Source organism: Rhodococcus sp. PAMC28707 (assembly GCF_004795915.1).
GTDB lineage: Bacteria > Actinomycetota > Actinomycetes > Mycobacteriales > Mycobacteriaceae > Rhodococcoides.
The window spans coordinates 3,049,589-3,164,931 of record NZ_CP039253.1 but is presented as its reverse complement, the minus strand read 5'-3'; the positions used below and the strand labels follow the sequence as shown (position 1 = coordinate 3,164,931).

Genomic DNA, 115,343 nt, shown 5'->3' with positions numbered 1-115,343 from the left:
CTCACGTTCGCCGCGAATGACCTCCTTCGACAGTGGAGGTCTGTCGTACGGCAAATGGTTCTCGTCACCGACGAGCACGATGTCGCCGCCGTACTCGAGTTTGCGTAGTTCCTGGGCGGTCCGCAGACCCGCCAACCCTGCTCCAACGATCACAATTGCCATGACTGATCTTTACCAGACGGCGAGTATTTCGGCGCCGGCCGGCCGCTTCGGCTGTCGCAGACAACCTGCGTATCCGGTTGTACTTTGTGTAGCCGCGCCGGGGCAGCATCACTACGATCAGAGGTATGACCACAGACCCCAGGTTCGCTGCAGCGGGTTCGGCAGCACTGACCACCACGCAGGGGCGAACGATCATCGCCGATGCCGTCGTCGCAAAGATCGCCGGCATCGCGACCCGCGAGATCGACGGCGTCTACGACGTCGGTGGCGGCACAGCCAGAGCGGTCGGAGCTCTCCGCGATCGGATACCGGGTGCCCGGGTCAACCACAGCCAGGGAGTGGCCGTGGAGGTGGGCGAGAAGCAAGCCGCGATCGACATCGGCATCGTCGCCGAATACGGCGTAGCGCTGCACGAACTGGCCGCAGGTATTCGCCGCAACATCATCACCGCCGTCGAACGGATGACGGGCCTCGAGGTCACCGAGGTCAACGTCACCGTCTACGACGTCATGCTCTTCGACGACACCGAAACCGGACCTGATCCGGACCTCCGACCGCGTGTGCAGTGAGCGCGCCACAGGAGATCGAACTCGCTGACACCATCGCGTCGATCACGCTGAGTGTTGCGGGTGTCAGCGCACTGCATCCGGGCGAGTTCGGTGAGATCGCGACATACCTGCCCGGTCGTAGGATCGTCGGAATCCGCAACGACGCCGAAGTCTGCGAGATCCACATCAGCGTCGAATACCCCAGCGACGTGCACGAGGTTGCACGCGGAGTGCGTGATGCCGTCGGGCCACACGTGTCGGTACCGATCGTGGTCACCGTCGAAGACGTCGCAATACAACCGACAGGGAGTCATCGATGACGTACACACTCGCGGGGTTGCTCACGGGCTTGCTGCTGGCGCTTGCTGGAATCATCGGCGGGTTCAGTGGATTCGTACTCGCACTGTTCCTCGGGGCCGTAGGGGTCGCGATCGGTGCTCACTTCGATGGCCGCCTCGACCTCACTACGTTGCTGCGTAGCCGCGGTCGCGGCCGTGGTTGATACAGACCGCGCCGCAACGGCCGACACTGGCGGGCGAGGAACCCTCGTCATCAAGGAGCGTGCTATCGAACGCGTGGCCGTCGCAGCGGCCCTGACAGTGCCTGCCGTCGTCCGTAGCGTCGGTGGAATATCACGCTTGACCGGCCGGGACCTGCCGCGCGCCGATGCATCGGTCGGCGAGTACTCGGTCTCGATCAACCTCTACGTGAGCCTGACGTGGCCGTGCCGAATCGCCGACGTCTCCGAGGCCGTCTACACCGAGGTCGCCCGCGCCCTCGACAATATCGTGGGCCTGCCCTTGTATCGGCTCAATGTCATGGTTGCCGCAACATCCGCCGGAGAACCTGTGGAACACCCGGTTTCGGACGACACGGCCGTTGCGGCACCGAGACCGCGCCCACCGACGGCAAGTCCGGGCGCACTCCCCGTCGCCGTTGCGCTCGCCTTCGGCATGCTGGCACTGGCCTTCGTCGCAGGTCGCGAATTCTTGATCGTGCACGACACGATCGGCGGGGCTCCCTGGATCCGCAACGCGGTCGACTGGATTTCCGAATTACATTGGGCGCCATGGATGATCACCGCATCGGGGGCAGCGATGATTGCCGGACTGTCACTTCTCGTCATCGGAGCCAAGCCCCGCACGCAGACACACACCGGGGTTACCTCGCCGACATCGCCTTCGCCGATGGTATGGATGCGACCGACCGACGTCGCACGCATGTGCAGCGATCACGCAGGGGAGGTACCCGGAGTCGAATCCGCTTGCACGACGGTCACGAAGAAGCGCATCACCGTCGAGGTACACCGAACCGAAGCAGGCGAAGACGAAGCTCTCACCGAAGCCGTCCGTGATGCTGTAGCACCGACGCTGTCGGTACTGGCCGACGCCAGAGACACCCGAATCCGACTCCACCAGGCACGCAGATGAAGCGCGCAACTGCAGTCGTCGACCGTCTGCTCGTCGTTCTACTCGGCGTCGCGCTGCTCGGGGCCGGCGCATTCGCGCTCGCCTGGTACTTCGACCTTCCGCTCGCGGTGCGCACTCTGTCTCGATTCGATCGGGCCACGATCGCGGAACTACCGGCGCAAGACTGGTGGGAAGCAGCACTCGCCGCGACTGCCATCGTCAGCGCCATCGGTGCAATTGCACTGATTATCGGCAACCTGTCGCCGCGGCGCACCGGGACGATGCAGATCTACGCCGAGGAAGCCCTCGCGGTCCGAGTCGACCTCGGCGCCCTGGCACGCGGGATCGCCACTGATCTCTCGACGTTCCCCGAAGTCGAATCCTCCAGGGGCCGAGCTATCGACGACCGAGGTACCGCGACGCTAGCGGTCACCGTGTCGGCATCCCCTGCCATCGACATCGACGCCTTCACACGGGCCGCCGAGAAGAAGGCGGAGTTCGTTGCCGAGTCCGTCGAAGGCGGAGCAGTCGCTCTTCGAATCCAGATGCATGTGAACGCTGCGGTGCCGTCCAAGTAGCTCGATGTGCACGAGTGATTCCTTGTAGCTATCTGATCGTATGAGTGGACCATTCAAGCGGGATGTCAGCGGGTACGAGAACACAAAAAAAGAGGCGTCCACCTCCTTACGGAGATGGACGCCTCTTTTCGAGTGAAGCTAGATCACTTGATGATCTTCGTGACGCGACCGGCGCCGACGGTACGACCGCCCTCGCGGATAGCGAAACGCAGGCCCTCGTCCATGGCGACCGGCTGGATCAGCACGACAGTCATCTCGGTGTTGTCACCGGGCATAACCATCTCGGTGCCCTCGGGAAGGGTCACGACGCCCGTTACGTCCGTGGTACGGAAGTAGAACTGCGGGCGGTAGTTGTTGAAGAACGGCGTGTGACGGCCGCCCTCGTCCTTGGACAGGATGTAAGCGTTGCCCTCGAACTCCGTGTGGGGAGTCGTGGTGCCCGGCTTGATGACAACCTGTCCACGCTCGACATCTTCACGCTTGATGCCACGAACGAGCAGTCCGACGTTGTCGCCGGCCTGGCCCGAGTCGAGCAGCTTACGGAACATCTCGATACCGGTGACCGTGGTCTTGGTCGAGCCGGGGCGGATGCCGACGATCTCGACCTCTTCGTTGACGTTGACCGAGCCGCGCTCGATACGTCCGGTCACAACCGTGCCACGGCCGGTGATGGTGAAAACGTCCTCGACTGGCATGAGGAACGGCTTATCCGTCTCGCGGACCGGGTCCGGGACGGAATCGTCGACGGCCTGCATGAGCTCGAGAACGCTCTCGGCCCACTTGGGGTCACCCTCGAGTGCCTTGAGTGCGGACACCTTGATAACCGGTGCATCCTCGTCGAAGTCCTGCGCAGCGAGAAGCTCGCGGACCTCCATCTCGACGAGCTCGATGATCTCTTCGTCGTCGACCATGTCGGACTTGTTCAGTGCGACGAGGATGTACGGAACGCCGACCTGCTTGGCGAGGAGCACATGCTCACGCGTCTGCGGCATCGGGCCGTCGGTTGCCGCTACCACCAGGATTGCGCCGTCCATCTGCGCAGCACCGGTGATCATGTTCTTGATGTAGTCGGCGTGGCCGGGCGCGTCTACGTGTGCGTAGTGGCGCTTTTCGGTCTGGTACTCGACGTGGGAGATGTTGATCGTGATACCACGAGCCTTCTCCTCCGGAGCCTTGTCGATCTCATCGAAGGCCGAGGCCTCGTTGAGGTCCGGGTACTTGTCGTGCAGAACCTTGGTGATTGCTGCCGTCAGCGTCGTTTTGCCGTGGTCAACGTGACCGATGGTTCCGATGTTGACGTGCGGCTTCGTCCGCTCGAACTTCGCCTTCGCCACTATGTCCTCCTGGACTGATTGGTGCTTGCGTTAATGCAGCAGTGCGGTTGTCTCGTACAGCTCTTGTGAACTGCAGGGGTCGTGCGGTGGAACAGATACAGCGTGCCCAGCTGGAAAGAAATTATTCTCCCATTGCCTTCGCGATGATTTCCTTCGCGACGTTCACAGGAACTTCAGCGTAGGAATCGAACACCATGGAGTAGTTAGCGCGGCCCTGAGTCTTCGACCGAAGGTCTCCGATGTAGCCGAACATCTCCGACAGCGGAACCTGTGCCTTGACGATACGGGCACCGCTGCGTTCCTCCATGGCCTGAATCTGACCACGGCGGGAGTTCAAGTCGCCGATGACCTCACCCATGTAATCCTCGGGCGTGATGACCTCTACGGCCATGACGGGCTCGAGAATGACGGGGCCGGCCTTGCGAGCGGCTTCCTTGAACGCTTGTGAGCCGGCGACCTTGAAGGCCATTTCCGACGAGTCGACGTCGTGGTACGCACCGTCGAGGAGCGTGAGCTTGACGTTGACCAGGGGGTACCCGGCAAGAACGCCGTACTGCATGGCGTCCTGCGCTCCGGCGTCGACCGAACCGATGTACTCCTTCGGCACACGCCCACCACTGACCTTGTTCTCGAACTCGTACGTCGCGCCGTCTTCGCCTTCGAAAGGCTCGAGCTTGATGACGACCTTCGCGAACTGGCCGGAGCCACCGGTCTGCTTCTTGTGGGTGTAATCGTGCTTCTCGACCGTCTTGCGGATGGTCTCGCGGTACGCGACCTGGGGCTTACCCACATTGGCCTCGACCTTGAATTCGCGCTTCATGCGGTCGACGAGGATATCGAGATGCAGCTCGCCCATTCCGCCGATAACGGTCTGACCGGTGTCCTCGTCCAGCTTGACGGAGAAGGTCGGATCCTCTTCGGCGAGCTTCTGGATAGCCATTCCCAGACGTTCCTGGTCGGACTTGGTCTTGGGCTCGATCGAGACCTGGATGACCGGATCCGGGAAGCTCATGGATTCGAGAATGATCTGGTTCTGCGGATCGCAGAGGGTGTCACCCGTCGTCGTATCTTTCAGACCGATCACGGCGTAGATGTGACCGACGCTGGCAGAAGGCACCGGGTTTTCCTTGTTGGAGTGCATCTGGAAGATCTTGCCCAGACGCTCCTTCTTGCCCTTGGTCGAGTTGACGACCTGAGCTCCGGATTCGACGTGACCGGAGTAAACCCGGATGTAGGTCAGCTTGCCGAAGAACGGGTGCGTCGCAATCTTGAATGCGAGAGCCGCGAACGGCTCGTCGGCTGCAGGCTTGCGAGTGAGCAACTTTTCTTCGTCGCCGACTGCCTGGCCGGTGATGGACTCGACGTCCAGCGGTGACGGCAGGTAGTCGATGACCGCGTCGAGCATGGGCTGAACGCCCTTGTTCTTAAACGCGGATCCACACAGAATCGGATACAGCTCGCTGTTGACCGTCATCTTGCGGATGGCGCCCTTGATCTCTTCGACTGTCAGCTCTTCGCCGCCGAAGTGCTTCTCCAGAAGCGCCTCGTCGGACTCGGCTACGGTCTCGAGCAGCAACGTGCGGTACTCGTCTGCGCGCTCTTTGAGGTCAGCGGGGATCTCGCGAACCTCGTACTCCTCGCCGAGCTTGGTCTCGCCACTCCAGACCAGTGCCCGCATTTCTACGAGGTCGACGACGCCTTCGAACTCACTCTCTGAACCGATCGGCAGCTGGATGACCAAAGGCGTGGCACCGAGCCGATCCTTGATGGTCTGCACGGTGTAGTAGAAATCTGCACCGAGCTTGTCCATCTTGTTGACGAAGCAGATACGCGGAACGTCGTACTTGTCTGCCTGACGCCACACCTGCTCCGACTGAGGCTCGACGCCCTCTTTGCCGTCGAAAACGGCTACGGCGCCATCCAACACGCGGAGTGAACGCTCGACCTCGACCGTGAAGTCGACGTGGCCGGGCGTATCGATGATGTTGATCTGGTTTTTGTTCCAGAAGCACGTGACAGCAGCGGACGTGATCGTGATGCCACGCTCCTGCTCCTGCTCCATCCAGTCTGTCGTCGACGCACCGTCGTGCGTCTCACCGATCTTGTAGTTCACCCCGGTGTAGAACAGGATGCGCTCGGTGGTAGTGGTTTTACCGGCATCGATGTGGGCCATGATGCCGATGTTGCGGACCTTGTTAAGGTCGGTCAGCACTTCCTGTGCCACGGAATTCATCCCGTCTTATAAGTCGAAGAGGTGGGGCTGGTCCAGCGCTGCATTTCTCGCACGGGGCCAGGTACTAGGTAAAGCGCCGGTGAAGTGCGCGGACTGTGAAGCTCCGCGCCCTCCCGACAAGCATCACCAGCGGTAATGCGCGAACGCCTTGTTGGCTTCTGCCATCTTGTGCGTGTCCTCGCGACGCTTCACAGCGGCACCGAGGCCGTTGCTGGCGTCGAGCAACTCGTTGGCAAGACGCTCGACCATTGTCTTCTCACGACGAGCACGCGAGAAGGTGACCAGCCAGCGCAAAGCCAACGTGGTGGAACGGCCGGGGCGAACCTCGACGGGCACCTGGTAGGTGGCGCCACCGACGCGACGGCTGCGAACCTCAAGGGCCGGCTTGACGTTGTCGAGTGCACGCTTGAGCGTGACGACGGGGTCGGTGCCAGTCTTCTCGCGCGCCTGCTCGAGTGCCTGGTAGACGATGCGCTCAGCGGTCGACTTCTTGCCGTCGATGAGGATCTTGTTGACGAGCTGCGTGACCAACGGGGAGCCGTAAACCGGGTCGTTGATCAGCGGCCGCTTGGGTGCTGGGCCCTTGCGTGGCATTAGCTCTTCTCCTTCTTGGCGCCGTAGCGGCTACGAGCCTGCTTGCGGTTCTTGACGCCCTGGGTATCGAGCGAGCCGCGGATGATCTTGTAGCGCACACCCGGGAGGTCCTTCACACGACCACCGCGAACGAGCACCATGGAGTGCTCCTGCAGGTTGTGGCCTTCACCGGGGATGTAGGCAGTGACCTCGACCGCACTGGTCAAGCGCACGCGCGCGACCTTACGGAGAGCGGAGTTCGGCTTCTTCGGAGTGGTGGTGTACACGCGAGTGCACACGCCACGACGCTGTGGGCTTCCCTTGAGGGCAGCGGTCTTGAGCTTCCGCACCTTATCGGTGCGACCCTTACGGACCAGCTGGTTGATAGTTGGCATGAACCGGCTTTCTTCGTGTTACGAGTCTCATCTTGATCGAGACTCAGGGATCTAGCAGTTGGAGCAAGAGAACACTGCTCCTCACCCTTACTACCTCCGCGGGTCTCTTGCACCCCGCGGTCGGGTGTGTCGCATACCCCCACACGGCAGCCGTATCGCTTGCTCGAATCCGAACATGAGCACGGCTGTACCTCGCATAGGCACACAGACGGCCCGGGCATGCCGGACACGACGCTTTACGATACCCGGCGGCGTTGCCTCGGGTCAAAACGACCCCCGCTGTGCTACCGGCTGGGCTTGGACATCTACTGACTCAGGTCGAGAGTCAGTTCCATCAACTCGGCCGCCGCCGCACAAGGGTCCGGATGGCCCGACCCTGGCAGGTACTGGACCCACCACCCCACGATGCCTGCGTCGGGCCCGCCTGCGCTGACACCGCACGAGTCGGGATCATTGGGCGGCTGACTGCGAATTGCGTTGCGTCCCTTCACCGAAATGTCGGTAACGCTGTACATCATCTTCTCGTTGGTTTCACGTTCGGTGGCCAACGATCCGTTCTCGAACCAGTTGGACGTGACCTTCACGATGCCATTGGGGCCACTGACGTCCCAGCGGCAGATTGCTCCGAAGAATCCACGCGCGATGGCGTCGCCGCCAACGGTTGCCGCGATCTGGTCGTCGAGTACCCAATCGCATTCGGTCAACAGGTTGGGCAGGTCTCCACCTCCCGAACCGTCGAAACCTGCCGCCCGCGGAGTCCCCTGCACGGTTGTGCCGCAGCCTGCGAGAAGGAGAGCCGCTGCCAGAATCGACGCTTTTTTCACTGGGCCCTCTCCACGGTCAAGGTCGCGAGTTGTTCGGCGACACCGCACGGATCCGCCGACGGTCGCAGGTCCCCGTACGAGACGGACCAATGTATGAAGTCCTTGCCGAATTGCACGCCGACTTCGCACAGATAGCCGCCCGCGTCGGCGGAGAATCCAGGGTGTCCGTCGATCTCGATGCCCTCGGCCGGCCTGCCGATCAGTTCCGATCCGGAGCGCTCACGGTCGATGGGGCTGCCCCGATACCAGGAGAAGCTGACCGACGGCCCGGAGAAACCGGCGACCTCCCACTCGCATCCCACCGAGTTGCGAGTGATCATCGTGAATGCCGTTACCGCGAACGCTCCCCGCACTTCCTCGTCCGCGACAGAACCGCACTGGCCGAAGAACGGTCCAGGGTCAGCGGCGGAGGCTTCGGCCGAATCCTGGCTCGACGGCGCAGCGTCGTCACCGGTTCCGCAGCCGCCCAGCAGCATGCCGCACACCGCCAGGCCAATGGCCACTCTCCCCCGCATGCCCAGGACTCTACTGAATGTCCGTCGGAAGAATTAACCCTTGTGCAGGGCGGTAACGGCGTCGTCCTGACGAATCCGAAGGGACGCGTCGAGCACGCCTGACCAGGCCCGAACGATCTCCGCTCGTCTTCGCGAGTCGTCGCTGAGCACATCTGCCAACCCCAACCCCCGGGCCAGGTCCAGCGTCGCCTGTACCAACCGGTGGGTCTGCGGATCGCGATCATCGGCACCGAGATGAGCGACGGCAGTGCGATGTGCGACGCGACCGAACTTGTCCTCCAGTGGCAAGACCCTGGCGCGCATCTCCGGATCCGCCGCGGCCGCGGTCCACACCTGCAGCGCTGCTTTGAACAGTGGCCCGGTGTAGTAGTTCACTAGCCGATCCACCACCGCCTCGGTTCTGGCCGGACCGACGGGCAGTGCCACCGCTTCGCGTCCGGCGTGCTCCATGCGGGTATCGAACATGTACTCGAGGGCAGCAGTGATCAGGTCTTCGCGCGTCGGGAAGTGATGCTGCGTAGCACCGCGTGACACCCCTGCTCGTTCTGCCACGACGCTCACCGTCGTGGCGCCCCAGCCCTGCTCGGCGAGAGAGTCGATGGTTGCCTCGAGCAGCCGCAACCGCGTGGCCCTACTACGGTCCTGTTTGGGTTCACGCGGCGACGCCATCTTCCCTACTTCTCCCCTGTGTTCGGTATCGCCCAACTCGGTGGACGCTTCTGTAGAAAGGACATCATCCCTTCTCGCGCCTCCTCCGATTCGAACAGCCTCGCCGAATGTGCGGCGAGCTCCTCGCCGCGGCGATCGAATTCGGCAAGCATCGAGGAGGTGGTCAACCATTTCGACTCCGCCAACCCTTGCGGTGACGCCTGAGAAATCGATGCCACCAGTTCCTCGATCATCGACTCCGGATCCGAGCCGGCTGCACTGATCAACCCGATGGCCTCGGCTTCGGGGGCCCCGAACTTCTCACCGGTCAGAAAGTATCGGCTCGCCGCTCGCGAACCGAGTCGAGGAAGGACAGTGAGCGAGATGACGGACGGCGCTAGCCCGAGCCGCGCCTCGGTCAGCGCAAACGTACTGCCAGGCCCGGCCACGACGATGTCACAGGCACCGACGAGTCCCATTCCTCCCGCGCGCACATGGCCGTCGATCTTCCCGATGACCGGCTTGGGTGTCTCGAGGATCAAACGTAGTAGTCCGAGCATCTGGGCAGTTCTACCCTCGACCGAACCGCCCGCCTCGGACATGTCGGCTCCGGCACAGAAAGTATTGCCCGTGTGCGCGAGTACGACTGCACGGATACCGGTGTCCTTGCCGGCATCGACAAGTCCGGCGGTGAGTTCGTCCACCAGAACGGTGGACAACGCGTTTCGATTATGTGGCGTGTCCAGCGTCAGCGTGGTGACTGCATCTTCGGTGTGAACCTGTACTGCCATCAGTACGACCTCGGCAAGCCCAGCGAATGTTGGGATACGAAGTTCAGAATCATCTCCCGGCTGACCGGCGCCACGCGACCGATGCGGGCCTGACCGAGCATCGAAGCCAGTCCGTACTCCTCGGTCAGGCCCGCGCCACCATGGGTCTGAATGGCCTGATCGAGCGCCTTGATGCTCGCCTCTGCTGCAGCGTATTTGGCCATGTTCGCGGCCTCCGCAGCGCCGAAGTCATCACCACTGTCATACAGAACTGCGGCCTTCTGCATCATCAGCTTGGCCAGTTCGAGCTCTATCTTGACCTGAGCGAGAGGATGCGCAATGCCCTGGTGTGCTCCGATCGGCGTCTTCCACACGGTGCGTTCGTTTGCATATTTGACCGCTTTGTCGATCGCGTAGCGGCCCATGCCGACCGCCATCGCCGCACCGAGGATGCGTTCGGGATTGAGCCCGGCGAACAGTTGCATGAGCGCGGCATCGGCTTCACCGACGAGGGCATCGGCCGGCAACCGGACATCATCGAGGAACAACGTGAACTGATGATCCGGCTCGATGATGTCCATTTGCATCCGAGTTTTCTGGAAGCCCTCGGTGTCCGTCGGCACAACGAACAAAGCCGGCTTCAGCTTGCCGCTCTTACTGTCTTCGGTTCTCGCGACAATGAGCACGGCGTCGGCCTGATCGACCCCGGAGATGTAGATCTTGCTGCCGTTGACGATCCAGTCGTCGCCATCTCTTCTGGCCGTGGTCGTGATCTGATGCGAGTTCGAACCGGCGTCGGGCTCGGTGATCCCGAAGGCCATGATTTTCGACCCGTCGGCAAGCGCGGTCAACCATGTCTGCTTCTGGTCCTCGGTGCCGTACTTACCGATGATGGTGCCGCAGATCGCTGGGCTCACCACCACCAGGAGCAGACCTGCACCATGGGCAGAGAGTTCTTCCTGCACGAGCGCGAGTTCGTAGATGCCTGCTCCGCCACCGCCGTACTCCTCGGGAAGATTCACCCCCAGGAATCCGAGCTTGCCTGCTTCGTTCCACAATTCGGTCAGCGGTTCACCGCGCCGCGCTTTGGGGAGCACGTAGTCGATGTAGTTGAAGCGCTTGCCGAGAGAAGAGACTGCCGTACGCAGCGCCTTCTGTTCCTCGGTTTCGATGAAGCTCATGTGTTCTCCCCTTCGTTCACTACTTCTTCGGTGACTACTGCTTCGGTGACTACTGCTTCGGTGACTTCGGCTTCGGTGACCACGGCGAGTAAAGCGCCGACTTCTACCTGCTGTCCCACTTCGACATTCAGCTCGGTGAGTACACCCGCTGCTGGAGCGGTAACCGTGTGTTCCATCTTCATCGCTTCGAGCCACAGAATCGGCTGACCGGCCGTCACCGTGTCACCTGCGGCCGCGCCGACGCGAACGACGTTGCCCGGCATCGGAGCAAGCAATGATCCCGCCGCCACTTCCTCGCTCGGGTCGGTGAAGCGCGGCGCCCTGACCAACCGAACGGGCCCGAGGGAAGAGTCGACGAAGATATCGTCGCCGTATCGTGCAACGTCGAAGAACCGACGAATACCGTTCTCGTCGAGCACTACTTGCGTAGGCGAAGTGGACACCAACCCGACGCCGTCCAGGCTTGTCGCGAGCCCGTACCGGCCGAGCGTGTATTCGACGGAAATATCACCGGACTCGACCTCACCCAACGACGCGTCGGTTCGATAGAATTTCCGCTGCGGCTGGGAGGGCAGGTTGCGCCACCCGCTCGGCAGCCCCTGTCCGACACGTGCCGTACTGCGATTGGCGGCGGCATCGGCAAGCGCAGCAGCAAGTGCCGACAGCTGCACTGCGTGGGTGCCTCCTACCGGACGAGCGAGTGTATCGAGGCCATGGGTGTCGAAAAACGCCGTGTCGGTGTCTCCCGCCACGAAAGCCGGATGACGCAGGACATTGACCAGGAGGTCACGGTTGGTCTTCAATCCGTGAATCTGCGCATTCTGCAACGCTTTCGCCAGCAGCTTCGAGGCCTGCTCACGGGTGGGTGCATAGGAGATGACCTTGGCCAGCATCGGATCGTAATGAACGCCGACGACAGTGCCACTCTCGATACCCGAATCGACCCTGATACCTGCCTTCTCGAGGACAGTGAAGTGTGCACCAGGAATCTCGAACCGGTGAACCGGGCCACTCTGTGGTTGCCAACCCTGCGACGGGTCCTCCGCATAGAGCCGAACTTCGATCGAATGACCCGCGGCGACAGGCTGATCTGCGGGCAACGAACCGCCTCCGGCAACATGGATCTGCAACGCAACCAGATCCAATCCCGTCGTACATTCGGTAACCGGGTGCTCCACCTGCAGGCGGGTGTTCATCTCGAGGAAGAAGAAGTTCCCACTTTCGTCCGCCAGGAATTCGACGGTTCCGGCTCCCTCGTACCGAATGGCCTCGGTGGCCAACCGGGCCGCGTCGAAGAGTCGCTTGCGCATACCCGGAACCCGCTCGACGAGGGGCGACGGCGCCTCCTCTACGACCTTCTGGTGCCGCCGCTGCAGCGAGCACTCTCGCTCGCCGACGGTCCACACGTTGCCCTGACGGTCGGCCATGACCTGTACCTCGATATGGCGACCGGTTTCGATGTATCGCTCACAGAACACCGTCGAGTCACCGAATGCCGACAGCGCTTCCCGCTGTGCCGCTTCGATTTCTGCAGGCAGCGCGGCGAGTTCACGCACGATCCGCATGCCTCGTCCACCCCCACCCGCAGATGCCTTGACGAGAACCGGAAGCTCGTCCTCGCCTATCGTCGCGGGATCGAGCTGCGTCAGCACCGGTACCCCGGCGTCGGCCATCATCTTCTTGGACTCGACTTTGCTGCCCATCAGTTCGATGGCCTCGGCAGGCGGTCCTATCCAGATCAAACCGGCGTCCTGCACCTGCCGCGCGAATTCCGCATTCTCCGAGAGGAATCCGTAACCGGGGTGGATTGCGTCGGCACCAGCCTGCACTGCAGCAGCGATGACGAGTTCGCCGCGCAGGTACGTCTCGGCCGAGGAATTTCCCGGCAGACGTACCGCGGTGTCGGCTTCCCGCGCGTGCGGCGAATCTGCGTCGGCGTCGGAGAAGACGGCGACCGTGTCGATGCCCTCGCTGCGGCAGGTGGCGAAGACGCGTCGTGCAATTTCGCCGCGGTTGGCGACCAGGATCGAGTTGACAGTCATGTGCGTCACATCCGGAAGACACCGAAGTTTGCGGTGCCTTCGATAGGGGCAGAGGCGATGGCCGAGAGGCACATTCCCACTACCGTACGGGTGTCACGGGGGTCGATCACTCCGTCGTCGTACAGGCGTCCGGAGAGGAACAGCGGCAGCGACTCCGCGTCGATCTGCTTCTCGATCATCGCGCGCATGCCGGCGTCTGCTGCTTCGTCGAACACCTGGCCGCGCCCTTCGGCAGCAGCGCGTCCGACGATGGAGATGACACCCGCGAGTTGGGCACCACCCATGACCGCGGACTTGCTCGACGGCCAGGCGAACAGAAAGCGTGGGTCGAAGGCTCGCCCACACATGCCGTAGTGGCCCGCGCCGTAGGACGCGCCCAGCAGGATGGAGATGTGCGGGACGGTGGAATTGGAGACGGCGTTGATCATCATCGAACCATGCTTGATCATGCCGCCTTCCTCGTACTCCTTGCCGACCATATAACCGGTGGTGTTGTGCAGGAAGAGAAGTGCCGTGTTCGAACGATTGGCGAGTTGAATGAACTGCGTCGCCTTCTGCGATTCCTCGCTGAACAGGACGCCTCGTGCGTTGGCGAGAATGCCGATCGGGTAGCCGTGTAGTTCGGCCCAGCCGGTGACGAGTGAAGATCCGTACATCGGCTTGAACTCGTCGAAGTCGGAGCCGTCGACGATGCGAGCGATGACCTCGCGCGGGTCGAACGGAATTTTCAGGTCCGTGGGAACTATGCCGAGGAGTTCCTCGGGATCCACCAGGGGCTCGATGACGTCTGTGCGCGGCTCAGGACCCTTCTTCTTCCAATTCAAACGCTCGACGATACTGCGACCGATGCGGATGGCATCCTGCTCGTCGACGGCGAAATAATCTGCGAGACCGGACTTTCGGGCGTGCATTTCGGCACCCCCGAGTGACTCGTCGTCGGAGTCCTCGCCGGTAGCCATCTTGACCAGGGGCGGTCCGGCCAGGAATACCTTGGACTGTTCCTTGATCATGACCACGTGGTCAGAGAGGCCGGGAATGTACGCACCACCCGCGGTGGAGTTACCGAAAACGAGGGCGATGGTGGGGATTCCCGCAGCGGACAGTTGTGTGAGATCACGGAACATGCGACCGCCAGGTATGAAGACTTCCTTCTGCGTCGGCAGATCGGCACCGCCGGACTCGACGAGCGAGATGACCGGCAGACGGTTCTGGGTGGCGATGTCGTTCGCGCGGAATCCCTTCTTCAGTGTCCAGGGATTGCTGGCGCCGCCGCGGACCGTCGGGTCGTTTGCCACGATCAGGCATTCGACGCCGCAGACGACGCCGATGCCTACCACGGTGCTGGCGCCGACCGGAAAATCACTGCCCCAGGCTGCAAGTGGGCAAAGTTCGAGGAAAGCAGAGTCCTCGTCGACGAGCAGCTCGATGCGTTCGCGGGCAAGGAGTTTGCCCCGCTTGCGATGACGCTCGATGTACTTCTCGCCTCCGCCGAGCAGCGCCTTGGTGTGCTCGGCATCGATCTCGGCGAGTTTGGTGTTCATCGCCTCGGTTGCCTCGACATACTGCGCGGACGCAGTGTCGAGAGTGGATTTCAACACGCTCATGCCTGATACCCCAATCGTTTTGCTGCGAGTCCGGTCAGAATTTCGGTCGTGCCGCCGCCGATGCCGAGGATGCGCATGTCGCGGTATTGCCGCTCAACTTCGCTTTCGCACATGTAGCCCAGGCCGCCGAACAGCTGAACCGCCTGGTTGGCCACCCATTCACCGGACTCGACGGCAGTGTTCTTCGCGAAACACACCTCGGCGATGAAGTCGTTGTTCTCCTGCATCGAACGCTCGACGATGCTGCGGGTATACACGCGGGCGATGTCGATCTTGCGGGCCATCTCGGTGACGGTGTTCTGCACGGATTGCCTTGCGATAAGGGGCTTTCCGAATGTCTCGCGGTCTCGAACCCACTGCAAGGTCAGGTCCAGGCATCGTTGTGCGCTGGAGTAGGCCTGTGCAGCCAACGCGACACGCTCGGTCAAGAAGGCCTGCGCGATCTGGGCGAATCCACTGTTCTCCGCTCCGACGAGGTTGCTGACCGGGACTCGGGCGTCGACGAAGGAGAGCTCGGCGGTATCCGACGCCCGCCAACCCATCTTGTCGAGCTTGCCGGTCACCTCGAACCCTGGTGTGCCCTTCTCGACGACGAGCAGCGAGACTCCACCGGCACCGTCGCCGCCGGTGCGGACCGCGGTGACGACGAAGTCTGCTCGACATCCCGACGTGATGTAGGTCTTGGAGCCGTTGACGACGTAGTGGTCGCCGTCCTTCACTGCCCTGGTACGTAGGTGCCCGACATCGGAGCCGCCACCGGGCTCGGTGATGGCGAGCGAACCGATCTTCTCGCCGGCGAGGGTCGGGCGTACCCACTTGTCGATCTGGTCGGGATCACCGGCTGCGACAATGTGCGGCAGTGCGATTCCGTTGGTGAACAGCGAGGCGAAGAGCCCACCCGACGCGCCTGCTTGATGCATCTCCTCGCAGATGACGATGGCGTCGGCGAGATCCCCGCCCTCACCGCCGACCGATTCTTCGAACCCCGCTCCGAGCAGTCCGAGAGCCGCGGCTTTCTTGTGCAGGTCGCGGGGTATTTCGCCGTCGCGCTCCCAGTCGTTCATGTGTGGTGCGATGTCGTGTTCGACGAAGCTACGCACGGTCTTTCGGAGTTGTTCGCGCTCCGGAGTGTTCCATATTGTCATGAGAGTGCCCCTGTGAAGACGAGAGTTTCGGGGATGTCGATGTGCCGCGAACGCAGCCATTCACCGAGCCCCTTGGCCTGTGGATCGAAACGAGCCTGCGACGCGACGCCCTCTCCGAGGATTCCTTCGATGACGAAGTTGACGGCCCGAAGTTTCGGAAGAAGGTGTCTGGTGACGACGAGATCCGCGGTCTCCGGCAGCATGAGTGCGATCTGCTCGACCGTCAGAGCGTGTGCCAGCCAAGCAAATTCGTCGTCCGTGCGAACCCAGACGCCGACGTTCGCATTCCCACCCTTGTCTCCGCTGCGTGCGGCGGCAATGGTGCCGAGTGGAACGCGAATGGTCGGTTCCGGCTCTCGCGCCGGTGGTAGTTCCGGTTCGGTCAGCGGTTCGAGTTCGAGCGTTTCGGTCGCGGGTTCGATCTCCCGTTGCGTCCCGTCCGGCAGTACGACCACGTGGGGCACTTCGCCGATCGGCACATAACCGGCGGTGAACACCCCGTACGGCGCTCCGTTCCCGGGAGGCGCCGTCACCGAAAGCCCCGGATAGCTGGCCAGTGCCAGTTCGACCGCCACCGAGGAGAACTGCCGCCCGACAACATTCGGATCGCTGTCGCGAACGACGCACCGGAGCAAGGCACTCGCGGTTTCCTCTGTCTCGGCGTCGGTCTTGTCGGTACGCACGAGCGTCCAGTCGAGTTCGGTCGGCCGCGACGGAAGCCACGACTCGAACTGCTGCTGCGCCAGTGCGGCTTTGGCCTCGATGTCGAGGCCGGTCAGGATCAGGGTGAACTCGTTGCGGAATCCGCCGAGTGCGTTGAGAGAAACCTTGGCAGTGGGCGGGGGCGCTTCACCCTTCACACCGCTGACCAGCACGCGGTCCGCTCCCGCCTGCGACACCGACGCGGTGTCGATTCGAGCGGTGACATCGGGGTTCGCGTAGCGGCCACCGGTGATCTCGTACAGCAGTTGAGCTGTGACGGTACCGACGCTCACCGCACCCGACGTGCCTTCATGTTTGGTGATGACGCTCGATCCGTCCGCCTCGATCTCGGCAATCGGGAATCCTGGCCGCGACATATCGGCGATCTCGGTGAAGAACGAGTAGTTGCCACCCGTAGCCTGCGTACCACATTCGATGATGTGCCCGGCAACCACCGCTCCGGCGAGGGCGTCGTAATCGGTTCTGCTCCAACCGAAATGGGCAGCTGCTGGTCCGACGATGACGGAAGCGTCGGTGACGCGCCCGGTGACGACGACGTCGGCGCCTGCGTTCAGGGCCTCGACGATGCCCCAGGCCCCGAGGTACGCGTTGGCGGTGAGCGGACTACCGAGGCCGAGTTCGTGGGCTCGCGGCAGCAAGTCGTCGCCGTGCACATAGGCGATTTCGGCACCGGTGCCGAGCTTGTCGAGTGCCTCGACCAGTCCGCTCGGATTGAGGCCACCAGCATTCGAGACGATTTTGACGCCCTTGTCGAGCGCGAGCCCCAGGCAGTCCTCGGCCTGGCGGAGGAAAGTCTTTGCGTAGCCTCGAGACTGATCCTTCGCCCGGTCACGGCCCAAGATGAGCATCGTCAGCTCCGCGAGGTAATCGCCGGTGAGATAGTCGAGTTCGCCGCCCTCGAGCATCTCGCGCATCGCCGAGAGTCGGTCGCCGTAGAAGCCGGAACAATTTCCGATTCTGACTGTCATCTTTTGGGTCGTCCTGGTCCTGGAGGGCCTGCGAAGGCTTGAGCGATGGTCAGCCAGTGCTGAGCGTCGGGTCCGACGGCCTCGATATCGAGATTCTCGGGGTGCGCCCGCTGCGTCACCAGCAGACAGAAATCCACCGCCGAGCCGGTGACGCGTTGAGCAGCGCCACCGGGGCCCCAGGTCCAAAGCTCACCCAAGGGGGAGGTCAGCTCGACTCGGAACGGCTCGGACGGCGGAGTCTGTTGGTTGATCACATAGGCAAAATCACGGGTACGGACGCCGATATGCGCAACAGCTTCGATCCGCTCCGTCGGCTCGCGGGTGACTCCGAGTGCATCGGCGACATCCTGACCATGGGCCCATGTCTCCATGAGGCGAGCGGTAGCCATCGAAGCAGCGCTCATGGGTGGTCCGAACCACGCAATCTTGACCCCGGGAGGGACCCGTTTCAGCGCGTCGGTCATGGCATGCCGACGGGTGCGCCAGACAGCGAGGAGATCAGCACTTGCAGCTTCCTCCTCAGCGGCGCTGTCGACGAAACCAGCGGGATCGGACCAAGCAGCCTTCAAAACGCCGTCGAACTCTGCGGCAGCGTTCGCGTCCCCCGATGCCCCCGAGGTGGTGCGTTCGGCAACATTGTCGGTCCAGGACAGATGCGCGATCTGATGCGCGACGGTCCAGCCCGGCGCAGGTGTGAGCGTCGCCCACTGGTCTTCGGTCAGTCCAGCCACGAGAGTGTCGAGCGCATCACCCTCGGCGCGGAGGTCATCGACGATCGAGTCGAGGTCGGCCATGGAGGAAGTTTCACATCTGATCGATAAAAAAGCAAGCACGCTTGCTTTTTAATGGCTCGGCCGACTTCCCGGCGGCTGGAATGCCCGTCGTCGGGCGAGCACTCTCCCACGACCGGCCCGGACTACGCGGCACGCCGGTAGTGAACGTCGAGGCCGGCCGGAGGAGGAGAGGGGGCTGGCGACACGCGGAGTCCGGGCTGATCGGACGCCTGGGCTGCCACGCGCTGCGAGAGGCCTGACGCAGAGCACGAGTGGGCTGACCCGCGGGCCAAAGGGTGCGAGTGCAGCACAGAGGACTGACCACTTGACCAGAGGGCGGTCACACGCCGTAACGGACCGACCCCGGGCGGGGACTTTCGGCTGAAATGTCGGTGGAATGGTGTAGGCACCTGCGTTTCGTATTCAACTGCGCTACAGGAGGATCGGAGAATGAAACCCTTGACGACGACCACGAAAGTCGATATTATCGAACATACGTTCTAACATCGACATGCCGGGGGGCTTCGATTCATGAGTTCGAGTCGCAGGAGTGCATTCGCTTCGTACGTAGGTCCGCAGCACACGCCGGTCATCGATCGATCAGTACTTCAGAAGCTCTCCGACGCGGCGGTGATCGAGAACCAGGCCTGCGCACGCAAAGTCTTTCTTGCAGCGTCGATCTGGGATTCCTGCATTCATCAGAGTGTCCAAGTCGGTGACGTGATCATGGATGCGGGGAGCTATGCGGCATCGGAGACAGCGAAGGCGCTGGGATGCTCCAAGACTGTGGCGGACACTTATGCAGAGATCGGTATGGATCTCCGACTCCGGTTGCCCAGGGTCAGAGCAGCATTCGACGCCGGCGAGTTGGATCTCGCACGGGTGCGGGCGATCTATCGAAACACCAACCCGCTCCCACTGGAAGTTGCCGTCCGCATCGAATCCGAAGTACTCCATGCAGCGCACCGCCTATCCCCCGGGCCACTCGCGACCGAGATCTGTGAAATCGTGCAGCGTGTTGCACCGGAGGAGGCCGCTGCGCTTCGCAAAGATCTCGTCAAGCTCACCCGCGTTCGATACCGCGACAGAGACATGATCGCCACCATCGAGGCCGACCTCGAAGCAGGTGACGCCGCGGCGTGCTGGCAACTGGTCAACGAAATGGCGAACACCCTGTGCCGCCGTGATCCGCGCACTCGTGGCCAGCGACTCGCGGCCGCGTACGTGGCGCTCGTGCATCAAGAGACATTTGTTTCGTGCACGTGCGAACAGGACGAGGACAATCCGTGCACCGCCCGGCGGGAATTGCCTGCACGCCGTAGCCCACTGACCACAGTGACGATCGATCTGCCGACGCTTGCCGGACTCGCCGACCTACCCGGATACCTCGCAGGACACGGATTGATCGATGCGGACTATGCCCGCGAACTTGCTGCAAACGGAGACTGGCAGCTACTGCTGACCGAAGCGGCGGACCTCGCAGCCTCACTCGGTCTTATAGATGTGATCCCTGATCAGGATGTCGATGTTCGGTCAGAGCGTGGCAAGGGTGACAAGCGGACGGGCGAGGGTGCCGGTGCCGGTCCAGATGCAGGTGCCGGTCCAGATGCCCAGAGTGACGGGCCCGGCGACTCCGCAGGTACTGGCACTGGAATCAATCTCGGTACGCACACGGTGCTCAATCCGTTGGGTCATGGGCGCCGCAGGCTCGGACTCGCATTTCCAAAGCGTCCGGCAAAGTCACAGCCGTGCACCACAGCGCCGAACGCAACTGAGTCCGCTACCGATTACACCGGGTCCTACACGCTGATAGCGCACATCGAAGAGGCTGTTGCAGCTAACCCGGCGCGGGCCGAGGCGCTGCACCCCGATGGTCACGGCGGATTCCTCGAACCACCCGACGGTGCGCTCACTTATCGCCCGAGTAGCGAACTGGCCAAATGCGTTCGACAACGGGATCGCACCTGCCGCCATCCAGGATGTGATGTTCCGGCCGCAGCCTGCGAAATCGACCATGTGGTGTCCTATCGCCACTACGACCCGAAACATGGCGGATGGACGGTACTGACCAATCTCCATTGCCTTTGCCGCTATCACCACATGCTCAAGACAATGGGCGTCTGGGTTCCTGTCATGCTTCCGCGGGGTATCGACTACTGGACCTCGAGTTCAGGATCAACAGCGATAACTCTGCCTGGGGGCACAGTCGGGACGACCGGTCTGTCCGACTGCCGCCTGATCCCCCACATTCCGCGCAAGCGACGCACCCATTGCAGCCCGCCGCCTGCGAACACGAACACGACGGACACCGAACTCGCCAGACCTGACGGACCAGGCACACCGTTCACCGATCGCCCGTCCCCGCAATCGGGCCGGCACAGCGGAGGCCAGCGCGGCGCAGCGTGCAGCAATAAGACTTCCGCGAGCACCAGCGGTCCCAACGGTCCGGGGAGTCCCGGGAGTACGGAGGATGCAGATGGTCCTGCGCCGTTCTGAACTGTGAAACAGGAGGTCCCTCGTAACCATCGAAAGTTACGATGGACCTGAGAGTGTTCCGAGGGATCGATCTCTTTCCGAGCGCTGCGTTCGCTAAAGATCCCCGCCTGCTCTTGCAGCCTCGACCTTTGCCGCCTCACCCCTGGCAGCCTCCACCTTTGCCGCCTCACCCCTGGCAGCTTCGTCCTTCGCAGCTTCGTCACGTTCCTGCTGGGCAGCCGCGAGGCCGGACATCGTCCGCAGCGGCACTTCCTTGACGAAGATGACCAACACGAATCCGATAACCATCAGGATGGAGACGGCAAGGAAGACATAGTCCATGGCGTCGGAGAATCCGACGCGGAAAGGTTCGGCCAGCGCACTGTCGAGCTTTTGCATGAAAGAACTGTCGACCAATGCACTGCCGGCGATCGACGAGTCCTGCGCAATGATCGCGTCGGCGAAGCCCTTTTCCAGTGGGTCGGCACTCGTCGACGCCGATTGGACGGCTTGCTGGAACTCCGGCGTCGTACTGGCCGCTACCAGCGCATCAGTGGTCTTCGGTGTGAGCTGTGTAAACAGCATCGACAGGAAGACCGCAACGCCGAGCGTCGCACCGATCTGACGGAAGAAGGTCGCAGCAGCAGTAGACACTCCCATGTCCTTGGGCGGCATCGCATTCTGAATTGCCAGTGTCAGCGGCTGCATCATGGAACCGAGACCGATACCGAACAAGGCCATGATCAGCATGGTCTGCCACAGCGGAGTATCCGCGTGCACATAGTGGAAGAGGAACATTCCGATCGCCATCAGCGCTGTGCCAACTACCGGGAAGATCTTGTAGCGGCCAGTTTTCGAGATCATGCGCCCCGACACGATCGACGAAATCATGAGGGCCCCAACCATTGGAAGCGTCTGATAACCGGCGAGCGTCGGCGACGATCCCTTGACTACCTGCAAGTACTGCGGCAACAACGAAATGCCACCGAACATTGCTGCACCAGCGATGACGCTGACCGCAATGCACAGCGCGAACAATCGATTACGGAAGAACCGCATCGGGATGAGCGCGTCGTCGCCCATCTTAATTTCCACCAAAATGAATGCGAGGACGCCGACGATACCGATCGCAAAACACATCAACGCGAGAGGTGAAGTCCAGCCCCAGACACGGCCCTGTTCGGCAATGATGAGCAATGGCACGAGACCGATCGCCAGCAGCAGTGCACCCCACCAGTCGACGCGCGCCTCGCGTCGGAACACCGGAAGATTGAGCACTCGCCACACGACGATGAGCGCGATGATGCCCAGCGGGACGTTGATGTAGAACACCCATCGCCAACCCGTGATGCCGAGAATGGACGACTGGCCTGCGAGCAGCCCGCCGATGACGGGACCGAGCACACTCGAAGTACCGAACACGGCAAGAAAGTAGCCCTGGTACTTCGCACGCTCACGCGGCGGAACGATGTCGCCGATGATGGCGAGCGCCATCGACATCAAACCACCCGCACCGAGCCCCTGCACCGCACGGAATGCAGCGAGCTCGTACATCGACGTCGAGATTCCGCACAGCATCGAGCCGATGACGAAGATCGAAATCGCCGTCATGAAGAACGGTTTGCGGCCATAGAGGTCGGAGAGCTTTCCGTACAGCGGCGTCGAGATCGTCGAGGTGATCAGGTACGCCGTGGTGACCCACGCGAGCACCGAAAACCCGTTGAGGTCGTCGGCGATCGTGCGGACCGACGTCGCCACGATCGTCTGATCGAGCGCTGCGAGGAACATGCCCATCATCAGCCCCGACAGGATCGTCATGATCTGTCGGTGCGAGAGTTCGCCGGACGCGGGCTGCGTCACTTCTTGTTCGGTTACCACCGCTTGGTCACACCTTTACGATATGTTTGCTTGCAACACACAAGTAAATTGGGAACACCAGCATGCTCTCGGGAACGCAAGATTGCAATCCGATTTGTCAGACGCGCAGCCCTGCCACCGCAGCGTCCATTTGCGATTTTCGACGCGACTCGAGAATCTCCCGCACCGTGCGCGGGTGGACCCCTTCCGCTGCCAACTGCCGTCGAGTTTTGCGTCGCGTCAGCAAGACTCCGGTGATCGCAACCACCCACGCCGGACACTGCGCGAGAAACGCCAACCGGAATCCCTCGAAGGTGTACCGCCGTTCGCTTGCAGAATCGCCCCGATAGATGCGATCACGAGCAGCGAAACCAGCAATCCACCGATGTTCACCATCCCGTGGGCAGTATCGAGATTGCGCTCGGATCGAACCTGCGGGCGTAGTCGTATCCGATGACCGACCCCGGTCCCCCGACCGAAATGACGACGACGAGCATCACCCGGGCGGCGCCACACCTGCCCGATCGTGACGAGAGTCTCGCGCATCGACGTAGACGACCGGAAGAACGAGTCGGCAGCGACGGGTTGACCGAGCACTTATCGGCCGCGTTCAGGCCTGCCACTCCGAACGCGGTGCGGTGCCGGACGGCGACGATGTGCGCGAAGACGCCTACACCCCTGACCAGCCACACAGCTTTCACCAGGACGGTGCGCCAACGACCTGTGAAATGATCTCATTCGGTGGTACGCGCCCTGAATGAAAGTGAGCAATCACATGGTCGGCGACTCGAGCGCAGCCCAAGGACACATCCTCGTGCTCAACGGACCGAACCTGAACATGCTCGGCACTCGCCAACCTAAGGTGTACGGCCACGAAACCCTTGCCGACGTCGTCGCACTGTGCGAGAAAACCGCCGCTGCGCACAGCCGCAACATCCGGGCCGAGCAGTCCAACCACGAGGGACAGCTCATCGACTGGATACATCAAGCACGCGGCACCGCGTCGGGAATCGTCATCAATCCCGGCGGTCTGACGCACACCTCCGTGGCACTGCGCGACGCACTTGTCATTCCCGAAGTGCCCATCATCGAGGTGCACATCAGCAATGTGCACGCTCGCGAGGACTTTCGTCACCACTCGTTCGTTTCCGCCATAGCCAGCGGCGTCATCGCGGGCCTCGGAGTGGCGGGCTACGGATTCGCCGTCGAACGAATCATCAGCCTGACCTGACCGTCGAGTGCTCAGCCTGACCTCAGGTTCACCCGCCTATGATTGTTCCGGACTTCATTGGTCGGGCGAGCAAGGGATCTGCAGTGAGCAACGAGAGCAAGAAGAAGGCACAGGCTGCCGCAGCAGGCATGCAAGGAAACGACAAGAAGCGACGCACGCTGATCCAGATCGGGATCGCCGTCGTACTCATCGCCTTGATCGCCGCGATCGGATTCTCCATCGCGTCGAAGAACTCCGACTCCGACGCACCTGCTGCTGCCCCCTCGTCGACTCAGGACAACGGGGCGATCCGAATCGGTGATCCAAACGCGGCTGTCGTCGTCAGCGTCGTCGAGGACTTCCAGTGCCCGGCGTGCAAGCAGTTCGAAACGATAAGCGGAGACACCCTCGCCGAACTTGTCGCGGACAACACCATTGCCGTCGACTATCGCCCGATCGCGATCCTCGATCGCATGTCCTCGACCAATTACTCCACGCGTGCCGCGAACGCGAGCCTGTGCGTCGCCGAAGCCGATGTCTCGGCGTGGCCGGTCTGGCACAAGGCGATGTTCGATCAGCAGCCCGCCGAGGGCGCTGCAGGCCTCAGCGACGACGAACTCGTGGCCATCGCCCAGCAGGCAGGCATCGAAAGTCCAGAACTGTCGAGCTGCATCACCGGCGGCACCTACACCGATTACGTGACGAGCCAGACCAAGGCCGCGCTCGACGAGGGCATCTCGAGCACACCGACTGTCTCCGTCAACGGCACGGTCGTGTCGAACCCGACTCCGGACGCTTTGCGCGCCGCGATCACCGCTGCACAGTGACAGGAGCGATGTGAGAGGACAGGTGCGAAGTGAGAGCGGCTAGAGCCACCGCCTGGGTCCTCACGATCGGCGGTCTTCTCGGTCTCCTCGGGGCGCTGACCCTGACCATCGAGCGAATCATGTTGCTCGAAGACAGCGCGTACGTGCCGTCCTGCAATCTCAATCCGGTGCTGTCCTGCGGTTCGGTCATGACGACCGAGCAGGCTGCCTTGTTCGGGTTCCCCAATCCGATCATCGGAATCGTGGCATTCACCGTGGTGCTGATGACGGGGATTCTGACGCTCGGCCGAATCGAACTGCCGCACTGGTATTGGCTGGGTCTCAGCACCGGCACCGCGCTCGGTGTGGTGTTCGTGCACTGGCTTATCTACCAGAGCCTCTACGAGATCCATGCGCTGTGCCCGTACTGCATGGTCGTGTGGGCAGTGACGATGCCGATCTTCATCGTCTCACTGTCCCAACTCGTCGACCGCGACCGCGACCGCGCAGGCAACATCACCCGAGCTCTCCTCGAATGGCGCTGGACCATCTTGGCCGTCTGGTACGCAATCGTCATCGCCGCGATCGGGATCGAGTTCTCCGACTACTGGTCGACGCTCGTCTAGAGCACCGCGATCGCATCGATCTCGATCAGCAACTCGTCCATCGCTAGCCTGCTGATTTCGACGACGGTCTGCGCAGGCCTGCTCTCGGCGAACAGCTCGCCCAAAATGCCGGTGTAGGTGTCCAAGTCACCGAGGTCGGTGAAGTACACGGTCACCTTGACGACGTTGGCCAAGGTGCCGCCGGCAGCGTCGAGAATGAGACGAATGTTCTCGAACGCCAACCGGATTTGAGCCGAGACGTCACCGATACCCGCGAACCGACCATCTGCGGTGATCGACGTCTGGCCGGACAGATACAGCGTGCGGTCCGCGTTCTCCACGACTACGCACTGCGACAGTAGCTGTGCACCGGGATCCCACACGGTCTCGGGCGACAGCACGTATTTGTCGATGATCTTCGCTCCCATGCTCGGATTGTCGATAGTGATTTCTCACCGCCAACTTACGCGAAACACCAGCTCGGGTCGGTGCAACGTGTGGGCCAGAGGTGATTTTTTTGTCGACAGACACTAGAACGTGTTCTATTTCGCTCCGCGATTCGATTCCAACGTGCATGATGTGTGAGTCACCTCACATGGATGGGTTGACATGGAACGTCGGGGAGAGCTCGAGCACCAGGAGTTGTTACATGGCAGGCGATCCAATCGCAGTCATCGTTGCCGTAATCGTGTCCGCTGCAGGAGCGGTGGCGGCGACGGACCTACCCCCACAGGTCAAAGACGGCGCCCACAGCGTCGCGGCGGCTGCGGAGGACACCGGTCCAACGTTGCAGAAGCAACTCGATGACCTGCTCGGTACATTGCCCACGCCGGCAGCCGTTGTCGCGGGCACGGCTCTCGACAACGCAGCGACCGCCGTCGAAGATGCAGCCGAACCGATGTTGCCCCCGAAGCCAGCGGAACCCGCCAAGCCGGAAACTGCTCCCGCCGCCGACGTTCCGGCGCCTGTTGCCGCCGCGATGTCGACGACAACCGATACGACCACTACACCAAGCGCTTTCGCGCCCTCGGTGTTCCCCACCAACGCAGGATCGGTCCAGTTCGGCGGATTGACGTACTCGCTCGGGCAGATCACCAACCAAACCGCGTTCATGCCTGCCGCCGAAGCACTCCGGCGGGCGCTGTTCCCCGGTCTACCTGCGACTTTCACCGGGGTTTCGCTGTCACCGATAGGTGCGATCACCGCGTTCGTTCCGTGGCTGACCCGCGCAGGATCGATCTGTGGCGGAGTCAAAGCACCGACCATCGCAGCGTTGTACGCAGCGGAGAACGGATTCCGGTACGGGCCGACCGCACCGGTATCGGTGTCCGGCGCCCGTGGGCCAGGCCAGTTCATGCCCGCTACCTGGCGCACCTACGGCAAAGATGCCGACGGCGACGGCGTAGCCGACATCAACGGCATCGCCGATTCGGTGATGGCATCGGGAAACCTGCTCTGCGACATCAACAGTCAGGTCGAGAAATGGAAGTCGGCCGGATTGGTCAAGGGTGACAGTCTCGACCTGACCATCGCCGGTTACAACGCCGGCGCAGGCGCGGTCCTGAAGTCCGGCGGAATGCCGTCGGGAACACCCGATTACGAAAATCAAACAAAGCCGTACGTGGCCAAGATTCGCGCGACCGAAACGCAGTTTGCCGCAATCCTGACACCGTTCGCCGGCATCGATATTGCCGGTATCGGTGGACGAGCAGTGCAACTCGCCATGGACTACCTCGGCCTGCCGTACGTGTGGGGCGGCGGAAACATCAACGGGCCGTCCGGAGGTGGGTTCGACTGCTCGGGCTTGACGTCGTACGCGGTGTTCAAGGCCTCCGGCGGCACGGTGACACTCCCCCGAACCTCCGAGACCCAATGGGGTGTCGGCACCGAGGTTCCGTTGTCGATGGCTCAGCCAGGGGATCTACTGTTCGGGAACTGGCAATCCGGTGGGCCGGGGCACGTGGCGATCTACATCGGCAACGGTCAGATGGTCCACGCCCCCACCACCGGCGACGTCGTCCGCGTCGCTCCGGTCTTCGACGGGATGAAGGCTCGTCGAGTTCTCTGACCCGCAACCGGGTAGGTTCGGTTCGAGCTCGAACCCACCGGTAACAAGGAGCGACACACGTGGACAATGCCGGAACCGTAGAGCCAGCGGGCTTCGACGACGCCCTGGCACCACTACCTGCCGAAGGTGAAGGGTTCGAAACCGATTGGCCGATACGTACCGGTGATGTCGCCCCAGCCGGCCGCTTGCGCTTCGACGGAATCGCTCGCTACCTGCAGGACATCGGCTCGGACAATCTCGCAGCGACACCTCTCGGTCTCACCGATCCTTTCTGGATCGTTCGACGTACGGTCATCGACGTCCATGAACCCGTACAGTTTCCCGACCACATTCACCTGCGGCGCTGGTGTTCGTCGATGTCGACTCGTTGGTCCAACATGCGGGTCTCGATGTCGACCGGCAAGGGCGGTTCCATCGAAACCGAGGGCTTCTGGATAAGCATCAGCGCGAAGACCGGTATGCCGACACGGATTAGCGACGATGCCCTCGACATGCTTGCACGCACCACCGATCAGCACCGACTCAAATGGAAGGCATGGCTCACCGAGCCGGTTCCGTCCGAGGCGGCCACCGATATCCAGTTTCCGTTGCGCGCCACCGACATCGACTCGTTCGATCACGTCAACAATGCGGCATACTGGCATGCCGTCGAGGAGTTCCTGGTCGATTACCCCGATCTCGTCGCCGGACCACACCGGGCCGTCATCGAGTACCTGTACCCGGTTCTCGGTAAAGAACAGGTTGCCATTCGGCACCGCTACGAAAGTGGTTCGCTCACAGTCTGGTTCGTCGTCGACGGCGCAGTCCGGACGGTCGCGAAGATTGCCCCGATCTCCTGAAGATCGACCTTGCCCCGCGGCGTCCGCGGCAACTGTTCGAGCGTCAGAATCCGAACCGGAATGCTAGGGCTCGGTAGCTCTCGGCGCAGGTGCCGCCAGATGTCGGCGTTCGACGGCGGGTTCGCCCCTTTCACGATCACCACTGCGGGAACTTGACCCATGCGGGCGTCCGGGACTCCGACGCACGCTGCCTCCACAATTCCCGGAATCGCAGTGAACGCGGCCTCGATGGGAGCCAACTCCACATTCAGGCCCGCCCGAATCAGAATGTCGGTGTCCCTGCCGAGTAACGTCAACTGCCTGCTCCCGAGACTGCCCGTGCGGCCCTCGAGACTTTGACAGCGCTCCAGATTTTCACCGCCGTCCAGATTTTCACCGCTTCCGAGTCTTCCCCGGTCCCCCACGGTCATCCATCCGTCGACGGGGCCGCCGGCCACACCGTCCTCGGTGAGGTAGCCGTCGAACAGCATGCCACTGCGCACATGCACGATCGCGTCCCTGATCTCGACGTCGACGCCGTCGAACAATGTCCCCGGCCCTGGGGCGATGCCGCGGTCGAAGGAGACGAAACTCAACTCCGACGCTCCGTAGAAGTGCACGATCGAGGCATTCGGGAGTGCCTCCTGCAGCGCCGATCTGCCGGAGGACGGCCACCGCGCTGCGCTGGAGAGCACTTCGCGCACGCTCGGCACCGGTCCGATCCCGGATCGCACCACATCCCAGGCAATTGTTGGAACCGAATACAGGTGTGTCGTGCCGCTGGGAAGCGACTTGCCCACCGGCCGGAGGTCGACGATCGCGCCTCGGGTGAGTCCGTGCAGCGCACCGTAGAGGAAGTGCGTGTGATCGAGCACCCCCGGCGTCGCCACGCGATCACCCGCACGGATGTCGAACGTCGAATCGGAACGGTCGAGGGTTCGGGCCCAGGAGCGTTGATCACGAACGAACAGTTTGGGTTCCCCCGTGGTGCCCGAGGTGATTCCGATGAGGAGTTCACTGTCGTCATCGGCAGCGCCCCCGGTCCGAACACCCTCGATCTGGATGCTGTCGACACAAGTCGGGGCCTCGGCACCCATCCTCCGCAGCCGCGCGTGCTGATTCGGTGCTGCCAGAACAACATCGGGTTGCGTCAGAGACAGCACGCGGGCGAACTGCTCGGGCAGCAGGTGGCGATGCAGAAGTACCACACCGATTCCCGACGCCATCGCCGCGGTCACGGCTACGAGCGACCCGATGTCCGACGTCGGCAGCACGGCCACTCTTCGCATTCCCGACATGCCTGCCGCCGTGGCAGTGACCAGCTCACCCAACTCGCCGTACGTCACTGCGCTTCGCCGGTCGACGACGGCGAGAGAGGAAGGCTTGTCGCGGATATGCCGCGCGATCCGATCGGGCAGCAGTTCGCTCACTGGAGAACCTCAGTCATCGTCGACACCCCGCGCGACGAGGGCATCGCCCATCGCGTCCGCGGTTCGCAGCGCACGGACCAGCACGGGCGTCACGAGTGCGGTCATGGACCATTGCAGGCCTCGCGCTTTCCGTGCCTCGGCGACCTCGTGCACGATCGTCGCGAGAATAGGTATGCATCTGATCGCCAGGACGAGCATGAGGCCGATCCGGTCGGGGTCGACGCCGAATCTGCGCAGCGGCCCCAGAGCGCGGGTGACGGTATCGAGCATGTCGGTCACCCGCGTGGTGAGCGTGACCAGTGCGGCCAATGCCACCGAGATCAGCAGAACGCCGCACACCACGACCGCACGAGCGGGAGAGGTGATTATCACTTGGAAGACGCCGATGATCAGCAGCATCCAGATGATCGGGCGCAATTGGGCGAGAGCAACTTTCACAGGTATACGAGCAAGGAAGAACAGTGCCGCGACCAGCGCAGCGACGATGCCTACCTGAATCGGCGTCCGGACTACGACGGTAGCGGTCACGATCGAGGTGATGAGCAAGAGCAGCTTCACCCCCGCGGGCAATCGGTGCAGGAACGACGTCCCCGGCCGATACAAGCCGATCATTCGACGAGTTCCCGATACGCGGGAACCGCATCTTCCGGGGTGCCGTCGAACGCGACGAGCCCGTCGTCGATGACGATGACGCGCTCGAAGCTGTCCAGCAGCGCTAGATGATGCGTCACGACGATCACTTGCTGATCCATCGAATCGAGTGCCTCGGCAACGACGCGGGCGTTGCGCAGATCGAGGAGCGTCGTCGGCTCGTCGGCAATGACGACCTCGGGGCGCCGGATGAGGACGGCTCCGATTGCCAGGAGCTGCTTCTGCCCGCCGGACAACAGATGGGACGGATGCTCTGCGTGGTGGTCGAGGCGGAATCGCGCCAGGATCTCGTGCACACGTTCGGCGATCTCGGCCTTGCTCAGTCCCGAACGGCGCAGCGAGAACGCGAGATCCTCCGAGACTGTAGGCATGACGATCTGCGTATCGGGATCGGTGAAGACGAAGCCGACCTTCTTACGGACCTGCGCGCCCTTCCTGGATGCGTCCACACCGTCGACGGTCACGGTCCCCGACGTCGGCGCCAACAGACCGTTGATCATCCGAGCCAGTGTGGACTTACCCGAGCCGTTGGAACCGATGATCCCCACACGCCGCTCACTGAACCGAAGGTCGATGCCGCGCAACACCTCACGATCACCGAACGCGTGCTTGACACCCTCGAACACCACTTCACTCACCATGCACGCTCCACGATCATCGCAATCCCTTGTCCGCCGCCGATGGCGCACGCAGCCAACCCCAACTCGGGGCCACCGTCAGCCAGCATCTGAGAGGCCAAGCGCACCAACAGGATCGCGCCCGAAGCCCCCCACGGGTGACCCATCGCAATGGCTCCACCCTGCGGGCACAGCAGGTTTTCGTCGAGCCCCAGTTCGTCCGACACCGCGAGTACCACCGCCGCGAAAGCCTCGGTGATCTCCACAACTCCCACATCGGACAGGGCGACGCCCGTTCGACGCAACACCTTCTCGATAGCGGGAACCGGCCCGAGGCCGGGCAATGCCGGATCCGAGCCGGCGACAGCCGCGCCCAGAACACGCAGCGCTGGAAGGCCTTTCGCGCGCGATTCGGTGGTGATCGCGAGCGCCGCTGCGCCGTCGGAGATTCCGCACGAGTTGCCGGCTGTACCGGTACCCGACTGCGAGAAACTCGGGCGAAGCCGCGCCAGCCGTTCGGCGGTCATATTCGATCTGATGCGCTGATCTCGCTCGATCCCGGCGATCGGCACGATCTCGGACGTGAAATCCGATTCGGCGGCAAGCCGGTGTGACCGTGCGGCATATGCGTCCAGGCGAACACGGTCGATACCTCGACGGCGAGCAAGATCGTCGGCAGCGACGCCCATGTCCGGGTCCGGAAAGCTGTCGGGTGCAAAGGGTGCGCGGGTGTAGCGAACTGGTTCCGATCCTGCCTGCGGTGGCCAGAACCGCCACGGTGCGGTACTCGCCGATTCGACTCCGCCCGCAAGGATCACGCTCTCGTCCCCGCTGCGCACCCGCATCGCGGCCTGCATCACCGCATCGAGTCCCGAACCGCACTGCCGATCGACCGTCACTCCCGGCACCTCGACGCCGAGTCCGGCGCTCAGTGCAGCAATACGGGCCGGATCGCCACCGGGCCCCAGACAATTGCCGAGAACCACGTCGTCCACTGCGTCCTCGCACCCCGATTCACGCAACGACGCCAAACACGCACGCAACACCGGCGCAGCGAGGTCGGTCGTCGTCAGATCGGCAAATCCGTGACCGGCCGTACCGATCGGGGTCCGCCACGGAGCGACGAGAACTGGAGCGGAGGTCATGAGATCGAGTCTGTCACCCGCGCACGAGCGATCTTGCCGCTACCGGTACGCGGCAGAGCCGGGACGACGATCCAGCGCCTGGGCACGGCCTCACGGAACAAGCGTCCACGGGCCTCGGCCTTGACGTAATCCACATCCGCCCCGTCGTGAAGCTCCACAACAGCAGTCACCGTCGCACCGAGCACCGAATGCGGAGTTCCGACGACAGCCGAAGCCCGGACACCGTCGATCGAATCCAGCACCAGCTCGACATCCTCCGCGATCACCGTAGTTCCGCCCACGTTGACTGCGGCATCACCGCGACCGCGCACGACGAGCTGCCGATTCGGCCCGAGCTCGGCCAGGTCCCCGACACCGAACCACTCAGGAGCTCCGAGGACCCGGTACGGCGACCGCACGAACAGAAGCCCGTCGCGAACCTCCGCTTCGAGGCCCGCCAGCAACGTCAACGGTTCCGGCACCCGACGCGCGGCGACCAGGGACAGCTCTGCTGCCCCGTAGTACTCGACGAGTTCGATGCCGTGCGCGCGTTCCTGTGCTCCCGCATCCAGGGCCGTACCTGCCACAACGGCGAGGCGGAGCGCCGGTGCTCGATCGAGAAGATCGCGAAGGACCGCTGGGACGGCGTGAGCCACTGTCGCACTCGCACGATCGTCCGTGACACAGGCACCGATCCACAGAGCATGAACGGCCGCGAACAGATGCATCGTGGCGTGCAAAGGTCCGGTGATCAACACTCGATCAGCAGCGGTGATGCCCGTGATCGACGAGAACTCGGCGAAGCTGTCGGTCCACGACGCAGCAGTGCGAGCCAGCGCGCGCGGCCTGCCGGTCGAACCCGACGTCGCAACGAGCAGGAACGCGGCGGGATCCGCGTTCCCGTGGACCGGCCTGGCGGCCTGATTCTCCACTCGCACCGCTGCTCCCTGACGCGCTGCGGCGAACACACAGATCAGGGCATCGGGAAGATCCAACTCCGACGCGTCGTGCATTCGGGACTGCGGCCATCGATCGATGGCGGCGTCGAGCTGTTCGTAGGTGAGTGCTCGCCCGTTCCAGTCGATCGCGAGCCGTGACCCGCGCCCGCCCAGAAGCAGACTCACGAACGAATCAAACCGGGATACGCTCGGTGCACACTTTTGGCGACGACGGCGCCGATGACAACCTTGACCAGGTCACCAGGGATGAATGCGAAGTTGGTGGAGATCGCGCCCCACACGCCGATGTCGGTGCGCAGCAACAGGCCGATCGTGCCGAAAATGTAGATGATCACGATTGCGCCGAGTGCATTGATCGCCAAACCGAGCGCTATCGGATATTTCGGGAGGATGAGAGCCGTCAGCAGGCCGGTGACGAATGCCGCCGGGATCCACCCGATGAGATATCCGGCACTGGGGCCGGCGAGTGCTGTCAGGCCGGTGCGTCCACCGGACAGCAAAGGCAGCCCGATGAGGGTCAGCGCGATGAACACCACGACGGCGGCCGTGCCTTTGCGGGCACCGAGGATCGCACCGGCGAGGATGACGCCGAGGGTCTGGAGCGTGATGGGAACGCCACTGAAACCCACCGTGATTGCGCCGGGGAGTCCCAGGGCGGCCAGCAGCGCGGCGAAGACGGCTATCTGCGCCATGTCCCGTGCCGAAATCCTTACCTTGGAACCGGACACTGCTTCGGAACCTGACACTGATTCGGAACCTGACACTGATTCGGAACTGGACGCTGCCGAGCCCTGTGCACCTTCGAGACCTGCCATGACGACTCCTTGTGAGCGCAAACTTGAACGGCGTTCAAGATAGCAGGTGCGCACCCTGCGGTCTGCATCGCGACCTCCACTGCACGAGCATATGGAAGTGGTGGCCCCGGCCCGATACGGTGGATCGATGGCCGAACTGCGCACCCTCGTACTCATGCGACATGGTAAATCCGGCTACCCGGAAGGGACGCCGGATCACGATCGCCCCCTCGCAGAACGCGGTCAGCGCGAGGCGGCACTCGCAGGCCGCTGGATCGCCGAGAACGTCGGCAACATCGACACCGTCATATGCTCCACGGCCACCCGCACCCGAGAAACCTTGCTCGCGACGGGCATCGATGCACCGGTGCGATTCGAACAACGGATCTACGGCGGCTCTCCCGAAGAAATTTTCGAGGAAGCCACGCTGACCGAAGCTGCCATTTCGACCCTGCTCATCGTTGGACACGCACCCGGAATCCCCTGGACAGCACTGGAACTGGCGTCGGAAAACAAGTCCTCGGCAATCGACGCCATCACCATGAAGTTCCCGACGTCAGCCATCGCTGTGTTGACCACCACAGCGCCATGGGCCGACCTGGGGCCGGGCATGGGCACGCTCACGCAGTTCCATGTCCCCCGAGAAACGACGGACTAGCCGCGCAACTTGGCAACGACCAGGCCGACGACGCCGATCGCCAGAAGTAGAACCACTGCGGTTCCGAATCCGGCGAGCCACCACACGAGCCCGAATACGACCAGAGCAGGCGCCGCAGCGATCACCGCGATAAGCGGGTTCTCACGCACGGTCTCGAGCGCGGATTGTGCATGAACTCTGTCCAGCTTCTTGCCTGCCATGACGACCTCTCCGGTGGCTGATTTCGGCTCTTTCTCACTGTACTGCGCAACACCTTCACTCGGCGATGGCTCAGCTCGACAGCGAAGGAGCAAACAGCTGCCGCAATTCGGCGTCGGCGACTGCCAGCGCGGTTCGGTCGAACGTCGACGTCGACGCCAGAATCTCGTCGGCGTCGGTGCGCTCGATCAACTCCTCGAGCCGAATGGCAACCTCGTGAGCGGTGCCGTGCACCGACGAGTCGATCGAACGTTCCACCCGCTCCCTCGTTCGAGTGGGCGCAGCGTCGAGATCGATTTCTCGGGTCGGAACGAGCGGTGGAAACTCTCCGGTATTCCTCGATTGAGCCATTGCCCAGGCCTCGGGCAGCATCAACTCGCGAGCGCGGGCCGCCGAGTCAGCGATCATGACGTCGAGCGAGACGATGACGCGGGGGTTCGGCGTGAGCTCGGTCGCACGGAACTGACGTCGATAGGCTGCGATCTCGGCACCGTCGCCCCAGAGAATCGGGCCGCCGACCACCACGGGCAATCCCGCTTTCGCTGCTATCGCCAAGCCCTTCCCTGTTGCCAGGACGTACATCGGTGGGGCAGGCACCGCCGGCCTGACCGTCACCGGGCCCGTCCCGTCGAGAAATCCCGAGAGTTCGGCGAGATCGTCGGCAAACGTATCCGCTTCCTCACGACCGGTTCGGAGCGCGCGGCGGACAGGTTCGGTGAAGCCGAGCGAGCGCCCGACACCCACGTCGACACGTCCCGGGTAGAGAGCGGCGAGCATCGCGAACTGCTCGGCGACGACGAACGGCTGATGGTTCGGCAACATGACACCGCCGGAACCGAGCCGAATCCGCGAGGTGTGAGCACCGATTGCCGCCAGCAACACCGACGGGGCACCACTGGCCATACCGGGAACCCCGTGATGCTCTGCCACCCAAAACCTATGGTAACCAAGCTGTTCGGCGTGGACAGCGCGCTCGATCGAGTCGGCCGAAGCGGAAGCGTCGTCGAAACCTGTCCTCGTGCGGGAGCGATCGAGTATGGACAGAAGCACACCAGCATCAACAGTCGATCGGTCGTGCATATTTCTCCGGCCAGCAGTGTTCACCTAACGAAAATTCGGATCGCGGACCGAAACTGTCCGCAATACTTGGCAGGCTTGCTGTCACCACAACGAAAGGGAGCGAACGAAACATGGACATCAAACTCGAACTCGTCATGATCCCGGTGAGCGACGTCGACCGAGCCAAGGACTTCTACGTCAAAATCGGATTCCACGCAGACCACGACGAGCGGCCGACGGACGGAATCCGCTTCGTACAACTGACACCACCCGGATCGGCGTGCTCCATCGCCATCGGCGAAGGCATCACCACAGCGGCACCGGGAAGCGTCGAGGGCATGCAGGTCGTCGTCGCCAGCGCCGAGGATGCACGCAATACCCTCATCGCAGCAGGCCTCGACATCGACCCCGTCGTCGACTTGGGATGGGGCAAGTTCGTGTTCTTCGCCGATCCCGACGGAAACAAATGGGCCGTCCAAGAACTCCCGGACTACGCCCAACAAGGCTGACGGCAGCGCCTCAGGGCGCGCGTAGTCGCAAGTCCGCGCGAATGCCACGGTGATCGGAGCCAGGGAGCTCGACGACTCCTACGTCGATCACAGCGGCATCGCTGACAAGAATATGGTCGATCGCTATCAACGGCGGGTACCACGCATCCGCAGAATACGTAGCCAAATGACCAGCGCCGACCTCCAACGCCGCGTCACGGTAACGATCGCTCAGCAAGTCGCGGTACCGCTTGTGGTCGAACGTCGCATTGAAGTCCCCCGACACCACCACCGGGCCATCATCGAGAGGGATCTTCTCCATCAGCTGCCGTAGCGCGGCAAGTTCGCGCACCCACGACGATGGGTGCCGTGGCCACGGCGGCACCGGGTGCACCGCAAACACGAGCGGCCACGGACCGTCCGGGACCTGCACGCGCGCCGAGAGCAATTCGGTGATGTAGCCATCGTGCCGAGTCTCGTCACCGATGGGATATCGCGAATAGATACCGGTTCCGTTTCCACCTGACGCAGGGCTGACAAACGTGTACGGAAGGCGTTCGAGAATTCCAGCCGCAACGAGCCCCTCGTGCGCCGAACGAGTCAACTCGACCACTGTCAACACATCGGGCGCGTGAGTATCGACCGCAGCCACAAGAGCACCCGCATCAGCCTCACCGAGCAGGATGTTGGCACTCATCACACCGAACGGCGTGCCCTGAACACTGCGCTTACGAAGCCGCGACCGAACCAATGGGAACTGAGTCGAGAACGCAACTGCGACAACCAACGACCCGAACACGACGCCCCACCACCCGACACCCACCCCGAGAAGCACAGCACCCGGAACGGACCACACCATCAGAAGACGAGCAAGCGCGGCAACAACAAGCATGAGCTGACCCGTCGAATCAAGAAAATGCGCGGCAATGCCCAGCAATGCGACAGCTACCAGTACGGCCCCCAGAACGATGATCATTCGCGCCAGTGTCCCAGGCACACCTGTGGAACAGCTGGCAAACCCGGTCACTCCGCAAGCTCCGCTCCTGACAAACCCGGTCACTCCGCAAGCTCCGCTCCTGACAAATCTCGCGTAATCCGGAAGACCAGTCGCTTTTCCCCTGCCCGATGAGGAACAATGGCCGACGAGCCGCGATCGACTTCAGGGGACAAACACACGTGAAACGCAGGCAACTTCTTCAACTGGCCGCAGCAGGGCTCGTTGGACTTACCGCACCTCCACTTCTTTCCGGAACACGAGCACACGCGATCCCCATCGGCGTCGGCTCCATCCGGTCACTCGTCCCAGAACTCTTCGCCGAACCGCCACGACCGCCGGAGCACTCGTCGGTCATCGTCATCGGTTCCGGCTTCGGTGCCAGCGCGGCCGCGTTGCGCCTCGCGCAGGCCGGTAGTCAGGTCACCGTCCTCGAACGCGGTCTGCGCTGGCCACGAGACCCATGGCGCGAAATCTTCACCGCCGACATGACAGCCGACGGCCGTGGCCTGTGGCAACAAGACTCTTTCACCAATATCACCGGCCTACCGGTAGGGCCCGTCGACAGGTTCGGCGGGGTACTCGACACGACCCGTTTCGAGAACCTCTCCGTCTGGCGCGGCGCCGCTGTCGGCGGAGGATCCATCGTCTACACCGGCGTCACGATCGCACCGGAACGCCGATTCTTCGACCTCTCCTTCGGCGGCAGGCTCAGCTACGACGACATGGCCGGAACCTGGTACCCCAAGGCCCGATCGATGCTGATGCCGTCGCAGATGCCCGACGACATCTACAACAGCGCAAATTTCGCGCACTCTCGAACCTGGGACGACCACGCCCGACGCGCCGGTTACCAACCCGAACGAGTCGACGGCAACTGGAACTGGAACGTCCTGCGCGACGAAATGACCGGACGGTCCCGCCCGTCCGCAACCGTCGGAGCAAGCACCTTCGGAAACTCGAACGGCGCCAAACACGACCTGACCCAGAACTACATCCCACAGGCGGAAAACACTGGACGAGCAACCGTCTGCCACAGCCACGAAGTCGCCTCGATCGGCAGTGAATCCGGTGGCCGCTACCGCGTCGAGGTACGACGCCTCGACCCCGAAGGCAACGTTCTCGAAACTCGTACCCTAACGTGCGACAAACTCGTGCTCGGAGCCGGATCCATCGGCACCACAGAGCTTCTCGTGCGTGCACAAGCCACCGGCACCTTGGACAATCTGAACGAGTTCGTCGGTCGCGGCTGGGGCACCAACGGTGACGCCTCGATGACGCGATCACTCGGACCTGCTGCAGGCGTACCGCAGGGCGCACCATGCGCGTCCCGAATCGTCGACGACTCCGGACTCCCCCTCACCGTCGAGAACTGGTATGTCCCCGGTGTACCCATCGATCTCGGCTTCATCGGCTCGCTCGGCATGACCATCGACCCACTCCGGGCCGACTTCCGTTACAACGCCGCCACCGACTCGATGACGCTCAACTGGCCGAAGGGCGGCAGCCGTGACACCGTCGAAGCACTACGCGCAGTACAGAACAAGATGGCTCAGGCCGGCGGCACCGTGGTCTCCGCGGAACCGTTCACCCGCGACGTCGACGACACCTTCACCGCCCACCCACTCGGTGGTGCGGTCCTCGGCGACGTCACCGACTCATACGGACGCGTCAAAGGGCACGACGGACTCTACGTCGTCGACGGCGCCCTGATCCCCGGCAGTACGGGCGCAGCCAACCCCTCGCTCACCATCACCGCACTCGCCGAACGGAACATCGCGAAAGTGATCGCCGACGGGCGGTAGTTCCGCTGGAGCCCGGCCACACCCGCGCACGAAAAAGCCCCGCCTCCCGACCGAAGTCGGGGTGCGGGGCTTGATTCGTTACCGTACGAAAAAGCCCCGCCTCCCGACCGAAGTCGGAGTGCGGGGCTTTTACGTTACTGGCTAGCGGTACTCGTTGGAGAAGCCGTAGTCGTCGAGCGGCACTGCTGCGCCGGTGTTGGCTCCGAAGCCATCCGGGCTGTAGTACTGATCGTCGTACGACGGCACCGCATATGCCGCGGCACGCGCCTCTTCGGTCGGCTGCACCTGGATGTTCCGGTACCGGTTGATACCGGTACCAGCCGGGATGAGCTTTCCGATGATGACGTTCTCCTTGAGACCTATGAGCTTGTCGCTACGGCAGTTGATAGCCGCATCGGTAAGCACACGAGTGGTCTCCTGGAAGGACGCTGCAGACAGCCACGAATCGGTTGCCAGCGAGGCCTTGGTGATACCCATCAGGACCGGACGACCGGCTGCGGGCTCGCCACCTTCGGACACGACGCGACGGTTCGACGCCTCGAATTCGCTGCGCTCGGTGAGTGAACCGGGCAGGAATTCGGTGGAGCCGGAGTCGATGATCGTGACACGACGGAGCATCTGGCGCACGATCGTCTCGATGTGCTTGTCGTGAATCGACACACCCTGCGACCGGTACACCTCCTGGACCTCGTTGACCAGGTGAATCTGTACCTGGCGAGGACCCATCACGCGCAGAACCTCGTGCGGATCGGCAGCACCTTCCATGAGCTGCTGGCCGACCTCGACGTGGTCACCGTCCGACAGAAGTCGCTCGGTGCCGTCGTCGTGCTTGAAAGCACGCAGACGCTGACGCTTGGAGAGCTTGTCGTAGACAACCTCCTCACCGCCGTCGTCCGGGACGATGGTGATCTTGTAGAAACGATCGCCGTCCTCGAGCTGGATGCGACCCGACACGTCCGCGATCGGAGCCTTGCCCTTCGGCACACGTGCCTCGAACAGTTCCTGGACGCGAGGCAGACCACCGGTGATGTCATCTCCGGCGACACCACCCTGGTGGAAGGTACGCATGGTCAGCTGAGTACCGGGCTCACCGATCGACTGTGCGGCGACGATACCGACGGCTTCACCGATGTCGACCAACTTGCCGGTGGCCATCGAACGGCCGTAGCACGTGGCGCAGACGCCGGTGCCGGTGGTGCAGGTCAGGACCGAACGAACCTTGACCGACGTGACGCCCGCTTCGAGCAACGCGTCGATGGCCGGATCGCCGAGGTCATGTCCACGAGAGACGATGACCGTGCCGTTCGCGTCGACAGCATCGCTCGCCAACGTGCGGGCGTACGTGCTGGTCTCGACGTGAGCGTCGCGGATCATCGTGCCATCGGCGAGCTTCTCGGCGATGATCGTGTTGATGCCACGCTCGGTGCCACAGTCGGTTTCCCGAACGATGACATCCTGCGAGACGTCGACGAGACGACGGGTCAGGTAGCCCGAGTCGGCGGTACGAAGTGCCGTGTCCGCCAGACCCTTACGAGCACCGTGCGTGTTGATGAAGTACTCGAGGACCGTCAGGCCTTCCTTGAAGGAAGACTTGATCGGACGCGGGATGAACTCACCCTTCGGGTTGGTCACCAGGCCCTTCATGCCGGCGAGCGACCGCACCTGAGTCATGTTTCCGGCTGCACCGGACTTCACGATCATCGGGATGGGGTTGTCGTCGGGGAAGTGCGCCTCCATGGCCTTACCGACCTGCTCGGTCGCGTCCTGCCAGATCTTGACCAAGGCAGAGTTGCGCTCGATCTTGTCGAGTGCGCCACGCTGGTACTTCTTCTCGATCTGATCGGCCTGCGCCTCGAAGGTCTCCATGATCGCCGGCTTCTCCGGCGGCACGAGGACGTCGGAGATGGAGATCGTGACACCCGAACGCGTGGCCCAGTAGAAGCCAGTGTCCTTCAGCTTGTCGACGGTCTGCGCAACAACGATCATCGGGTAACGCTCAGCGAGATCGTTGATGATCGTCGCCTGACGCTTCTTCGGCATCTGCTCGTTGACGAACGGGTAGTCCGCCGGGAGCAGCTCGTTGAAGAGAACGCGTCCCAATGTCGTTTCCGCGATCCAAGACTCTCCACGACGCCAACCGTCGGGGAAACGCTCGGTCTCGATGTCGCGCGGCGGACGCTGCAGCGTCAACCGAACCTTGATCAACGACTGCACGGTGAGCGAACCACGATCGACGGCCATCTGAGCCTCGGCCGGGCTGGAGTACGCACCGAACTCGGCATGGTCCGTCTTGGCGTCGGCACGTTCACCGATGGCGCCGTCGTCGAGACGAGTCAGGTGGAACAGACCCGTGACCATGTCAAGACGCGGCATGGCGAGCGGGCGACCCGACGCAGGCGAGAGGATGTTGTTCGAGGACAGCATCAAGATGCGTGCCTCGGCCTGAGCCTCTGCGGACAGCGGCAGGTGAACAGCCATCTGGTCACCGTCGAAGTCGGCGTTGAACGCCTCACACACGAGCGGGTGCAGCTGGATTGCCTTGCCCTCGACGAGCTGTGGCTCGAACGCCTGGATGCCCAACCTGTGCAGGGTAGGTGCACGGTTCAGCAGCACCGGGTGCTCTGCGATGACCTCTTCGAGGACATCCCACACCTGCGGACGCTGACGCTCGACCATGCGCTTGGCCGACTTGATGTTCTGCGCGTGGTTGAGATCGACCAGGCGCTTCATCACGAACGGCTTGAACAGCTCGAGTGCCATCAGCTTCGGCAGACCACACTGGTGCAGCTTGAGCTGAGGACCGACGACGATCACGGAACGACCAGAGTAGTCGACGCGCTTGCCGAGGAGGTTCTGGCGGAAGCGGCCCTGCTTGCCCTTGAGCAAGTCGGACAGCGACTTCAGCGGACGGTTACCCGGTCCGGTGACCGGACGTCCACGTCGGCCGTTGTCGAACAGTGCGTCGACCGACTCCTGCAGCATCCGCTTCTCGTTGTTGACGATGATCTCGGGAGCACCGAGATCGATCAGACGCTTGAGGCGGTTGTTGCGGTTGATGACACGGCGGTACAAGTCGTTGAGGTCGGACGTCGCGAAACGTCCACCGTCGAGCTGAACCATCGGGCGAAGCTCCGGTGGGATGACCGGAACAGCATCGAGAACCATGCCCATCGGCGAGTTGCGGTTGTTCTGGAAGGCCGCGACGACCTTCAGACGCTTGAGCGCGCGAAGCTTCTTCTGGCCCTTGCCGCTACGAATGGTTTCACGCAGCGACTCTGCCTCGGCGTCGATGTCGAAGGTCTGCATGAGCTTCTGGATCGACTCGGCACCCATGGCGCCGGTGAAGTACTCGCCGTACCTGTCGATGAGCTCGCGGTAGATGAGCTCGTCGACGATGAGCTGCTTCGGAGTCAGCTTCGTGAACGTAGTCCAGATCTCTTCCAGACGATCCAGCTCGCGCTGCGAACGATCGCGCAGCTGACGCATTTCGCGCTCGCCGCCGTCCTTCACCTTGCGACGTACGTCCGACTTGGCACCCTCTGCTTCGAGCTCGGCGATGTCGGCCTCGAGCTTCTGCGCACGAGCTTCGAGGTCGGCGTCACGCTGATCGGCGACAGACTTCTTCTCGACCTCCATCTCGGCCTCGAGAGTCGAGAGCTCGTTGTGACGGAGCTCGTCGTCGACCGTCGTGATGACGTAGGCGGCGAAGTAGATGATCTTTTCGAGATCTTTCGGAGCCAGGTCGAGCAGGTAGCCCAGACGTGACGGCACACCCTTGAAGTACCAGATGTGCGTGACGGGAGCGGCGAGTTCGATGTGACCCATGCGCTCACGACGCACCTTGGCGCGAGTGACCTCGACGCCACAACGCTCACAGATGATGCCCTTGAACCGGACACGCTTGTACTTACCGCAGTAGCACTCCCAGTCCCGAGTGGGGCCGAAGATCTTCTCGCAGAAGAGGCCGTCCTTCTCGGGCTTGAGCGTGCGGTAGTTGATAGTCTCCGGCTTTTTGACCTCACCGTAGGACCACTGACGGATGTCGTCCGCAGTGGCGAGGCCAATGCGAAGTTCATCGAAGAAGTTGACGTCGAGCACGTAACTTCCTTTCCCCGTTATGGGTGTTGTACCAAACTGCCATTGAGAACAGTCATATGAGAAAGAGCGCCCTCGGGCCTGCGATAACCGCAGGCCCGAGGACCGTAGAACTACTGAGCGAGGTCGTCGACCGTTGCAGCTTCGTTGCGGGAGAGGTTGATTCCCAGATTGGCCGCGGCACGCTCGAGGTCCTCGTCGTCACCGTCGGCCATCGTGATGGCAGCGCCGTCCGAGGACAGCACCTCCACATTGAGGCACAGTGACTGGAGCTCCTTGAGGAGCACCTTGAAGGACTCGGGGATACCGGGCTCGGGAATGTTCTCGCCCTTGACGATCGCTTCGTACACCTTCACGCGGCCGACAACGTCGTCCGACTTGATGGTGAGAAGCTCCTGCAGCGTGTACGCAGCGCCGTAGGCCTGCATGGCCCAGCACTCCATCTCACCGAAGCGCTGTCCACCGAACTGCGCTTTACCGCCGAGGGGCTGCTGCGTGATCATCGAGTACGGCCCGGTCGAACGAGCGTGGATCTTGTCGTCGACCAAGTGGTGCAGCTTGATGATGTACATGTAGCCCACGGACACCGGGTACGGGAACGGCTCGCCGGAACGGCCGTCGAACAAGGTGGCCTTTCCGTCCGGTCCGACCATCTGCTCGCCGTCGCGGTTGGGAATCGTGCTGGCCAGCAGGCCGGTCAGCTGATTCTCCTTGGCGCCGTCGAACACCGGGGTAGCGATATTGCTGTCCGCGGGTGCCGAGAGCATCTCCTCCGGAAGACGCTCGGCCCAATCGGGCCGGGTGCCGTCCGTGGCCACTTGAACATTCCAGCCGGTCTTGCCGATCCACCCGAGGTGGGTCTCCAAGATCTGACCGATGTTCATACGACGCGGAACGCCGTGAGTGTTGAGGATGATGTCGATCGGGGTGCCGTCGGACAGGAAAGGCATGTCCTCCTGCGGGAGGATCTTGCCGATGACGCCCTTGTTACCGTGCCGGCCTGCGAGCTTGTCGCCGTCCTGAATCTTGCGCTTCTGGGCGACGTACACGCGAACCAGCTCGTTGACGCCGGGAGGCAGATCGTCGTCGTCGTCGCGTGAGAACACGCGAATGCCGATGACCTTTCCGTTCTCGCCGTGCGGAACCTTCAGGGAAGTATCGCGAACCTCGCGAGCCTTCTCACCGAAGATGGCACGCAGGAGACGCTCTTCCGGGGTCAGCTCGGTCTCGCCCTTCGGCGTGACCTTTCCGACCAGCACGTCGCCGTCACGAACCTCTGCACCGATACGGATGATGCCACGCTCGTCCAGGTCAGCAAGGACCTCGTCGGACACGTTCGGAATGTCGCGAGTGATCTCCTCGGCACCGAGCTTGGTGTCGCGAGCATCGATCTCGTGCTCCTCGATGTGAATCGAGGTGAGAACGTCCTCTTCCACGAGACGCTGCGAAAGAATGATCGCGTCCTCGTAGTTGTGGCCTTCCCACGGCATGATCGCCACGAGCAGGTTCTTGCCGAGCGCCATTTCACCGTCTTCGGTGCACGGGCCGTCGGCGAGGACCTGACCGGACTCGACGCGCTGCCCCTCGTCCACGATCGGACGCTGGTTGGCACACGTGCCCTGGTTGGAACGCGCAAACTTACGCATCCGGTAGGTCTTGCGGCTACCGTCGTCGGCCATGACCGTGACGTAGTCGGCGGAGACCTCTTCGACCACACCGGTCATCTCGCTGATCACGACGTCACCTGCATCGACTGCGGCGCGCAGTTCCATGCCGGTACCGACGATCGGCGATTCGCTGCGTACCAGCGGAACAGCCTGACGCTGCATGTTCGCACCCATCAGGGCACGGTTGGCATCGTCGTGCTCGAGGAACGGAATCATCGCGGTTGCGACCGAGACCATCTGGCGCGGTGAAACGTCCATGTAGTCGATGTCCGAAGACGACACGAACTCGACTTCGCCACCCTTACGGCGAACAAGGATCTTGTCCTCGACGAAATGGTCGCTGTCGTCCAGAGGCGCGTTGGCCTGTGCGAGCGTGTGGCGATCCTCTTCATCGGCAGTCAGGTAATCGACATCGTCGGTGACCTGGCCGTCGACGACCTTGCGGTACGGAGTCTCGATGAAGCCGAACGGGTTGACCCGTGCATATACCGAAAGCGAGCCGATCAGGCCGATGTTCGGGCCTTCAGGGGTCTCGATGGGGCACATGCGGCCGTAGTGCGACGGGTGAACGTCACGGACCTCGAGGCCGGCACGCTCACGGGAGAGACCACCCGGTCCGAGAGCCGACAGGCGACGCTTGTGCGTCAGACCCGACAGCGGGTTGTTCTGGTCCATGAACTGCGACAGCTGGGAGGTTCCGAAGAACTCCTTGATCGCAGCGACGACGGGACGGATGTTGATCAGAGTCTGCGGCGTGATGGCCTCGACATCCTGAGTCGTCATACGCTCGCGAACGACGCGCTCCATGCGGGAAAGCCCCACGCGGATCTGGTTCTGAATCAGCTCACCGACGGTACGGAGACGACGATTACCGAAGTGGTCGATATCGTCGACCTCCACGGGAACCTCGACACCATCCGGTGCCGTCATCGAGGTGTCACCTGCGTGCAAACGCACGAGGTACTCGATGGTGGCGACGATGTCTTCTTCAGTGAGCGTCGAAGCGACGATCGGCTGACCTGCATTGAGGCCGAGCTTCTTGTTGATCTTGTAACGACCCACGCGAGCGAGGTCGTAGCGCTTGTCCTTGAAGAACAAGTTCTCCAGGAGCGTCTGCGCGCTCTCCTTCGTGGGAGGCTCGCCTGGACGCAACTTGCGGTAGATATCGAGAAGCGCCTCGTCGGTACCGGCTGTGTTGTCCTTCTCCAGCGTGGCCATGAGGATCTCGGAGAAGCCGAAGCGCTCCGTGATCTGCTCCGTGGACCAGCCGAGAGCCTTCAGCAGCACCGTGACGGGCTGGCGACGCTTACGGTCGATACGAACACCGACGGTGTCGCGCTTGTCGACGTCGAACTCCAACCAGGCACCGCGACCAGGAATAACCTTGACGCTGTGCAGGTCCTTCTCCGTCGTCTTGTCGACCGAATGATCGAAGTAGACGCCTGGAGAGCGGACGAGCTGGGAGACGACGACACGCTCGGTGCCGTTGATGATGAACGTGCCCTTGCCGGTCATCATGGGGAAATCACCCATGAAGACCGTCTGGCTCTTGATCTCACCGGTGTTGTTGTTGATGAACTCGGCCGTCACGAACAATGGCGCCGCGTACGTCATGTCCTTGTCTTTGCACTCGTCCATCGAGGCTTTGACCTCGTCGAACCGTGGATCAGAGAAGGAAAGGGACATAGATCCCGAGAAGTCCTCGATCGGGGACAGCTCGGTCAGGATGTCCTCGAGACCGCCGGAGACACCACTGTCTCCGCGCGCGGCGGCACGGTCGCGCCAACTCTGCGCACCTACCAGCCATTCGAAAGAGTCCGTCTGTACATCTAGGAGACCGGGTACCTCCAACGGCTCGCGAATATTCGCGAACGAAACCCTCCTCGGGGCTCCCGGTGTTCCGACAACTGCCTTGGTCTGGCTAGAGACTGCCAAGATGCGTCCTTCCAGCACCTCACGCGGGCCGCTCGTGCAGTGCGACCGCCGCTGTATCTGCTTGCTTAATGTGGGGCGAATTCGCTGGTCACAACCCGAACGAATCCCCATCACAACACCGACGAAGTAATCACTTCGCAGCACAGCAATCGAGAGGTGGACAGGAGGCACCCAGCGCAACGTCCAAAGGTACCCCATATGTGCGCACGGCGCAACAGGGGCATCAAAAGTAGCACCCGGGATTCGAACCTGCGAGGCCTTCAGAACGGCGTGTCGCAGACCGTGCGTTCCGACCGAACACTCCGGTCGTTCACCGCGGGGGTGCTTACTGACGACAAGACTGGACCCTGCGCGCCCGCGCGTCAAGAGGGCCGGGCGGGAAGTCCGAGTTCCATGCGCGTTCCATGCGCTTTGCAGTCCGGTTTGGTCGAACCGAGGCGCACCTCACCCCACCATCGCTTCGATGTGCCATTCATACGATCAGATGACTTGAGTGCGCCATTCAAGCGATCGGGTCGCGACGTGCCGGGCGGGCAGTCGCCACTCGACCACGCCCACCCGTCACCACCGCTACCGGCTCGTCCCTACTTCGACTCGCGCCAGCGAGTCGCCTCTGCCAGTTCGAAACCGTAGCGGTTGGCCAGCTCTCCGAGCCGTTCGACATTCGCACCGTCCAGAGCGGTACCGAGGCTACGAAGTTCGAATTGCCGCGACAGCGACAACAACATCGTCTCGGCGAAGCATGCATAAGTCAGGCCAGGTGCGAGGCCGAAAGTAAGGCCGAAGTCCGAGCCCTCGGGCAGACGCACGATCCCACCGTCGAACACGGTCACGTCCGGGCGGACGAGGCCGACGTCGTACGGAATGTTCGGCGGCTGAGCGACGTCACACACAATCGCGTTCGGAGCCAGGTCTGCTGCTTCGATCAGCGCGTGGGGGGCCGACGTCGCCGCGATCACGATATGTGCGTGCGCTACGCCCGCCGCCGGGTCGTCGAAGAATTCCAGATGCCCTGATTCGATCAAGTCGTCGACCGATCCACCTGCCCGCTCTGCCGCATCGGCCAGTGCACCTCTCCCGCCACGCGCGGCTGCTGCGATTTCGATTGCGGCATCCCACAGTTTCGGGGCAATCTGGCCTCGTTCGCCGGGGCGGCCCACCAAAGTGACGGTGCCGACGTCGGGCGCCAGAGCTCGCGCAATCGTCCGACCGATCGCACCCGCGGCACCGAGGATGGTCACTCGAAGATCTGCAAGGTCGAGCCCACGCTCAGCGCAGACACGTCGCACCGCGCGGATACTGGCTGCCGCGGTGAACGAATTTCCCGTCGTCACGACGCCCGACATCTCACCGAGCGCCAGACCGTTGGCGGTGACCACAGACGAATAACCACCCAAACCCACAACTTCGGCTCCCGCGTCGAAGGCCAACTCCACCGCCGCCGCTACCGATGCCACAGCTACCTCGGGCGGCAGCTTGAGCAGAGCCGCCGAGGTGTACGGCAATCCGATCAGGTACCCGTGCGCGGCATCCCCTGAAGTCGGAACGACTCGGCCACTTCCGATGACGAACGGTGACGGATTCAATTCCGAGGTTGCCGAAGCGAAACGATTCAACAGTTCCGCTCGTTCCGCGTGTGTGAGTTCGACAAGAGTCGGATCGAACGCACCGAATACCTCCAAGTTCAAGGGGTGCGCGATGAAGCCGAATCGGTGGTCGTTCTCCAGTGCCGGTATGTGTGGGATCCGCCGCCCCCCGGTCGGATGTACCGTCGGCTCCGCTTTGGCCGGCCGTCCGACGAGGTGGCCGATCAGGCCGCCCAGATCACCCTCTGCCACGAAGGCGAGAGCGCGATCCAAAGCTTCCACGAACTGACGGCATTCGGAGTCCGACACGGTCAGTGGTGGCTCGACACGAAGTACCCGCGCCCCGAACAGCGTCGGCGCGAGGCGTATTCCTTCGACCCGTGACAGGTAGGAGGAGATCATCACTGCAAGGTTCTCCTGATGTGCGATGGAGCCGAGGAGCGACTGCACACCCACGAAATTGATGTCGCCCGTCAGCTCGACGCCGAGGAGAAGTCCACGCCCACGAACATCGGTGACGACCGACGGATACTTCCGTGCGACCCTTTCCAATTCACTCTTCAACACCTCACCGCAGTCCCGGACTCTTCGGACCAGCGCTTGACTGTCGGCAATCAATTCATTCACCACGGCCACTCCGACACGAGCGGTCAAGGCATTTCCGGCGAACGTCGAAGTGTGACGGAGAGAAAAGCTTTCGCCAACCAACTCAGGCTTGCACAGCACTGCGCCACTGGGCAGAACGCCGCCGCCCAGAGCCTTGGCAAGCGTCAGAATGTCCGGAACTACCGATTCGTGTTCACACGCGAACAGACTTCCAGTTCGCCCCAGGCCGGTCTGCACTTCGTCCACTGCCATGAGAACTCCATGCGCAGAGCAGATTTCACGTACGCGACGCAGGTATCCCTCCGGTGGCGTGATCACCCCACCCTCCCCCTGGATGGGTTCGACCACGAACACCGCGTATTGATCTGGATTGTCGGTGAGCGCTGCGCTCAGCGCGTCACTGTCACCGAACGCAATAGCGGCAAACCCGGGGGCCGGAGCGCCGAAGCCCGCCTGATACTTGGCGTTTCCGGTGGCCGACAGTGCGCCGAGGGTCTTTCCGTGAAAGCTGTTGTGGGTGCTGAGAACTCCCAGTCGCCCTGTCGCTGATCGTGCGATCTTGATGGCGACCTCAACCGCCTCGGCGCCACTGTTGACAAACGTGACCCGCCCCAGGCCTGCAGGCGCGACAGAAACCAGACTCGACGCAAGATCTCCGGCTGCGGAGAGCACCGCCGGTTGCACGAAGATGGCCTCACCGCTGTTGCGTACGGCGTCCATCGCCTGCCACACAGCTCGCGGATTGTGCCCGAAAGGCAAGGCTCCATAAGCGCCCGCGAAATCGAGATAGCTTCGACCTTCGGCGTCGAACAAGACTGTGCCGTCGCCTCGGACGTACTCGGTGTCCAGGTCGACGGCGCTCAACAGCCGCATCAGCTCGGGGTTCACCCGCTTCGAAAATCCGATCCTCCCGGAGGACTGCGTTGAAACTCGTGCAATTGTCGTGTCGGTCATGACTGCTCCGTGATCTCGCGAAACCCGCCCCTGGCCGCCCGCGCACCCCTGCGGCGACCTCGAGCAACCAGAGCTCGCCCCACTGCAGGACGCAGTCGCGATGTTAACCGCCGATTGGACGGCTCTTCTGCGTGTATCCGATCACATGCACGGATCGGCCACGATCCGACGAAAGATCTACTTGTCCGACAGTGCCGACAACAGCCACTTCCCGTCGACCTTCTCGAGGTTGATGGTGATCGGTCCTTCGGCGTTGCCTTGCGCTACACCTTCTCGAGTCGCACTGACATTCAAGTTCGCAACCAGTTCAGCCATGTCGTCCTCGAGGATCGTGACGCCGATGTCGGTCAAGCTGGCCTCTGTCGCTGTCCGAGTCTGCTGAACAGCCGACTTCGTCGTCTCGGCCGCCTCGTTGAAATCGGAGAGCATCTGTGGATTGAGGTAGGTTCGCGCCCTGTCGAAATCCTCGTCGATGGTCGTATCTTTGTACGAGTACAAAGTAACGACGGCGTCCGTCGCAGCACGAGTGGCCTCTGATGTTGCGCCCTGATCCACCCATGCCTGGTTGTCGATCGTCGCACCAGGCCGAAACGCCGCAACCACTGCAAAGGCGGCCAGGACGACGGCGACTATGCCGACGACGATCACCGGTTTCCAGTTGGTTCGTTTCGAAGTGGTGACAGCGCCGACTTTCGGAGCATCGACGGGCTCTGCCGGGTCTGCTTTCTCAGCCTTCGCAGTGGACACCTTCGGCGTCGCAGGGGACGTCGTGTCGGCCGCTTCTGTACCGCCGGAGGGACCTACTCCGGACGCATTCGCAGCTGGAGACGCTTCGTGAATAGCAGAATCCTGCACATGTGCAGGTTCTCCGCTCGGAGGTCGGTTCGATCCGGCGACCTTCTTACGGGCCTTGCTGGTGGTGTTGGGTGGAACTATTTTCCGGCGCTGAGGAGGCACTGCGGACAACTCCTTGTGAGATATGGTCTTCGACCGACGCACACGTGGTTCGACGAAACATCCGGACGGGCTTACTGTCCACCGGTTGCGTCAGGTACCGCCGCGGGACCTTCGATTGTGGACGGTGCCGCGTTCGGATCGACCGGCACTGCAGTCGGATCCGTCGGCGCGGCGTTCTGGGCGCCAGCACCGTTGTCGAGGGCGATTCCGGTCCCTACGGGGTCGACCTTGTTGGCCTTCCACGTACCGTCCACGTCTTCCATGAACAGGCGCAAGGTCAGCTTGCTTTTGACTGCGGGGCGATCCGGCCAGGTCGTGGTCGTGGCGATGACCACGAGCGCCGTTGCGGTTCCCTCATCGGCGCTGAGTTCGGTGAGGGTCCCGTGCAGCAATTCCGCTGAACCTTTGGCACCCGAATTGCGTACTGCGTCGGAGATGGTCGACTGAGTGGAAGTCAGGTCGTTCAACATCGAGTCACCGGTGATAGAGGACTTCATGTCCTCGAACGACTGGTCGATATTGGCAGCATCGACGGTGTTGAGATTGATCGCCACCTGCTGCGCACCTGTCAACGCAGAATCACGCGTATCGGCGATGGGCTTGTCGACGAAGAGAGCTCGCCCCCAGCCTATTCCGAACCACACCGCAGCGACGAGAGCTGCGACGGCAACGATGGATACGCCGATCAGGACCGGCCTTGCTTTGTTCTTCGACCCAGGAGACGACGGTGTCGCCTCCTGGCTGTCGGTGTTTGACGTCACACTCACAACCCTACTACTCAGTAACTTCGGTTCCATCGGTAGGACCGCAGCCACCGGCCACGGTACCGACACTTACTTCGGTGACGCTCCCACCAGGGGCGCGAGCTGAGTGGCGATCGGATTCAAGTTGAGCTTGTCCGGATCGACCTTCGGCTTCAGATCCCACGGTTGGGGGATCGCTGGGTCCGCGAAAACGATGCGGTTCGAGCTACGCACACCGGTGATACTGCCCTGTGGTGTTGCACAATTCGCTTGCAAGTTCAGCGGATAGTTTTCCTGGGTCAGATCGAAGTTGGGGTTCTTCGCCTTCTCCTCGTCCAGGATCGCCTGCGAACCCTCGTAGCCGATTGTGCAGGGTGGTGGATTGTTCGCTTCCAGCAACAACCCCTGGTGAACGGTCCCGTCCCCTGGCGTGATCGTGCTCGCGCCCGCTGCCAAGGCCGGCAGAAAAATCAGCAACGGTTTCAGCGCCAATGCACGCGGCGCGGCAAGAGAGGTCACCGAATTGATGTTCGTCAGATCCGTCGTCAGAGCCGGACCGGCTTCCGCAATCAACGCGCCCACCTGATCGCTTGCCGCTGTCCCGGTATTGATGAGCCGTCTGATGTCCGGATCGTTGCTTCGGAGCTGGGCTGTCACGTTGTTCAGATCGTTGCTGAATTGCCGAATCGACGAGGACTGTTCGGATTGCGTGTCCAGAACCGTTCGGGTGTCACGAACGAGCGCGAGCGTCTGGGGTAGTGCCTCGTTTCCGGTCTCCGTCAGCGTTCCAAGTGAATCGATCAGTAACTGCAGGTCGTCGCCCTTGCCATTGAATGCGGCTCCGAGTTCCTTCACTACGGTGGTCAGATTTTTTGTCGGAACCGAACTCACCAATCGATCAGTGCTGGCGAGCACCTTTTCCACCGGGACAGGAGTCGCCGTGTTCGCTTCGGTGATGATCGAACCGTCTTCCAGATACGGTCCCTCGTCGCTTGTCGGCTGCAGATCGACATACTGCTCTCCGATAGCGGATCTGTTGGCCACCACGGCCTTTGCCGAAGACGGAACGCTCGGTCCGCCATCGTTCAACAGCAACTCCACGTTGATGCCGTCCGAGGTCAGCGACAAAGCGCCGACAGTTCCCACTGGTACACCGCGGTAGGTCACTTCGGCGTTCTTGAAGATTCCCCCGGAGTCCGCGAATTGAGCGTTGACGCTGTACTGCCCGAAACCGAGCAGGTTGTCGATACGAACATACTTTCCGCCGACGTAGAGAACACCGAGCACGGCGACGAGGACGAACGCGATGAGCTGAAATTTGACCAGCCTCGACCTCACTGTCCACCTCCGAATTGCTCGATCAGATCATTCAGCGGGCCGAACGGGGCCGGCTTCGCCGCACCGTTCACAACCGCCGAAACCGGCTGCGTTCCTGGTGCCACCGGCACACCGGGAGCAGGTGCAGGGGCAGGGGTGATCGGCGGCAACGGCAGCAACGAGACTGTGGGCCAGCCTGGACGTGGCCCATTACCGTTGTAGTACGGGTTCGTCGGGTCGACCAGAGGCAGGGTGTCACCGTACTTCGGCGGGATGTAGACCGGATCGCCCTCCCCGACACCGAGGTTACGCAGAGTGGTCCCGATCGACAGATCGAGAGAGAGGAACAGATTGGCAGAGTTCCCCTGAGTCACCTCTTCGATCCCGTCGGGGAACGGAAGCGTCGGGACCAGAGGCGCCGAGGTGACGATGTCGTCGGCCGCGCCCGCGAGCGCTTGCAGCGTCGGCCGAAGCGCACGTAGATCGGCGATGAGATTGTCCCTCGATTGATCGATGACATCGGTACCGACGGCGCCGAGACGATCCAGCTGAGACAGCATCTGGGTGAGCTGCGGACGCTGTTGCTCCAAAGTCGCCGTAGCGATCGGCAGGTCTTGCAGCACCCTGTCGATCTTCTCTGTCTGACCACTTACCTCGGTCGTCAGGACGTCGAGTCCGTCCAATGCTCTGGTGATGTCGTTGCGTTGCTCGTCCAACCCACCGATCAACGTGTTCGCCTGCTCCAGCAAACTGCGGGTCGTCCCTTCTCGACCGGAAAAGGCCGCGTTGAGCTCCTTGACGATCGGGGCTAGCTGACCGACACCACCGCCGTTGAGCAGCAACGACAATGCGCCGAACACCTGCTCGATATTGGTAGTGGCACGAGTCCGATCCAGCGGAATCGTGTCACCGTCGGAGAGCTTCTGCGGATCCGCGTCGCCCTTGGGCACCGTCAGCTGAATGAACTTCTCACCGAGGATCGAGGTCTGATCCACGGCGGCAAAAGCATTGGCAGGCAGATCTACCGAGTTGTTGACGACTACGCCTACGTTGGCTGTCCATTCCCCGTCCGCGACTGAGATCGAGTCGACGCGACCGACCTGGACGCCGTCGACCTTGACCGTCGACTGCGGAACCAGATCGAGGACGTCCTCGAATTGGATGGTCAGGTGCATCGGGTCGCCGCCGGTGTCCGCGCCACCTGGCAGCGGAATCGAATAGACCCCCTGCGAGCATGAACTAGCCGACAATACGACCACCGCAGCTCCGACGATCGCGACGAGTGGGCGCCTACCCATTTTCGACGTTCTCACTGTCCCCCTCCAAGCGACCGCTCGAGACCTGGCAATGGAGTGCCGCTGCTGAACCGCGGTGAGATAGATCCCGGCACGGTACCCGGAACCGCATTTCTTTGTTCCTTTTCACCGCTGAGCAACCCGAATGGAAGGACGAGATCTGGATTGTCGAGAACTGGTCCCTGGATCAGCTTGGTGAACTCACCGCACCGGTCGATGATCGGTTGAATCTGGGCACCCAGTTGTTCGAATCGCGGGTCCCCCGGAACCAGCTTGCCGAGGTCGATCAGCCTGCATACGGTTCCCAGCGGATCTTGAGTCTCACCCTGCAAGTTCGCACGGGATGCGAGAGTGCCTGACTCAGCGTCGTACGAGTTGACCAGATTGCTGATCGCAAGCGGCAGAATCGTCAGCGTTTCGACCAGCGACTCCTTGTGATCCGAAAGCGTCTGCGTCGGCTGCACCAATCCGTTGGCCGCTGTGACGAGCTGTTCGCGGTTGTCTGCGACGAACACAGCCACGTCACCGAGCGAGACCGACAGTTGATTCAACGCAGCGCCGAGGTCGTCTCGTTCTCCGTTGAGGAAGCCCGTCAGGTCTGCGAGCTGATTGTTGAACTCCCGAACCTGCTGATCGTTGGCAGCAAGCGCCGACACGAAGGTCTGCAGGTTCTTTACCGTATCGAACAAGTCGGCACGTGAGTCGCTGAGAGTTCGCGATGCCTCGGACAGCTGAGTGATCGTGTCCCCCAGAGCTTCTCCGTTACCTTCGAGGTTTGCTGCGCCGGTGTTGACAAGATCGGTGAGAGCACCGTTCTTGTTCGCCCCGTCCGGCCCGAGAGCACTGGAGAGCTCCTCGATACTGGCGTAGAGCTGATCGACCTCGACCGGGGTGGCGGTGCGTTCGCGCGGAATCACCGCGCCGTCGGACATCGTGTCACCGCCGGTATAAGCGGGGGCAAGCTGGACGTATCGGTCGGACACCAACGACGGCGTGATCTGAGCGGCCTTGGCATCTGAGGGAATGTCGACACCACGCTGGACGCGCATCTTCACCTCGACTTGGTCCCCCTGTGGCACCACGGAGGTCACTTTCCCAACCTCTACCCCCAGCACGCGCACATCGGAACCGGAATAGATTCCGACCGACTTGTCGAAGTAGGCGGTGATGTTCGTCGAACCGGCACGGGTGAGCAGCCACCAGCCGCCGACTGCAACGACCAAGACGACGATGACGACGCCGATGATCACCACACGTCCCCCGCCGGCCTTCTTTACGGATTCTCCGGTGTCACTCATCAGTTGCCCCCAAGGTCTTGCGCAGGCTGACGATAGCCAGGGATCAGTGGCAGGCCGGGAGGCGTGAGGTTGGCCAACGTGATGTCGAGCCAGCGTCCGTTACCGACGACGTTGGCGTAGAGCCGCACGAAGGGTGCGTAGAGCTCCAGTCCACGGGAGAGCGCGTCGTTGTTCTTGTTCAGAATGTCGATGACTCCGTTCAACTGCTGGAGCATCGGGTTGATCTGCTCTTCGTTGTCACGAACCAGGCCTGTGAGCTGCGCCGAAAGACGTTGCACGCCGGTCAGAAGCTGCGAGATCGACTGCTGCCGATTGTTGAGCTCGGCCAACAATGGGCCGGCGTCGGTGATGAGGCGGTTGAACTCTTCGTTTCGGTCTGCCAGAACCTTCGATGTCTTCCCTGTCGCCTCGAAGAGCTTTTTCAGGTCTGTATCGCGGCTGGCGATGGTCTCCGACAAGCGGCTCACCCCGTCCAGCGACGCCCGAACGTCGCCGGGGGTTTCGGAGAACGCTTGCGAGAGCGCCTCGAAGCTCGACGCCAGCTGCGGGGTGTCGATATCGGTAATGGTCGATGCCGCGTCGGAGAACGCGTCGATGACGTCGTACGGGGACGTGGTGCGCTCCAACGGGATCGGGTCCTTGGGTTTGAGCACCGCATCGCCGCGGGGATCGATGGCAAGGTACTTCTGACCCAGCACGGTCTTGATCTGGATGGATGCGGACGAGTTGTTCCCGACCCATGCGTCCTGGACTCGGAAGTCGACGACCACGCGGTCACCCGCGAGTTCCACGGAGTCGACCTTTCCGACCTTGACCCCGGCGATGCGAACTTCGTTGCCGGGCTTCAGGCCTGCAGCTTCGGAGAACTCGGCGCTGAACGTCGAGCCGGCTCCGAGAATGGGAAGCTTGTCGAGAAAGAAGACCGAAATTGTCGCAAGCAGCACGATCGAAATGCCGAGCGCGCCTAGTACCAGCGGGCTGCGCTTTGTCATTCTTGGATCCCCCCAGCTTTGCAACGCGAAGCCGAGTTCGTGTACAGCGGCTGATTCACAGTCGGAAGTCCTGTAGGCAAATTCAGATTGGGTGACGAACCCGGCCCGGCCTTGATGTCGAGACCACACAGATAGAAGGTGAACCACGATCCCTGCTGTGCGGTACGAACCAATTTGTCGAGCTTCTTCGGCAGCGTCTGGATCACCTTCGTCAGGTCACCTTCTCGGTTGTTCAACGTCGTCGCCAACGTGTTCAGCGCAGCGATCGAGCCCTGAATTGCCGGACGCGTCGGTTCGAGCAAACCAGCCGTCGCATCGGTCAGGCCTGCGAGCGAGGTGACGGCCGAACCGACCACCTCACGATCGGCAGAAAGTCCCGACACAAGTTGCTGAGTATTGACAATCAACGAATCGAGTTCCTTGTCATGCTGATTGACCGTTTGCAGCACCGTATTGAGATTGGTGATCACGGCGCCGATTACCTGGTCCTTGTCTGCAACGGTGTTCGTGAGGCTCGCGGTGCTGCGTACCAACTCCGAGATCGTTCCCGACTCACCCTGGAACACCTGAATGATCTGGTACGACAGCTTGTTCACGTCGTCGGCGTTGAGTGTGGTGAACAGTGGACGGAAGCCGTCGAACAACGTCGTCAGATTCACCGCGGGTTTCGTCTGCGCGAGCGGAATCGTCTTGCCCGGGTTGATCTTTCGGCCCTGTTCACCGGCACCCTGCTCGAGGGCGATGTAGCGCTGGCCTACCAGGTTCCGGTACCGCAGATTCGCAGTTACGGTGGCCGGCAGCCAGTCTCGACCCGACACCGAGAACTCGACTTCGGCCTCGCGCTCGTTGACGATCTTGATGTTTTTGACGTCACCGACGCGGACACCGGCGATGCGGACCTCGTCGCCCTTGTTCAGCGACGCCACATCGCTGAACACAGCGCTGTACGTCTCGCCACCACCACCACTGATGTTGGCAATCGAGAATGCGAGCGTCGCGGTGGCCAAGATAGTCACCACTGCGAACACGATCAGCTTGACGAGTGGAGCAAGAAGTCCCCTCATTTGATGGTCACCTCCGCTCCCCTCAGTGCCGGTGCTCCCAACGACGTCGTCCACGAGGGAATCTCGTTCGGGGCCACTCCCCCTGCCTGGCCGTAGATCACGGCCAGGGTGTCGCGCTCGAAATCGGAACCCTCGTAGCTTGCCGGTGCGGCATCACCGGTCGCAGCCCTGGGCACTGCCGAGTACTGCGGGGACGGTAGCTCTGGAACATCTTGCGGTCCTGGGTTTCTCGATGGAACCTGGTAGGAACCGTCGTTCGCGGAACCACCCGGGTACTGGGGGAAGAACTCTCCCGCGGCAGTGTCCGCCGGGGTGTAGCAGCGCGGACCGCGATCGTCGAACAGGCGCGGTTCATCCTGATTGGGCAGGTACCGCCCCTTGGGATTGACGAAGGACGCCGAGACGTTGATGCCCCGATACTCGTCACCGACGCCGATGACCTCCTGCGCGCGCGCCACAATGGGGGCGAACTGCGCAAATGTGCATCCGAACGACGGTGAATACTCTGCCAGCAACCCCAGCGCCTCCCTCGAATCGGCAGCGATAGCGATCAGATTCGACGAGTTGGCCTGGAGGAAATCGGCAGTACTCGAACTGGTCGACGTCAACGACGAAATCAACGTATCCACCGCAGGACGCTGTTCTACCAACGTGTTCCCGGTGACGCTGAGATTGTCGAGAGCATCGATCAGCTGCGGAGCAGCATCGGAATAGGTCTCGGAGAAGTCAGCGAGACCACGCAGACCCTGCTTGATGTTCGGGAGTTCGGTGTTCAAGCCTTTGAAGATATTGTCCAACCGATCGATCGTGAAACCGAGCTGCTCACCGCGCCCGCTCAACCCCTGCGCCAGCGCACCGAGCGTACTCGCCAGGTCCTGCGGCGGAATCGCTTCGAGCAACGGCAGCAGATTGTCGAGCAATTGACCGACCTCGATCGCATTGCCGCTGGTGTCCTGCTTCAACACAGTGCCGTTGGTGATCGACGACGCCGTATCACCTGGCGGGACTATCAGCGATACGTACCGCTCACCGAACAACGTCTTCGGAAGAAGCCGAGCCGTGGTGTTCGACGGAATCAACTCCGCCTTGTCCGGATCGATCGCCAGATGTGCAGTGACGACTCCGTCTTGGGTAGACGCCGAGCGCACCTCACCGACGATGAGGCCGCGGACCTTGACGTCTGCGTTGGCAGGCAAGGCGTTGCCGACAGAATCAGTCACGAGATCGATACTGACAACCTTCTTGAACGTCTTGTTGTACGAGGTGATCGACCACCCGACGAACAGGATGAGAATCAAGAAGAATGCAAGCCCGAGCAGAAGTCGCCTCAATCGCGATGGCGAGTCGATCATCCGGCAACCCTCACTGTGGTGGTGGTTCCCCAGATAGCGAGACTGAGGAAGAAGTCCAGAACAGCAATCGTCACGATGGCAGTTCGAACAGCGCGTCCCACGGCGACACCCACGCCCGCCGGACCGCCCGAAGCATGGAATCCGTAGTAGCAATGGATCATGATCAATACGAAGGCGAAGATCAACACCTTCAAGAACGAATACAGAACGTCTTCCGGCGGTAGGAAGAGGTTGAAGTAATGGTCGTACGATCCGCCGGACTGGCCGTTGAAGATCGTGCTGATCCCCCGCGAAGCGATATACGACGCGAGCAGACCTACGATGTACAACGGAATGACGGCGACGAAACCGGCGATCATGCGGGTCGTCACCAAGAACGGAACGCTGGGGACTGCCATGACCTCGAGCGCGTCGATCTCCTCCGAGATGCGCATCGCCCCGAGCTGCGCTGTGAAGCCGGCTCCTACGGTCGCGGACAGCGCGAGACCGGCGACGATGGGGGCGATCTCGCGAGTATTGACGTATGCGGACAAAAAGCCGGTGAGGACCGAACTGCCGAGCTGCTCCAGTGCGGCATAGCCCTGTAGTCCGACGACGACGCCTGTTGCGCCGGAAAGCATCACGATGACACCGATGGTGCCGCCGATGACGGCGAGCGCACCGCTACCGAAGGTGACCTCTGCAAGAAGACGCAGAACTTCCTTCTTGTAATGAATCAGAGTGCGGGGTATCCACCCGATCGCACGGCCGTAGAACGACATTTGCTCGCCGGCTTTGTCGAGCACGTTCAGCGGTGCACTCGCAACGCGTTTCACGCGCATCAGGGTACGGTCGCCCCGACCTTTCGAGATGGTCATTGCGCGTCAGCTTCCCTTCGCCGGAACAACCTGGAGGTACACCAGGGTCAGAATGAGGTTGGCGAAGAACAACAACAGGAAGGTGATGACCACCGTCTGATTCACTGCTTCACCCACGCCCTTCGGACCCGGGTTCGGGTTGAGGCCCTTGTAGGAGGCGATGATTCCGGCGATGAGGCCGAAGATGGCCGCCTTCAATTCTGCAACGTAGAGATCCGGAAGCTGAGCGAGCGCCGAGAAAGACGAAAGATAGGCGCCCGGGGTACCACCTTGTAGAACGACATTGAAGAAGTAGCCGCCGGTAATTCCGACGACCGACACGAGGCCGTTGAGCAGCAACGCGATAAGAATCATCGCGAGGACCCGAGGGACCACCAGTCGGTGCACCGGATCGATACCCAACACACGCATTGCGTCGATCTCTTCGCGGATCGTCCGCGAACCGAGGTCAGCGGTCACTGCAGAACCGGCGGCGCCGGCAATGAGAAGTGCCGTGACAATCGGACTTCCCTGCTGAATGACTGCGAGAACACTTGCGGCGCCGGTGAAGGACTCTGCACCGAGCTGCTTGATCAGCGACCCGGTCTGAAGTGAGACGACAGCACCGAATGGAATGGCAACCAGAGCCGTCGGCAAAATCGTGACGCTGGCAATGAACCAGGCCTGCTCGATGAACTCGCGGAACTGAAATGGCCTTCTGAATGTGTTCCGTGCGACGTCTACGAGCAGTTCGACAATGTTTCCGGCTTGCGCAATTGCGGCTTCCGCCGGAGCGAAAACGGACTTTTTGGAACTGCCCATAGCTCTTACTGTCCCCGCCCCTGCGATGGGCTGTGGCCCGGATCGTGGTGGCCCGCCTCGTAACCAGAGTTGTCGTACCCGGCGCTGTCCTGACCCGGGTTGCTGTAACCGGAGTTGTCATAAGCAGCGTTGCCGTAAGCAGCGTTGTCATACGAAGCGTTGCCGTAAGCAGCATTGCCCTGGCCCTGACCCTGCCCTGCTTCGGCGTAATTGCCATCTTCGTACGAGCCCGCGCCACTGTAGGCCGGAGTGTGATCACCTGGGTCGGTGGTGTCGAGGCTTTCCTGAATGGCGACCTGTGCGCTGTGCGGGAGCGTATGCATGATCTGGCGTACGCGTTCCTGACGACGCCCCACCGCCTTGCGCACCGGTGTACCTGGGGTGGCCTTCATCTGCGGGACAATGCCTTCGACGTCCTCGACACCGCCGGCGTGGTGACCGGCATCGACCATCGCCTGCTCCTGCGCCATCTGCGCTTCGTCCTTCTCCTCCGACATTCCGATCGGTCCGATCATCGTGCCGTTCAAGAACTGCTTCACCACCGGCTCGTCGGAGGTCAACAGCACCTCGCGGGGACCGAACATCACCAGCTGACGACGGAAGAGCATCCCAATATTGTCCGGGACCGTCCGCGCCAGGTTGATGTTGTGCGAGACGATCAGAATGGTGGCATCGATCTCGGCGTTGATATCGATCAAGGTCTGCGAGATGTAGGTCGTGCGCACTGGGTCCAAACCGGAGTCCGGCTCGTCGACGAGGATGATTTCCGGGTCGAGTACCAGGGCACGAGCCAGGCCGGCGCGCTTGCGCATACCACCGGAAATTTCACCGGGAAGCTTTTCCTCCGCGCCGATCAGACCCGTCAGCTCCAGCTTCTCCATCACGATCTTGCGGACGTCCGATTCGGACTTCTTCGTGTGCTCACGAAGCGGAAACGCGACATTGTCGTAGAGATTCATCGATCCGAACAATGCGCCGTCCTGGAACAGCACTCCGAACAACTTGCGGATCTCGTAGAGCTCCCTCGAGGAGCACTGCAAAATATCTGTCCCATCGATGAAGATCTTGCCGTGCTCAGGACGGAGCAAACCGATCAACGACTTCAAGAACACCGACTTACCCGTACCCGACGGCCCCAACAGCGCACTGACTTCACCCGACGGCAACGTCAAAGAGACGTCCTGCCAAATCTTCTGTACACCGAAAGACTTGGTCAATCCCTCGACCGAAACCTCGACTCCCACGCTGACCTCCACAGTTCATTGACATCGACCCTCATGTGGGTTGCGTCACTCTATCGCATGCAAGTGTCCGCACCGACAATGGAGCCTACTGCCGAGTAACAACATCCTCGGATCCGGGCCCGGATCCTGCAGTCAGTGTGACCTATCACAGGGCGGCGCGCGGGCAACTCGCCGAATTTCCGCTCAGCTCCGAGTGTCGGCGCTGCAAACGAGCGCCGGTATGTCGTCGAACACTGTTTTCGGCGGGTCGAAAAGATCATCCGGTCACCATTCGGCGCATAAAGCAGAAGGCACGCTCCGACAGAATTCATTTCAGAGAGCACAAAAAGGGCCATCCCCGTTGTGGGGATGGCCCTTTCGTAGTAACAGAACAGACCGTCAAAGCGGCCCATCAAAGAATTACTTGATGGAGATCTTCGCGCCTGCTGCTTCGAGCTTCTCCTTGGCTGCCTCGGCAGCATCCTTGGCGACCTTCTCCAGGATGGCCTTCGGAGCGCTCTCGACGAGATCCTTGGCTTCCTTCAGGCCGAGGCCGGAAACGACCTCGCGGACGACCTTGATGACCTGGATCTTCTTGTCGCCAGCCGACTCGAGCACGACGTCGAACTCGTCCTGCTCTTCTGCAGCCTCGGCCGGAGCGCCGGCTGCGCCTGCAGCGGCAACTGCGACGGGAGCGGCTGCGGTGACCTCGAAGGTCTCCTCGAATGCCTTTACGAACTCACTGAGCTCGAGGAGGGTGAGCTCCTTGAACTGGCCGAGCAATTCTTCGGTGCTGAGCTTCGCCATGGTGGCGGGTCCTTCCTGATAAGTACTCCAGTCGCTGATCCGCGACGAAAGTGTTTCGGGTTGAGCTGTTCGCTGGTGCGCGGATCAGCTTTCGGCGGGAGCTTCCGCCGGGGCTTCTGCTTCTACAGGAGCCTCGGCAGCTGCGGGTTCTCCTGCTGCCTTCTTCTCCTGCAATGCGAACGCCAAGCGGGCGAACTGCGATGCGGGAGCGTTGAACAGGCCTGCAGCCTTCGACAAGTTGCCCTTCATGGCACCTGCGAGCTTTGCCAACAGGATTTCGCGCGACTCGAGGTCGGCGATCTTGTTGATCTCGTCCACGGACAGCGTTGCGCCGTCCATGTAGCCGCCCTTGATGACCAAGGCCTTGTTGTCCTTAGCGAAGGCCTTGATGGCCTTCGCAGCGTCGACCGGCTCGCCCTTGATGAATGCAATGGCGGTCGGTCCGACGAACAATTGGTCGAGCCCGGTGATACCGGCCTCGGCAGCTGCACGCTTGACCAGGGTGTTCTTGGCGACGGAGTACGTGGCACCATCGCCAAGTGCACGTCGGAGCTGCGTCAGACCGGAAACCGACAAACCGCGGTATTCCGTGACGACAGCAGCCGTCGATCCCTTGAACTGTTCGGTGATCTCCGATACTGCTGAGATCTTTTCGGGCTTTGCCATACTTCGCCTCCTCTCGTTGAGGTTTTGTCGATCGCGAGAGGGCCGGAAAACGACGAACGCCCCGGCGCAAGAAGCACACGGGGCGTAGACATACGTACGGCTCGGAGGCCGTACAGCAGGTCCCTGACCTCGTTCTCCTGCGTGGGTCGTCCGAACATGCTCGGACCTTCAACCGCATACCTCTCAGGACGTCCTGAAATCAGAACAAGCCCTCGAGAAAGGCGGTGACCAACGGTCTTGGGTAGAACTTGATTTGGGCGGATCATCCCGCGGTCACTCGAAAGTCACCGTGATCAGAACCGTCGCCCAGGTTACCTCAGCCGGGGCGCCAACTCCAAAACGAGCGGTGACCGGCAGTCCTGGTTTCGAACAGAAGTGCACGCAGAGCACGGTCGGCGCCCTGTGACCACACACCAAGTAGTCGCCGAACACACTGTCAGTTGGGACAATATTGCCCTGTTGAAAGACAAACGGCGTCGATGACTGTTCAATCAGATACATGACGGCAGCACAACTACGTCCATTGCTTCGCCCCGGCCGCGCTCCCGGGTCGGGAAGCGAGCGCGACCCCAGCGGGGGTACCGCAGCTCAGCGGTGGCGTGCACTGATCGACGAGCACCCTCTCCACCCGAAGATCGCCATCTCGAAGAACGTACGAATCCCGATGAGCGACGGCGCTGTGCTGCGCGCCTACGTCTTTCGCCCTGCCGATGCATCGGGACGTGCTGTGCAGGCCGAATTTCCTACCGTCCTCAACATCACGCCCTACAACAAACTGCTCGTCAAGGGGATCGACTCGGTCCTCGACACTCCGGTGATCGGTCCCCTGATCAGAAAGTTCTCTGCATCATTCGACCTCTTGGGCAGCCCATTCGACGGCATCACCGAGATAACCAGGGTCGTCGCAGGTGGAGCCGCCGACCTGATGTCGGTCAATCGCCATCTGGTGCGCAGTGGATACGTGCAGATCATCGTCGACGTTCGCGGAACCGGGTCATCGACGGGAACATGGGATGTTCTCGGCACCCGTGAGCAACTCGATTCGCTCGAGATCATCGAATGGGCAAGGAACCAGGGGTGGTGCAACGGTCGAATCGGCATGGCAGGAATTTCGTACTCCGCGATCAACGCGCTCCAGTCTGCTTCGAAACGACCCGCCGGACTCGAGGCAGTTTTCGCAGTGGAAGGCTCGGTGGACATAGTTCGGGAAATCTTCGCGACCGGTGGTGCTCCATCGCTGTTCATTCCGTTGTGGCTCACCGCAGTCAATGCGCTCAAGTGGGCACCGTCCCTCGGCGATCTCGAGTTCACGGAATGGCTACGGGACCGAATGCGCTCGCCCGCAACCGATCTCCTCGACCTGGCCAGGGGTTTCGTCACTGGCGGTGATCCGCGAATCTACGACGTCGACTACTACGACACGATCAACGCGACTATCGAGGAGATCACCGCCCCGACATTCCTTTACGGCTGCTGGCACGACATCTTCGGCGGATCGGCGCCCGATATCTACAACCGGCTGTCACTACCGCGCGGAGACAAACAACTTCTCGTCGGCGACGGGTACCACGGGAACCCGGGTATCGGATTCGGCGAACCCGGGTTTCCACCACGACTCGATGTGCTCGAGCGCGCCTGGTTCGACAAATGGCTTCGCGACGAGGACAACGGAATCGAAAACTACGGACCCGTCACCCTTCGCCAGCAAGGCGGACAGTGGACCGCGCACGGCAGATTCCCCGCACCGCAGGCGCACCCCACGCGGCTGTATCTCTCAGCTGCGACGTCGGGGACGGCGCCACATGCGGTGGACGATGGAAGTCTCGGGAGCTCACCCGATGGGACATGCGGTGAATTCACAGTGCGGCCGTCGTTGTGGTCGATCATCTCGCGCGACACCACTCAGGTTCTTGCAGGCATCCCCGCCGTTCTCGGTGGTGGATTCACCTATGACAACAGAACCGCCGAGCGGGGGGCACTGACCTTCACCACGCCCGTCGCCCACTCCGACACCGTCCTTTCGGGTCCGATGAACCTCCACCTCCGAGTGGTGTGTCATGCCCCGGAAGCACTATGGGCGATCATGCTGTGCGACGTCGATCCGCACGGGCGATCCACCGTCCTGACCAACGGCGCGCTGTTGACTACACGTCGCGCGGTGGACGACGAGTTGTCCCTCTACGCACCCAACGGTGACTACACCCGCCCGCATCACCCGCTCACGGCAGCAACTCTCCTGCCTGTTCCCATCGGTCGGCCGTTGACTCTCGATGTCGATCTACTGACCACCGAAGCGATGATCGCAGCGGGCCACCGTCTCCGGGTCGACGTCTTCCCCACGGACGCACCACGATTCATGCCCATTCTCCCGGATCTGCTGCGCACGCGGGGGCGAAGACAAGACCTGATCCTCGACCCCGAGCACCCGAGCTTCCTCGTGGTTCCGCTACTCGGCGAACCTGGCTGGTAAGGAGAACCATGCACTCCACAACGGGTTTCGCGCCCTCGAATTCGATCGAGATCGCCTACGAGGACATGGGCAATCCGAACGACCCTGTGGTTCTGATGATCATGGGCCTGAGCGCCCAGATGACGTTGTGGCCACGCGAGTTCTGCGAACGGATTGTCCGGCAAGGCTTTCGAGTCATCCGATTCGACAACCGCGACATCGGCTTGTCCACCAAGATGGACGGCCACCGTATCGAAGGTTCGATGCTGCTGCGGTTGTTGCGTACCGAACTCGGTGCGTCCAGCAAAGTTCCATACACGTTGAGGGACATGGCACTCGATGCGCTCGGACTGCTCGACTACCTCGAAATTCCGCGGGTGCACGTCATCGGCGCATCGATGGGCGGAATGATCGCGCAGGTATTCTCCGGCCTGTATCCGGAGCGAGTATCGAGCACCGCAATCATTTTCTCCAGTACCAACGAGGCCTTCCTGCCGCCACCTGATCCACGGGCGTTGCTCCCACTCATGAAGGGCCCAGGACCGGATGCAACGCGCGAGCAGATCATCGCGCACTCGGCCAATACCCGTCGGGTCATCGGCAGCCCTGCGTACCCGACACCGCTCACCGAACTACTCGTGACAGCCGGTGAGATGTACGACCGCAACTATTACCCCGCGGGTGCACTTCGCCACATGGCTGCAGTTACCGGAACCGGCAGTCTGCGGCGGATTGCCGCATCGATCACTTCCCCTGCCGTCGTGATCCATGGACGCGCCGACCGGCTGATGCGGCCGGCAGGTGGGAGGGCCGTCGCGCGTGCGATCGAAGGCTCGAAACTGCATCTGATCGAGGGCATGGGGCACGACCTCCCAAAGCCACTGTGGGACGAAATCCTCGGCGAGTTGTCCACCAACTTCGCGAAGGCCGCAACTATCTGACGCAAAAAGGCCGGCCCCATCCAGGGGGCCGGCCTTTTCTTGTCGTTGCGGTGTGACTACGCGGTCACATCGTTCTCGAGAAGGTTACGCGTGCGGGTCGGGTCGACCTGAATGCCCGGGCCCGTCGTGGTCGATACGGTGATCTTCTTGACGTAGCGGCCCTTGGCGGAAGACGGCTTTGCGCGCAGGATCTCGTCCAGTGCAGCGCCGTAGTTCTCCACCAGCTTGGTCTGATCGAACGACGCCTTGCCGATGACGAAGTGCAGGTTGGCCTGCTTGTCGACACGGAAGTTGATCTTGCCGCCCTTGATGTCGTTGACGGCCTTGGTCACATCGTTGGTGACTGTGCCCGTCTTCGGGTTCGGCATCAGGCCACGCGGTCCGAGGACGCGGGCGATGCGGCCGACCTTGGCCATCTGGTCGGGGGTAGCGATCGCTGCGTCGAAGTCCAGGAATCCGCCCTGAATACGCTCGATCAGATCCTCGGCGCCTACAACGTCGGCTCCTGCTGCCTGCGCCTCGATGGCCTTCTCGCCAGCGGCAAAAACAATAACCCGAGCGGTCTTGCCGGTGCCGTGGGGAAGGTTGACGGTGCCGCGCACCATCTGATCGGCCTTGCGAGGGTCGACACCGAGACGAACAGCAACCTCGACGGTCGGATCGAACTTGGTCGACGCCGTGTCCTTGGCCAACTGTGCTGCTTCGAGCGGCGAGTACAGGTTGTCAGCGTCGATTTTTGCTGCCTGCTCGAGGTACGCCTTACTTCGCTTTGCCATGTTTACTGTCCAATCGTTGGTTCAGAAGTGGTTGACGGGCCTGGCCGGCCCTACCACGTCGTACGGTGGTCAACTCCGGGTAGGAGCTGACGAGGAGGTCATCCCTCTACGGTGATACCCATCGAGCGAGCAGTGCCTGCGATGATCTTCGCGGCCTGATCGATGTCGTTGGCGTTCAAGTCTTCTGCCTTGGTCTTGGCGATCTCGCGCACCTGATCCATGGTCACCTTGGCGACCTTGGTCTTGTGCGGCTCGCCCGAACCCTTGGCTACGCCTGCTGCTTTGAGGAGCAGCTTGGCTGCCGGCGGAGTCTTGAGCTTGAAGTCGAACGTGCGGTCTTCGTAGACCGAGATCTCGACCGGCACGACGTTTCCGCGCTGCGACTCCGTCGCTGCGTTGTACGCCTTGCAGAACTCCATGATGTTGACGCCGTGCTGACCCAGCGCGGGACCGACGGGAGGGGCCGGGTTGGCCATTCCTGCCTGGATCTGGAGCTTGATAATCCCGGCTAGCTTCTTCTTCTTCTTCGGGGGCATTTCTTTTTCCTTGTATTCGCTCGGGTTTCTTGCGGTTGCTACTGCAAGTTGTGAGGAGGCCGGCTAGATCTTGGCGACCTGGGTGAAGCCGAGTTCGACCGGAGTCTCTCGACCGAAGATCGACACCAGAACCTTGAGCTTCTGCTGCTCGGCATTGACCTCGCTGATACTGGCCGGAAGGGTCGCGAACGGGCCGTCCATGACGGTAACCGACTCTCCGACCTCGAAGTCGACCTCGACGGTCGGCTTCGAAGAAGACTCGCCCTGATCGCCGGACATCTTCGAGTCCTTGGCGTCCTTCTTCGAGCCTTCCTGCGGCATCAGGAACTTGACGACCTCGTTGATGGTCAACGGGGAAGGGCGCGAGGTAGCGCCGACGAACCCGGTCACACCGGGAGTGTTGCGCACCGCACCCCAGGACTCGTCGTTCAGTTCCATGCGGACCAAGATGTAACCCGGCAGAATCTTACGGTTGACCTGCTTGCGCTGGCCGTTCTTGATCTCGGTGACCTCTTCGATCGGAACCTCGACCTGGAAGATGTAGTCGCCGACGTCAAGGTTCTGAACTCGGGTTTCGAGGTTGGCCTTGACCTTGTTCTCGTACCCTGCGTACGAGTGGATGACGTACCAGTCGCCGGGGGCGCGCCGCAGCGCAGCCTTCATCTCCGCAACTGGATCCTCGGGTTCGGCTGATATGTCAGCATCGACACTTGAATCGGCGTCGTCACCCTCGGTCGGAACGTCCTCACCGGCGGCGGCCGCGACGTCGGCCTTGATGGCTTCGTCGGTCTCGCGGTCCTGAGCGGCCTGCTCCGCTTCGAGGCCCTGCTTGGTCGCCTCGACATCGGCGTCGAATGCGGCCACTTCGGTGGCGTCGTTGTGCGGCGTGCTCACAGCAGCACCCTTTCTTTCGTTTCGTGCGTGTCGGCGGTCGTCGACCTGGTCGTCGCAGTGTGGTCGTGAAGTTTCAGCCGAACAGCCAGCCGACACCCTTGATGAACGCCAGATCCGAGCCGCTGATGAACGCAACCATGAACACCACGAACGCGAGCACTACCGAGGTGTATGTGACCATCTGCTTGCGGTTCGGCCAAATGACCTTACGCAACTCGGTGATGACCTCACGGAGAAACTTACGCAAGCGCTTGAAAATATTCATGCGCTTCGGCTGACGAGTTCTGTCAGCACGAGTCGAGATCTTGGCTGTCGACGACTTGGTGACGGAGACCTTGCCGGTAGATGCTCCATCGGCAGACTCTGCGTCCGACGCAGTGCGCGTCCGACGAGTTGTTCGTTTGCCGGTCGGCCGGACCGCTGCTGTCGAATCGGCTGCACCCTCGGTGGCAGCTCGGTCGGCGGTGCGGGCCGCGGCGTCGTCGGGCGTCGACGAGTCCTCGGACTGGTCGTCGCGCTTTCCGCGCTCCTCGCTCACCGTCGTTCCTCTCAGTAGCTGACACCGTTGCAGCCCCCGCCGATGGCGGGAGACGAGCAACATGGGCAGGGGCGACAGGACTTGAACCTGCAACCTACGGTTTTGGAGACCGTTGCTCTACCAATTGAGCTACGCCCCTTCGGCACTACCCGCACGCGGGTGGAACCGTTCTGGAATTACACAACACTGCGTTACACAACATACGCGCCAACCCTGGACTTTCGAAATGATAGCCATGGCAGCGCGCAGGGCTGAGCAACCCCAGAAACTCAGTGTACTGCACGGCATGTAAACCCTGAAATCCCTACGCGGGATCACTGGATCGACAGACCGGTTACGCCAGACGAACGGTCGCAGTCGCCCGTCCGAAGATCTTCTTGCCCTCGAACTTCGCGGTAATCGCGACAACTGCCGACTTGGACTCCACATCGACCGATTTGACCTTGCCGGTGTATTCCACGGACGCGGCCGAATCTGCCGGAACATACACCGAGCTGGTGAAACGAACGTTGTACTCGGTCACCGCACCCGGATCGCCGAGCCACGCTGTCACAAAGCCCGCCCCGAGACCCATCGTCAACATGCCGTGCGCGATCACGTTGTCCAAGCCCGCAAGCTTGACTACCTCGTCGCTCCAGTGGATCGGGTTGGGATCTCCGGAGACCCCGGCGTAGTTGACCAAGTCGCCGCGAGTGAGTTTGACGATACGATCGGGAAGTTCCTCACCGACCGTGACATCGGCAAATCTACGAAGCGCCATGCATGATCACGTCCTTCACTGCGTGGGCGATGTTCTCGTCGACTTCGCCCCCCGTACGGGCCACCAGGGTCGTCCAGGTGGTCTGCACGAGTTCACCGTGTTGGTCCGTGACGATATTCTTCGTCGTGATGATGTCGCTACCACTCATCTGACGGAAAGACTCGAGGTGCACTTCGCAAGTGAGCTCGTCGCCGACCTGGATCGCCTTGTGAAACTGCAGACGCTGATCGGTCTGAAGAATCTGACTCGGGTCGTAACCGGTGATGATCTCTTTGAACATCTTCGACTGCGCGATGATGCCGACGAGGGAGATGAAGGTCAGCGGCGCCAGCAGGCCGTCGTAGCCGAGTGCCTTGGCGGCATCCTCGTCATGGTGCGCCGGATGGAGATCCTGAACGGCGCGAGCATACTCCCGCACCTTTTCGCGACCGACCTCGTACGGCTGATCCACCCTGTAATGGTGGCCGACCATACCGGCAGCATGCGCGGCGGGATCTTGAACTGACTCAGTCACGCGGTATACGAACCTTTTCTACCCAGGACGCCACAGACGTTAGGTTTCGAAGTGTAAGCCCAACGCGTGGCATCGACTCCGAACGAAGAAGAGCGGCCGGCGAACCGGCCGCTTCCTAACGAGATTCGCGGTGTGAGCGGTGCGTGCCGCAGTTCGGGCAGAATTTCTTCAGCTCGAGGCGATCGGGATCGTTACGACGGTTCTTCTTCGTGATGTAGTTGCGGTGCTTGCAAACCTCGCAGGCCAAGGTGACCTTGGGCCGCACATCGGTGGAGGAGGCCACTGGACGCCTACTTTCGGGTAAATCTGATCCGGTTAATCAGGACTGTGCTTACTTCTGGTGCTGCGTGTATCTGGTCTTCTTGTGTAGCGGTGACCGGACTTGAACCGGCGACGCAACGATTATGAGTCGTTTGCTCTACCAACTGAGCTACACCGCCTCAGGTGCTCACCCCTACACCTTCTCACTTCCGAGTGTGTAACCGAAAGTAAGGGTGCCGACGCGAACCATCCAACCCAGCGAGCCCCCTAACGGAATCGAACCGTTGACCTTTTCCTTACCATGGAAACGCTCTACCGACTGAGCTAAGGGGGCGTGGCGACAAGCACGGCTGGCCGTGCACTGAAGCCTTCAAGAGGTTACACATTCCTAGCGTCGAGTACCAAATTGCATGCTCAGCGCCGGTGAAACGTAACTCTTCAAGTAGAAACCCCAGCGAGTAGAAACTCGCCGGGGCTCCTGGGTGGCAGATGTAGGATTCGAACCTACGTAGGCATACGCCGACGGATTTACAGTCCGCTCCCATTGGCCGCTCGGGCAATCTGCCGTGCTTGCACCGAAGAGATTCGCTCTCCTCGATGCGGTTTGAAGAATACAACGAACGTGCCCCTCGAACGCAAACCGGGTGCATAGAGGCCATGCAAACGGGCTAACGTCGGGGTAAGTGCCTTGCGCAATTCGATTCGACACAGGAGTAGTCAAGTGGCAGATTCGTCCTTCGATGTGGTGAGCAAGGTCGACCGTCAGGAGGTCGACAACGCAGTAGGACAGGCGGCGAAGGAGCTGTCGACGCGCTTCGATTTTCGCGGCTCCGACACGACGATCGAGTGGTCGGGCAGCGGCGAAGCAGAGGTGATCGTCATCACGTCCGAGAGTGAAGAAAAAGTCAAGGCCGCGCTCGACGTGTTCAAGGAAAAGTTGATCCGACGCGACGTCTCACTCAAAGCGTTCGAGGCCAACGACCCGGCGCCATCCGGCAAGATCTACAAGGTCACCGGCAAGCTGGTACAGGGAATCACCACCGAGAACGCCAAGAAGATCACCAAGAAGATTCGCGACGACGGCCCCAAGGGCGTCAAAGCGCAGATTCAAGGGGACGAACTTCGCGTCAGCAGCAAGAAGCGTGACGATCTGCAAGCCATTCAGTCGATGCTCAAGGGCGAGGACTTCGGCATCGCATTGCAGTTCGTCAACTACCGGTAGGTGATCGACTGGGCTTGATACGACGGCTCGATACGACTTGGCTTGATACGACGTAGGTGGGTAAGACGTGAGCTGAAGCTCACTTTCCGCCTACGTCGTCAGCCGCCCATCGCCATCCGCTCCAGACGCTCGATCCGCTCAGCCATCGGCGGGTGAGTCGAGAAGAGCCGTCCGACCTTCTCTCCCGCTCTGAACGGGTTAGCGATCATCAGGTGCGACTCCGCGGCGATCCGCGGCTCAGGCGGCAATGGGGCGGCCGCAATGCCGCGCTCCAACTTGCGCAGCGCCGACGCCAACGCCAACGGATCACCGGTGAGCTCGGCGCCCGACTGATCGGCTTGATACTCCCGCGACCGCGACACCGCGAGCTTGACGACGGTTGCCGCGATGGGTCCGAGCAACGAAACGAGAATGAGCGCGACCGGATTGGCGCCCCCGTTTCCGCGGCCACCGAACATGGACGCGTACAGCGCAAAGTTCGCGAGGCCGCTGACCACTGCGGCCATCGCCCCTGCGACGGAAGAGATCAGGATGTCCCGGTTGTAGACGTGAGAAAGCTCATGTCCCAGAACCGCTCGGAGTTCACGTTCGTCGAGGATCGCCAAGATGCCGGTGGTGCAGCACACAGCTGCGTTCCTCGGGTTGCGACCCGTGGCGAACGCGTTGGGACTGTTGGTGGGGCTGATGTACAGCGCCGGCATGGGCTGATGCGCGATGGTGGCCAGCTCGAGCACGATCTTGTACATGGCAGGTGCCTCGAGCTGAGTCACCGGCTGGGCATGCATCGATCGCAGCGCGAGCTTCGCACTGTTGAAATAGACGTAGCCGTTCATTCCGATGGCAAAAACGACCGAGCCGAAGAGTACGACCGGGCTCCGAAACAGTGCACCGACGAATACGATCAGCGCGGACATCGCGACCAGCAACCCGAACGTCTTTGCCCCGTTTGCGAACCGCAATGGTGCCTCTTCCTCGAGTGTCGTGGTTGTTCACTGTGAGAACGTCCACGACACTCGACAAGGTTCCCTACGGTCAGCCCACTCGCTCGACGGTGTAGTGGACCAGGCGTCCCAGCGCGTCGTTAGCGGCACCCTGTGGGAGCTTCGCCAGCTCGGCGTAGGCCTTGTCGGCGAACTCTTCCAGTGTCGCTTTGGCCTTTGCCATTCCTGGCGAGCGCTCCAACAGTTGGAGTGCTTCGGCCAATTCGGCGTCGTCGGTGACGGGTCCGTCGAGTAGCACTCGGAGGCGGTCGCCGTCGACGCCCTGCTCGGCGAGTGCGTAGAGCACAGGCAGAGTGTGGACACCTTCGCGCAGATCGGTGCCGGGCGTCTTACCGGACTGCTCGGACTCCGACGAGATGTCGATGATGTCGTCGGAGATCTGGAACGCCGTGCCTACGGCATCGCCCAGGCGTTCGAGGCCGGCGACATGTTCGCTGTCCCCGCCCGAGAACGTCCCGCCGAACCTTCCGCACGCGGCGATCAAAGACCCGGTCTTCTCCCACACGACCTTGAGGTAGTGCGCGACCGGATCCTGGTCCGCTTTGACGCCGATCGTCTCGCGCATCTGGCCGGTGACCAGCTCTGCGAACGTCTCGGCGATGATTCGAACTGCTTCGGGACCGAGCGTGGAGACCAGCCGCGACGCGTGCGCGAAGAGGTAGTCGCCTGCCAGGATCGCGATGCTGTTTCCCCATCGCGCGTTGGCGCTCTCGGCGCCACGTCGCATCGAGGCTTCGTCCATGACGTCGTCGTGGTAGAGCGTGGCCAAATGGACGAGCTCGACGACCGTCGCCGCGGTCACCACTGCATCATCGGTCGGATTGGGTCCCAGCTGGGCAGTCAGCACGGTGAACAACGGGCGGAAACGCTTTCCACCGGCCCGCGCGAGATGCAACGCGGCCTCGGTGAGGAAGTCTTCGCCGTCGGACAGTTCCGAGATCATCAGATTCTCGACGCTGACCAAACCTGCGGCCACGGTTCGTGCAAGCTCTGGATCGACCAGATCCACCCCGGCAACGACCGTCGATCCGGCCGCGTCGTCTGTGCTCACGTTTGTTGGTCCTGTCCTCGGTGTCTTGATCGGATCTGAAATCTCGATTGTTGGTCGGCGCCCCCGGATACCCGCTACTACCGTAGTGAATCTAGTGCGCGCCGTACCCACAAGGTGCTTCACCCCACGTCCGGGCGCGGTGGGAAGCGCCGCGGTCCACTGCATACTGGATCTGTGTCCACTACTGCGGAGTTTCCCACCGAAGCCGAAGTGCTGGTAATCGGCGCAGGCCCTGCAGGTTCGGCGGCGGCGGCCTGGGCGGCGCGCGCCGGTCGGCAGGTAGTTCTCGCCGATGCCGCGAGGTTCCCGCGTGACAAGACGTGCGGCGACGGCCTGACCCCGCGTGCCATCGCCGAGCTCGATCGCTTGGGCCTCGGCGAGTGGGTCCGCGGACGCGTCGAGAACCGTGGTCTGCGACTGTCCGGGTTCGGTCAGGAACTGCAGCTCGAGTGGCCTGGCGGCTCCCTTCCGACGGTAGGCAGCGCGGTCCCCCGCTCGGAGCTCGACGACAGAATCCGTCGCACTGCGCTGGAATCCGGCGCTCGGATGTTCGAAGGCGCCAAGGCGGTGTCGGTAGCGCGGAACGAGCGCGGTGTCGAGTCGGTCACCTTCGAGCACGGCGGTATGGAACGCACTCTCAGGTGCAAAACGCTGATCATCGCCGACGGCGTCCGGTCCTCCCTCGGTAGGAAGCTGGGGCGCGAGTGGCATCGGGACACCACGTTCGGGGTCGCCGCTCGCGCCTACGTCTCCTCCGGCCGAAGCGAGGACCCGTGGATTTCCTCACATCTCGAGCTGCGTGACGGCGAGGGAGTGCTGCAACCGGGCTATGGCTGGATCTTCCCCCTGGGTACCGGCGAGGTCAACATCGGCGTCGGCACGCTTGCGACGGCCAAGCGGCCTGGTCCGGGCGCACTGCGTCCGCTGCTGGACCTCTACACCGAGCAGCGTCGCGCAGACTGGGGATTGACCGGCGACCTTCGGGCGGTGGCGTCGGCCCTGCTGCCGATGGGTGGCGCGGTGTCCAACGTTGCAGGAAAGAACTGGGCGATCATCGGCGACGCCGCTGCCTGCGTGAATCCGCTCAACGGTGAAGGAATCGACTACGGACTCGAGGGTGGCCGCTTGATCGCGGACATGCTCGACGAGAACGACCTGAGCGAGGCGTGGCCCGCGCTGCTACGCGAGCATTACGGGCAGGCATTTTCCATAGCCCGCCGACTCGCAGGCCTACTCACCGTCCCCCGGTTCCTACCCGCAACGGGACCTATCGGCATGCGTTCGACAGCTCTGATGAAGATCGCGGTGAGGGTGATGGGAAACCTCGTCACCGAAGCCGATTCGGACCTCGTTGCACGCGCATGGCGTGCATCGGGCAGCGCGTCACTGAAAGCCGATTCCCGACCGCCGTTCAGCTGAGGTGATCAGCGAACGGCACGGTGCAGAGCCACGACCCCACCGGTCAGGTTCCGCCACTGCACGTCCGACCAACCGCTGTCGGCGATGCGCGTCGCGAGTTCATCCTGCGTGGGCCATGCCCGAATCGACTCGGCCAGGTACACATACGCGTCAGGGTTGCTCGAAACCGCACGAGCGACTGCGGGAAGCGCTTTCATCAGGTATTCCATGTAGACCGTGCGGAACGGCCGAAAGACCGGCGTCGAGAATTCGCAGACGACCAGCCTTCCGCCTGGCTTGGTGACGCGGGCGATCTCACGTAGTCCGGCCTCGAAATCCGAGACGTTGCGCAGCCCGAAGGAAATAGTTGCGGCGTCGAAGCTCGCATCGGCGTACGGCAGGTGCATCGCGTCACCCGCCACCATCGGGACGGGGCGACCGGAACCTGCCTGCAGCATCCCCTTCGAGAAGTCGGTGGCAACGCACCACGCACCACTGCGAGCGAGTTCTACCGTCGACACCCCGGTCCCGGCGGCGAGATCGAGAACTTTCTCGCCCGCTTTCAGATTCAGCGCGGCGCGCGTGGCCTTCCGCCAGCTGCGGTCCTGGCCGAAGGACAGCACGGTGTTGGTGATGTCGTAGCGACGGGCGACGCCGTCGAACATCGATGCGACCTCGTGTGGGTCCTTGTCGAGCGTTGCACGCGAACTTGTAGGCACGTCTCGAGCTTACGGGTCACGCCGTTCGGAGCGCGGCGCGGTTTTCCCAACCGAGGACCTCGTAGTAGTGCTCGAGAAGTTCTTCGCAGATCACGGGCCAGGTACGGTGCAGCACGGACCTCCGCGCTGCCTCACCGAACCGGGCTCGCACCTTCGGCGACGCGAGTGCCGACACCGCGCTGGGGAGGAGTTCCGCGAATCGGTCCACCGGCAGCAGATATCCGTTGCGGCAGTGCGTGATCAGGTCTCGTGGTCCACCTGCGTCGGGTCCGATGACGGGAATTCCACTGGCGAGGGCTTCCTGGACGGCCTGGCAGAACGTCTCGTGTTCGCCGGGGTGAACGAAGATGTCGAAGCTCGCGAACGCCTGGGCGAGCTCTTCGCCACCGAGCTGCCCGGTGAAGATCGCCGACGGCATCAGCTTCGCCAGCGCACCCCGCTCCGGACCGTCACCGACGATCACGAGTTGGGCGGACTCGCTCAGCGAGGCGAGCCGCTCGAGGTGCTTTTCGGGTGCAAGCCGTCCGACGAACCCGACGATGAGCTTGCCGCTCGGTGCCCATTGTCTGCGCAATGATTCTCGGCGGGCGGACGGCGCGAATCGGACAGCGTCGACGCCTCGGGCCCATCGATACACCCGCGGAACGCCGTGTTGCTCCAAAGCCTGGACCGCGGACGAGGACGGCGCAAGCGTCCGCGCCGCACCGCGGTGAACCCGACGCGTCCACCGCCACACAGCTTTCGACGTCAGGCCGAGCCCGTAGCTTTCGGCGAACCCTGCCACATCGGTCTGGTAGACCGCGACCGAGGGAACTCCGAGCCGTTTGGCGGCCGCCATCCCGCCCGCGCCGAGGACGAACGGCGACGCGAGATGCACGATGTCGGGGCCGAACCCGCGCAGAGCCGCCGTCAGGGAAGGCCCCGGCACCCCGACGGGGAGCGAGCTCACCCTGGGCACCATGACGGCCGGCGCCCGGTGGACCGGGATTCGCCCGTGCAGGGTGGCTGCCCGGGGGCTGCCCGACGGGTTGTCCGGCGCAATGACCATGGCGTCGTGGCCGTTTCGTTCGAGATGCTCGAGCACTCTGAGTACCGAGTTGGTGACGCCGTTCATGTTGGGTAGGAACGATTCCGCAACGATGGCTACTCGCACGATCCTCAGTGTGGGGAGTGTCTTCGACTGTCAGGGAGCGTAGACGTTACGGGCGAGCGAAGTTCGTCCGAACGGTTACCGATGGGCTTGCTCACGCCTACGAAGGATCAGTTGTACCGGACCGGCAATCAGCCAGGTCACGACGATGACGGACGCGGCCGGGATGATCGCCACGCTCGCATCGCGACCGGATACGCGCACAAGATCGGGGTCGGCCTTGTTGTATTCGACGTCGATTCGTTGTCCGGCTATCAGATTGGTCGGATAGAGCACACCCAGTTGCGGATTGTGGGTAACCCCGTCGGGGGTGATGAAGCTGACCGCAGAGCGAAGTCTGCCTGCTGAGAGGACCTCGGCCGTCGCGGTTCCCTCGTCGGAGGTGATCGTTCGATCGTTCTGCCACGCCGCTACGACCAGAAGAAACGCCAACACCGAAATTCCGATTGCGGCGATGAGAACCGACATCCTCGTACGAGCCAACCCCTTGTTCGGTCCGTCGGCACTGTCGGGGGCGTCCACGTCGATAGAGGTTACTTCCCGAGTTCGGCGCACAGGTGGGCGCCTGACGGTAGCCTCTGCTGACATGTCCCGCGACTTCGAGTTCACCATTTCCTCCGAGCACACTCCCGCACAGGTCTACCAGGCACTGACCAGCGAGGAGCAGTGGATGGCCAGGTTCGCCAAGGCCGAGAAGACCGAGGGATACCGGCTGACCAGTCACGAGGACGGCGGTCTGACGGTGGACATCTCGGAAGAAGTCGGCGTGACCGAACTGCCTGCATTGGTCAAGAAAGTCATCAAGGGCACCCTGCTGATCACCCGGTCCGACCGTTGGGGTCCGCTGCAGGGCGACCACGCGGACGGCACCTTGACGGGCGGATCGTCCTCGCTCCCAGCCAAGGTCGCAGGCACGTTTGCTCTACGGCCTGCAGGCACCGGGGCGAAACTGACTGTCAAGGGAAGCTCGACGGTCAAGATTCCACTCATCGGCGGCAAGATCGAGTCACTCGTCAACGACATGATCAAGGACATCATCGACACCGAAACCCAGGAAACCATCGATTGGGTTGCCGCACAAAAAGATACGAACGACGCTCCCTAGAGGCGTGCACGAATCCCTGCGTGCAACTCCCGTAGCCCCGACCGCTCGGTGGTGACCTCGAGGACGCGTATGCCATCGGCATTGCCCTCCAGCAGAACGGCGAGCTCCGCCGTGTCGACACTGAGATGCGGGATGCGGTACGCCGCACACAACGCCGCCAGATCCATGCCGTGAGGAGTTCCGAACACTCGCTCGAACGCACCGGCGTACTGCGGATCCCCCTGCTCGAGAAGTTCGAAAATGCCACCGCCGTCGTCGTTGGCGACGACGATCGTCAGATCACTCGGCCGCGGCTCCCCCGTACCGATGAGCAGGCCCGAGGCGTCGTGAAGAAACGTCAGGTCGCCGAGAAGAGCAATCGTGCGACCCCCACCTGCCAGCGCCGCACCGACGGCCGTCGAGACGGTGCCGTCGATTCCCGCGACCCCACGGTTGGACAACACGGAAATACCTTCGCTCGGATAACTCACCAAGGCCGCGTCGCGAACCGGGTTCGAAGCTCCCAACAGCAACCGATCGCCGACGCGCAGCGAGGACATCACCGTTGCCGCGACGTGGAGTCCCGTCGGCTTGGGATGCGCATCGAGCTGATCGCGGACGGCGTGGTCCGCCTTCTCGGACAGCGTCGCGCACCGCTCCAACCAGGCTGCCCTCGGCGTCCCCGACACGAGCGCGCGGGTGCCGGTGGCAAGGACGTTGCCGGACACGTCGGGCCACCGCGGACCCGTCGTCAAAGCGAAGACGTCGACAGCCGGATCGGCCAGCACTTTCGAGACGGTCCGATGCAGTGTCGGACGCCCGGTGATGATCACCTGACGCGGCTTCAGCTGCGACAGAGCCATCGGATGCAGAGGGACGCCATGCAACGGCGCCGTCGGTTCCGCGACCGTCGGCAGGCCCGCCAGTTCGGGCCGTAGGGCCGCACCGTGACCGGAGACGACGATCGTGTCCACGGTGAGATCGATGTCGACCGGCACGTCGAGGGTCGCCTGCTGGGTCGTCGTCCAGGCTGTCCCGTCGGGCCGTCCGAGAGCAGCGGGCTCACGGTCGCCGATATCGGGCACCAAAGGTTCCCGCAGCGGAATGTCGAAATGCACCGGACCGGCATTGCCCGATCGAGTTCCACGCGCCGCCGCCAGCACCCGGCACACCGCGCTGCGCCACTGACTGTTCTGTCCGGACCCATCCTCCGCCAGACCCAGGCTGACAGTCGCTCGCACCTGGCTGCCGAAAAGCCCCAACTGCTCGATGGTCTGATTCGCGCCGGTGCCGAGCATCTCGTAGGGCCGGTTCGCACTCAGCACGATCAGCGGCATCCGCGCATAGTTCGCTTCGAGAACGGCTGGCCCCAGATTGGCGACAGCGGTTCCGGACGTCATGACCACCGGAACAGGACGCCCCCCGCCCAAAATCAACCCGATCGCAAGGAATCCCGCGGTTCTCTCGTCGATCCGCATGTGCAGCCGCAGCACGCCTGCAGCGTCGGCTTCCTGTAGCGCGAACGCGAGCGGAGCATTACGCGAGCCCGGGCACAGCACGACCTCACGAACACCACCCCGAACCAGCTCGTCGACGACGGCGGTGGCCTGAGCACTGGACGGATTCACATCTCCAAGGTTGTCAGATTCGACGCGGCGCGGCGTATTCGGCCCAGTCTTCGAATCCCAGGCCGGTCTTTCGAACAACCGATGCCGTCTGCGCCGAAGTTCTTTGACACGATGAACCGATGCGCACCGTCTTCCATCCGTCCGAAATGCCCCCGAGCGGCTTCTATCGCGTACTCACCGCCTCGGTCGTGCCGCGACCCATCGCCTGGGTGTCGACACTGTCGTCGGAAGGCGTGGCGAACCTCGCTCCCTACAGCTTCTTTTCGGTGTCCTCGGCCAACCCGCCGGTGGTGCAATTCACCTCGGTAGGCCGAAAAGACAGCCTGCGGAACATCGAGGCTACGGGCGAGTTCGTGATCAATCTCGCAACCGAACCGCTCATGGAACAGGTGAATGCGTCGTCCGCCGACTACGAACACGGCGTCAGTGAACTGGACGAACTCGGCATCTCGCACGAGCCAAGCGAGAAAGTCTCGCCCCCGCGCGTCGCCGAATCACCGATAGCCATCGAGGCGACCCTGCATCGGATCATCGAAGTCGGTGACTCCTTCGTCGTCATGGGCAACGTCGTCGCAGTCGCCGTTCGCCCCGAATTTCTCGCCGAAGACGGCCTACCGTCGTTCGCCGACATCGCCCCACTGAGCAGGCTCGGCAGAACCGAATGGGGGCTCCCACCTCGGGTTCGCTCGCTCGATCGCCCCACGCGCCCCTGACGCCGCCGCCCGCTGCACGACCTGACCCAACTTCGAGACAGCCAGGTCCTAGAGTTCACCTATGCCCAACGCTCCCCATGGCCACGCCGTCGTCGCCGGTATCGGCGAGGACGACAAACGGTCTTTTGCGACGTTGAGGGTTCGTCCGACGCCGAGGGCCGAGCGATACGAGCTCGGTCGAAGCCTGCGCGAGAAGGTCTCCCGCGAATCGATGGGCGACTGGACCGCGCCCCCCGACCGACCGGATCCGATCCGGCAGATCGAGTTCTCGCACGCCGGTCGCATCGACTGGCTGATACCGGTGCGCGTCGAGCGGATGGCCGAGTCTCCGTACGGGTTCCTCCGCGGGACTGCGATCGTCATGGCACGAGACGTCGCACTGTTGCCGTCCACGGGAATCACGCCGATCATCAGCGGGGACTCGCACCTGGGCAATTTCGGGTTCTATGCTTCCCCCGAACGCGACCTGGTGATCGATCTCAACGATTTCGACGAGGCACACCCGGGCGGTTGGGAATGGGATCTACGACGCCTCGCCGCGAGCATCTGGGTGGCAGGGCGGCAGAACGGCCGCAGCGAATCCCAATGCGAGGAAGCGGTAGCTGCCTGCGTCCGCTCCTACCGACTCGAAGTGTCGAGACTGGCCGACGAACCACTGATGTCGCGGTCCTTCCAACGCCTGACCGCCGAGAAACTGGAGGCAGACGTCACCGAAGGGTCGTTGCGCAAGGAAATCAAACGGGCATCGAAGAAGGCTCGGCGAAGTACCAGCGACCGTGCGCTCCCCAGATTCACCGTCGAACACGAGGGGCAGCGCCGCCTGGTCGAGGAACCGCCGATCACCACACGCATCCCGGCCCGTGACGAAGAACTTCTCGCCCAAGGACTCGACGAGTACCTGGCCACCTTGTCCCCGCACTGGCGCCGCGTGCTCGGTGGCTACACGTTGATCGACGTAGCGCACCGCGTCGTCGGTGTCGGCAGTGTCGGCCTACGCGCCTACGTGGCGCTCCTGGAAGGCAGCAGTCCCGACGACGTCGTGTTCCTCCAACTCAAGCAGGCACGACGCTCGGTCCTGGCCCCCTATGTTCACGGTGAGTCCGCGTGGCACGCACATCAGGGCCAACGCGTCGTGGAGTACCAGCAGGATCTGCAGACCGTGAGCGATCCACTGCTGGGGTGGACGACCATCGACGGGCGCCAGTACTACGTCCGACAGTTCCGCAATATGAAGGGCACCATCGACCTGTCCTCGATCGACGCCCCTGCGCTCGTCGACTACGCGGGTGTTGTCGGCAGACTGCTGGCGAAAGGTCACGCCCGAACCAGCGGGGCCTCGATGATCGCCGGCTACGTGGGTAAATCCGACGTTCTCGATGTGGCGCTTTCCAGATTCGCGCGGCTGTACGCCGATCAGACCGAGGCTGATCATGCGCTGCTACTGCAGGCGATCAAGAACGGTCGCCTCGCAACCAGGTGAAGGGGATACAACAATGCGAACGTATCCCCTTCACCCGAAACGAAGTCGCCTAGCCTGCGTACTTGGTGACCAGGTCACCGACGCGCGGCAACGCCTCGGCAACGTTCTTCTTCGCCGAGCCACGAAGGCTCCCGTAGAACTTCTTCACCACGCTCTTGTCCGTCTCATCGATCCGCTCGTCCGTGACCGCCAGCAGCGCGTCGGATGCCTGATCGGAGTTAGCGACGAGATAGTCCGAGAACGACCCCACCGGAGCAGAATTGTACGACTGCCACAGCGGCTCCAACTTGTCCACGAACTCCGGCCACAGCTGTTCGACGGCCCGCTCGATGTACGACGGGCCGACCTTCTTGACCGCCCCGTAACCGGCCTTGACGGCCAAGCCGCTCGCGCCCTTCTTGTCCGACACCTCCGCGTCGATCAAAGCCAAGACATCACGCAACAGAACATCACGCTTGGACTCGTCGAGCAACGATTCCTTCAGTGCAGCAACCACTTCGAAATTCCTCCCAGATCTTCACGTTCGGCGAACGACGTGGGAAAGAGTACCTCAGGATTGTTTCCAGGGCACTCCGCAGGCGGAGCTCCCGATTCCCTAGTCACTTCCTGGTCACTCTCAGATCACTCCCTGCGCTCCCGCCCAACACCGACGCACCCGCTCACGCCACCACAGCGCCCGATCCTCCGGTGCCGCCAGCGCCGTCAACCGCTCCGGGTCGGGCTCGACAGGCTCGGCGCGCAAAGAGCCGTCCAGAAGTTCCTGCAGGGCAACGACATCGGATTCGAACAGACTTCCGGTGCCGAGGCCGCAGGCGAACTCGAGTTTCGGAATGGCCGCCGCGGCAGCAAGGCCGGATGCCATACCGACAGCGGAGTCCAAGGCGCTCGAGACCACCACGGGAACCCCGTATTCGCCCAGTTCGCCTGCCAGTTCCAGCAACGCGCGCATCCCGCCGAGCGGCGCTACTTTGAGTACGGCGACATCGGCTCCCCCAGCTCGAACGACTCGCAGTGGGTCCTCCGCACGCCTGATGCTTTCGTCAGCTGCGATCCGAAGGCCCGGTAGACGTCGGCGAACTTCGACGAGTTCGGGCACCGTCGCACACGGCTGTTCGGCGTATTCGAGTTCGCCGTCGTCGAGCAACGTCGACAGGACCTCCACGGCTCGATCGACGGTCCAGCCTCCGTTCGCGTCGACGCGTACCCGCGGCACGAGTGCGCGCACGGCACGCACACGTTCGACGTCGTCGGCGACGCTCTGACCCTTTTCGGCTACCTTCACTTTCGCGGTGTCGACGCCGGGGAACCGATCGAGAATTGCCGGCACCTCGGCCGCGGACACTGCGGGCACCGTCGCGTTGACGCGAACCCGCTCGCGGTACGCCGCAGGCGGCCCCTCCCAGGCCGCTTCGATGGCAGAGCGCAGCCACGCGGAGGATTCCTGGTCGTCGTACTCGACGAACGGCGAGAATTCACCCCACCCTGCAGGTCCTCGGACCAGCATGACCTCGCGGGTGGTGATGCCGCGAAACTTGGTGTGCAACGGAATGGAGAGGACGTGGGATCCATCGAGAAACTCCTCGACGGAAGGTGGGTTCACTGCTGGCCCTCCAGAAGCTGCAGCATCAGCGCATTGCAGTCGGCGAGAACGTTACCCTCCAGATCGCGTAGTACGGCGTTGATGAACGTCTTGCGGCCTTCGACGCGCTCGACACTGCCCTCGACGACGAGTTCGGTGTCCAGTGGAGTGATCTTGCGGTAATTGACGTGCAGGAATGCGGTCCGGCTGATCGGCCTGCCGTAGGCATGCTGAATCATCCCCAACATGTCGTCGAACAGCAACGGAAGCGTGCCGCCGTGCGCAGCACCGTTTCCACCGAGGTGATAGCGGCGGAACACGCCACGGCTACGGACTCCTTCGACGTCGAACTTCTCGATGGTCCACGGCAGCATCAGTAGCGAGCCGCGACCGGGAAGGGTCATCACACGGCCGGCGGGCGCCTGTCCCTCCGGCACCTGGAACGGGGTCAGCAGATCGATCAATGCTTCGACCCGTTCGGCGGCCTCGACAGTCGCCTCCGGTGTCGGCGCCGCGCTCACCGCCAGATCCTGAAGCGTTCGCAGCCCCTCCACGAGCCTGCCGTATTCAGGCCCGACGTCGGCTTGTCGGTACTTCGGAAACCCGCCGTGGCGCTCGTACTGGTCCTGGCCTGCCTGTTCGCTCATTCCAGCACCGTAACCCGTAGTCAGGAACCGGGTATTCGCGACGTACCGATCGTGGCGCTCTATCGTGACCAGGTGACCTTCACTCCTTCTCTGTGGCAAACCGTTCCCGGCTTCGAAAACCTCACCGATATCACCTATCACCGTCACGTACATGACGACACGGTTCGTGTCGCGTTCGATCGACCCGACATCAGGAACGCATTCCGTCCCCACACCGTCGACGAGCTGTACCGCGCACTCGAGCATGCTCGGATGAGCTCCGACGTCGGCACAGTGTTGCTGACCGGCAACGGACCGAGCTCGAAGGACGGCGTGTGGTCGTTCTGTTCCGGCGGTGACCAGCGAATTCGAGGTAGAAGCGGTTATCAGTACGCCGACGGCGAGACTGCCGAGACGGTGGACCGAGCACGCGCAGGCCGACTACACATCCTCGAAGTGCAGCGGCTGATCCGCTTCATGCCGAAGGTCGTCATCTGCCTCGTCAACGGCTGGGCAGCGGGCGGTGGCCACAGCTTGCACGTCGTATGTGACCTGACCCTCGCCAGCCGTGAGCACGCCCGGTTCAAGCAAACCGATGCCGACGTCGGCAGCTTCGACGGCGGTTACGGCAGCGCGTACCTCGCCAAGATGGTGGGACAGAAGTTCGCTCGCGAGATCTTCTTCCTCGGCGACACCTACACGGCCGAGGACATGCATCGCATGGGTGCCGTCAATCGCGTCGTCGATCATGACGAACTCGAGAACGTGGCCATCGAGTGGGCCGCGAAGATCAACGCCAAGTCGCCACAGGCGCAGCGGATGCTCAAATATGCGTTCAACCTGCAGGACGACGGCCTCGTCGGTCAGCAATTGTTCGCGGGAGAGGCGACACGGTTGGCGTACATGACCGATGAAGCCGTCGAAGGCCGCGACTCGTTCCTCGAGAAGCGCGATCCCGACTGGTCGCCGTTCCCCCGCTACTTCTAAAAAGAGTCGACACCCCCCTCATGTCCCTCTCGCGCCAAGCTCTACCCAGTCGTCGGCCGCCGGCCGTCGGCGCATGGAAGGCTGTCGTCGAGTGGCTCACGGCAGCTCACGACTACGAGTGGATGCGAGAGTTCCAGAACTCTCATCGTTCAGGCAAAGTCATCAGACTGCTCATAGCGCTGTCGATGATCAATATCAGCCTTATGTCGTTTCTGTCGTTGTACGCCGCCGGCGGCCCGAGCGGTCCTGCCGCGACGATCTGGACGTTGACGCTGTGCACTACCAATCTGATCGTTGCGGCGCTGTGGATACTGCTGTCGTTTCCTGGACGGCTCGGCGTTGTCCTGTTCGCGTTGTACGCAGATCTCGGCATCGCATCTACGTTGGTGCTGTTCGAACTCGGGAACGCTCTACTCGGTTGCGTCCTGTTCGCAGTGATCGGTGCGTTCGTCACGTTCTTCACGAGCCCACGGTGGGTCGTTCTGCATCTGGTCTTCGCATCCGCCGTCGTGCTCGGCATCGCGGGGGCCTTGTACCTGCAGGGCCGGACGGACACGCTGAACCTGCTGGTCCGAACCAACGTGGTCCTCCTCGCCATCATGAGTGTGCCGATCACTTCACATATCTTCCTGACGACGTTGTCGGCGGACGCTCGGAGCTCGGTCCTCGATCCGCTGACCGGACTACTCAACCGCAGAGGACTGACGACAGCGATCGAGGACCTGCTGCCCCAGGGACAACGCCACGGATGGTGCGCCGCGGTGGTGGTCGTCGACATCGACAATTTCAAGTCGGTCAACGACATCTACGGCCACGACGAAGGCGACGCTGTCATCTGCCGCGTCGCGGAACGCCTGACCACCCATGTGTCGAGATACGGGGTAGTGGGCCGTACCGGCGGCGAGGAGTATCTGGCTGCCGTCGTCACCTCGCGCCTGCACATCGACGCCTTGATTCACGGAGTCAGGCGCGCGCTCCATGGCGCGAACGACGCTATACCAGTGACAGCCAGCATCGGAGCGGCCATTCTCTACGCCGAATCGGATCTATGGACCGACAGCGCCGATCCCTTCGGCACCGCGACACGAGTCGCGGATTCGATGATGTACCAGGCCAAAGCCGCCGGTGGCAACCGAGTAGTGACCACTTTGATCTGAGCAGCCAGGTTCGGATCCAGCCGGTGGGGGCATGCCTGCGTCATGAGCAACGATCGCCAGAATCCCGAGCCCGAGCATGTACGGCCGATTAACATCTCCGATGACACTGTCGCGGCGGTCGGCAAGGTCTCCGAAGCCCTCGAAACCATCGAACGGGCTCGAGGCCACCTCTATTCGTTCCATCAGCTGATGGGTCATTCCGATCTCCAACTCGGCGAGGCAGTCTCTGCGCTGCGGGAGGCCGGGCATCCCACGCAGGCGGACAGGCTCGAAACCGAGATGGTCGGACGCAATGCGATCGAGGGACGATGGTCGTTCCAGATCGTCGAGGAATTCGACGATCTGTACTGGTCTCACTTCCGACGCCACGAGCAACACGTGCGTGCCGAACTGCAGGAAGGAAAGCGGCACGTATTCGAGGCCGAGATGAAGGAGTCGCGCAGAACACACAACGAGCCCGGACACGAGGCGACGCCATGAAGTCGACCGACGCGTCTACGTATATGTGATACCGATGTGGGGTGGAGATCTTGAGTAGTCGAACGATTCTGCGCCCTACCGACTACCAGCGCACCCTCGCGTTCTATCGGGACGGCCTCGGTCTGGCCATACATCGCGAATACAGCGCCGGAACCGTGTTCTTCGCCGGCCAGAGCCTCATCGAGATCGCCGCACACGGCGGAGGGACCGAACCGACGTCGTTCGACGGCGCATTGTGGCTGCAGGTTCGAGATATCGAGTCCGCCGCGGCCGAACTGCGCGCTCGCGGAGTTCGGATCGAACGAGCAGCGAAAACGGAGTTCTGGGGTCTGATCGAGATGTGGTTACGCGACCCGGACGGCGTCGACATCGTGTTGGTGCAGATCCCGGCCGATCATCCGCTGCGCCGCGATGTGCGCGGCGACTGATCACCGCTGAGCAGGCGGAGGACCGCACCGGCCGATTGCGGGTGTGACCAGAGGAAACCTTGTGCGAGCGTGCATCCGAGTTCGAGGGCGATATCGGCCTGTTCGCGGGTCTCGATACCTTCGATGATCATCGACAGGCCGAGTTCCCGCGTGACTTTCGCAATGGCGCCGAGCAGAGCTTTTCCGCGAGGAGTATCCGCCAACCGAGTCAACTGGCCGTCGATCTTGATGCCATCGGGTTCGAGGGTGACGAGCCGCTCCAACGATGACCAGCCCGAGCCGAAATCGTCGAGCAATACTCGAAAGCCGAGGGCGTGTACGTCGTCGATGTGGCGTCGAATCAGCGGACCGTCGGTCACCGCGGACGTTTCGGTGAGCTCGAGCGATATCGAGCGCGGGTCGACGTCGGCCTCCGCCACTGCGCACTGCAGCTGGGCCACGGCGTCCGGGTGGGCCAGATGACGCCCGGACAAGTTGACGCTGAGGCGCAGACCCGGCCGAAGTTTCTGCCATGTTTCCGCCGCTCGCACGGCCTGCCGCAGAACTTCCAGGTCGACGTCGATAATTAGTTCGCTCGACTCTGCCAGCGGGACGAAGTCTGCTGGGGAGACCAGGCCGTTGGTCGGATGGTGCCATCTCGCCAACGCCTCGAAGCCGACGATCTCTTCGGTCCGAAGGTCGACGATCGACTGGAACCACGGCACGATCTGACCGCCACGCAATGCGCCGGCCAGGTCGACGTCACTGTCGAGCTTGGCGGGGGTGGATCCGACGCGTCGATGCAGGTCCAGTTGCTCCTCGAGCACGGACGCAAACTGTTCCAGTTCTCGCAGTTGACCATCACTGACCTCACGCGGCATCAGATCGAGTAGACACAGAGTCCCGATCACCAGGCCTTCCCGACCACGCAGTGGGACGGACGCGTAGGCCCCCAATCCCACCTGATCGAGGATGCCTCGTTGCCGATCGGTCGCGTCGACGCGATTGCGGGACACTACTGCGGGCTTCCCACTGCGGACGACGTCGTCGCACAGCGTGATGGAGCGATCCATGGTCGACATCGGCGGTAAACCGATGTTGACCAGCGTGTACAGGGTTTGTTCATCGAGGACGTTCAACTGCGCGATGGCGAATCCGACGCTTCTCGCAGCCAATTCGACGGTGTTCCGAAGGGCCGGAGTGGTTGCCTCGACATCGAGGTAACGTCTTGCCGAATCACTCTGCCTTCGAGCCCGCGGCCGAAGATTGGGCGACATGGAATCGTGGTCCACCGGCGTCTCCCTGCTCTCTGCGCGGTCCGACCGAACTACGTATCAGTCCAGCTTAGCGGTGTGCGCCCTCGACAAGATCAAATAGACGGGAGCCGCGTATGCAAAAGGCGGTGCCGGAGCAGGGCCGCTGCGAGTCGAACGCCGTCGGGCGACGGGGTTTCCGAGAACTGTCCGGACCGCGAATCCGGGAACGAAAATGCGCCCAGCGCCGTCAGTTCGGCTGCCATGACGTCGGCGAGTGGCTCTATGTCGGCGACGCGAGGAGATTGACCGCTGTGGGTCCACCCTTCGGCTGCGAGCAGAGCCGAGGTGAGTCCGGTGGTGTTCACCGGCCTCCGTCCTCGGGCGACCTCGCCGAGCACCACTTCGGCCGCAATCGTTTCCGGGTGATACTGGGTCCCGACCAGCCGGGCGACGAGGGTCCGCCACATCCCGTCGGCACTCATTCCACGGGCCCGGGCCGTCGGCACCAGCCGACCGTGGTGTTTGCGAACCAACCCGAGCCGCAGCAAGAGCCGCCGAACGGTCAGGACCGGTGCTGTCTCGAGTTCGGAGCCGGCAGGAAAGGGCCATTCCCGCGGCGACCACAGGGTGCCGATTGCCCGCTCCACGACCGAGTCGGGAAGAAAACCGGTGTCGGTCAGCGTGATGCCGTCGCCGACCAGGTCGAGAATGCCTTCGAGTCGACGGACGCATCCAAAAGCGGGTTCGTTCGCGCTGTGCAGCTCCTCGGTCAGTCCGCGATAGAGCTCGGCCCGCGGGGTGCTGTAGGTGGACCAGATGGCGATCCGGTGGTCGAGTAGCTGTTCCAGGAGCACGCCACCGAGCCGATCGGTGCGCAGAACAGCATCGGTCATACCGCGTCGACGGGCGGCCAGTGCACTTGCCTTCAGCGGCGGTGCGTGAAGCCTGGACGGCGTGAACTCACCTGCAACCGTGGCGACTTCGAGGGTCTCCCCGATCAGGTCGACGATGGCTCGTTCGGTACCTTCTGGACTCTGTTGCCAGGTGACCAATTCGGTGTCCGCCGGCCCGATTCCGGATTCGGCGACGGCGGTGAGGTAGTGCTCTTGCCAGGTTGCGTCGTCTACCGCCGAGAGCACCGTCCGCGTCTGTTCGCTTCGCGCAATGTCGGCGTACCTGGCGTGGCCGAGACGATCGAGCAGATCGGCGAGTGCCCGCGCTACTTCCCACGACCGGTCCCGATCCTCGCCGAGAAGGCGTAGACGCATCCACAGAAATGTTTGCACCGAAGTCTGGGTGGGACCGGAATCCGGAGACACATCCTGCAGTCCGTCCCAGCCGATGCGAGCGTCCGCCCCGGACGCTGGATCGACGGAGTCGAGATACGACAGCGCAGCGGCCACAGAGTCGTTTCGGCCGCCGAGCTCACCACCGATTCCGTCGTCGAATTCCACGGGCTCCACTGTCCCATAGCCGTCTCCGAAAGCTCGGTCGGTACGACGTGACGCAGACCTCTCCGGAATTGGACATAAAGGACGACAAAGTGAACGGAAGGTGAACAGGCGGCGTCGGCCAGGGACCGAAGAAGAACACTTCGGGGGAAGTTAACAGATCGAGCTGTGCAGGCGTCACACTTTGTAGTGTGAGCGCAGAATTCGTCGTACTTCTGGTTGTCGTCGTGACCGCTTTGGCGTTCGACTTCACCAACGGTTTCCATGACACCGCCAACGCCATGGCGACGTCGATCGCAACAGGGGCACTCAAGCCCAAGGTTGCAGTCACCCTGTCCGCCGTCCTGAATCTCGTCGGCGCATTCCTGTCGGTGGAGGTGGCAGCCACGGTCGCCAAAGGCATCGTCAACCTCGGCGATACCGGTGGCCAAGCGCTGCTGACCATCATCTTTGCCGGTCTCGTGGGCGGCATTCTGTGGAATCTCGCAACGTGGCTACTCGGCATACCGTCCAGCTCGTCACATGCACTGTTCGGCGGGCTCATCGGCGCAACAATCGCAGGCCTCGGCACATCGGGGGTCGTCTGGGACGGCGTCTGGAGCAAAATCGTGCTCCCCGCTGTGCTCGCACCCGTCGTCGCAGGTCTCGTTGCCACCGTCGGCACCCGGCTCATCTACCGCATCACCAATGCGGTGCCGGAGAAGTCGAGGGAGCGTGGCTTCCGCTGGGGACAGATCGGCTCCGCATCGCTGGTCTCGCTCGCCCACGGCACTAACGACGCACAGAAGACGATGGGCGTCATCTTCCTGGCTCTCGTCGCGTACGGCACCGTCGGTCCTGAGGCCGACATGCCGTTGTGGGTCAAGTTCACCTGCGCACTCGCGATCGCATTGGGCACCTATCTCGGTGGTTGGCGCGTCATCCGCACACTCGGCAAGGGACTCGTCGAAATCGCATCCCCCCAGGGAATGGCAGCGGAATCTTCCTCCGCCGCAATCATCCTGACCTCCAGCCACCTGGGACTTCCGTTGTCGACGACGCAGGTCGCGACCGGATCCATCCTCGGCTCGGGTGTGGGCAAGCCGGGGGCACAGGTCCGCTGGAACGTCGCGGGACGCATGGCAGTCGCGTGGGTCATCACCCTGCCCCTCGCAGGCGTCGTCGGCGCGGCGTGCTGGCACCTCGCCGATATCGTCGGCGGACTGCCCGGCGTGCTGGTCGTCTTCGCCATTCTCATCGCCTTGGCGGCCATCATGTACCTGCGGTCGCGTCGCCAGCCGATCGACCCGAACAACGTCAACGACGAGTGGGACGGCGGCCTCGTTCCGGCCGACGAGAAGTCCCCCACAACGGTTTAGGAAGAACGGCAATGGAAACCCTCACGCACACGCTCGACTCGCTGTGGAAAGTCGTACTCGTCGGGCTGCTTCTCGGAGCAGGCCTGCCGGCAATCTTCGCTCTAGGCCTCAGAGCCCTCGCCGTCGGTGAGACACCGGACGATGCGACCGGCACCACCCAGCTCCGCACTACCCGCCCAGTCGCAGCCACCGCCGTCGCGGCGCTCTGCTTCGCCGTTGTCGTACTCGCCATCGTCGCTGGGATTCTCTTCATCATGAAGGACTTCCTCGACAACACGTTCGGAATTTCCGTCTTCTGATTCATCTTCACTAGTCGACCAGGAAGGACAGCCGTCATGACCGACCCCAAGACCCCGTTTCCCGCATCCGTCCTCCAATGGTTGCGTGCCGGTTACCCGGAGGGCATACCTCCGAAGGATCGCTTCCCCCTCGTGGCTCTGCTGCGTCGCGCCGAATTGACCGACGCCCAAGTACACGAGGTCGTACTCGGCTTGGTCGCCCCCATCGGTGGTGCACTGAGTGCCGGGGCGATCTCCAACGACGAGATCTCCGAGTTCATCAAGGAACTGATCGATACCGAGCCGACCCCCGAAGACATTGCTCGCGTCTCGGCCCGACTCGCTGCAGGCGGATGGCCCCTCGCAGATCCGGTATCGCTGAAGTAGATGGCGGTTCCGTCGTTCCTCACCGCGATCCTCGATTGGTTCCGCGTCGGGTATCCCGAAGGCGTACCCGACGCGGACTACATTCCCCTGCTGGCGCTGCTGGCCCGCCGACTGTCCGACAACGAGGTTCATTCCGTCATGGACGCGCTCATCGCCGACGGGCAACTTCCAGCGGACAAAGCAGGTATCGCGGTGACCATCACCAAGGTCACCAACGAGATGCCACGGGAAGAGGACATCGATCGGGTTCGGTCGAATCTCACGACGGGCGGATGGCCTCTCGCCGACCCGTTCACACTGGGAGCATCCGACTAGGCTCGCCGATGTGGAACTGCTCGAAGAACTACCGATCCCGGCCGGACCAGCCGCGGCAGATCTGCTGCCACGACTGAGCGACATACTCGACGGGAATTGCCCTGCGGTACTTCCGGTCCCGGCGTCCGACGCGCGCGAGAGCGCCCGGTTGCGCGACGCGATGGCTCCCGGCACTCCGATCGAGTCCGCCGCAGCCCTCGTCGTGGCCACCTCCGGCACCACGGGAACCCCTAAGGGTGCGATGCTGTCCGCGGCCGCGTTGCGGGCAAGTGGCACGGCCACGCACGCGCGCATCGGCGGCCCCGGTTCATGGCTGTTGGCGTTACCCGCCCATCACATCGCCGGCCTACAGGTGTTGCTGCGCAGTGTTCTCGCCGGCACCGAACCGGTGATACTCGACGTCTCCACCGGTTTCGAACCGTCGGCGCTGCCTGCTGCCGTCGGAGCGCTCGTCGGCCCGCGTCGATACACCTCGCTCGTTCCCACCCAGCTCGTCAAAGCGCTGGACCACCCTGCTGCCGTCGAGGCACTCGCATCATTGGATGCGGTGCTGCTCGGTGGCGCGGCCGCACCTGTCCCCCTACGTGAACGGGCGACTGCAGCCGGAATCACCCTTGTCGGCACCTATGGAATGAGCGAGACCGCCGGCGGCTGCGTGTACGACGGTATGCCGCTCGATGGTGCCCTGGTCCGCATCGACAACGGCAGAGTCGTACTCGGTGGGGCTACCCTCGCGCTCGGCTACCGCGGCATGCCCGCTCACCCTGCTTTCGCCGAGCCGGGGTGGTTCCGCACCGACGATGCCGGAGTTCTCCTCGACGGGGTGCTGTCGATACAGGGCCGCCTCGACGAGGCCATCACGACCGGCGGACTCACCGTCGTGCCGCAAGTAGTGGAAGCTGCACTATCGACGCACCCGGCGGTGCGCGAGTGCGCGGTGGTCGGCCTCGAAGACGAGCGCCTCGGGCACCGCGTCGTGGTCGCGGTCGTCGGCGGTCCAGTGACATTGACGGCATTACGCGAACACCTCGGGAGCACCTTGGACGTCACCGCCGCACCCCGCGAGCTGTACCTGCTCGACTCCCTGCCCACCCGCGGCCCCGGCAAACTCGATCGAGCGGCGCTGCGTCTCACGCTGGCGGGGCTGACGCCGTCGTAGGTCTCGTTGCTCGGGTTAGCGCGCACCGTTTTTGCAAACCAAAACGCCATTTCCACGTCCGAGGACGGGGTTGCGGTTGCCAAAAAGGGTGTGCGCTCGGTGTGCTCCGACTCGACCGAGTAGGAACTGCCGGAGCGTTCGTGCAAACATTTCGGGCATGAGCACTCTGGTCTGCTTTCACGCCCATCCCGACGACGAGGTCTTCACCACCGGTGGGATCATGCGTCTCGCCGCCGACGCCGGTCACCGCGTCGTTCTGGTCACCGCAACCGACGGTGCACTCGGCGAGTTCCCCGACGGCATCCTCCGCGCCGGCGAAACCCTCGTCGAGCGACGCAAGTTCGAACTGGAGAGCTCCGCGTCTGTCCTCGGCGCCGACCGTGTGGTGATGCTGCACTATGCGGACTCGGGGATGGCAGGGACCGTCGAGAACGACAATCCCGACGCGTTCTGCAATGCCGATGTGGATGCCGCGGCGCGAAAGCTGGCCGACGTGCTCGAAGAAGAGCAGGCCGATGTCCTCACGATCTACGACCCCAACGGTGGCTACGGGCATCCCGATCACATCAAGGTGCATGTCGTGGGTATGCGTGCGGCCGAACTGGCAGGCATCGCAAACGTCTACGAGGCAACGACCAATCGCGACCATATGAAGGCCCTCGTGATGGCGAACCCGAATTGGTCCGAGGAGAACTCTCCGCCCGACCTCGATTCGTTCGGGCTCCCGGAAGCCGAGATCACCACGATCGTCGACGTCAGCGCCGCGATGGACGCCAAGCGGGCAGCGATGCACGCGCACGAGACTCAGGTCGGCGACTTCGGGCCGTTCCTCGATATGCCGCTCGACATGCTCACAGCGGCATTCGGCCGCGAATGGTTCCGACGCGTCGGCGCCGAGCCTGGTCCGACGGAGACTGCATTGCCGCTGTGACGGTCAGCGTGGGGACTGCACTTTCAGGTCACCGAACATCGAGAACGATCGGATCTTGATGGTGGGCGCATACGGGCCCGGGTCCACCGACCCCGTATCGATGTTGCGATCGCCCAGGACGTCGAATCCTCCGATCTCGACGTTCACGCCGTCGGGCACGATCAGCTCGGAGTCGCCGAAGAGCGAGACGATGGTGATGGTCGATTCGTTGGAGCCGATGATTGCAGACCGTAGATCCAAGGTGAGGTCACCCATGATCAGCACCGCGACTGTCGACTTCGCCAAAGCCCATCGGCCCGCGCGCTTGACATCACTCAACAGGCACAGGATCTTCGACTGAGATCGCGCACGGGTCGGGACGGGTTCCATCGTGTTGGGCGCAATCGCGTCGAGTTCTTTCTGCTCTACCGCCGGCGCCCACACCACGGCCGCATGGTCGGAATATTGCGCAAGCGTCAGCCTCCCCTCACCGACTGCTCGTTCCAGCCTCGTTTGTGCAGCACCACGGGCATTCTCGAGTTCACTTGCCTCAGACATAGTGCACAGGGTACGTCGAGTCGATAGACGTCGATGACGTACGCGACGTCGGATCCACCGTTGATCGGACGCTCCACGAGGGTGAGCTAATGTGGATCAGATCACAGTGGGGCGTGGTCCCTGCTGATCGTTCAAGGGCGTGGTGATTGATGCAGACACATGGTGAACCTCCCTCGGACCAGCTCAGCAGAGCTGAGCTCATGCTCGATACACTGCAAACCGAGGGCTTTTTGACGCTGACGCAAATGGTGCACGCAACGGGGATTCCGCGCTCATCGGCGCACCGCTTACTCGAACGAATGGTGAAACTACGTTGGCTGTTACGTGTCGGTGACGCCTACGAAATAGGCGTTCGGATGTTCGAGCTCGGCTCGGAAGGCGTACGCACGCACTGGTTCTATCGGCTTGTCCGTCCTCACCTGTTCGAGCTGCAGCAACGAACAAAACTGGTGGTGCACCTCGCCTACCTCGACGGCGGAGACGTTGTTTATTGGGAAAAACTCGATGGAGAATTCGGTGCACACATCCCTACGCGCATCGGTAGCCATCAGCCTGCACACCGAACAGCGCTGGGTAAAGCGCTCCTGGCGGCCGAGCCGGACGAATACTTGCACGCGCCGGTCTTCGACCGAATGAAACCCGGCCTCCCCCTAGCGATCGTTACTCGCGAGCAACTTGCACGTGAGATCACGAAGGTACGTGAAGATGGTATTGCCTTCGACCGAGGGGAGGGACTCGTCGACATCGGCTGCGTGGCAAGCTCTGTCAGCGCAGGCCACGCCACCTCCAGCGACGGCCGGCATACCGTGGCAGCTATTTCCATCTGTGGCCCACTCGATCAAATGGACGCTCGAATGGTCAGCTCGGTACGCTCTGCCTCCCGCGAGATTTCACGCTCCGTGGGAATCAACCCGATGTCCAAAGCCTGAGACTCGCGGAAGGTAGAGACGCACCACATTCCTCGAAGGAGCCCCGGTCCAGGGTCGAACGCTCGTTTGCGTAGAGCAAACGAGCGCTACACCATCACGGGCTCAGCCTTCGACTTTTCAACCGTTCTCGGCCGCGTCCTTAGCCTTCTTCATTTCCCGTGCCCAGGCCCACTCGTGGCCCCAGTAACTGTCCTGTGTGATTTCTTCCGAGGTGTAGAAGGCTTCGTCGACCAGTGCGCCCTCGGTCCCATATTCGATGTCCCATCCACCCGGCGACTGAACATAAAAGGAGATCATCTGGTCGTTGGTGTGCCGACCAAGGGTCGAAGACACCGGGAACTCCCGCTTCATCACCTCATCGAGTGCCCGCCCGACTGCGTCCAGTTGGTCGACTTCGACCATCACGTGCACCAGTCCGGGATCTTTGCCCTCCGGCACCGGCATCAGAGCAAGGCTGTGATGCCGCTCGTTCACTCCGAGGAATCGAATCCGCTGAGTACCGAACTCCGCAGGCACGGGCATCCGCATGGCTCCGCGCGGTAAGAATTCCAGTATCTCGGTGTAGAACCGGTAGGTCTCATCGAAGTTTGTGGATGGGACGACCACATGGCCCAAACCCTGGACGCCGGTGACGAACTTGTGCGCGTATTTGGTGACCACCGGACTGTGGTCGAGAACGGGTCCGTGAAAGAACTCGAGCGGTGTGCCGCCTGGATCTTTCATCGAGAATCCCTCCTCGACGCGACGGCTGTCAGCTTCATCTTGTGACATTGGCTCGACGACGTAGCCCGCTATCTCCAGCCGATCTCGCAAACGAGCCAACGCCAATTGGTCACGCACCTCCCACCCGACTGCTGTCACCCGGTCGTGCGCACTGGGCACCACGGTCAGCCGTGAGGCGCGCTCGTCCATTCTCAGATACAAGGCTCCTTCTTCAGGTCCGGAGCCCTCGTCGAAACCCAGCACATCGAACGCCAATTCACGCCATCGATCGATTTCGGTGGCCTCGATGCTCACGTAGCCGAGACCTTTGACTTCACTCATCATTCCTCGCTTCATTCTGATGTGTTGTGGTGAGAAGCCGAGTTTGCTTTCGACACAAAGCTATTGCGTCTGTTCGGCCACCGAAGCAAATCCTTCCGCTCATCGGGAGATCCCGGACGGGTTTTGCGGGAACCGACAGAGCGAGGGGCCACTCTCGGTCAGTCCGCTCAGTAGGAGTAGCGGTGTTCTTCGACTGTGAAGTGGTCGTAGTTTCATCACATGACCCCAACACAAGAGATCACTCGCGATGTGGCCCTCTCCACCGTCACGCGATACCTGGCCGCGATCGCGGGTGCGACGTCATCGGACCAGATCGCAAGCCTGTACGCCGAGGGAGCAACGGTGGAGGATCCAGTCGGATCCGCTGCAGTGTGCGGAAAGGACGCGATTGCACGCTTCTTCAAGCCGTTGATCGAGTCCAGACGAGAGACCGAACTGCTCGATTTCCGCCACAGCGGCGATTCGGTCGCATTTCACTTTCTCGTGCGCACCCACACCGCAGACGGAGTTGTCGAGATAGAGCCGATCGATGTGATGACACTCGATGGCGATGGACGGATCACCTCGGCGAAAGCATATTGGTCCCCTGAGGACGTCCGGATGTCACAACGTCCGGACGATTCGAGCGAAAAGATTTGAAAGGAACGGGTGGCTGTTCGCACGTCCGGTAATACTGCTGCCCCGGAATATCGAACAAACCGAGGATGGTGTGGGAATCAATACCCCTTGCCGGCGTGACGATACGTAGTGCGCTTCCGATGAGCGGGAGCGCCTGTTCTTTCGGAGGACCGCAGGAACCTACTGTGACCAAGGACTCAGCTACTGGGTGAGTAGCCCGACATCACACGGAGGTACACGATGACGCATGAAGTGGTTCTCAAAGTCGAAGAAATTGCCGCTCAGTTGGCTGGAGCGGCCCAAGAGACCGAGGATCTCGGCAAGCTCTCGGACCAGAGCGTGAAACTGGTCCGACAAGCCGGGGTGATGCGAATGCTGCAGCCCACCGACTTCGGCGGATACGCAGCCCATCCTCGGGACTTCGCCGAGTCCGTCATGGCCGTCGCCAAGCATTGCGGTTCCACCGGATGGGTGTGTGGCGTGGGCGGAGTCCACCCCTGGGAGATGGCCCTGATGGACCGCAAACTTCAGGAAGAAGTCTGGGGCGAGGATCCGGACACCTGGATCGCATCTCCGTACGCAGCGCAAGGCGTGGCGACGCCTACCGACGGCGGATACATTTTGCACGGCCACTGGAACTTCTCCTCAGGCACAGATCACTGCGACTGGATCTTTCTGGGAGCGATGGTCGGCGATGCCGAGGGAAATGCCTTGATGCCGCCCACGATCATCCACGTGGTTCTGCCACGTAAGGATTACACGATTATCGACGACACTTGGAACGTCATCGGGCTGCAAGGAACCGGCAGCAAAGACGTCGTCGTAGATGGGGCCTTCGTGCCGTCTTATCGGACAATGGATTACGAGGAAGTGCAGGCGGGGGAAGGAGTTGCCGAGCGCGTCGGCCGGACCGAAACCGTATACAAGCTGCCGTTCTGGACGATGTTTCCGCTCGGAATCACCGCTGCCGTCATCGGTATCGCCGAGGGTGCACTGGCCGCACATCTCGACTACCAGCGGGAACGCGTCTCTGCCATCGGGACCAGAATCAAAGATGACCCCTATGTGATGTACGCGATCTCCGATGCCGCGGCCGAGATCGCCGCGTCACGAACACAACTGCTCGACGGAATTTCACGCGTCTACGATCTCGCGGACGCCGGACAGACGATCTCGTTCGAGGACCGTTCGCTGGTCCGGCGGAATCAGGTGCGCTCAGCCTGGCGGGCTGTACATGCGGTCGACGAGATCTTCTCGCGTTCGGGCGGCAATGCTGTACGACGTACCAATCTCGTGCAGCGCTACTGGCGTGACGCGCACGTCGGCTTGCAGCATGCGATTCACGTTCCGGGAACCCTTTACCATTCAACAGCTCTCACCACCATGGGTGAAGTGCCGGAGGGTCCACTGCGAGCGATGATCTGACGCTACGGTTCGGACCGCGTGCCATCAATTCACTCGGCCGACCCTGCACCCGCTTTACCGACTCATACGGCTCACCGAGGGGACCCTTCGGTGAGCCGGCTTTCTACTTTGTTTGCTGCACTTGAAAATCGGATGCGTACCGTTTCGGCAATCCCGTAACGGAAGAATGAACAGAGGAGTTCGTGTTGAGTTCGAAATCTGACATCGTCGCCGTAGTGACAGGCGCAAGCCGCGGCGCCGGCAAGGGAATCGCCTTGGCCCTCGGCGATACGGGGGCCACCGTGTATGTGACGGGACGTACTGCATCGGTCGGGGATTCGCCTCTTCCGGGCACTGTCTTCGCGACGGCAGAGGAGATCACTCGCCGCGGCGGAACAGGCATCCCAGTGATCACCGACCACTCTGTGGACGGCGAGGTCGAGAATCTCTTCGAGCAAGTTCGCAAAGAGCAAGGTCGACTGGACATTCTTGTCAACAATGCGCTCGCCGTTCCCGATGCGCTGACCATGAAGGGTCCGTTCTGGGAGAAGCCGTTGTCGTTGCTCGATTTGCTCGATGTCGGAATGCGATCGACCTATGTCGCGACGCACTTCGCGGCGCCATTGCTGATCGAAGGTGAAAGCGGCCTCGTGGTGAACACTTCGAGCTTCGGCGGCACGTGCTACATGCACGGACCTGCTTACGGTGCAGGAAAAGCGGCGGTGGACAAGATGGCTCACGACATGGCTCACGACTTCCGGCCGTTCGGTGTGGCAGTGATCTCGATCTGGATGGGCTTGCTCAAGACCGAGCGCACACTCGCGAGCTTTGCCGCCAATCCGGACGCGTACGCATCGTTGGCTGCTACTGCGGAAACACCGGAATTCACCGGAAGGATCATCGCAGCGTTGGCCCGTGATCCGCACCTGATGCAGCGCACGGGAAACGTTCTGATCGGCGCAGAGCTCGCCGCCGAACTCGGTGTGGTCGACGTCGACGGAAATCTGCCTCCTTCGCATCGGCCGATGCTAGGCAATCCACCGCAGTACAGTTCCGCGGTAATCGATTGAGGCTCAAACCGATTCAAATTTTCCCGACGAAAGGATTCTGATGTGAGCGTTCCATCGATCGAGCAAAGAATGGCCGCCCTCGAGAAGATCGAGGCAATCAAGTCTCTCAAACATCGCTATCTGAGGGCGTGTGACGCCAAGGACGCCAACACGTTTCGCGCATGCTTCATCGAACGCGGCGCGATCATGGACTACGGCCGACTTGGAAAATACGAAGATGCGGATCCAGTCGTCGAAATCTTCCGCAAAGTTGCGCTGAAGAAGGAATCGGGAAGCTATGTCGTTCTCGACATGCACCACGCATTTCACCCGGAGATTACGCTCATCGACGATGACCATGCCGAAGGCAAGTGGACACTGGCGTTTCGCCAACTCGATATGACCGCACGCACCGAAACCGTGTCGTCCATGGAATACGAGGACAAATACGTCGTCGAGGACGGCGAATGGAAGATTTCGTATTGCCGGGCGGTCCCACTGTGGTCCATGACCCGGCCCTTGGGCGAGTCCGTCGAGGTGGTGCAAGGCTGGGGATTGGACACCTAACCTAGTGTTCGGTGCCTGGTTCCCGGACGTGTAAGTCTTTGCAAGCACCATGCAAGTGCCACGCAAGCGGAGCCGCGCACTGTTCCCACTATGAACCCAGCTATCGAGGCAGTAGACCTCGTCAAGATGTTCGGAACACAACGAGCCGTCGACGGTGTATCGCTGTCCGTCCCGACCGGAGCCGTGTACGGCGTTCTAGGCCCGAACGGTGCAGGTAAGACGACAACCGTGCGCATGCTTGCAACATTGCTCCGGCCGGACTCCGGGTCGGCTCGCGTCTTCGGCCACGACGTCGTCGCCGAGCCGACCGCAGTCCGGTCCCTCGTCGGTGTCACCGGCCAATACGCATCCGTCGACGAAGACCTGACCGCGACCGAGAACCTCGTCATATTTTCTCGCTTGCTCGGACTGACCCGGAAAGAGAGCCGACGCAGATCAATCGAGCTCCTCGAAGAGTTCGGGCTGATGGAGGCCGCCACCAAACCACTGAAGAATTTCTCCGGAGGTATGCGTCGCCGACTCGATCTCGCGGCCAGCCTCATCTCCTCCCCGCCCCTGCTGTTCCTGGACGAACCGACAACCGGGCTGGATCCGCGGACCAGATCTCAGATGTGGGACACGATTCGCCGGCTCGTGGCCCAGGGATCGACGGTTCTGCTCACCACGCAGTACCTCGACGAGGCCGATCAGCTCTGTGACCGAATCGCCGTCATCGATCGCGGCAAGGTCATCGCCGACGGGACCGCCGATGAGTTGAAGGCTTCGGTCGGAACTTCCACGCTCGAATTGACCCTCGTCGACCGTAGCCAATGGGACAGCGCGCGGTCGATAGTTGCCGCACAACTCGGTGTCGACGTTCTCGCGACACCAGGCAGCGACCGATTGACTGCCCCGATGTCGGATACGTCGCACACGCCGGAGATTCTTGTTCGTCTGCGCGAGAACGGTATCGCCGTCGACGAGATCACCGTGTCCAAGCCCAGCCTGGACGAGGTCTTCATGGCCATCACCGGACACGACACCGAAGACGAGGCAGCATGACAACCACAATCGAGTCCCCCACCCATGCATCGTTCGGTACCGAGCAACCACTGCACCGAATATCACTTTCCCAGTCGGTAGCAAACTCGATGACGATGGGTTACCGCGGACTGCTCAAGATCAAGCACAACCCGGAACAACTGTTCGACGTCGTATTGCAGCCCATTATCTTCACCCTGATGTTCACTTACATCTTCGGCGGCGCGGTCAGCGGTGACGTGGCGAGCTATCTCCCTGTCATCATTCCCGGGATCCTGGCTCAAACGGTGATCACCACGTCCATCGTGACTGGCACCCAGTTGCGCGAAGATATGGACAAGGGTGTGTTCGATCGTTTCAAATCACTTCCGATAGCACGTATCTCGCCATTGGCCGGAGCGTTGCTCGCTGACGTAGTTCGCTACGCCATCGCGACTGTCATCACCTTCTCGACAGGGTTCGCCATGGGGTACCGTCCCGACGGTGGAGCGCTCGGTGTTCTCGCAGCAGGCGGCCTGGTCATCTTCTGCGCGTGGGCGATCAGCTGGATCTTCGCACTGATGGGGGTCTTGATGAACAAGGCGTCGTCGGTACAGGGAGTCTCGATGCTCATTCTCTTCCCATTGACATTCCTGTCCAACGCATTCGTCCCGGTGGACACGATGCCGGGCTGGCTACAGCAGTTCGTCGGCGTCAATCCCGTCTCACACCTGGTCACTGCAGTGCGCGACCTTGCCAACACCGGTCATGCAGGAATGCCAGTGGTCTGGGCCGTCCTCGGCGCCGTGGTGATCGTCGCAATCATGGCACCACTGACGGTCAAGACATATATGCGCAAGGCCTAACAAAGAAGGTCGAGAATCGCACGGAGTGCGCCCGCCCGCGTCGTATGCGCGACGCGGGCAGCCTCTGCCTCCACCGTGGCAGCACCGAGTACTGCTGCCGCGGCGTCCAAGTGACGCTGCGGCCGCATCGATGGAAAATCTTGGCGTGCAAAAGCTTTGACCGACAGCGCAATGAGAGTCAGACCGGGCCCTGGGTCGCGACCGGACTGCACGTCGTACGAGCCCACCGCACATGCCACCGCGCCGATCTGCGGCAGGTCCCGGATCCCCCCGGGCCCCATACGAGCAGTGACCATTGCCCGAAGCACATCGACGGAGTCGGCGACCTCACCGTGACGTCCGAACAACACGTGGGCCGACACCGATGCACTGGCTTGCATAGTCAGATACGAATCTCCCATACCTTCAGAGCTGAATCCGGACAGCCCGACGACCCGGCGAAACAGCGCCAGCCCTGAATCGACATGCCCCTGTGCGAGATCGGCTTCGGCGCGCGATGCGATGAGTGCGGAAAGATACGGGTCACGGGAACCTGGCTCACGCCCACCCCGACTCTCGACATCGATCTGGACTCCGTCAAGGTCATCGAGCAGTGCCCGGCCCTCGTCGATTCTGCCGGCAGAAATCAGTGCACCACCCAGAAAGCCGCGGGTTTGTATGCTCTCCTCGAAAGAGTGGAGATTCCACAGCATGTCGGCGGCCTCTTCATAGAATTCGATAGCTGAATTCGATTGCCCGGATTGCCCGTAGATGCTGCCGAGAAATTGCGACGCCGAGGCGGCACTTATCGCGTCATTGCGGGCGAGAGCAATCTCCCGCGCCGCGAGTGCATCTTTCGCTGCGGGATACAGATATCCCGAGTTCTCGTACAAGCCGGCTCGCAACAAAAATGCCGCATTACGCTCCGATGCATGCGAAGCGCGTGTACTTTCGGCCAACTGCCGAGCGAGGCCACGGCCGTCGAAGCGGCCTGTCAAAAGCTCGGCTATCAACCGTAGACCAGGCTCGATCTCGGTTCGGCGATGCAACACTCGACGCAAACGCAACCGGACTCGCGCAACATCACGCTGGTCGCTGCTGTGGGCGAGGTGCCCCAGAATCACGACGTGTGCCAAGACCATTGCATCGGCCGACACCCAGTCCAGTGCCGGCCCGTCACGCTCGGCATCGAGCAAATCGGGAGCCCACTTCAACACTTCCGAATGCGAACCGCGAAGCGCCCACAGCAAGACGAAGACCGCCAGGATGGAATAGAAGTGGCCCCATTCCCTTCGCTCCGCGGCCTCTCTGAGTACAGCAAGCAGGTTGTCGTGTTCGTCTTCCAATTCGACAACGAGTTCGACCTGTCGACCTGCTCGATATTTATCCGCCGCGGCCTCGGCGAGAAGCAGGCCCCACTTCGACATTCGTTGGGTCAGAGCTGCCTTTTCCTCTGAATCGGACTGCTGCTCAGCATATTCGCGGACGGTCTCCAGCATGTGGTACCGCACGATGCCATGTCGTTCGGTCACGGTAAGCAACGACTGGTCGACCAGTCCAGTGAGGGCAGCATCGATGTCGGTCACCTCACCCCACTCCGCTACCGATCGAGCCGCGTCGAAGGTGAACCCGGCTGGAAAACGACATAGCCTGCACAAGGCGGATCGCATCTCGATGTCCAGTAGGTTCCAACTCCAGTCGATCACTGCGTGCAATGTCCGATGGCGCTCGGGTCGAGTTCGATCGCTCGTGCGGAGAAGCGTGAATCGGTGTTCGAGTCGACTGATTATCTCGGTAACACTCATCGTCCGAACTCGCGCCGCAGCCAATTCGATTGCCAGCGGCAGACCGTCGAGCGTTCGACACAATTTTTCAACCTCCGAAGCCTCGAGCACCGCCGACGACCGTACAGCGCGCGCACGCACGCCGAAGAGCACGGTGGCGGGCGCTTGCAAACCGAGAACTCGAAGCGACGGCAACGGAAACATCGACTCGGCTGAGATGCGAAGCGGCGTCCGCGATGTGGTGAGAACTGTGAGATATCTACTGGCGGAAACCAACTCGTCGACCACCGACGCGACGTCGTCGATCACGTGTTCACAGTTGTCCAGAATCAGAACGCTCGGTCTCGCTGAGAGTGCCTCGCGGAGTCGTTCGAGGGACGTGTGGACCCGAACCATACCGAGCTTGCGAATGCTCAACTCCGATTCACTTAATCCGAGGGTGGCAATTATCGCCGCCGCGACGTCTTCGCTTCGATGCAGCGATGCAAGTTCGACGAAGGCCACGGGCTGTGAAACAGATGCCCGCATACCCAACTCATGTGCGATTCGGGTCTTTCCACTGCCGCCGGGCCCAAGGATCGTCGTGACGCGCGAATTCTTCATCGACGCTTCGATCGCTGCGATATCCTGTTCGCGGCCGATCAACTCGTTCGGCGGGATTCTAAGGCCGATCGAGCGTGGCAACTCCTGCGCCTTCGGTCTGAGGAGCTCGGCGTTGAGGTTCACGAGTTCGGGCGAAGGGTCTGTCCCCAGACGTTCGGCGAGAGATTGTTTCAGCCGGGCGAATACTTCCAAAGCTTCGTTGGTGCGACCGAGCCCGTCCAGGCACAGCATCAGATAGGTGACGAATCGTTCGTCGAGTCGATCGCGCAGAACTGCCGCTTTTGCGTACGGCAATGCCTGCTCGATGTTCCCGAGTCCGAGCAGCGCCTCGATTCTGACTGCGTCGAGCGAAAAGGACGCGGCGGTGGCGCGCCCTCGCAGATCGTCGGCGAGCGATCCGGCGGGAAGATCTTCCCCGGGCTCTCCCCTCCACAACTCCAGAGCCCTCGATGCGACGTCGAGCGCCGAGTCGAAGTTGCCTCGCGCGAGTTCACCTTCGGCTGCGGCAACCCCGATCTCTGCGCTGGTGAGGTCGAGTTGTTCGGGTTCGATCAACAGGCGATATCCAGCAGGGCCAATCTCGACGGTGCCCGGTGGCAGAGCCGTACGCAACCTCGACACCTGTGTTTGCAGCGCGTTCTTCGGCGAGCGAGGTGGCGCATCGGGCCAGATGTCGTCGATCAACGCCGAAGTGCTTCGGCTTCGGCCGGGCGAGGTTGCCAGGGCGGCAAGCAACGCCCGCGCTCGCATACCGGGAATATGGACGAAGTCGCCGCCGACGCGCATGTAAACAACACCGAGTACCCCCACCTCGATCCGATCGGTGGGGGTGTCTACTTCGAGTTCAGGGGCCCCGGTGCGCACTGATCGACATCATAGATGAGCTGATACTTCGTTCCCCGAAAAGCGTCTTCTGGTCTGTTATCGATCGGAAAACCGACCTTTACACGATAGGATCATGCGTAAGTTCCGCACGTGTCGCCGCCGACGAGGGAAGGGAAGCCACGAGAGCGATGGATTCAGCAGTCGGCATATCGATGGGTGTCAGTGGCATTCGAGCAGTTCGCACAGTCGACGGCCGGTCGTTCTCCACCGAATGGTTCCCGACTGCCGGTCCGACGCCCGATGCCGAGGACGTCGCGCACGCCATCCGGGTCGTCGTCGATCGGTCGGACGCCCCGCATTCTCTCGGCGTCGCCTTCCCCGACCCTGGCTACAGTGCCGCGTTGAAGGCGGCGCTGGTCGAGGAGTATGTGTCGGAGGTACGCGTGATCTCGGAGGTTGCGGGCACTCTCGAACAGCTGAGAGTGGACCCCGAATTCCGGTATCGCACCGTCGTGCTTTACGACCTCGGGGCGACTGGTCTCGAGATGACTGTCGCAGATATCGACAGCGGGACAGTCTACGCCGCGACTCGAACATCCGAGATGAGCGGCGAAGTCCTCGATCGCGCTGTGCGGGATCACCTCCTGACCCTCGACATTCTTGCGATACCACGCACCGAATCCGAAGAACACGCTCTGTTGGAATTCAGTTGTGAGATCAAGGAAGCGCTGTCCATGCACGAGGCGACGCAGACTTCGGACGGCGCATTTCGACTGCTGGATCGTCACATGTTCGAACTGCAGATCATGCGAGCGGCCGAGCACTCGGCGACCGCCCTCCGCGATCTCGCCGAGATGTCCGAGATTCCGCCCGAGGTGGTGGTCGCGGTCGGTGGCGGCGCGAGAATCCCCCTGCTGAAAGAGGTACTGGAGCGATATCTCCGGATTCCCGTTGTCGTACCCGTCGATCCGGAGTTGATCAGTGCTCGCGGTGCAGCGCTGTACGCAGTCCGAGTGGACCAGGAGCAGACAGCCGAATCCGGAGCCTCACGCTGGAGCGTCACATCACTGTTGACCCCGCTCGTACGGTTCGGACTTCCGACCCTCGCCGCATTGAGCTTCTTCACCTGGATGCTGTGGCCCGGCGCCGGGGGGAACCGTCGCTGACCGGAACCCAGGACACCGCCGTCGAGAAACCTACCGCCGAGGCCACCACGCCGCCCTTGCCGAAGGCAGCGGTAACCACCACGGTCGTGGTCCCGACGGCGGATGCGGCGCCCGTCACGACGACTGCGCCGCCTGTTGCTTCGACCACCGAAACTCGGTACGTGCCTGAGCGCAGCACCGATGCGAACACCGAAGCCCCACCCGCCCCGCCCCCTCCGCGGCAGTTCCAGCTGCCGCCGCTTCAGCTCCCCAAATTTCAGCTGCCCGACTTGCCTCGTCTGCCTCTTCCCTGATTCTGGCCCTGCTACTCGGCCCTCCGAGGGCATCTACGGAGGCGATGCGCAAAGATCACAGCATGGCCACCACTGCTCAATGGATCGAAGGCGCACGCCCGCGCACGTTGCCCAACGCTATTGCGCCCGTTCTCGTCGGAACAGGTGCAGCGGCGTCACTCGGTGACGCAGTGTGGTGGAAGGCGCTGCTCGCGCTCCTCGTATCGCTGGCGCTCATCATCGGTGTCAACTACGCCAACGACTACTCCGACGGCATCCGTGGAACCGACGACGAACGCGTCGGCCCGCTCCGGCTCGTCGGGTCGAAGGTCGCCTCGCCCGGTTCCGTCAAGGCTGCTGCTGTCGGATGTTTCGTAGTGGGCGGAGTTGCCGGGATCGCGTTGGCGGCGACCAGCGCGTGGTGGCTCATCCTCGTCGGCGTTGTCTGTATCGCGGGTGCGTGGTTCTACACCGGCGGCAAGAAGCCCTACGGATACAGCGGTTTGGGTGAGGTAGCGGTCTTCGTATTCTTCGGCCTCGTTGCGGTTCTCGGCACCCAGTTCGTGCAGGCGGGTCGGGTCGACTGGGTTGGCGCGGTCGCGGCCGTCGCAGTCGGATCTTTCTCGAGCGCTGTGCTCGTCGCCAACAACCTTCGTGACATCGACACCGATCCGGACTCCGGAAAACACACCCTCGCTGTGCGACTGGGTGACACCCGCACCCGCCTGCTCCACCTCGCACTGATGATCGTTCCGTTTGCGGTGACGGTCGCGCTCGTCGCGCGTACACCGTGGGCGTTGCTCGCACTGCTCGCGTTGCCGCTGGCAGCACGCGCAAACACGCCGGTACGTACGGGTGCGACGGGATTCGCACTCATCCCGGCGCTTCGCGACTCCGGTCTGGCGATGCTGGTGTGGGGCTTGACGACCGGAGCCGCATTGGCATTGGCGTAGACCGTCAGCGGTTCTCGGGCACGAACGCGCCGAGCAGGAAATTGACGATCGAAATGATGAGTGCGCCCCAGAATGCTGCACCGAAGCCGGCAATCGCCAAGCCGTAATCGGTCACCGAGGAAATCCAAGCGGTGAGGAGCAGCATCAGCGCGTTGATGACGAGGGTGAACACTCCGAGCGTCAGAATGACCAGGGGAAGCGACAGCAGTTTCACCATCGGCTTGATGAACGCATTGACGATGGTGAAGACCGCGGCAATGCCCGCCAGGACGATCAAATCCCATCCTGTTCCACGGCCTGAGCTCGCCAGTTCGATGCCACCGACCCACTGCGCAGCCAACCAGATCGCGAGAGCGTTGATAACGAGCCGTACGAGAAATGTCATGCGCACAAGACTATGCTGCGCAGCGTCGATGGGTGTGCCCACCCGCAGCGCTATCGAGCGGCTTACGCTCGACAGGTGAACACTGCGAACCTCACCCGTACCGAGACACGCCGTCGCTCGCGACACATCACCGATGTCTCGTATCGGATCGAGCTGGGCCTACTCGGCGCAACCGACGCCGACGCCGACACGTTCACCTCTCGCACCACCATCTCGTTCGACGCGTCCACACCGGCGACCTGGATCGACTTCATCGGCGCGGAAGTAAAATCGCTCAGGCTCAACGACGTCGACATTCCCGTGGTCTACGACGGCGCACGCATTCAACTCGTCGGTTTGGCCTCGAGAAACACGCTCGTCGTCGACGCGTTGGCTCGCTACAGCCGGTCCGGTGAGGGTCTTCACCGTTTCGTCGACCCTGTCGACGACGAGGTATATCTCTACACCCAGTTCGAACCGGCCGACGCACGACGCGTGTTCGCGAATTTCGAACAGCCCGATATCAAGGCGCCGTTCACCTTTGTGGTCACCGCGCCGTCCAATTGGCAAGTTCTCTCCAACCGGACTGGAATCCGCACGGGAGATACGGTGACCTTCGCCCCCACCTTGCCTATTTCGACATACATCACCGCCGTCGCCGCAGGTCCCTATTACCGATCCGAATCATCCTGGACCCGAGACGATCTCACCGTGGAGCTCGGTGCACTGTGCAGAGCTTCTCTCGCTGACTACTTCGATCCCGAGGACATCTTCGATATCACTCGTCGGGGGCTCGACTTTTTCCACGACAAATTCCGATACCCGTATCCGTTCGGCAAATACGATCAGATCTTCGTTCCGGAGTACAACCTCGGTGCAATGGAGAATCCGGGTTTGGTCACTTTCACCGAGTCCTACGTATTCCGTTCCGCTGCAACAGATGCCCAGCACGAAGCTCGCGCCAACACGATTCTGCACGAGATGGCACACATGTGGTTCGGCGATCTCGTGACCATGGAGTGGTGGGACGACCTGTGGCTGAAAGAATCCTTCGCCGACTTCATGGGCGCATTCGCGTCCGCGGACGCAACGCGTTTTACCGACGCCTGGGTCAGTTTCGCGAACAGGCGTAAGGCCTGGGCGTATCTGCAGGACCAACTCCCGACGACCCACCCCATCGTCGCCGACATCACCGACCTCGAAGCTGCCAAACTGAACTTCGACGGCATCACCTACGCCAAAGGCGCCAGCGTGCTCAAACAATTGGCAGCATACGTCGGAGACGAGGCTTTCTTCGAGGCCTCGCGGAGGTATTTCGCCGAGTTCGCTTTCGGCAACACGACACTCGCAGATCTGCTGACTCATGCCTCCGCCGCGTCCGGGAGAAACCTGGACAGCTGGGCTACCGCCTGGCTGAAGACCAGCGGCGTATCGACGCTTTCCTACACCGGCACAAGCGTCGAGCAGACAGATCCACGCCCGCATCGCCTGGCCATCGGCCTGTACGACGCGGATGCCGACGGTAATCTCGTTCGGACGGAGCGTCGCGAGATCGATATCGTCGATGCGAGTACCCCCATCGAATTGCCCAGTGCCGCATTGATTCTCCTCAACGATGATGACCTGACATACGCCAAGATTCGACTCGACGCGAAGTCCCTTGCCACTATCGCCGACTCACTGGACCGATTTGTCGATCCCTTGGCTCGGGGATTGATCTGGTCGGCACTGTGGAACGCGACACGGGACGCAGAATTCGCACCGACGAAGTTCTTGGACCTGGTTTCGCAGTTCGCGCCCTCGGAGAGCAAGGTCGGCATTCTGGAGGCTGTTCTCACCAATGCCCAGTACGCGATCGATCACTATCTTCCGGACGGTCAGGATACTGATCGACTCTGGTTGGACACGTGCTGGTCTCAACTGATGTCGGCCGATGCCGGAAGCGATGGGCAAGTGGTGTGGCTACGCGCGGTCGGCGCGGCGGCCCAGAACTCCAATTCCAGGGCCGGGGACATCTTCGGACTACTCGACGGCACCCTGCCCATCGAGGGCCTCGACCTCGATCCACAGCAGCGATGGCTGCTGATGCGGGCTCTCAGCGCCTGCGGCCGCGCAGACAGGGACGCGATCGATGCCGAATTGACCTTGGACGCATCGGCTTCCAGCCGCAATTCGTATCGCGCTGCGATCTCGGCCCGACCTACTTCCGAAGCGAAGTCGGCTGCGTGGTCTGCATTGATGGATTCCGACGACCTCTCCAATGACGCCGTCGACGCAACGGTGTCCGGTTTCCGTGCCGGTGGGCGACGTGATGTGTTGGCGTCCTTCGACGCTCGTTACTTCGAGATGATCGCGGACCTCTGGGCCGGGCGAAGTATCGAGATCGCCAGGAGGCTCGTCATCGGATTGTTCCCGCAGCAGCAGAGCACCGAGGACGCCGATGCGTGGCTCGCTGCTCACCAGTGGGCGCCGGCGGCGCTTCGCAGGCTCGTCATCGAACAGCGGGACCACCTGGCCCGGGCTATTCGGGTGCGTGAGGCGGCGAAGTCCTGACCGACCTCGTATGCGGCGTGTGGAGCCCTTCGGCACTACTGTCGGGGGTATGGCTCTGAATACGATTGCAACGTCGGCACTCGCGGCTGGTGGACTCCTCGGTGGTTTCGCGGTGGCACGGAAGACGAAGAACCGGCAACTCGGAGGCGCTGTCCTTGCGGCGGCAGGTGTCGCGTGCACCGTCTCATGGAATGCGTCCTCGGGCCCGAAGGTCGCCGGCGCGCTCCTGGCGACCTATCTCGTGGGTTTCGGAGCCTCGCACCCGCTGGCGAAGAAGATCGGCGCCTGGCCTGCGGTGGGCTCGGTGGCGGCGGCGACGGCAGCGGCGTCGGTCGTGTTGATGCGGGAGTAGAGCCTGCGGAACGACCCAGATGGACGGGAGTAGAGCCTGCGGAACGACCCAGATGGACGGGAGTAGAGCCTGCGGAACGACCCAGATGGACGGGAGTAGAGCCTGCGGAACGACCCAGATGGACGGGAGTAGAGCCTGCGGAACGACCCAGATGGACGGGAGTAGAGCCTGCGGAACGACCCAGATGGACGGGAGTAGAGCCTGCGGAACTGGGAGTTCAGGGTACGAATTCTCCGGTTTTGAGGAAGTTTTCGAGCACCGTTGTCGGGCCGTTCAGGTCCATTCCCTGATCGGCGACCCAGCTGTCGTCGAAGTAGGTGTCGGCGTACCGTTCTCCGCCGTCGCACAGCACTGTCACGACGCTGCCGTGGTTGCCGGCGGAGATCATGTCGGAGATGAGCCCGAAGGCACCCCACATGTTGGTTCCGGTCGATCCGCCGACACGCTTTCCAAGAACTGTGGATGTGTGTCTGGTGGCGGCGACGGATGCTGCGTCGGGTACGGCGATCATGCGATCGATGACTTGTCCGACGAAGGATGGTTCGATTCGTGTACGTCCGATTCCTTCGATGCGAGATGGTTTGTCGGTCTCGAAGTCGGCGCTTCCGCTTTCGTAGCCCCCGATGAAGGCGGAGTTCTCCGGGTCCACGACGGCCAATCGTGTGGCGTGTCGTCGGTATCGGATGTAGCGGCCGATGGTGGCGCTGGTGCCGCCGGTCCCTGCTCCTACGACGACCCAGGTGGGTATGGGTGACTCTTCGAGGGTGAGTTGGTCGAAGATGGATTCGGCGATGTTGTTGTTTCCGCGCCAGTCGGTTGCGCGTTCGGCGTGGGTGAACTGGTCCATGTAATGCGTGTTCGGTTCGGCGGTGAGTCGGTGCGCTTCGGTGTACATCGCGGCCGGGTCGTCGACGAAGTGGCATCGGCCGCCGTGGGTTTCGATGAGCGCAATTTTGGCGGGGCTGGTGCTGCGCGGCATGACGGCGACGAAGCGCAGGCCGAGTAGTCGCGCGAAGTATGCCTCACTGACTGCTGTCGATCCGGAGGATGCTTCGACGACGGTGGTGTTCTCGGTGACCCAACCGTTGCAGATCGAGTAGAGGAACAGTGAGCGGGCGAGCCGGTGCTTGAGGCTTCCGGTGATGTGCGTGGACTCGTCTTTGAGGTAGAGCTGGACGTTCCAGGCGGCCGGCAGTGGGTAGCGCAGGAGATGGGTGTCGGCGCTGCGTTGGGCGTCGGCGTCGATCAGTCGGACTGCGTTGTCGACCCATTCACGCGACGCCGAGTGATCGACGATGCGGGTCATCAACGGCCGTCTTCTCCGCGCAGCTTCGATTGCAGATCTGCACGCGCTTGCCTGCGTCCCTCGTCCACTCCGGCGATCGAGACGTTGACTCGTATGCGAAGCGACTTGAACAGCAGCAGGGACAGCGGCAGGGCGATCAGTACTCCGAACACCGCGGCGACGAGTATGGGCACCTCGACGCCGAAGATGAGCCCGATTCCGAAAATGGCGGCGGCGATGACGATGACGAGCAACAATCGTGCTCCGGTGTAAAGGGCCACGTCACGGATTAGCTGCCCCTTTGTTGCGGTGGGCGCGGGGGGCGTGTTGCTTTCGGTCACGACCCCAGGTTACCGCTCGGAAGAACGCTGTCTCGATGCCGCCTGACTTATCCGATTTGTCCATTACCTCCCCTTTACCAACTTTAGGTCAGTCGAGTACCTAGGGGTCTGGATGTAACCATGGGTCTCGTACACCACGCGTTCTCGACCGATCGGACGAGAACGCAGGTCCTCGCGGCCGGATCCCGATTGGGGATTCACACTCCACGAGGGCGGGTCTTGCTTCACCGAGGACCCCGTCAGGGTGAAGAAACACCAGCAGTACCGGACACATCAGCGATCGATCAAACGCGAGAATGCACGCAGGAGGACACGAGAAGATGAGCGCACCAACTCTGCACAAGGCTCAGGATTCACTGCTCACACCGGGGCAGGTAGCGGCGCTCTTTCATGTCGATCCGAAGACAGTGACCCGATGGGCACACGCAGGACGGCTCGGATCACTTCGGACGCCCGGCGGCCACCGCCGGTTCCGCGAGTCCGAGGTCATGGCTTTGCTGACATCGCTGACCACGGAAGCCGGACACCGGTAGCTCTCCGCTCGTACGGGAGGGTCGATTCTCAGGAAACTGCGAGCCGCGTGGGGTGCACATGGCACCCCCACGCGGCTACCCTCTTATGAGGAGGTGCGACATGATCTATCTTTTGGCGATGATCGGTTTGGTAGCAGTGATCGTTCTGTTCTGGAAGGCGTTCGGCCCGACGATGCAGGAACCCGCAGGCAAGGTGATCGGCCCTGACGACGACCCGGAATTTTTGTGGAAGATGAATCGAGATACTCGACGCTCGGGGACCGATGGTCACGATTCGGGGAAACAAGATCGACCAGAGTAACCAGCGAGACGGGTGAACCGTCCTAGCGCCTCTGTCTGCAGCCCGCTCCTCAGGAGCGGGCTGTTCTTGTTCGTTCTTCGGTGCGCGCTGCGTCCGGTCGAGTGATGGGGAAATCTGAGGCCACGGCAGCAGCCAATTCCAGCAGAGCCAACCGAGTCTTGGGCTTGAGCCGATCGAGGTCTATCTCCGCTCCCTCTTCGAGATGCGGGTCGAAGGGCACGAGCACGACTTGCCTGCATCGTTGCTCGAAATGTTCTACAACCTTCGTCAGATCGACTTTCCCCGCTCGCGGCCTCACCGCATTGACCACGGCTACCGAGGATCGAACGAGATCTCGGTGTCCGTGCGCGTCGAGCCAATCGAGGGTCGCCGACGCACTCCGAGCCCCGTCGACCGAGCTGGAACTGACCACAACCAGTGAATCGGAACCGGACAGGATGCTGTCCATGGCGGAGTGCATCAAACCGGTACCGCAATCGGTCAGGACGATGCTGTAGAACTTTTCGAGCAGATCGACAGCGCGATCGTAATCGCGGCCACTGAATGCTTCCGACACGGCAGGGTCGGAATCCGAGGCGAGCACCTCGAGCCTGAACTCGTTTTGCGAGGTGTATCCGCGTACGTCGCTGTAGCGATCCAAACTATCGATGTCGCGCAGCATGTTTCGCACCGTCGCCGGCGTTTCGACGGGCACTTTCTGACTCAGCGTCCCTCGATCGGGATTGGCGTCGACAGCGATGACACGGTCGCCCCTGATGCTCGCGAACATGGACCCGAGAGTCGCCGTCGTCGTGGTCTTTCCGACGCCTCCCTTGAGGCTGAGCACCGACACTCGGTAGCAGCCGACCAGTTGGCGGTCGACCTGTCGAATCAGGCGCAACTGTTTTTCGTCCCGCGGACTGTTGCCCAGGTTCACCCGCTTGCCCGACGCGGAATACAGCCACCGACGCCAACCCGATAGTGGCGCGGGACTGACCTGCTTCACCAGCAAAGCGTTGGTCAGATCGAGTGCGGACGAAGCGATTACCGGCGTCGGCAGCGAAGTCGGCGACGCAGTGGGTGGATACTGATCCTCGGCCGGCATCGGTACCGGCGTCGACCGGAAGCCTGTGTCGGGTGCAGCGTCGACCTGAGCCTCGGATGGGTCGAGCGGGGCCTCGGGTGCTGCTTCGGACGCTGCGGCGACCGGCGCTTCGGCGTCGTGAACCTCTGCAGCCGCAGGCTCAGGCTCACGGGTTGAATTATCCACCGGCGCGACGACCGAGGCTGCAACGACC

112 protein-coding genes, 4 tRNA genes and 1 pseudogene (2 of these 117 running past the window's edge) are annotated in these 115,343 nt (G+C 62.2%); 44 read left to right on the top strand and 73 right to left on the bottom strand.

The window, feature by feature from the left end:
• Positions 1-162, bottom strand: partial view of an FAD-dependent oxidoreductase gene (locus tag E5720_RS14550; protein ID WP_136171233.1) — the 5' portion only. Its footprint begins 984 nt before the window's first position; the window shows 162 of its 1,146 coding nt (coding positions 1-162); its start codon is at positions 160-162; the stop codon falls past the left edge of the window.
• Positions 163-287: 125 nt separating this feature from the next.
• On the opposite strand from E5720_RS14550, the gene E5720_RS14545 reads away from it, so the two are divergent.
• Genes E5720_RS14545 through E5720_RS14525 form a run of 5 tightly spaced genes read left to right on the top strand, consistent with a single transcriptional unit; the run spans position 288 to position 2,697 of the window.
• On the top strand, positions 288-731 hold the full coding sequence (locus E5720_RS14545) for an Asp23/Gls24 family envelope stress response protein (protein WP_084346097.1): 444 nt from the start codon (positions 288-290) through the stop codon (positions 729-731).
• Positions 728-1,030, top strand: a complete 303-nt coding sequence (locus E5720_RS14540) for a hypothetical protein (RefSeq protein ID WP_136171232.1) — start codon at positions 728-730, stop codon at positions 1,028-1,030. The genes E5720_RS14545 and E5720_RS14540 overlap by 4 nt, the downstream gene beginning before the upstream one ends.
• Positions 1,027-1,212: a DUF2273 domain-containing protein gene (locus E5720_RS14535; RefSeq protein WP_136171231.1), complete on the top strand. Its 186-nt coding sequence runs from the start codon at positions 1,027-1,029 to the stop codon at positions 1,210-1,212. The genes E5720_RS14540 and E5720_RS14535 overlap by 4 nt, the downstream gene beginning before the upstream one ends.
• The gene (locus E5720_RS14530) at positions 1,205-2,140 is read left to right on the top strand and encodes a DUF6286 domain-containing Asp23/Gls24 family envelope stress response protein (protein ID WP_247595972.1); all 936 of its coding nucleotides are present in this window, start codon (positions 1,205-1,207) and stop codon (positions 2,138-2,140) included. The genes E5720_RS14535 and E5720_RS14530 overlap by 8 nt, the downstream gene beginning before the upstream one ends.
• Entirely contained in the window at positions 2,137-2,697 is a 561-nt protein-coding gene (locus E5720_RS14525) for a hypothetical protein (RefSeq protein ID WP_136171229.1), read from the top strand. Before E5720_RS14530 ends, E5720_RS14525 begins: the two co-directional genes overlap by 4 nt.
• A gap of 143 nt (positions 2,698-2,840) precedes the next feature.
• Here the strand turns inward: E5720_RS14525 and tuf are convergent, their stop codons facing one another.
• The 14 genes from tuf to E5720_RS14455 form a co-directional block, all read right to left on the bottom strand.
• Positions 2,841-4,031: an elongation factor Tu gene (tuf, locus tag E5720_RS14520; protein WP_136171228.1), complete on the bottom strand. Its 1,191-nt coding sequence runs from the start codon at positions 4,029-4,031 to the stop codon at positions 2,841-2,843.
• A gap of 121 nt (positions 4,032-4,152) precedes the next feature.
• The gene (gene fusA / locus E5720_RS14515) at positions 4,153-6,255 is read right to left on the bottom strand and encodes an elongation factor G (protein ID WP_136171227.1); all 2,103 of its coding nucleotides are present in this window, start codon (positions 6,253-6,255) and stop codon (positions 4,153-4,155) included.
• A 132-nt stretch (positions 6,256-6,387) separates the two neighbouring features.
• Positions 6,388-6,858 carry a 30S ribosomal protein S7 gene (gene rpsG / locus E5720_RS14510; RefSeq protein WP_072805598.1) on the bottom strand — a complete coding sequence of 157 codons (471 nt, stop codon included), beginning with the start codon at positions 6,856-6,858 and terminating at the stop codon, positions 6,388-6,390.
• On the bottom strand, positions 6,858-7,232 hold the full coding sequence (rpsL, locus tag E5720_RS14505; protein WP_072805599.1) for a 30S ribosomal protein S12: 375 nt from the start codon (positions 7,230-7,232) through the stop codon (positions 6,858-6,860). The genes rpsG and rpsL overlap by 1 nt, the downstream gene beginning before the upstream one ends.
• A 305-nt stretch (positions 7,233-7,537) precedes the next feature.
• On the bottom strand, positions 7,538-8,056 hold the full coding sequence (locus tag E5720_RS14500) for a DUF3558 domain-containing protein (RefSeq protein ID WP_136171226.1): 519 nt from the start codon (positions 8,054-8,056) through the stop codon (positions 7,538-7,540).
• Complete coding sequence (locus E5720_RS14495) at positions 8,053-8,571, bottom strand: DUF3558 domain-containing protein (protein ID WP_136171225.1); 519 nt, start codon at positions 8,569-8,571, stop codon at positions 8,053-8,055. The genes E5720_RS14500 and E5720_RS14495 overlap by 4 nt, the downstream gene beginning before the upstream one ends.
• A gap of 33 nt (positions 8,572-8,604) precedes the next feature.
• The gene (locus E5720_RS14490) at positions 8,605-9,240 is read right to left on the bottom strand and encodes a TetR/AcrR family transcriptional regulator (protein ID WP_136171224.1); all 636 of its coding nucleotides are present in this window, start codon (positions 9,238-9,240) and stop codon (positions 8,605-8,607) included.
• Positions 9,241-9,245: 5 nt separating this feature from the next.
• Entirely contained in the window at positions 9,246-10,010 is a 765-nt protein-coding gene (locus tag E5720_RS14485) for an enoyl-CoA hydratase family protein (RefSeq protein WP_136171223.1), read from the bottom strand.
• Positions 10,010-11,170: an acyl-CoA dehydrogenase family protein gene (locus tag E5720_RS14480; protein ID WP_136171222.1), complete on the bottom strand. Its 1,161-nt coding sequence runs from the start codon at positions 11,168-11,170 to the stop codon at positions 10,010-10,012. The genes E5720_RS14485 and E5720_RS14480 overlap by 1 nt, the downstream gene beginning before the upstream one ends.
• Complete coding sequence (locus tag E5720_RS14475; RefSeq protein ID WP_136171221.1) at positions 11,167-13,212, bottom strand: biotin carboxylase N-terminal domain-containing protein; 2,046 nt, start codon at positions 13,210-13,212, stop codon at positions 11,167-11,169. The genes E5720_RS14480 and E5720_RS14475 overlap by 4 nt, the downstream gene beginning before the upstream one ends.
• Before the next feature lie 5 nt (positions 13,213-13,217).
• A complete protein-coding gene (locus E5720_RS14470) occupies positions 13,218-14,816 on the bottom strand; it encodes a carboxyl transferase domain-containing protein (RefSeq protein ID WP_136171220.1) in 1,599 nt (532 codons plus the stop codon).
• Positions 14,813-15,961, bottom strand: coding sequence for an acyl-CoA dehydrogenase family protein (locus E5720_RS14465; protein WP_136171219.1), 1,149 nt, complete (start codon positions 15,959-15,961; stop codon positions 14,813-14,815). Before E5720_RS14465 ends, E5720_RS14470 begins: the two co-directional genes overlap by 4 nt.
• The gene (locus E5720_RS14460) at positions 15,958-17,652 is read right to left on the bottom strand and encodes an acyclic terpene utilization AtuA family protein (RefSeq protein ID WP_136171218.1); all 1,695 of its coding nucleotides are present in this window, start codon (positions 17,650-17,652) and stop codon (positions 15,958-15,960) included. The genes E5720_RS14465 and E5720_RS14460 overlap by 4 nt, the downstream gene beginning before the upstream one ends.
• Positions 17,649-18,446 carry a TIGR03084 family metal-binding protein gene (locus tag E5720_RS14455; RefSeq protein ID WP_136171217.1) on the bottom strand — a complete coding sequence of 266 codons (798 nt, stop codon included), beginning with the start codon at positions 18,444-18,446 and terminating at the stop codon, positions 17,649-17,651. The genes E5720_RS14460 and E5720_RS14455 overlap by 4 nt, the downstream gene beginning before the upstream one ends.
• A gap of 510 nt (positions 18,447-18,956) precedes the next feature.
• Between E5720_RS14455 and E5720_RS14450 the strand changes: the two genes are divergently transcribed.
• Positions 18,957-20,921 carry an HNH endonuclease signature motif containing protein gene (locus E5720_RS14450; RefSeq protein WP_136171216.1) on the top strand — a complete coding sequence of 655 codons (1,965 nt, stop codon included), beginning with the start codon at positions 18,957-18,959 and terminating at the stop codon, positions 20,919-20,921.
• 93 nt (positions 20,922-21,014) lie between these two features.
• On the opposite strand, the gene E5720_RS14445 is transcribed toward E5720_RS14450, so the two are convergent.
• On the bottom strand, positions 21,015-22,718 hold the full coding sequence (locus tag E5720_RS14445) for an MDR family MFS transporter (RefSeq protein WP_136172715.1): 1,704 nt from the start codon (positions 22,716-22,718) through the stop codon (positions 21,015-21,017).
• A 157-nt stretch (positions 22,719-22,875) separates the two neighbouring features.
• Positions 22,876-23,257, bottom strand: a pseudogene (locus E5720_RS14440) (MFS transporter); the annotation flags it as partial.
• A 257-nt stretch (positions 23,258-23,514) separates the two neighbouring features.
• On the opposite strand from E5720_RS14440, the gene aroQ reads away from it, so the two are divergent.
• From aroQ to E5720_RS14425, 3 genes are all read left to right on the top strand, one after another.
• Positions 23,515-23,988 carry a type II 3-dehydroquinate dehydratase gene (gene aroQ / locus E5720_RS14435; protein ID WP_247595971.1) on the top strand — a complete coding sequence of 158 codons (474 nt, stop codon included), beginning with the start codon at positions 23,515-23,517 and terminating at the stop codon, positions 23,986-23,988.
• 83 nt (positions 23,989-24,071) lie between these two features.
• Entirely contained in the window at positions 24,072-24,794 is a 723-nt protein-coding gene (locus E5720_RS14430; RefSeq protein ID WP_247595970.1) for a thioredoxin domain-containing protein, read from the top strand.
• A gap of 29 nt (positions 24,795-24,823) precedes the next feature.
• A complete protein-coding gene (locus E5720_RS14425; protein WP_136171214.1) occupies positions 24,824-25,399 on the top strand; it encodes a vitamin K epoxide reductase family protein in 576 nt (191 codons plus the stop codon).
• Here E5720_RS14425 and E5720_RS14420 read toward each other — a convergent pair.
• Positions 25,396-25,806 carry a RidA family protein gene (locus E5720_RS14420; protein WP_247595969.1) on the bottom strand — a complete coding sequence of 137 codons (411 nt, stop codon included), beginning with the start codon at positions 25,804-25,806 and terminating at the stop codon, positions 25,396-25,398. The genes E5720_RS14425 and E5720_RS14420 overlap by 4 nt on opposite strands.
• Positions 25,807-26,027: 221 nt before the next feature.
• Here E5720_RS14420 and E5720_RS14415 point away from each other — a divergent pair, with 221 nt between their 5' ends.
• The gene (locus E5720_RS14415; RefSeq protein WP_136171213.1) at positions 26,028-27,446 is read left to right on the top strand and encodes an NlpC/P60 family protein; all 1,419 of its coding nucleotides are present in this window, start codon (positions 26,028-26,030) and stop codon (positions 27,444-27,446) included.
• A 59-nt stretch (positions 27,447-27,505) separates the two neighbouring features.
• Positions 27,506-28,285, top strand: coding sequence for an acyl-ACP thioesterase domain-containing protein (locus E5720_RS14410; RefSeq protein ID WP_136171212.1), 780 nt, complete (start codon positions 27,506-27,508; stop codon positions 28,283-28,285).
• Here E5720_RS14410 and E5720_RS14405 read toward each other — a convergent pair.
• Genes E5720_RS14405 through E5720_RS14380 form a run of 6 tightly spaced genes read right to left on the bottom strand, consistent with a single transcriptional unit; the run spans position 28,204 to position 33,791 of the window.
• Positions 28,204-29,694: an AMP-binding protein gene (locus E5720_RS14405; RefSeq protein WP_136171211.1), complete on the bottom strand. Its 1,491-nt coding sequence runs from the start codon at positions 29,692-29,694 to the stop codon at positions 28,204-28,206. The genes E5720_RS14410 and E5720_RS14405 overlap by 82 nt on opposite strands.
• Positions 29,695-29,703: 9 nt before the next feature.
• Positions 29,704-30,306 (bottom strand): energy-coupling factor transporter transmembrane protein EcfT, encoded by a 603-nt coding sequence (locus E5720_RS14400; RefSeq protein WP_136171210.1) that lies wholly within the window; start codon positions 30,304-30,306, stop codon positions 29,704-29,706.
• Positions 30,303-30,983, bottom strand: a complete 681-nt coding sequence (locus E5720_RS14395; RefSeq protein ID WP_136172712.1) for an ABC transporter ATP-binding protein — start codon at positions 30,981-30,983, stop codon at positions 30,303-30,305. Before E5720_RS14395 ends, E5720_RS14400 begins: the two co-directional genes overlap by 4 nt.
• A complete protein-coding gene (locus E5720_RS14390) occupies positions 30,980-32,107 on the bottom strand; it encodes a thiolase family protein (RefSeq protein ID WP_136171209.1) in 1,128 nt (375 codons plus the stop codon). Before E5720_RS14390 ends, E5720_RS14395 begins: the two co-directional genes overlap by 4 nt.
• Complete coding sequence (locus E5720_RS14385; protein WP_168708356.1) at positions 32,104-33,210, bottom strand: AMP-binding protein; 1,107 nt, start codon at positions 33,208-33,210, stop codon at positions 32,104-32,106. The genes E5720_RS14390 and E5720_RS14385 overlap by 4 nt, the downstream gene beginning before the upstream one ends.
• Positions 33,207-33,791, bottom strand: coding sequence for a biotin transporter BioY (locus tag E5720_RS14380; RefSeq protein ID WP_210730057.1), 585 nt, complete (start codon positions 33,789-33,791; stop codon positions 33,207-33,209). Before E5720_RS14380 ends, E5720_RS14385 begins: the two co-directional genes overlap by 4 nt.
• 196 nt (positions 33,792-33,987) lie before the next feature.
• Between E5720_RS14380 and E5720_RS14375 the strand changes: the two genes are divergently transcribed.
• Positions 33,988-34,497 (top strand): histidine phosphatase family protein, encoded by a 510-nt coding sequence (locus E5720_RS14375; RefSeq protein WP_136171208.1) that lies wholly within the window; start codon positions 33,988-33,990, stop codon positions 34,495-34,497.
• Here E5720_RS14375 and E5720_RS14370 read toward each other — a convergent pair.
• A complete protein-coding gene (locus tag E5720_RS14370) occupies positions 34,494-34,697 on the bottom strand; it encodes a hypothetical protein (RefSeq protein ID WP_136171207.1) in 204 nt (67 codons plus the stop codon). The genes E5720_RS14375 and E5720_RS14370 overlap by 4 nt on opposite strands.
• A gap of 70 nt (positions 34,698-34,767) precedes the next feature.
• Positions 34,768-35,745: an MsnO8 family LLM class oxidoreductase gene (locus E5720_RS14365; RefSeq protein ID WP_210729872.1), complete on the bottom strand. Its 978-nt coding sequence runs from the start codon at positions 35,743-35,745 to the stop codon at positions 34,768-34,770.
• A gap of 140 nt (positions 35,746-35,885) precedes the next feature.
• Between E5720_RS14365 and E5720_RS14360 the strand changes: the two genes are divergently transcribed.
• Positions 35,886-36,263: a VOC family protein gene (locus E5720_RS14360; RefSeq protein WP_136171205.1), complete on the top strand. Its 378-nt coding sequence runs from the start codon at positions 35,886-35,888 to the stop codon at positions 36,261-36,263.
• Positions 36,264-36,273: 10 nt separating this feature from the next.
• On the opposite strand, the gene E5720_RS14355 is transcribed toward E5720_RS14360, so the two are convergent.
• On the bottom strand, positions 36,274-37,218 hold the full coding sequence (locus tag E5720_RS14355; protein ID WP_136171204.1) for an endonuclease/exonuclease/phosphatase family protein: 945 nt from the start codon (positions 37,216-37,218) through the stop codon (positions 36,274-36,276).
• A 200-nt stretch (positions 37,219-37,418) separates the two neighbouring features.
• Between E5720_RS14355 and E5720_RS14350 the strand changes: the two genes are divergently transcribed.
• Positions 37,419-39,041: a GMC oxidoreductase gene (locus E5720_RS14350; RefSeq protein WP_136171203.1), complete on the top strand. Its 1,623-nt coding sequence runs from the start codon at positions 37,419-37,421 to the stop codon at positions 39,039-39,041.
• Between the two features lie 141 nt (positions 39,042-39,182).
• On the opposite strand, the gene E5720_RS14345 is transcribed toward E5720_RS14350, so the two are convergent.
• The 16 genes from E5720_RS14345 to rplJ form a co-directional block, all read right to left on the bottom strand.
• Positions 39,183-43,139 carry a DNA-directed RNA polymerase subunit beta' gene (locus E5720_RS14345; protein ID WP_136171202.1) on the bottom strand — a complete coding sequence of 1,319 codons (3,957 nt, stop codon included), beginning with the start codon at positions 43,137-43,139 and terminating at the stop codon, positions 39,183-39,185.
• Between the two features lie 110 nt (positions 43,140-43,249).
• Positions 43,250-46,756 carry a DNA-directed RNA polymerase subunit beta gene (rpoB, locus tag E5720_RS14340; protein ID WP_136171201.1) on the bottom strand — a complete coding sequence of 1,169 codons (3,507 nt, stop codon included), beginning with the start codon at positions 46,754-46,756 and terminating at the stop codon, positions 43,250-43,252.
• Between the two features lie 566 nt (positions 46,757-47,322).
• A complete protein-coding gene (locus tag E5720_RS14335; RefSeq protein WP_136171200.1) occupies positions 47,323-49,884 on the bottom strand; it encodes an aminotransferase class III-fold pyridoxal phosphate-dependent enzyme in 2,562 nt (853 codons plus the stop codon).
• A 177-nt stretch (positions 49,885-50,061) separates the two neighbouring features.
• Positions 50,062-50,841, bottom strand: coding sequence for a hypothetical protein (locus E5720_RS14330; protein ID WP_136171199.1), 780 nt, complete (start codon positions 50,839-50,841; stop codon positions 50,062-50,064).
• Positions 50,842-50,912: 71 nt separating this feature from the next.
• Complete coding sequence (locus E5720_RS14325; RefSeq protein WP_136171198.1) at positions 50,913-51,602, bottom strand: hypothetical protein; 690 nt, start codon at positions 51,600-51,602, stop codon at positions 50,913-50,915.
• A gap of 72 nt (positions 51,603-51,674) precedes the next feature.
• The gene (locus tag E5720_RS14320) at positions 51,675-52,922 is read right to left on the bottom strand and encodes an MlaD family protein (RefSeq protein WP_136171197.1); all 1,248 of its coding nucleotides are present in this window, start codon (positions 52,920-52,922) and stop codon (positions 51,675-51,677) included.
• Complete coding sequence (locus E5720_RS14315) at positions 52,919-54,199, bottom strand: MCE family protein (RefSeq protein ID WP_136172709.1); 1,281 nt, start codon at positions 54,197-54,199, stop codon at positions 52,919-52,921. Before E5720_RS14315 ends, E5720_RS14320 begins: the two co-directional genes overlap by 4 nt.
• An 11-nt stretch (positions 54,200-54,210) precedes the next feature.
• Entirely contained in the window at positions 54,211-55,494 is a 1,284-nt protein-coding gene (locus E5720_RS14310) for an MCE family protein (RefSeq protein WP_136171196.1), read from the bottom strand.
• The gene (locus tag E5720_RS14305) at positions 55,494-56,486 is read right to left on the bottom strand and encodes an MCE family protein (protein WP_136171195.1); all 993 of its coding nucleotides are present in this window, start codon (positions 56,484-56,486) and stop codon (positions 55,494-55,496) included. Before E5720_RS14305 ends, E5720_RS14310 begins: the two co-directional genes overlap by 1 nt.
• A complete protein-coding gene (locus E5720_RS14300; protein ID WP_136171194.1) occupies positions 56,483-57,550 on the bottom strand; it encodes an MCE family protein in 1,068 nt (355 codons plus the stop codon). Before E5720_RS14300 ends, E5720_RS14305 begins: the two co-directional genes overlap by 4 nt.
• Positions 57,547-58,902 (bottom strand): MCE family protein, encoded by a 1,356-nt coding sequence (locus tag E5720_RS14295; protein WP_136171193.1) that lies wholly within the window; start codon positions 58,900-58,902, stop codon positions 57,547-57,549. Before E5720_RS14295 ends, E5720_RS14300 begins: the two co-directional genes overlap by 4 nt.
• Positions 58,899-59,759: an ABC transporter permease gene (locus tag E5720_RS14290; protein ID WP_136171192.1), complete on the bottom strand. Its 861-nt coding sequence runs from the start codon at positions 59,757-59,759 to the stop codon at positions 58,899-58,901. The genes E5720_RS14295 and E5720_RS14290 overlap by 4 nt, the downstream gene beginning before the upstream one ends.
• A gap of 6 nt (positions 59,760-59,765) precedes the next feature.
• Positions 59,766-60,560 carry an ABC transporter permease gene (locus E5720_RS14285; protein ID WP_136171191.1) on the bottom strand — a complete coding sequence of 265 codons (795 nt, stop codon included), beginning with the start codon at positions 60,558-60,560 and terminating at the stop codon, positions 59,766-59,768.
• A 5-nt stretch (positions 60,561-60,565) separates the two neighbouring features.
• Positions 60,566-61,804, bottom strand: a complete 1,239-nt coding sequence (locus tag E5720_RS14280) for an ABC transporter ATP-binding protein (RefSeq protein WP_247595968.1) — start codon at positions 61,802-61,804, stop codon at positions 60,566-60,568.
• A gap of 399 nt (positions 61,805-62,203) precedes the next feature.
• Complete coding sequence (gene rplL / locus E5720_RS14275; protein WP_084346137.1) at positions 62,204-62,590, bottom strand: 50S ribosomal protein L7/L12; 387 nt, start codon at positions 62,588-62,590, stop codon at positions 62,204-62,206.
• A gap of 84 nt (positions 62,591-62,674) precedes the next feature.
• The gene (rplJ, locus tag E5720_RS14270; RefSeq protein WP_084346138.1) at positions 62,675-63,256 is read right to left on the bottom strand and encodes a 50S ribosomal protein L10; all 582 of its coding nucleotides are present in this window, start codon (positions 63,254-63,256) and stop codon (positions 62,675-62,677) included.
• A 499-nt stretch (positions 63,257-63,755) separates the two neighbouring features.
• Between rplJ and E5720_RS14265 the strand changes: the two genes are divergently transcribed.
• A complete protein-coding gene (locus tag E5720_RS14265) occupies positions 63,756-65,726 on the top strand; it encodes a CocE/NonD family hydrolase (RefSeq protein WP_136171189.1) in 1,971 nt (656 codons plus the stop codon).
• Positions 65,727-65,734: 8 nt separating this feature from the next.
• Positions 65,735-66,646: an alpha/beta hydrolase gene (locus E5720_RS14260; protein WP_136171188.1), complete on the top strand. Its 912-nt coding sequence runs from the start codon at positions 65,735-65,737 to the stop codon at positions 66,644-66,646.
• A gap of 56 nt (positions 66,647-66,702) precedes the next feature.
• Here the strand turns inward: E5720_RS14260 and rplA are convergent, their stop codons facing one another.
• The 11 genes from rplA to E5720_RS14205 all read right to left on the bottom strand — a co-directional run bounded on the left by rplA (position 66,703) and on the right by E5720_RS14205 (position 71,491).
• Positions 66,703-67,422: a 50S ribosomal protein L1 gene (gene rplA / locus E5720_RS14255; RefSeq protein ID WP_136171187.1), complete on the bottom strand. Its 720-nt coding sequence runs from the start codon at positions 67,420-67,422 to the stop codon at positions 66,703-66,705.
• A gap of 98 nt (positions 67,423-67,520) precedes the next feature.
• Positions 67,521-67,958, bottom strand: coding sequence for a 50S ribosomal protein L11 (gene rplK, locus E5720_RS14250; RefSeq protein WP_084346142.1), 438 nt, complete (start codon positions 67,956-67,958; stop codon positions 67,521-67,523).
• A gap of 63 nt (positions 67,959-68,021) precedes the next feature.
• Positions 68,022-68,852: a transcription termination/antitermination protein NusG gene (nusG, locus tag E5720_RS14245; RefSeq protein ID WP_136171186.1), complete on the bottom strand. Its 831-nt coding sequence runs from the start codon at positions 68,850-68,852 to the stop codon at positions 68,022-68,024.
• A 73-nt stretch (positions 68,853-68,925) separates the two neighbouring features.
• The gene (secE, locus tag E5720_RS14240) at positions 68,926-69,390 is read right to left on the bottom strand and encodes a preprotein translocase subunit SecE (RefSeq protein WP_136171185.1); all 465 of its coding nucleotides are present in this window, start codon (positions 69,388-69,390) and stop codon (positions 68,926-68,928) included.
• A gap of 66 nt (positions 69,391-69,456) precedes the next feature.
• A tRNA-Trp gene (locus tag E5720_RS14235) sits at positions 69,457-69,529 on the bottom strand.
• Positions 69,530-69,724: 195 nt separating this feature from the next.
• Positions 69,725-70,150 (bottom strand): (3R)-hydroxyacyl-ACP dehydratase subunit HadB, encoded by a 426-nt coding sequence (hadB, locus tag E5720_RS14230; protein ID WP_136171184.1) that lies wholly within the window; start codon positions 70,148-70,150, stop codon positions 69,725-69,727.
• Complete coding sequence (gene hadA, locus E5720_RS14225) at positions 70,137-70,622, bottom strand: (3R)-hydroxyacyl-ACP dehydratase subunit HadA (protein WP_210730056.1); 486 nt, start codon at positions 70,620-70,622, stop codon at positions 70,137-70,139. The genes hadB and hadA overlap by 14 nt, the downstream gene beginning before the upstream one ends.
• 157 nt (positions 70,623-70,779) lie before the next feature.
• On the bottom strand, positions 70,780-70,947 hold the full coding sequence (rpmG, locus tag E5720_RS14220) for a 50S ribosomal protein L33 (RefSeq protein ID WP_084346147.1): 168 nt from the start codon (positions 70,945-70,947) through the stop codon (positions 70,780-70,782).
• 84 nt (positions 70,948-71,031) lie between these two features.
• Positions 71,032-71,104 (bottom strand) — tRNA-Met (locus tag E5720_RS14215).
• A gap of 82 nt (positions 71,105-71,186) precedes the next feature.
• Positions 71,187-71,259 (bottom strand) — tRNA-Thr (locus tag E5720_RS14210).
• Between the two features lie 149 nt (positions 71,260-71,408).
• A tRNA-Tyr gene (locus E5720_RS14205) sits at positions 71,409-71,491 on the bottom strand.
• 155 nt (positions 71,492-71,646) lie between these two features.
• On the opposite strand from E5720_RS14205, the gene E5720_RS14200 reads away from it, so the two are divergent.
• Positions 71,647-72,147, top strand: coding sequence for a YajQ family cyclic di-GMP-binding protein (locus E5720_RS14200; RefSeq protein WP_136171182.1), 501 nt, complete (start codon positions 71,647-71,649; stop codon positions 72,145-72,147).
• 98 nt (positions 72,148-72,245) lie between these two features.
• On the opposite strand, the gene htpX is transcribed toward E5720_RS14200, so the two are convergent.
• Both htpX and E5720_RS14190 read right to left on the bottom strand, forming a co-directional pair.
• Entirely contained in the window at positions 72,246-73,106 is an 861-nt protein-coding gene (gene htpX / locus E5720_RS14195) for a zinc metalloprotease HtpX (RefSeq protein WP_136171181.1), read from the bottom strand.
• Between the two features lie 73 nt (positions 73,107-73,179).
• A complete protein-coding gene (locus E5720_RS14190) occupies positions 73,180-74,199 on the bottom strand; it encodes a polyprenyl synthetase family protein (RefSeq protein ID WP_136171180.1) in 1,020 nt (339 codons plus the stop codon).
• Positions 74,200-74,373: 174 nt separating this feature from the next.
• Here E5720_RS14190 and E5720_RS14185 point away from each other — a divergent pair, with 174 nt between their 5' ends.
• Positions 74,374-75,618: a geranylgeranyl reductase family protein gene (locus E5720_RS14185; protein WP_136171179.1), complete on the top strand. Its 1,245-nt coding sequence runs from the start codon at positions 74,374-74,376 to the stop codon at positions 75,616-75,618.
• A gap of 5 nt (positions 75,619-75,623) precedes the next feature.
• Here E5720_RS14185 and E5720_RS14180 read toward each other — a convergent pair whose 3' ends face one another.
• The 3 genes from E5720_RS14180 to E5720_RS14170 form a co-directional block, all read right to left on the bottom strand.
• Positions 75,624-76,262, bottom strand: coding sequence for a demethylmenaquinone methyltransferase (locus E5720_RS14180; RefSeq protein WP_247596334.1), 639 nt, complete (start codon positions 76,260-76,262; stop codon positions 75,624-75,626).
• 70 nt (positions 76,263-76,332) lie between these two features.
• Complete coding sequence (locus E5720_RS14175; RefSeq protein WP_210729871.1) at positions 76,333-77,469, bottom strand: glycosyltransferase family 1 protein; 1,137 nt, start codon at positions 77,467-77,469, stop codon at positions 76,333-76,335.
• Between the two features lie 75 nt (positions 77,470-77,544).
• The gene (locus E5720_RS14170) at positions 77,545-77,934 is read right to left on the bottom strand and encodes a DUF3592 domain-containing protein (protein ID WP_136172707.1); all 390 of its coding nucleotides are present in this window, start codon (positions 77,932-77,934) and stop codon (positions 77,545-77,547) included.
• A 118-nt stretch (positions 77,935-78,052) separates the two neighbouring features.
• On the opposite strand from E5720_RS14170, the gene E5720_RS14165 reads away from it, so the two are divergent.
• The gene (locus tag E5720_RS14165; RefSeq protein WP_136171177.1) at positions 78,053-78,571 is read left to right on the top strand and encodes a DUF2505 domain-containing protein; all 519 of its coding nucleotides are present in this window, start codon (positions 78,053-78,055) and stop codon (positions 78,569-78,571) included.
• Here the strand turns inward: E5720_RS14165 and menD are convergent.
• The gene (gene menD / locus E5720_RS14160) at positions 78,568-80,178 is read right to left on the bottom strand and encodes a 2-succinyl-5-enolpyruvyl-6-hydroxy-3-cyclohexene-1-carboxylic-acid synthase (RefSeq protein WP_136171176.1); all 1,611 of its coding nucleotides are present in this window, start codon (positions 80,176-80,178) and stop codon (positions 78,568-78,570) included. The two genes, E5720_RS14165 and menD, sit on opposite strands and share 4 nt — an antisense overlap.
• A 119-nt stretch (positions 80,179-80,297) precedes the next feature.
• Between menD and E5720_RS14155 the strand changes: the two genes are divergently transcribed.
• Together E5720_RS14155 and E5720_RS14150 are read left to right on the top strand one after the other, a co-directional pair.
• Positions 80,298-80,891: a flavin reductase family protein gene (locus E5720_RS14155; RefSeq protein ID WP_136171175.1), complete on the top strand. Its 594-nt coding sequence runs from the start codon at positions 80,298-80,300 to the stop codon at positions 80,889-80,891.
• Positions 80,892-80,952: 61 nt separating this feature from the next.
• The gene (locus E5720_RS14150; protein ID WP_136171174.1) at positions 80,953-82,371 is read left to right on the top strand and encodes a DUF2252 domain-containing protein; all 1,419 of its coding nucleotides are present in this window, start codon (positions 80,953-80,955) and stop codon (positions 82,369-82,371) included.
• 49 nt (positions 82,372-82,420) lie between these two features.
• Here the strand turns inward: E5720_RS14150 and E5720_RS14145 are convergent, their stop codons facing one another.
• From E5720_RS14145 to E5720_RS14135, 3 genes are all read right to left on the bottom strand, one after another.
• Complete coding sequence (locus E5720_RS14145) at positions 82,421-82,867, bottom strand: hypothetical protein (RefSeq protein WP_136171173.1); 447 nt, start codon at positions 82,865-82,867, stop codon at positions 82,421-82,423.
• 120 nt (positions 82,868-82,987) lie between these two features.
• Positions 82,988-83,971: an o-succinylbenzoate synthase gene (locus tag E5720_RS14140; protein ID WP_136171172.1), complete on the bottom strand. Its 984-nt coding sequence runs from the start codon at positions 83,969-83,971 to the stop codon at positions 82,988-82,990.
• Positions 83,968-84,597, bottom strand: a complete 630-nt coding sequence (locus E5720_RS14135) for a PaaI family thioesterase (RefSeq protein ID WP_136171171.1) — start codon at positions 84,595-84,597, stop codon at positions 83,968-83,970. The genes E5720_RS14140 and E5720_RS14135 overlap by 4 nt, the downstream gene beginning before the upstream one ends.
• 72 nt (positions 84,598-84,669) lie before the next feature.
• Here E5720_RS14135 and E5720_RS14130 point away from each other — a divergent pair, with 72 nt between their 5' ends.
• Genes E5720_RS14130 through E5720_RS14115 form a run of 4 tightly spaced genes read left to right on the top strand, consistent with a single transcriptional unit; the run spans position 84,670 to position 87,628 of the window.
• The gene (locus E5720_RS14130; RefSeq protein ID WP_136171170.1) at positions 84,670-85,563 is read left to right on the top strand and encodes a 1,4-dihydroxy-2-naphthoyl-CoA synthase; all 894 of its coding nucleotides are present in this window, start codon (positions 84,670-84,672) and stop codon (positions 85,561-85,563) included.
• Between the two features lie 20 nt (positions 85,564-85,583).
• Positions 85,584-86,720 carry a GGDEF domain-containing protein gene (locus E5720_RS14125; protein WP_136171169.1) on the top strand — a complete coding sequence of 379 codons (1,137 nt, stop codon included), beginning with the start codon at positions 85,584-85,586 and terminating at the stop codon, positions 86,718-86,720.
• Positions 86,721-86,762: 42 nt separating this feature from the next.
• Positions 86,763-87,200: a hypothetical protein gene (locus E5720_RS14120; RefSeq protein WP_136171168.1), complete on the top strand. Its 438-nt coding sequence runs from the start codon at positions 86,763-86,765 to the stop codon at positions 87,198-87,200.
• Between the two features lie 41 nt (positions 87,201-87,241).
• The gene (locus E5720_RS14115; protein ID WP_136171167.1) at positions 87,242-87,628 is read left to right on the top strand and encodes a VOC family protein; all 387 of its coding nucleotides are present in this window, start codon (positions 87,242-87,244) and stop codon (positions 87,626-87,628) included.
• On the opposite strand, the gene E5720_RS14110 is transcribed toward E5720_RS14115, so the two are convergent.
• Both E5720_RS14110 and E5720_RS14105 read right to left on the bottom strand, forming a co-directional pair.
• Positions 87,595-88,899 carry an EAL domain-containing protein gene (locus tag E5720_RS14110; RefSeq protein ID WP_136171166.1) on the bottom strand — a complete coding sequence of 435 codons (1,305 nt, stop codon included), beginning with the start codon at positions 88,897-88,899 and terminating at the stop codon, positions 87,595-87,597. The two genes, E5720_RS14115 and E5720_RS14110, sit on opposite strands and share 34 nt — an antisense overlap.
• A 77-nt stretch (positions 88,900-88,976) precedes the next feature.
• Positions 88,977-90,317: a hypothetical protein gene (locus E5720_RS14105; RefSeq protein ID WP_247595967.1), complete on the bottom strand. Its 1,341-nt coding sequence runs from the start codon at positions 90,315-90,317 to the stop codon at positions 88,977-88,979.
• 188 nt (positions 90,318-90,505) lie between these two features.
• Here E5720_RS14105 and E5720_RS14100 point away from each other — a divergent pair, with 188 nt between their 5' ends.
• The 6 genes from E5720_RS14100 (at position 90,506) to E5720_RS14075 (ending at position 94,742) form a co-directional block, all read left to right on the top strand.
• Positions 90,506-91,672 carry an inorganic phosphate transporter gene (locus E5720_RS14100; protein ID WP_136171165.1) on the top strand — a complete coding sequence of 389 codons (1,167 nt, stop codon included), beginning with the start codon at positions 90,506-90,508 and terminating at the stop codon, positions 91,670-91,672.
• An 11-nt stretch (positions 91,673-91,683) separates the two neighbouring features.
• Complete coding sequence (locus E5720_RS14095; RefSeq protein ID WP_136171164.1) at positions 91,684-91,971, top strand: hypothetical protein; 288 nt, start codon at positions 91,684-91,686, stop codon at positions 91,969-91,971.
• A 36-nt stretch (positions 91,972-92,007) separates the two neighbouring features.
• A complete protein-coding gene (locus E5720_RS14090) occupies positions 92,008-92,337 on the top strand; it encodes a DUF3349 domain-containing protein (RefSeq protein ID WP_084346165.1) in 330 nt (109 codons plus the stop codon).
• Positions 92,338-92,652, top strand: coding sequence for a DUF3349 domain-containing protein (locus E5720_RS14085; protein ID WP_136171163.1), 315 nt, complete (start codon positions 92,338-92,340; stop codon positions 92,650-92,652).
• A gap of 10 nt (positions 92,653-92,662) precedes the next feature.
• Entirely contained in the window at positions 92,663-93,811 is a 1,149-nt protein-coding gene (menE, locus tag E5720_RS14080) for an o-succinylbenzoate--CoA ligase (protein ID WP_136171162.1), read from the top strand.
• A gap of 157 nt (positions 93,812-93,968) precedes the next feature.
• Positions 93,969-94,742: a PIG-L family deacetylase gene (locus E5720_RS14075; protein WP_136171161.1), complete on the top strand. Its 774-nt coding sequence runs from the start codon at positions 93,969-93,971 to the stop codon at positions 94,740-94,742.
• A 3-nt stretch (positions 94,743-94,745) separates the two neighbouring features.
• Here the strand turns inward: E5720_RS14075 and E5720_RS14070 are convergent, their stop codons facing one another.
• Positions 94,746-95,279 carry a LiaF domain-containing protein gene (locus tag E5720_RS14070; protein ID WP_136171160.1) on the bottom strand — a complete coding sequence of 178 codons (534 nt, stop codon included), beginning with the start codon at positions 95,277-95,279 and terminating at the stop codon, positions 94,746-94,748.
• A 200-nt stretch (positions 95,280-95,479) separates the two neighbouring features.
• On the opposite strand from E5720_RS14070, the gene E5720_RS14065 reads away from it, so the two are divergent.
• Entirely contained in the window at positions 95,480-96,208 is a 729-nt protein-coding gene (locus E5720_RS14065; RefSeq protein ID WP_247595966.1) for an IclR family transcriptional regulator, read from the top strand.
• 117 nt (positions 96,209-96,325) lie between these two features.
• Here E5720_RS14065 and E5720_RS14060 read toward each other — a convergent pair whose 3' ends face one another.
• Complete coding sequence (locus tag E5720_RS14060) at positions 96,326-97,252, bottom strand: VOC family protein (RefSeq protein WP_136172704.1); 927 nt, start codon at positions 97,250-97,252, stop codon at positions 96,326-96,328.
• A 219-nt stretch (positions 97,253-97,471) separates the two neighbouring features.
• On the opposite strand from E5720_RS14060, the gene E5720_RS14055 reads away from it, so the two are divergent.
• The 6 genes from E5720_RS14055 to E5720_RS14030 all read left to right on the top strand — a co-directional run bounded on the left by E5720_RS14055 (position 97,472) and on the right by E5720_RS14030 (position 102,755).
• The gene (locus tag E5720_RS14055) at positions 97,472-97,891 is read left to right on the top strand and encodes a nuclear transport factor 2 family protein (protein ID WP_136171159.1); all 420 of its coding nucleotides are present in this window, start codon (positions 97,472-97,474) and stop codon (positions 97,889-97,891) included.
• 219 nt (positions 97,892-98,110) lie between these two features.
• Positions 98,111-99,295, top strand: coding sequence for an acyl-CoA dehydrogenase family protein (locus tag E5720_RS14050; RefSeq protein ID WP_136171158.1), 1,185 nt, complete (start codon positions 98,111-98,113; stop codon positions 99,293-99,295).
• Between the two features lie 185 nt (positions 99,296-99,480).
• Positions 99,481-100,344 (top strand): SDR family NAD(P)-dependent oxidoreductase, encoded by an 864-nt coding sequence (locus tag E5720_RS14045; RefSeq protein WP_247595965.1) that lies wholly within the window; start codon positions 99,481-99,483, stop codon positions 100,342-100,344.
• A 42-nt stretch (positions 100,345-100,386) separates the two neighbouring features.
• The gene (locus tag E5720_RS14040) at positions 100,387-100,890 is read left to right on the top strand and encodes a nuclear transport factor 2 family protein (RefSeq protein WP_247595964.1); all 504 of its coding nucleotides are present in this window, start codon (positions 100,387-100,389) and stop codon (positions 100,888-100,890) included.
• A gap of 90 nt (positions 100,891-100,980) precedes the next feature.
• Positions 100,981-101,931: an ATP-binding cassette domain-containing protein gene (locus E5720_RS14035; RefSeq protein ID WP_136171157.1), complete on the top strand. Its 951-nt coding sequence runs from the start codon at positions 100,981-100,983 to the stop codon at positions 101,929-101,931.
• Entirely contained in the window at positions 101,928-102,755 is an 828-nt protein-coding gene (locus E5720_RS14030; RefSeq protein WP_136171156.1) for an ABC transporter permease, read from the top strand. The genes E5720_RS14035 and E5720_RS14030 overlap by 4 nt, the downstream gene beginning before the upstream one ends.
• On the opposite strand, the gene E5720_RS14025 is transcribed toward E5720_RS14030, so the two are convergent.
• Positions 102,752-105,985, bottom strand: coding sequence for a BTAD domain-containing putative transcriptional regulator (locus E5720_RS14025; protein ID WP_247595963.1), 3,234 nt, complete (start codon positions 105,983-105,985; stop codon positions 102,752-102,754). The genes E5720_RS14030 and E5720_RS14025 overlap by 4 nt on opposite strands.
• Positions 105,986-106,134: 149 nt before the next feature.
• On the opposite strand from E5720_RS14025, the gene E5720_RS14020 reads away from it, so the two are divergent.
• Positions 106,135-107,112 carry an Hsp70 family protein gene (locus E5720_RS14020; protein ID WP_247595962.1) on the top strand — a complete coding sequence of 326 codons (978 nt, stop codon included), beginning with the start codon at positions 106,135-106,137 and terminating at the stop codon, positions 107,110-107,112.
• Here E5720_RS14020 and E5720_RS22050 read toward each other — a convergent pair.
• Positions 107,069-107,260 (bottom strand): hypothetical protein, encoded by a 192-nt coding sequence (locus tag E5720_RS22050; protein WP_247595961.1) that lies wholly within the window; start codon positions 107,258-107,260, stop codon positions 107,069-107,071. The two genes, E5720_RS14020 and E5720_RS22050, sit on opposite strands and share 44 nt — an antisense overlap.
• Positions 107,261-107,467: 207 nt before the next feature.
• Here E5720_RS22050 and E5720_RS14015 point away from each other — a divergent pair, with 207 nt between their 5' ends.
• Positions 107,468-108,337 (top strand): 1,4-dihydroxy-2-naphthoate polyprenyltransferase, encoded by an 870-nt coding sequence (locus E5720_RS14015; RefSeq protein WP_136171155.1) that lies wholly within the window; start codon positions 107,468-107,470, stop codon positions 108,335-108,337.
• Positions 108,338-108,341: 4 nt separating this feature from the next.
• Here E5720_RS14015 and E5720_RS14010 read toward each other — a convergent pair whose 3' ends face one another.
• Entirely contained in the window at positions 108,342-108,722 is a 381-nt protein-coding gene (locus E5720_RS14010) for a phage holin family protein (RefSeq protein WP_136171154.1), read from the bottom strand.
• Positions 108,723-108,797: 75 nt separating this feature from the next.
• On the opposite strand from E5720_RS14010, the gene pepN reads away from it, so the two are divergent.
• Together pepN and E5720_RS14000 are read left to right on the top strand one after the other, a co-directional pair.
• Positions 108,798-111,254 carry an aminopeptidase N gene (pepN, locus tag E5720_RS14005; RefSeq protein ID WP_210729870.1) on the top strand — a complete coding sequence of 819 codons (2,457 nt, stop codon included), beginning with the start codon at positions 108,798-108,800 and terminating at the stop codon, positions 111,252-111,254.
• Positions 111,255-111,303: 49 nt separating this feature from the next.
• On the top strand, positions 111,304-111,606 hold the full coding sequence (locus E5720_RS14000; protein WP_136171152.1) for a hypothetical protein: 303 nt from the start codon (positions 111,304-111,306) through the stop codon (positions 111,604-111,606).
• A 217-nt stretch (positions 111,607-111,823) separates the two neighbouring features.
• Here E5720_RS14000 and E5720_RS13990 read toward each other — a convergent pair whose 3' ends face one another.
• Both E5720_RS13990 and E5720_RS13985 read right to left on the bottom strand, forming a co-directional pair.
• Positions 111,824-112,912, bottom strand: coding sequence for a PLP-dependent cysteine synthase family protein (locus tag E5720_RS13990; protein WP_136171151.1), 1,089 nt, complete (start codon positions 112,910-112,912; stop codon positions 111,824-111,826).
• Entirely contained in the window at positions 112,912-113,232 is a 321-nt protein-coding gene (locus E5720_RS13985) for a DUF4229 domain-containing protein (RefSeq protein ID WP_136171150.1), read from the bottom strand. The genes E5720_RS13990 and E5720_RS13985 overlap by 1 nt, the downstream gene beginning before the upstream one ends.
• A gap of 320 nt (positions 113,233-113,552) precedes the next feature.
• Between E5720_RS13985 and E5720_RS13980 the strand changes: the two genes are divergently transcribed.
• Entirely contained in the window at positions 113,553-113,765 is a 213-nt protein-coding gene (locus tag E5720_RS13980) for a BldC family transcriptional regulator (RefSeq protein ID WP_084346180.1), read from the top strand.
• Positions 113,766-113,865: 100 nt separating this feature from the next.
• Positions 113,866-114,066, top strand: coding sequence for a hypothetical protein (locus E5720_RS13975; RefSeq protein WP_136171149.1), 201 nt, complete (start codon positions 113,866-113,868; stop codon positions 114,064-114,066).
• Between the two features lie 49 nt (positions 114,067-114,115).
• Here E5720_RS13975 and E5720_RS13970 read toward each other — a convergent pair whose 3' ends face one another.
• Positions 114,116-115,343: the 3' portion of an AAA family ATPase gene (locus tag E5720_RS13970; RefSeq protein WP_247595960.1), read on the bottom strand. The gene runs 161 nt beyond the window's last position; 1,228 of the gene's 1,389 nt are visible here — the last part of the coding sequence; the start codon falls outside the window, past its right edge — the gene reads right to left on this strand; the stop codon is at positions 114,116-114,118.

Bases quoted from the DNA above. Each gene is read 5' to 3' on its own strand.
- E5720_RS14135 (WP_136171171.1), bottom strand. From the start codon at position 84,597: ATGAGCGAACAGGCAGGCCAGGACCAGTACGAGCGCCACGGCGGGTTT.
- rpsL (WP_072805599.1), bottom strand. From the start codon at position 7,232: ATGCCAACTATCAACCAGCTGGTCCGTAAGGGTCGCACCGATAAGGTG.
- E5720_RS14300 (WP_136171194.1), bottom strand. From the start codon at position 57,550: ATGAGGGGACTTCTTGCTCCACTCGTCAAGCTGATCGTGTTCGCAGTG.
- E5720_RS14315 (WP_136172709.1), bottom strand. From the start codon at position 54,199: ATGGGTAGGCGCCCACTCGTCGCGATCGTCGGAGCTGCGGTGGTCGTA.
- aroQ (WP_247595971.1), top strand. From the start codon at position 23,515: ATGAAAGTGAGCAATCACATGGTCGGCGACTCGAGCGCAGCCCAAGGA.
- E5720_RS14460 (WP_136171218.1), bottom strand. From the start codon at position 17,652: ATGACAGTCAGAATCGGAAATTGTTCCGGCTTCTACGGCGACCGACTC.
- hadA (WP_210730056.1), bottom strand. From the start codon at position 70,622: ATGGTCGGCCACCATTACAGGGTGGATCAGCCGTACGAGGTCGGTCGC.
- E5720_RS14120 (WP_136171168.1), top strand. From the start codon at position 86,763: ATGAGCAACGATCGCCAGAATCCCGAGCCCGAGCATGTACGGCCGATT.
- E5720_RS14125 (WP_136171169.1), top strand. From the start codon at position 85,584: ATGTCCCTCTCGCGCCAAGCTCTACCCAGTCGTCGGCCGCCGGCCGTC.
- E5720_RS14470 (WP_136171220.1), bottom strand. From the start codon at position 14,816: ATGAGCGTGTTGAAATCCACTCTCGACACTGCGTCCGCGCAGTATGTC.
- E5720_RS14445 (WP_136172715.1), bottom strand. From the start codon at position 22,718: ATGACGATCCTGTCGGGGCTGATGATGGGCATGTTCCTCGCAGCGCTC.
- E5720_RS13975 (WP_136171149.1), top strand. From the start codon at position 113,866: ATGATCTATCTTTTGGCGATGATCGGTTTGGTAGCAGTGATCGTTCTG.
- E5720_RS14010 (WP_136171154.1), bottom strand. From the start codon at position 108,722: ATGACATTTCTCGTACGGCTCGTTATCAACGCTCTCGCGATCTGGTTG.
- E5720_RS14065 (WP_247595966.1), top strand. From the start codon at position 95,480: ATGCTCGATACACTGCAAACCGAGGGCTTTTTGACGCTGACGCAAATG.
- E5720_RS14310 (WP_136171196.1), bottom strand. From the start codon at position 55,494: ATGAGTGACACCGGAGAATCCGTAAAGAAGGCCGGCGGGGGACGTGTG.
- E5720_RS14050 (WP_136171158.1), top strand. From the start codon at position 98,111: ATGACGCATGAAGTGGTTCTCAAAGTCGAAGAAATTGCCGCTCAGTTG.
- E5720_RS14455 (WP_136171217.1), bottom strand. From the start codon at position 18,446: ATGGCCGACCTCGACTCGATCGTCGATGACCTCCGCGCCGAGGGTGAT.
- E5720_RS14085 (WP_136171163.1), top strand. From the start codon at position 92,338: ATGGCGGTTCCGTCGTTCCTCACCGCGATCCTCGATTGGTTCCGCGTC.
- E5720_RS14155 (WP_136171175.1), top strand. From the start codon at position 80,298: ATGCGCACCGTCTTCCATCCGTCCGAAATGCCCCCGAGCGGCTTCTAT.
- rplL (WP_084346137.1), bottom strand. From the start codon at position 62,590: ATGGCGAAGCTCAGCACCGAAGAATTGCTCGGCCAGTTCAAGGAGCTC.
- E5720_RS14355 (WP_136171204.1), bottom strand. From the start codon at position 37,218: ATGATCATCGTTCTGGGGGCCGTACTGGTAGCTGTCGCATTGCTGGGC.
- E5720_RS13980 (WP_084346180.1), top strand. From the start codon at position 113,553: ATGAGCGCACCAACTCTGCACAAGGCTCAGGATTCACTGCTCACACCG.
- E5720_RS14285 (WP_136171191.1), bottom strand. From the start codon at position 60,560: ATGGGCAGTTCCAAAAAGTCCGTTTTCGCTCCGGCGGAAGCCGCAATT.
- E5720_RS14030 (WP_136171156.1), top strand. From the start codon at position 101,928: ATGACAACCACAATCGAGTCCCCCACCCATGCATCGTTCGGTACCGAG.
- E5720_RS14055 (WP_136171159.1), top strand. From the start codon at position 97,472: ATGACCCCAACACAAGAGATCACTCGCGATGTGGCCCTCTCCACCGTC.
- E5720_RS14450 (WP_136171216.1), top strand. From the start codon at position 18,957: ATGAGTTCGAGTCGCAGGAGTGCATTCGCTTCGTACGTAGGTCCGCAG.
- E5720_RS14295 (WP_136171193.1), bottom strand. From the start codon at position 58,902: ATGATCGACTCGCCATCGCGATTGAGGCGACTTCTGCTCGGGCTTGCA.
- E5720_RS14290 (WP_136171192.1), bottom strand. From the start codon at position 59,759: ATGACCATCTCGAAAGGTCGGGGCGACCGTACCCTGATGCGCGTGAAA.
- E5720_RS14490 (WP_136171224.1), bottom strand. From the start codon at position 9,240: ATGGCGTCGCCGCGTGAACCCAAACAGGACCGTAGTAGGGCCACGCGG.
- E5720_RS13990 (WP_136171151.1), bottom strand. From the start codon at position 112,912: ATGACCCGCATCGTCGATCACTCGGCGTCGCGTGAATGGGTCGACAAC.
- E5720_RS14070 (WP_136171160.1), bottom strand. From the start codon at position 95,279: ATGTCTGAGGCAAGTGAACTCGAGAATGCCCGTGGTGCTGCACAAACG.
- E5720_RS14335 (WP_136171200.1), bottom strand. From the start codon at position 49,884: ATGACCGACACGACAATTGCACGAGTTTCAACGCAGTCCTCCGGGAGG.
- E5720_RS14535 (WP_136171231.1), top strand. From the start codon at position 1,027: ATGACGTACACACTCGCGGGGTTGCTCACGGGCTTGCTGCTGGCGCTT.
- E5720_RS14465 (WP_136171219.1), bottom strand. From the start codon at position 15,961: ATGACAATATGGAACACTCCGGAGCGCGAACAACTCCGAAAGACCGTG.
- E5720_RS14090 (WP_084346165.1), top strand. From the start codon at position 92,008: ATGACCGACCCCAAGACCCCGTTTCCCGCATCCGTCCTCCAATGGTTG.
- E5720_RS14165 (WP_136171177.1), top strand. From the start codon at position 78,053: ATGTCCCGCGACTTCGAGTTCACCATTTCCTCCGAGCACACTCCCGCA.
- E5720_RS14035 (WP_136171157.1), top strand. From the start codon at position 100,981: ATGAACCCAGCTATCGAGGCAGTAGACCTCGTCAAGATGTTCGGAACA.
- E5720_RS14000 (WP_136171152.1), top strand. From the start codon at position 111,304: ATGGCTCTGAATACGATTGCAACGTCGGCACTCGCGGCTGGTGGACTC.
- E5720_RS14015 (WP_136171155.1), top strand. From the start codon at position 107,468: ATGGCCACCACTGCTCAATGGATCGAAGGCGCACGCCCGCGCACGTTG.
- E5720_RS14400 (WP_136171210.1), bottom strand. From the start codon at position 30,306: ATGATCGGCTTGTATCGGCCGGGGACGTCGTTCCTGCACCGATTGCCC.
- E5720_RS14020 (WP_247595962.1), top strand. From the start codon at position 106,135: ATGGATTCAGCAGTCGGCATATCGATGGGTGTCAGTGGCATTCGAGCA.
- E5720_RS14075 (WP_136171161.1), top strand. From the start codon at position 93,969: ATGAGCACTCTGGTCTGCTTTCACGCCCATCCCGACGACGAGGTCTTC.
- E5720_RS14265 (WP_136171189.1), top strand. From the start codon at position 63,756: ATGACGGCAGCACAACTACGTCCATTGCTTCGCCCCGGCCGCGCTCCC.
- E5720_RS14305 (WP_136171195.1), bottom strand. From the start codon at position 56,486: ATGACAAAGCGCAGCCCGCTGGTACTAGGCGCGCTCGGCATTTCGATC.
- E5720_RS14475 (WP_136171221.1), bottom strand. From the start codon at position 13,212: ATGACTGTCAACTCGATCCTGGTCGCCAACCGCGGCGAAATTGCACGA.
- rplJ (WP_084346138.1), bottom strand. From the start codon at position 63,256: ATGGCAAAGCCCGAAAAGATCTCAGCAGTATCGGAGATCACCGAACAG.
- E5720_RS14415 (WP_136171213.1), top strand. From the start codon at position 26,028: ATGGCAGGCGATCCAATCGCAGTCATCGTTGCCGTAATCGTGTCCGCT.
- E5720_RS14525 (WP_136171229.1), top strand. From the start codon at position 2,137: ATGAAGCGCGCAACTGCAGTCGTCGACCGTCTGCTCGTCGTTCTACTC.
- rplA (WP_136171187.1), bottom strand. From the start codon at position 67,422: ATGGCAAAGCGAAGTAAGGCGTACCTCGAGCAGGCAGCAAAAATCGAC.
- E5720_RS14495 (WP_136171225.1), bottom strand. From the start codon at position 8,571: ATGCGGGGGAGAGTGGCCATTGGCCTGGCGGTGTGCGGCATGCTGCTG.
- E5720_RS14545 (WP_084346097.1), top strand. From the start codon at position 288: ATGACCACAGACCCCAGGTTCGCTGCAGCGGGTTCGGCAGCACTGACC.
- E5720_RS14180 (WP_247596334.1), bottom strand. From the start codon at position 76,262: ATGTTCGACGGCGTCGCCCGTCGCTACGACATCACCAACACCGTGCTG.
- E5720_RS14095 (WP_136171164.1), top strand. From the start codon at position 91,684: ATGGAAACCCTCACGCACACGCTCGACTCGCTGTGGAAAGTCGTACTC.
- rpsG (WP_072805598.1), bottom strand. From the start codon at position 6,858: ATGCCACGCAAGGGCCCAGCACCCAAGCGGCCGCTGATCAACGACCCG.
- E5720_RS14260 (WP_136171188.1), top strand. From the start codon at position 65,735: ATGCACTCCACAACGGGTTTCGCGCCCTCGAATTCGATCGAGATCGCC.
- E5720_RS14485 (WP_136171223.1), bottom strand. From the start codon at position 10,010: ATGGCAGTACAGGTTCACACCGAAGATGCAGTCACCACGCTGACGCTG.
- E5720_RS14420 (WP_247595969.1), bottom strand. From the start codon at position 25,806: ATGGGAGCGAAGATCATCGACAAATACGTGCTGTCGCCCGAGACCGTG.
- E5720_RS14060 (WP_136172704.1), bottom strand. From the start codon at position 97,252: ATGAGTGAAGTCAAAGGTCTCGGCTACGTGAGCATCGAGGCCACCGAA.
- E5720_RS14170 (WP_136172707.1), bottom strand. From the start codon at position 77,934: ATGTCGGTTCTCATCGCCGCAATCGGAATTTCGGTGTTGGCGTTTCTT.
- E5720_RS14480 (WP_136171222.1), bottom strand. From the start codon at position 11,170: ATGAGCTTCATCGAAACCGAGGAACAGAAGGCGCTGCGTACGGCAGTC.
- E5720_RS14150 (WP_136171174.1), top strand. From the start codon at position 80,953: ATGCCCAACGCTCCCCATGGCCACGCCGTCGTCGCCGGTATCGGCGAG.
- rplK (WP_084346142.1), bottom strand. From the start codon at position 67,958: ATGCCCCCGAAGAAGAAGAAGAAGCTAGCCGGGATTATCAAGCTCCAG.
- hadB (WP_136171184.1), bottom strand. From the start codon at position 70,150: ATGGCGCTTCGTAGATTTGCCGATGTCACGGTCGGTGAGGAACTTCCC.
- E5720_RS14360 (WP_136171205.1), top strand. From the start codon at position 35,886: ATGGACATCAAACTCGAACTCGTCATGATCCCGGTGAGCGACGTCGAC.
- E5720_RS14390 (WP_136171209.1), bottom strand. From the start codon at position 32,107: ATGACCTCCGCTCCAGTTCTCGTCGCTCCGTGGCGGACCCCGATCGGT.
- E5720_RS14370 (WP_136171207.1), bottom strand. From the start codon at position 34,697: ATGGCAGGCAAGAAGCTGGACAGAGTTCATGCACAATCCGCGCTCGAG.
- E5720_RS14375 (WP_136171208.1), top strand. From the start codon at position 33,988: ATGGCCGAACTGCGCACCCTCGTACTCATGCGACATGGTAAATCCGGC.